Annotated in this window: 101 protein-coding genes and 2 tRNA genes (2 of these 103 only partly in view); 54 read left to right on the top strand and 49 right to left on the bottom strand. The window is 68.3% G+C overall.

All coding sequences use genetic code 11. The features are described 5' to 3' along the window. On the bottom strand, positions 1–635 hold the 5' portion of the coding sequence (locus tag AC07PA_RS25380) for an SDR family oxidoreductase (protein ID WP_494609034.1). Its footprint begins 127 nt before the window's first position; the window shows 635 of its 762 coding nt (coding positions 1–635); the start codon lies at positions 633–635; the stop codon falls past the left edge of the window. 127 nt (positions 636–762) lie between these two features. Here AC07PA_RS25380 and AC07PA_RS25375 point away from each other — a divergent pair, with 127 nt between their 5' ends. Continuing rightward, entirely contained in the window at positions 763–1,662 is a 900-nt protein-coding gene (locus AC07PA_RS25375) for an AraC family transcriptional regulator (protein ID WP_494609035.1), read from the top strand. Here AC07PA_RS25375 and AC07PA_RS25370 read toward each other — a convergent pair. After that, a complete protein-coding gene (locus AC07PA_RS25370; protein ID WP_145696169.1) occupies positions 1,613–1,837 on the bottom strand; it encodes a hypothetical protein in 225 nt (74 codons plus the stop codon). The two genes, AC07PA_RS25375 and AC07PA_RS25370, sit on opposite strands and share 50 nt — an antisense overlap. 150 nt (positions 1,838–1,987) lie before the next feature. After that, entirely contained in the window at positions 1,988–4,909 is a 2,922-nt protein-coding gene (locus tag AC07PA_RS25365) for a choice-of-anchor Q domain-containing protein (protein WP_494609151.1), read from the bottom strand. A 221-nt stretch (positions 4,910–5,130) separates the two neighbouring features. Between AC07PA_RS25365 and AC07PA_RS25360 the strand changes: the two genes are divergently transcribed. The 5 genes from AC07PA_RS25360 to AC07PA_RS25340 all read left to right on the top strand — a co-directional run bounded on the left by AC07PA_RS25360 (position 5,131) and on the right by AC07PA_RS25340 (position 9,759). Next, entirely contained in the window at positions 5,131–5,877 is a 747-nt protein-coding gene (locus AC07PA_RS25360) for a response regulator (protein ID WP_494609036.1), read from the top strand. A gap of 55 nt (positions 5,878–5,932) precedes the next feature. Continuing rightward, positions 5,933–7,870: a sensor histidine kinase gene (locus AC07PA_RS25355; RefSeq protein WP_494655395.1), complete on the top strand. Its 1,938-nt coding sequence runs from the start codon at positions 5,933–5,935 to the stop codon at positions 7,868–7,870. A gap of 206 nt (positions 7,871–8,076) precedes the next feature. Beyond that, on the top strand, positions 8,077–8,460 hold the full coding sequence (locus AC07PA_RS25350) for a hypothetical protein (protein WP_007861108.1): 384 nt from the start codon (positions 8,077–8,079) through the stop codon (positions 8,458–8,460). A gap of 2 nt (positions 8,461–8,462) precedes the next feature. After that, the gene (locus AC07PA_RS25345) at positions 8,463–9,284 is read left to right on the top strand and encodes a hypothetical protein (protein ID WP_494609038.1); all 822 of its coding nucleotides are present in this window, start codon (positions 8,463–8,465) and stop codon (positions 9,282–9,284) included. A gap of 109 nt (positions 9,285–9,393) precedes the next feature. Then, positions 9,394–9,759 carry a DUF1801 domain-containing protein gene (locus AC07PA_RS25340; protein ID WP_007861104.1) on the top strand — a complete coding sequence of 122 codons (366 nt, stop codon included), beginning with the start codon at positions 9,394–9,396 and terminating at the stop codon, positions 9,757–9,759. A 135-nt stretch (positions 9,760–9,894) separates the two neighbouring features. Here the strand turns inward: AC07PA_RS25340 and AC07PA_RS25335 are convergent, their stop codons facing one another. The 7 genes from AC07PA_RS25335 to AC07PA_RS25305 form a co-directional block, all read right to left on the bottom strand. Further along, a complete protein-coding gene (locus tag AC07PA_RS25335; protein WP_494609039.1) occupies positions 9,895–11,460 on the bottom strand; it encodes a malonate--CoA ligase in 1,566 nt (521 codons plus the stop codon). A gap of 39 nt (positions 11,461–11,499) precedes the next feature. Then, complete coding sequence (locus tag AC07PA_RS25330) at positions 11,500–12,300, bottom strand: enoyl-CoA hydratase/isomerase family protein (protein ID WP_494609040.1); 801 nt, start codon at positions 12,298–12,300, stop codon at positions 11,500–11,502. 8 nt (positions 12,301–12,308) lie between these two features. Continuing rightward, positions 12,309–13,304 (bottom strand): Bug family tripartite tricarboxylate transporter substrate binding protein, encoded by a 996-nt coding sequence (locus AC07PA_RS25325; protein WP_494609041.1) that lies wholly within the window; start codon positions 13,302–13,304, stop codon positions 12,309–12,311. A 337-nt stretch (positions 13,305–13,641) separates the two neighbouring features. Further along, positions 13,642–15,138 (bottom strand): malonyl-CoA decarboxylase, encoded by a 1,497-nt coding sequence (locus AC07PA_RS25320; RefSeq protein WP_035206340.1) that lies wholly within the window; start codon positions 15,136–15,138, stop codon positions 13,642–13,644. A gap of 2 nt (positions 15,139–15,140) precedes the next feature. Next, positions 15,141–15,809 (bottom strand): GntR family transcriptional regulator, encoded by a 669-nt coding sequence (locus tag AC07PA_RS25315; RefSeq protein ID WP_494609042.1) that lies wholly within the window; start codon positions 15,807–15,809, stop codon positions 15,141–15,143. A gap of 331 nt (positions 15,810–16,140) precedes the next feature. Continuing rightward, the gene (locus AC07PA_RS25310; protein WP_494609043.1) at positions 16,141–16,452 is read right to left on the bottom strand and encodes a cupin domain-containing protein; all 312 of its coding nucleotides are present in this window, start codon (positions 16,450–16,452) and stop codon (positions 16,141–16,143) included. A gap of 36 nt (positions 16,453–16,488) precedes the next feature. After that, complete coding sequence (locus AC07PA_RS25305) at positions 16,489–17,379, bottom strand: helix-turn-helix transcriptional regulator (protein WP_494609044.1); 891 nt, start codon at positions 17,377–17,379, stop codon at positions 16,489–16,491. Positions 17,380–17,501: 122 nt separating this feature from the next. Here AC07PA_RS25305 and AC07PA_RS25300 point away from each other — a divergent pair, with 122 nt between their 5' ends. The 3 genes from AC07PA_RS25300 to AC07PA_RS25290 all read left to right on the top strand — a co-directional run bounded on the left by AC07PA_RS25300 (position 17,502) and on the right by AC07PA_RS25290 (position 19,841). Then, on the top strand, positions 17,502–18,386 hold the full coding sequence (locus AC07PA_RS25300; RefSeq protein ID WP_494609045.1) for an SDR family oxidoreductase: 885 nt from the start codon (positions 17,502–17,504) through the stop codon (positions 18,384–18,386). Positions 18,387–18,457: 71 nt separating this feature from the next. Continuing rightward, positions 18,458–19,306, top strand: coding sequence for an alpha/beta hydrolase (locus AC07PA_RS25295; RefSeq protein WP_494609046.1), 849 nt, complete (start codon positions 18,458–18,460; stop codon positions 19,304–19,306). A 10-nt stretch (positions 19,307–19,316) separates the two neighbouring features. After that, positions 19,317–19,841, top strand: coding sequence for a GNAT family N-acetyltransferase (locus tag AC07PA_RS25290; RefSeq protein ID WP_494609047.1), 525 nt, complete (start codon positions 19,317–19,319; stop codon positions 19,839–19,841). Between the two features lie 7 nt (positions 19,842–19,848). Here AC07PA_RS25290 and AC07PA_RS25285 read toward each other — a convergent pair whose 3' ends face one another. Beyond that, on the bottom strand, positions 19,849–21,339 hold the full coding sequence (locus tag AC07PA_RS25285; protein ID WP_494609048.1) for a M20 family peptidase: 1,491 nt from the start codon (positions 21,337–21,339) through the stop codon (positions 19,849–19,851). Positions 21,340–21,446: 107 nt separating this feature from the next. On the opposite strand from AC07PA_RS25285, the gene AC07PA_RS25280 reads away from it, so the two are divergent. Further along, positions 21,447–22,367 (top strand): LysR family transcriptional regulator, encoded by a 921-nt coding sequence (locus AC07PA_RS25280; protein WP_494609049.1) that lies wholly within the window; start codon positions 21,447–21,449, stop codon positions 22,365–22,367. A gap of 42 nt (positions 22,368–22,409) precedes the next feature. Further along, positions 22,410–22,838 (top strand): GNAT family N-acetyltransferase, encoded by a 429-nt coding sequence (locus AC07PA_RS25275; RefSeq protein ID WP_007850278.1) that lies wholly within the window; start codon positions 22,410–22,412, stop codon positions 22,836–22,838. A gap of 49 nt (positions 22,839–22,887) precedes the next feature. Here AC07PA_RS25275 and AC07PA_RS25270 read toward each other — a convergent pair whose 3' ends face one another. Beyond that, positions 22,888–23,940 (bottom strand): serine hydrolase domain-containing protein, encoded by a 1,053-nt coding sequence (locus AC07PA_RS25270; RefSeq protein ID WP_494609050.1) that lies wholly within the window; start codon positions 23,938–23,940, stop codon positions 22,888–22,890. A 7-nt stretch (positions 23,941–23,947) separates the two neighbouring features. Then, positions 23,948–24,787, bottom strand: coding sequence for a prolipoprotein diacylglyceryl transferase (gene lgt / locus AC07PA_RS25265; protein ID WP_007855295.1), 840 nt, complete (start codon positions 24,785–24,787; stop codon positions 23,948–23,950). Between the two features lie 212 nt (positions 24,788–24,999). On the opposite strand from lgt, the gene bfr reads away from it, so the two are divergent. Then, positions 25,000–25,470, top strand: coding sequence for a bacterioferritin (gene bfr, locus AC07PA_RS25260; protein ID WP_007855294.1), 471 nt, complete (start codon positions 25,000–25,002; stop codon positions 25,468–25,470). 90 nt (positions 25,471–25,560) lie between these two features. Here the strand turns inward: bfr and AC07PA_RS25255 are convergent, their stop codons facing one another. Then, entirely contained in the window at positions 25,561–26,853 is a 1,293-nt protein-coding gene (locus AC07PA_RS25255; protein WP_494609051.1) for a hypothetical protein, read from the bottom strand. 258 nt (positions 26,854–27,111) lie between these two features. Here AC07PA_RS25255 and AC07PA_RS25250 point away from each other — a divergent pair, with 258 nt between their 5' ends. Beyond that, positions 27,112–28,125 (top strand): GlxA family transcriptional regulator, encoded by a 1,014-nt coding sequence (locus AC07PA_RS25250; protein ID WP_494609052.1) that lies wholly within the window; start codon positions 27,112–27,114, stop codon positions 28,123–28,125. 48 nt (positions 28,126–28,173) lie between these two features. After that, on the top strand, positions 28,174–29,349 hold the full coding sequence (locus AC07PA_RS25245; protein ID WP_494609053.1) for an MFS transporter: 1,176 nt from the start codon (positions 28,174–28,176) through the stop codon (positions 29,347–29,349). On the opposite strand, the gene AC07PA_RS25240 is transcribed toward AC07PA_RS25245, so the two are convergent. Then, on the bottom strand, positions 29,346–30,311 hold the full coding sequence (locus tag AC07PA_RS25240; protein ID WP_494609054.1) for a LysR family transcriptional regulator: 966 nt from the start codon (positions 30,309–30,311) through the stop codon (positions 29,346–29,348). The two genes, AC07PA_RS25245 and AC07PA_RS25240, sit on opposite strands and share 4 nt — an antisense overlap. 163 nt (positions 30,312–30,474) lie before the next feature. Here AC07PA_RS25240 and ilvD (AC07PA_RS25235) point away from each other — a divergent pair, with 163 nt between their 5' ends. Further along, complete coding sequence (gene ilvD / locus AC07PA_RS25235) at positions 30,475–32,181, top strand: dihydroxy-acid dehydratase (protein ID WP_007855286.1); 1,707 nt, start codon at positions 30,475–30,477, stop codon at positions 32,179–32,181. Between the two features lie 88 nt (positions 32,182–32,269). Here the strand turns inward: ilvD (AC07PA_RS25235) and AC07PA_RS25230 are convergent, their stop codons facing one another. Then, positions 32,270–33,973 (bottom strand): N-acyl-D-amino-acid deacylase family protein, encoded by a 1,704-nt coding sequence (locus AC07PA_RS25230; protein WP_494609055.1) that lies wholly within the window; start codon positions 33,971–33,973, stop codon positions 32,270–32,272. Between the two features lie 83 nt (positions 33,974–34,056). After that, positions 34,057–34,962, bottom strand: a complete 906-nt coding sequence (locus AC07PA_RS25225) for an amino acid ABC transporter substrate-binding protein (protein WP_494609056.1) — start codon at positions 34,960–34,962, stop codon at positions 34,057–34,059. Between the two features lie 252 nt (positions 34,963–35,214). Here AC07PA_RS25225 and AC07PA_RS25220 point away from each other — a divergent pair, with 252 nt between their 5' ends. The 3 genes from AC07PA_RS25220 to AC07PA_RS25210 are packed head-to-tail and all read left to right on the top strand — an operon-like array spanning position 35,215 to position 38,399. Next, positions 35,215–36,516, top strand: coding sequence for an FAD-dependent oxidoreductase (locus tag AC07PA_RS25220; RefSeq protein ID WP_494609057.1), 1,302 nt, complete (start codon positions 35,215–35,217; stop codon positions 36,514–36,516). Then, the gene (locus AC07PA_RS25215; RefSeq protein WP_494609058.1) at positions 36,513–37,460 is read left to right on the top strand and encodes an ornithine cyclodeaminase family protein; all 948 of its coding nucleotides are present in this window, start codon (positions 36,513–36,515) and stop codon (positions 37,458–37,460) included. Before AC07PA_RS25220 ends, AC07PA_RS25215 begins: the two co-directional genes overlap by 4 nt. 60 nt (positions 37,461–37,520) lie before the next feature. Then, on the top strand, positions 37,521–38,399 hold the full coding sequence (locus tag AC07PA_RS25210) for a LysR family transcriptional regulator (RefSeq protein WP_007855281.1): 879 nt from the start codon (positions 37,521–37,523) through the stop codon (positions 38,397–38,399). 143 nt (positions 38,400–38,542) lie between these two features. On the opposite strand, the gene AC07PA_RS25205 is transcribed toward AC07PA_RS25210, so the two are convergent. Beyond that, the gene (locus tag AC07PA_RS25205; RefSeq protein ID WP_494609059.1) at positions 38,543–38,785 is read right to left on the bottom strand and encodes a TIGR04438 family Trp-rich protein; all 243 of its coding nucleotides are present in this window, start codon (positions 38,783–38,785) and stop codon (positions 38,543–38,545) included. 121 nt (positions 38,786–38,906) lie between these two features. Between AC07PA_RS25205 and AC07PA_RS25200 the strand changes: the two genes are divergently transcribed. Then, positions 38,907–39,212, top strand: a complete 306-nt coding sequence (locus tag AC07PA_RS25200; RefSeq protein ID WP_007855278.1) for a c-type cytochrome — start codon at positions 38,907–38,909, stop codon at positions 39,210–39,212. 89 nt (positions 39,213–39,301) lie between these two features. On the opposite strand, the gene AC07PA_RS25195 is transcribed toward AC07PA_RS25200, so the two are convergent. After that, a complete protein-coding gene (locus AC07PA_RS25195) occupies positions 39,302–39,772 on the bottom strand; it encodes a LapA family protein (protein ID WP_494609060.1) in 471 nt (156 codons plus the stop codon). A gap of 411 nt (positions 39,773–40,183) precedes the next feature. Continuing rightward, positions 40,184–42,187, bottom strand: coding sequence for an acetate--CoA ligase (gene acs / locus AC07PA_RS25190; protein WP_145696139.1), 2,004 nt, complete (start codon positions 42,185–42,187; stop codon positions 40,184–40,186). A gap of 153 nt (positions 42,188–42,340) precedes the next feature. On the opposite strand from acs, the gene AC07PA_RS25185 reads away from it, so the two are divergent. From AC07PA_RS25185 to AC07PA_RS25155, 7 genes are all read left to right on the top strand, one after another. Further along, a complete protein-coding gene (locus AC07PA_RS25185; RefSeq protein ID WP_494609061.1) occupies positions 42,341–42,949 on the top strand; it encodes a TIGR00645 family protein in 609 nt (202 codons plus the stop codon). Between the two features lie 531 nt (positions 42,950–43,480). Beyond that, a complete protein-coding gene (gene proV, locus AC07PA_RS25180) occupies positions 43,481–44,728 on the top strand; it encodes a glycine betaine/L-proline ABC transporter ATP-binding protein ProV (protein ID WP_007855274.1) in 1,248 nt (415 codons plus the stop codon). Next, positions 44,725–45,957, top strand: coding sequence for a glycine betaine/L-proline ABC transporter permease ProW (gene proW / locus AC07PA_RS25175; protein ID WP_494609062.1), 1,233 nt, complete (start codon positions 44,725–44,727; stop codon positions 45,955–45,957). Before proV ends, proW begins: the two co-directional genes overlap by 4 nt. Before the next feature lie 29 nt (positions 45,958–45,986). Then, positions 45,987–46,991, top strand: a complete 1,005-nt coding sequence (gene proX, locus AC07PA_RS25170) for a glycine betaine/L-proline ABC transporter substrate-binding protein ProX (protein ID WP_494609063.1) — start codon at positions 45,987–45,989, stop codon at positions 46,989–46,991. Between the two features lie 141 nt (positions 46,992–47,132). Beyond that, the gene (locus tag AC07PA_RS25165; RefSeq protein ID WP_494609064.1) at positions 47,133–48,287 is read left to right on the top strand and encodes an RDD family protein; all 1,155 of its coding nucleotides are present in this window, start codon (positions 47,133–47,135) and stop codon (positions 48,285–48,287) included. 81 nt (positions 48,288–48,368) lie between these two features. Next, positions 48,369–49,487 carry a DNA topoisomerase IB gene (locus tag AC07PA_RS25160; protein ID WP_494609065.1) on the top strand — a complete coding sequence of 373 codons (1,119 nt, stop codon included), beginning with the start codon at positions 48,369–48,371 and terminating at the stop codon, positions 49,485–49,487. 127 nt (positions 49,488–49,614) lie between these two features. Next, positions 49,615–50,385, top strand: a complete 771-nt coding sequence (locus AC07PA_RS25155; RefSeq protein WP_494609066.1) for a Crp/Fnr family transcriptional regulator — start codon at positions 49,615–49,617, stop codon at positions 50,383–50,385. A gap of 119 nt (positions 50,386–50,504) precedes the next feature. On the opposite strand, the gene AC07PA_RS25150 is transcribed toward AC07PA_RS25155, so the two are convergent. The 3 genes from AC07PA_RS25150 to AC07PA_RS25140 all read right to left on the bottom strand — a co-directional run bounded on the left by AC07PA_RS25150 (position 50,505) and on the right by AC07PA_RS25140 (position 54,663). Beyond that, a complete protein-coding gene (locus AC07PA_RS25150; RefSeq protein ID WP_494609067.1) occupies positions 50,505–52,061 on the bottom strand; it encodes a glycoside hydrolase 5 family protein in 1,557 nt (518 codons plus the stop codon). 69 nt (positions 52,062–52,130) lie between these two features. Then, the gene (locus tag AC07PA_RS25145; RefSeq protein WP_494609068.1) at positions 52,131–53,573 is read right to left on the bottom strand and encodes an aldehyde dehydrogenase family protein; all 1,443 of its coding nucleotides are present in this window, start codon (positions 53,571–53,573) and stop codon (positions 52,131–52,133) included. A 100-nt stretch (positions 53,574–53,673) separates the two neighbouring features. Beyond that, positions 53,674–54,663 carry a porin gene (locus AC07PA_RS25140; protein ID WP_494609069.1) on the bottom strand — a complete coding sequence of 330 codons (990 nt, stop codon included), beginning with the start codon at positions 54,661–54,663 and terminating at the stop codon, positions 53,674–53,676. A gap of 102 nt (positions 54,664–54,765) precedes the next feature. On the opposite strand from AC07PA_RS25140, the gene AC07PA_RS25135 reads away from it, so the two are divergent. The 6 genes from AC07PA_RS25135 (at position 54,766) to AC07PA_RS25110 (ending at position 60,129) form a co-directional block, all read left to right on the top strand. Further along, positions 54,766–55,416, top strand: a complete 651-nt coding sequence (locus AC07PA_RS25135; protein WP_494609070.1) for a GntR family transcriptional regulator — start codon at positions 54,766–54,768, stop codon at positions 55,414–55,416. Between the two features lie 94 nt (positions 55,417–55,510). Continuing rightward, positions 55,511–56,500 (top strand): Bug family tripartite tricarboxylate transporter substrate binding protein, encoded by a 990-nt coding sequence (locus AC07PA_RS25130; RefSeq protein WP_494609071.1) that lies wholly within the window; start codon positions 55,511–55,513, stop codon positions 56,498–56,500. A gap of 19 nt (positions 56,501–56,519) precedes the next feature. Beyond that, the gene (locus AC07PA_RS25125) at positions 56,520–57,719 is read left to right on the top strand and encodes a mandelate racemase/muconate lactonizing enzyme family protein (protein WP_494609072.1); all 1,200 of its coding nucleotides are present in this window, start codon (positions 56,520–56,522) and stop codon (positions 57,717–57,719) included. An 8-nt stretch (positions 57,720–57,727) separates the two neighbouring features. After that, positions 57,728–58,459 carry a ribonuclease activity regulator RraA gene (locus tag AC07PA_RS25120; protein ID WP_494609152.1) on the top strand — a complete coding sequence of 244 codons (732 nt, stop codon included), beginning with the start codon at positions 57,728–57,730 and terminating at the stop codon, positions 58,457–58,459. Continuing rightward, positions 58,452–59,264 (top strand): NAD-dependent epimerase/dehydratase family protein, encoded by an 813-nt coding sequence (locus tag AC07PA_RS25115; protein WP_494609073.1) that lies wholly within the window; start codon positions 58,452–58,454, stop codon positions 59,262–59,264. The genes AC07PA_RS25120 and AC07PA_RS25115 overlap by 8 nt, the downstream gene beginning before the upstream one ends. Beyond that, positions 59,242–60,129: an SMP-30/gluconolactonase/LRE family protein gene (locus AC07PA_RS25110; RefSeq protein ID WP_494609074.1), complete on the top strand. Its 888-nt coding sequence runs from the start codon at positions 59,242–59,244 to the stop codon at positions 60,127–60,129. The genes AC07PA_RS25115 and AC07PA_RS25110 overlap by 23 nt, the downstream gene beginning before the upstream one ends. Here AC07PA_RS25110 and AC07PA_RS25105 read toward each other — a convergent pair. After that, the gene (locus tag AC07PA_RS25105; protein ID WP_494609075.1) at positions 60,126–60,932 is read right to left on the bottom strand and encodes a helix-turn-helix domain-containing protein; all 807 of its coding nucleotides are present in this window, start codon (positions 60,930–60,932) and stop codon (positions 60,126–60,128) included. The two genes, AC07PA_RS25110 and AC07PA_RS25105, sit on opposite strands and share 4 nt — an antisense overlap. Before the next feature lie 121 nt (positions 60,933–61,053). Here AC07PA_RS25105 and AC07PA_RS25100 point away from each other — a divergent pair, with 121 nt between their 5' ends. Next, entirely contained in the window at positions 61,054–61,929 is an 876-nt protein-coding gene (locus tag AC07PA_RS25100; RefSeq protein WP_494609076.1) for an NAD(P)-dependent oxidoreductase, read from the top strand. A gap of 172 nt (positions 61,930–62,101) precedes the next feature. Here the strand turns inward: AC07PA_RS25100 and fumC are convergent, their stop codons facing one another. After that, positions 62,102–63,487: a class II fumarate hydratase gene (fumC, locus tag AC07PA_RS25095; RefSeq protein ID WP_494609077.1), complete on the bottom strand. Its 1,386-nt coding sequence runs from the start codon at positions 63,485–63,487 to the stop codon at positions 62,102–62,104. Positions 63,488–64,130: 643 nt separating this feature from the next. On the opposite strand from fumC, the gene AC07PA_RS25090 reads away from it, so the two are divergent. Both AC07PA_RS25090 and AC07PA_RS25085 read left to right on the top strand, forming a co-directional pair. Next, the gene (locus AC07PA_RS25090; protein ID WP_494609078.1) at positions 64,131–66,284 is read left to right on the top strand and encodes a putative bifunctional diguanylate cyclase/phosphodiesterase; all 2,154 of its coding nucleotides are present in this window, start codon (positions 64,131–64,133) and stop codon (positions 66,282–66,284) included. A gap of 276 nt (positions 66,285–66,560) precedes the next feature. After that, complete coding sequence (locus tag AC07PA_RS25085; RefSeq protein ID WP_494609079.1) at positions 66,561–66,914, top strand: hypothetical protein; 354 nt, start codon at positions 66,561–66,563, stop codon at positions 66,912–66,914. Here AC07PA_RS25085 and AC07PA_RS25080 read toward each other — a convergent pair. Further along, positions 66,911–67,738: an inositol monophosphatase family protein gene (locus tag AC07PA_RS25080; protein WP_494609080.1), complete on the bottom strand. Its 828-nt coding sequence runs from the start codon at positions 67,736–67,738 to the stop codon at positions 66,911–66,913. The genes AC07PA_RS25085 and AC07PA_RS25080 overlap by 4 nt on opposite strands. A 186-nt stretch (positions 67,739–67,924) precedes the next feature. On the opposite strand from AC07PA_RS25080, the gene AC07PA_RS25075 reads away from it, so the two are divergent. From AC07PA_RS25075 to AC07PA_RS25065, 3 genes are all read left to right on the top strand, one after another. Then, on the top strand, positions 67,925–69,478 hold the full coding sequence (locus tag AC07PA_RS25075) for a fumarate hydratase (protein WP_494609081.1): 1,554 nt from the start codon (positions 67,925–67,927) through the stop codon (positions 69,476–69,478). A gap of 205 nt (positions 69,479–69,683) precedes the next feature. Beyond that, positions 69,684–70,562: a glutamate racemase gene (gene murI / locus AC07PA_RS25070; RefSeq protein ID WP_494609082.1), complete on the top strand. Its 879-nt coding sequence runs from the start codon at positions 69,684–69,686 to the stop codon at positions 70,560–70,562. A 47-nt stretch (positions 70,563–70,609) separates the two neighbouring features. Beyond that, entirely contained in the window at positions 70,610–71,272 is a 663-nt protein-coding gene (locus tag AC07PA_RS25065) for a TonB family protein (RefSeq protein WP_157405899.1), read from the top strand. 53 nt (positions 71,273–71,325) lie between these two features. Here AC07PA_RS25065 and AC07PA_RS25060 read toward each other — a convergent pair whose 3' ends face one another. The 4 genes from AC07PA_RS25060 to AC07PA_RS25045 all read right to left on the bottom strand — a co-directional run bounded on the left by AC07PA_RS25060 (position 71,326) and on the right by AC07PA_RS25045 (position 74,977). Continuing rightward, positions 71,326–71,862, bottom strand: coding sequence for a M48 metallopeptidase family protein (locus AC07PA_RS25060; RefSeq protein ID WP_494609083.1), 537 nt, complete (start codon positions 71,860–71,862; stop codon positions 71,326–71,328). A gap of 58 nt (positions 71,863–71,920) precedes the next feature. Continuing rightward, on the bottom strand, positions 71,921–72,565 hold the full coding sequence (locus tag AC07PA_RS25055; protein ID WP_035204089.1) for a DUF6806 family protein: 645 nt from the start codon (positions 72,563–72,565) through the stop codon (positions 71,921–71,923). A 467-nt stretch (positions 72,566–73,032) separates the two neighbouring features. Next, on the bottom strand, positions 73,033–74,547 hold the full coding sequence (locus AC07PA_RS25050) for a tripartite tricarboxylate transporter permease (RefSeq protein WP_494609084.1): 1,515 nt from the start codon (positions 74,545–74,547) through the stop codon (positions 73,033–73,035). A gap of 7 nt (positions 74,548–74,554) precedes the next feature. Further along, positions 74,555–74,977: a tripartite tricarboxylate transporter TctB family protein gene (locus tag AC07PA_RS25045; RefSeq protein WP_494609085.1), complete on the bottom strand. Its 423-nt coding sequence runs from the start codon at positions 74,975–74,977 to the stop codon at positions 74,555–74,557. 127 nt (positions 74,978–75,104) lie between these two features. Here AC07PA_RS25045 and AC07PA_RS25040 point away from each other — a divergent pair, with 127 nt between their 5' ends. Both AC07PA_RS25040 and AC07PA_RS25035 read left to right on the top strand, forming a co-directional pair. Beyond that, the gene (locus tag AC07PA_RS25040; RefSeq protein WP_494609086.1) at positions 75,105–75,806 is read left to right on the top strand and encodes a response regulator transcription factor; all 702 of its coding nucleotides are present in this window, start codon (positions 75,105–75,107) and stop codon (positions 75,804–75,806) included. Continuing rightward, on the top strand, positions 75,787–77,268 hold the full coding sequence (locus AC07PA_RS25035) for a sensor histidine kinase (protein WP_494609087.1): 1,482 nt from the start codon (positions 75,787–75,789) through the stop codon (positions 77,266–77,268). Before AC07PA_RS25040 ends, AC07PA_RS25035 begins: the two co-directional genes overlap by 20 nt. Positions 77,269–77,301: 33 nt before the next feature. On the opposite strand, the gene AC07PA_RS25030 is transcribed toward AC07PA_RS25035, so the two are convergent. From AC07PA_RS25030 to AC07PA_RS25000, 7 genes are all read right to left on the bottom strand, one after another. Then, complete coding sequence (locus AC07PA_RS25030; RefSeq protein ID WP_494609088.1) at positions 77,302–78,264, bottom strand: Bug family tripartite tricarboxylate transporter substrate binding protein; 963 nt, start codon at positions 78,262–78,264, stop codon at positions 77,302–77,304. A gap of 14 nt (positions 78,265–78,278) precedes the next feature. Then, a complete protein-coding gene (locus AC07PA_RS25025; protein ID WP_494609089.1) occupies positions 78,279–79,412 on the bottom strand; it encodes a porin in 1,134 nt (377 codons plus the stop codon). A 125-nt stretch (positions 79,413–79,537) separates the two neighbouring features. Beyond that, entirely contained in the window at positions 79,538–81,229 is a 1,692-nt protein-coding gene (ilvD, locus tag AC07PA_RS25020) for a dihydroxy-acid dehydratase (protein ID WP_494609090.1), read from the bottom strand. Further along, positions 81,226–81,678, bottom strand: a complete 453-nt coding sequence (locus AC07PA_RS25015) for an aconitase X swivel domain-containing protein (RefSeq protein ID WP_494609091.1) — start codon at positions 81,676–81,678, stop codon at positions 81,226–81,228. The genes ilvD (AC07PA_RS25020) and AC07PA_RS25015 overlap by 4 nt, the downstream gene beginning before the upstream one ends. Further along, positions 81,675–82,970, bottom strand: a complete 1,296-nt coding sequence (locus tag AC07PA_RS25010; RefSeq protein ID WP_494609092.1) for an aconitase X — start codon at positions 82,968–82,970, stop codon at positions 81,675–81,677. The genes AC07PA_RS25015 and AC07PA_RS25010 overlap by 4 nt, the downstream gene beginning before the upstream one ends. A 51-nt stretch (positions 82,971–83,021) precedes the next feature. Beyond that, complete coding sequence (locus AC07PA_RS25005; RefSeq protein ID WP_494609093.1) at positions 83,022–83,864, bottom strand: IclR family transcriptional regulator; 843 nt, start codon at positions 83,862–83,864, stop codon at positions 83,022–83,024. A 73-nt stretch (positions 83,865–83,937) separates the two neighbouring features. Continuing rightward, positions 83,938–85,398 carry an FAD-dependent oxidoreductase gene (locus AC07PA_RS25000; RefSeq protein ID WP_494609094.1) on the bottom strand — a complete coding sequence of 487 codons (1,461 nt, stop codon included), beginning with the start codon at positions 85,396–85,398 and terminating at the stop codon, positions 83,938–83,940. A 154-nt stretch (positions 85,399–85,552) separates the two neighbouring features. Between AC07PA_RS25000 and AC07PA_RS24995 the strand changes: the two genes are divergently transcribed. Continuing rightward, positions 85,553–86,551, top strand: coding sequence for a Bug family tripartite tricarboxylate transporter substrate binding protein (locus AC07PA_RS24995; protein WP_494609095.1), 999 nt, complete (start codon positions 85,553–85,555; stop codon positions 86,549–86,551). After that, positions 86,548–87,558, top strand: a complete 1,011-nt coding sequence (locus AC07PA_RS24990; protein ID WP_494609096.1) for a Bug family tripartite tricarboxylate transporter substrate binding protein — start codon at positions 86,548–86,550, stop codon at positions 87,556–87,558. Before AC07PA_RS24995 ends, AC07PA_RS24990 begins: the two co-directional genes overlap by 4 nt. A gap of 40 nt (positions 87,559–87,598) precedes the next feature. Here AC07PA_RS24990 and AC07PA_RS24985 read toward each other — a convergent pair whose 3' ends face one another. The 3 genes from AC07PA_RS24985 to AC07PA_RS24975 form a co-directional block, all read right to left on the bottom strand. Further along, positions 87,599–88,852 carry a serine hydrolase domain-containing protein gene (locus AC07PA_RS24985; protein WP_494609097.1) on the bottom strand — a complete coding sequence of 418 codons (1,254 nt, stop codon included), beginning with the start codon at positions 88,850–88,852 and terminating at the stop codon, positions 87,599–87,601. A 125-nt stretch (positions 88,853–88,977) separates the two neighbouring features. Further along, positions 88,978–89,070, bottom strand: a tRNA-Leu gene (locus tag AC07PA_RS24980). A 165-nt stretch (positions 89,071–89,235) separates the two neighbouring features. After that, positions 89,236–89,311: transfer RNA gene (locus tag AC07PA_RS24975), tRNA-Gly, on the bottom strand. 571 nt (positions 89,312–89,882) lie between these two features. On the opposite strand from AC07PA_RS24975, the gene AC07PA_RS24970 reads away from it, so the two are divergent. Then, positions 89,883–91,376, top strand: a complete 1,494-nt coding sequence (locus AC07PA_RS24970) for an ABC transporter substrate-binding protein (protein WP_494609098.1) — start codon at positions 89,883–89,885, stop codon at positions 91,374–91,376. Between the two features lie 98 nt (positions 91,377–91,474). On the opposite strand, the gene AC07PA_RS24965 is transcribed toward AC07PA_RS24970, so the two are convergent. Then, a complete protein-coding gene (locus AC07PA_RS24965; protein WP_494609099.1) occupies positions 91,475–93,451 on the bottom strand; it encodes a helix-turn-helix domain-containing protein in 1,977 nt (658 codons plus the stop codon). Positions 93,452–93,757: 306 nt separating this feature from the next. Here AC07PA_RS24965 and AC07PA_RS24960 point away from each other — a divergent pair, with 306 nt between their 5' ends. From AC07PA_RS24960 to AC07PA_RS24920, 9 genes are all read left to right on the top strand, one after another. Then, positions 93,758–94,549 carry an SDR family oxidoreductase gene (locus tag AC07PA_RS24960; protein ID WP_494609100.1) on the top strand — a complete coding sequence of 264 codons (792 nt, stop codon included), beginning with the start codon at positions 93,758–93,760 and terminating at the stop codon, positions 94,547–94,549. Between the two features lie 43 nt (positions 94,550–94,592). Then, positions 94,593–95,843: a branched-chain amino acid ABC transporter substrate-binding protein gene (locus AC07PA_RS24955; protein WP_494609102.1), complete on the top strand. Its 1,251-nt coding sequence runs from the start codon at positions 94,593–94,595 to the stop codon at positions 95,841–95,843. Positions 95,844–95,971: 128 nt separating this feature from the next. Then, positions 95,972–96,913, top strand: coding sequence for a branched-chain amino acid ABC transporter permease (locus AC07PA_RS24950; protein ID WP_494609103.1), 942 nt, complete (start codon positions 95,972–95,974; stop codon positions 96,911–96,913). Positions 96,914–96,917: 4 nt separating this feature from the next. Further along, positions 96,918–98,243: a branched-chain amino acid ABC transporter permease gene (locus AC07PA_RS24945; RefSeq protein ID WP_494609104.1), complete on the top strand. Its 1,326-nt coding sequence runs from the start codon at positions 96,918–96,920 to the stop codon at positions 98,241–98,243. Continuing rightward, positions 98,240–98,995 carry an ABC transporter ATP-binding protein gene (locus AC07PA_RS24940; protein WP_494609105.1) on the top strand — a complete coding sequence of 252 codons (756 nt, stop codon included), beginning with the start codon at positions 98,240–98,242 and terminating at the stop codon, positions 98,993–98,995. The genes AC07PA_RS24945 and AC07PA_RS24940 overlap by 4 nt, the downstream gene beginning before the upstream one ends. Next, entirely contained in the window at positions 98,992–99,711 is a 720-nt protein-coding gene (locus tag AC07PA_RS24935) for an ABC transporter ATP-binding protein (RefSeq protein ID WP_494609106.1), read from the top strand. The genes AC07PA_RS24940 and AC07PA_RS24935 overlap by 4 nt, the downstream gene beginning before the upstream one ends. 65 nt (positions 99,712–99,776) lie before the next feature. Continuing rightward, the gene (kce, locus tag AC07PA_RS24930; RefSeq protein WP_494609108.1) at positions 99,777–100,718 is read left to right on the top strand and encodes a 3,5-dioxohexanoate:acetyl-CoA acetone transferase; all 942 of its coding nucleotides are present in this window, start codon (positions 99,777–99,779) and stop codon (positions 100,716–100,718) included. A 55-nt stretch (positions 100,719–100,773) separates the two neighbouring features. Further along, complete coding sequence (locus AC07PA_RS24925; protein ID WP_494609109.1) at positions 100,774–101,682, top strand: SDR family NAD(P)-dependent oxidoreductase; 909 nt, start codon at positions 100,774–100,776, stop codon at positions 101,680–101,682. Positions 101,683–101,842: 160 nt separating this feature from the next. After that, complete coding sequence (locus tag AC07PA_RS24920) at positions 101,843–103,549, top strand: tannase/feruloyl esterase family alpha/beta hydrolase (RefSeq protein ID WP_494609110.1); 1,707 nt, start codon at positions 101,843–101,845, stop codon at positions 103,547–103,549. Between the two features lie 24 nt (positions 103,550–103,573). Here AC07PA_RS24920 and AC07PA_RS24915 read toward each other — a convergent pair whose 3' ends face one another. From AC07PA_RS24915 to AC07PA_RS24880, 8 genes are all read right to left on the bottom strand, one after another. Beyond that, the gene (locus AC07PA_RS24915; protein WP_494609111.1) at positions 103,574–103,906 is read right to left on the bottom strand and encodes a YciI family protein; all 333 of its coding nucleotides are present in this window, start codon (positions 103,904–103,906) and stop codon (positions 103,574–103,576) included. Between the two features lie 40 nt (positions 103,907–103,946). Further along, positions 103,947–104,384 (bottom strand): nuclear transport factor 2 family protein, encoded by a 438-nt coding sequence (locus AC07PA_RS24910; protein WP_494609112.1) that lies wholly within the window; start codon positions 104,382–104,384, stop codon positions 103,947–103,949. After that, positions 104,381–104,932: an NADPH-dependent FMN reductase gene (locus tag AC07PA_RS24905; RefSeq protein ID WP_007856057.1), complete on the bottom strand. Its 552-nt coding sequence runs from the start codon at positions 104,930–104,932 to the stop codon at positions 104,381–104,383. Before AC07PA_RS24905 ends, AC07PA_RS24910 begins: the two co-directional genes overlap by 4 nt. 62 nt (positions 104,933–104,994) lie before the next feature. Further along, a complete protein-coding gene (locus AC07PA_RS24900; RefSeq protein ID WP_494609113.1) occupies positions 104,995–105,984 on the bottom strand; it encodes a Bug family tripartite tricarboxylate transporter substrate binding protein in 990 nt (329 codons plus the stop codon). A gap of 105 nt (positions 105,985–106,089) precedes the next feature. Continuing rightward, positions 106,090–106,677 carry a VOC family protein gene (locus AC07PA_RS24895; RefSeq protein WP_494609114.1) on the bottom strand — a complete coding sequence of 196 codons (588 nt, stop codon included), beginning with the start codon at positions 106,675–106,677 and terminating at the stop codon, positions 106,090–106,092. Between the two features lie 19 nt (positions 106,678–106,696). Further along, on the bottom strand, positions 106,697–107,536 hold the full coding sequence (locus AC07PA_RS24890; protein ID WP_007856052.1) for a fumarylacetoacetate hydrolase family protein: 840 nt from the start codon (positions 107,534–107,536) through the stop codon (positions 106,697–106,699). 227 nt (positions 107,537–107,763) lie between these two features. Next, positions 107,764–108,513 carry a hypothetical protein gene (locus AC07PA_RS24885; protein WP_494609115.1) on the bottom strand — a complete coding sequence of 250 codons (750 nt, stop codon included), beginning with the start codon at positions 108,511–108,513 and terminating at the stop codon, positions 107,764–107,766. A 144-nt stretch (positions 108,514–108,657) separates the two neighbouring features. Then, positions 108,658–109,173, bottom strand: a complete 516-nt coding sequence (locus AC07PA_RS24880) for a DUF1697 domain-containing protein (RefSeq protein ID WP_494609116.1) — start codon at positions 109,171–109,173, stop codon at positions 108,658–108,660. Positions 109,174–109,438: 265 nt separating this feature from the next. Here AC07PA_RS24880 and AC07PA_RS24875 point away from each other — a divergent pair, with 265 nt between their 5' ends. Next, positions 109,439–110,230 (top strand): GntR family transcriptional regulator, encoded by a 792-nt coding sequence (locus tag AC07PA_RS24875; RefSeq protein WP_494609117.1) that lies wholly within the window; start codon positions 109,439–109,441, stop codon positions 110,228–110,230. Further along, on the top strand, positions 110,227–110,727 hold the 5' portion of the coding sequence (locus tag AC07PA_RS24870; RefSeq protein WP_494609118.1) for a fumarate reductase/succinate dehydrogenase flavoprotein subunit. The gene runs 1,239 nt beyond the window's last position; only the first 501 of its 1,740 coding nucleotides appear in the window; it begins with the start codon at positions 110,227–110,229; its stop codon lies beyond the right edge, outside the window. The genes AC07PA_RS24875 and AC07PA_RS24870 overlap by 4 nt, the downstream gene beginning before the upstream one ends.

The following is a 110,727-nucleotide window of genomic DNA, read 5'->3' as shown; positions in this document are numbered from 1 at the left end:
ACGGCACCGATCTGTGCGAACGATGCGAACACACTCTGCGCATAGGGCGCATAGGCCTCGGGGATCAGGCCCTGCATGCGCTCGCTGCCATTGCTGGTGAAGCGGGTGGACGGCGCATAGCCCGGCTGCACCAGCTTCACGCGCACGTCGAAGGCTTCGAGTTCGAAGGCCAGCGACGCCGTGAAGCCCTCGATGGCCGTCTTGCTCGCGGTGTAGGCCGCCACCAGGGGCATGGGCGCCAGGGTGGCGCTGGAGGTCACGTTGACGATGGTGCCCGCGCGGCGCGCACGCATCTGCGGCAGCACGGCCTGCGCCATGGCCATCACGCCGAAGGTGTTGGTCTCGAACACCTCGCGGGTCGTGGCCATGGGCGTGGCCTCGACCGCGCCGAACAGGCCGATACCGGCGTTGTTCACCAGCACGTCGACGGGCCCGGCCTCGGCCAGCAGCGCGGCAATGCTGTCGGCGCGGGTCACGTCCAGGGGCAGCACGCGCATGCGCTCGCCAGCGGGCAGCAGGCCGGCGCGCGGGCTGCGCATGGTGGCGATCACGCTCCAGCCCTGGGCATGGAAATGGCGCGCGGTTTCGAGGCCGTAGCCCGAGGAGCAGCCGGTGATGAGCACGGTTGGGGTCATGGTGATGTCCTTGAAGAAGAAAAAAGAAGAAGAGGAGAGGGGTGGGTTGACAAGGCCTCAACGATAGGGATCAATAGCCGGACAATCCACAATGAAAAGTCCTGTTTTCATTAGCAATCGTCCGGTCATGAACGATCCCCTTGCCGAAGTCATCGCCCTCTTGCAGCCCCGTGCCGTGCTCTCCAAGGGCATCAGCGGCGCCGGCCGCTGGGCCGTGCGCTATGCGGATTTCGGGCACCCGAGCTTTTGCGTGGTGCTGGAAGGCGGTTGCCGCCTGGCGGTGGACGGGCAGGACGCCATCACCCTCGACGCAGGCGACTTCGTGCTGCTGCCGGCCACGCCGGGCTTCACCATGTCGGGCACCGAGCCGGCGGCGCCCCGCTACGTCGACCCGAAGACGGCGCCCGCCCCCACCAGCGAAGTGCGCCACGGCGATCCCGACGGCCCGCCCGACGTGCGCCTGCTGGGTGGCTACTTCGTGTTCAGCTCGCCCGACGCGGCGCTGCTGGTCTCGCTGCTGCCGGCGCTGATGCATGTGCGTGGGGTCGAGCACCTCGAGGTGCTGGTACAGCTGGTGAACCGGGAGTCGGGCGCGGAGCGCCCGGGCCGCGAGCTGGTGCTTTCACGCCTGGTGGAGCTGCTGTTGATCGAGTCCCTGCGCTCGACCTCATCGGGCGATGACGCGCCCCCGGGCCTGCTGCGCGGCCTGGCCGATGCGCGCATTGGCCAGGCCATGCGCCACATGCATGCCAGCCCGTCCCGCCCCTGGACCATGGCCCAGCTGGCGCAGACGGCGGCCCTGTCGCGCTCGGCCTTCTACGAGCGCTTTGCGCGCGCCGTGGGCATGCCGCCCATGGAATACCTGCTCGCCTGGCGCATGGCCCTGGCCAAGAACCTGCTGCGCCGCCAGGACCTGGCGATTGCCGAGGTGGCCGAGCGCGTGGGCTACGGCTCGGCCAGCACCTTCAGCACCGCCTTCAGCCGCCACGTGGGGCTGGCGCCGGGGCGGTATGCGCGGGCGGGCTGAGGCTGCGCAGCGCACCCTCCTGCAAGGCGGTCACGGGCCCGGCCACCAGGGAGGCCGCCATGGCCAGCGCCCACAGCAACAGGAGCAGCAAAAAACGCCTCGCGTCGCCCGAAAGCGCCAGGAGGTGTCGTTGCAGTCGGGGCAGCAGGCGCCGCAGGATCTGGAATGTGTTCATGGCAGTCCACGAATGCTATCGGGCGCTGGCGGTTCTGTATGTCCCTAGAACTTGTGACAAGGACACCCGGAACCGACCCGTGCCAGAAGGCGTGCAGGCGCTGCAGGTTTTACTCAAGAAGCCGCCGATTGCGGCGCAAAGCCTTGCCATTCAATGGGCAAGGCGCACGCCCTGCGCCTGGCTGCCCAGCTTCAGGTACAACAGCCCGTCTGCGCCCAGCCACCAGTTCGCAGCCGGTGCGGGCACTTGCGCCGCACTGCCCTCGGGCAGCACCCACTGCGGCACCAGCCGCCAAGTCTGCCCACCCTGGGCCACGGTGAAGGCCCCGTCCCTGGATGCGGCTTGCACCGTCAGCCCGGAGCCTGGCATGGCCGCCCGGAAAATCGCCTGGGCCTGGGTGGCATTGAGCAGCGCCGGCAACAGCAGTTGCCTTGGGCCGGCTCCCACCTGGAAGAAGATGTGGCCTTGTTCGTCCACACCGATCTGAGGACTGCCAGTCGCCGATCCCGAACCGGTCCAGCCAGGCTTGAGCACGTAGGTGCGACCCCCTGTGCGCAGCTGGATGGCGCCCTCGGCACCCAGCCTGATCTGCGCATCGGGCAGCAGCGCCGTGACGGCACCTGCCAAGCCGGCAAGATCTGCCACCGCCGGCGCAAACTGCACCACCACCCCGCCGCGCACCCAGCGCAGCAGGCCCAGGGGAGTGAAGGCCAGGCCATCGGGCTGCGTCGCATCGATGGTGATGGGCATGGCAGGCAGCAGCTGGAACACCTGGCCCCCGTCGCGCACCAGCACCACGCCCGAGGTGGCGATTTCCAGCCCCTGGGCCAGGTTCACGCCCGACAGGCGCGCCAGCGGGCCGCTCAGCCGGGCGAAACCCTGTTTGTCCACCTCGATAGAGGTCGGCAGGTTGGCAAACGCCATCGGATCGCCGGGCTGCGAGGCATCGCCTTTCAGCGAGCCCAGCGTGATGGAGACCACGGCCCCTTGCTCGTTGACCTGCAGCCTCTCACCCGCCTGCAGTCCCATGCGCCCCACCTGCGGCAGACTGCCCTCGGGCGGCACCAGGGCCCCCGTGAGCACCGCCACGGTGAGCGGCTGGGCCTCGATGGCCGTACCGGCACGGCTTGCGCTGAGCAACACATCCCCCGCCAGCGCCATGGGCTGGCCTTCGGCGCTGGCGGTCATGGACGCCCACCCCTCCAGCACCACCAGCACCAGCACACTCTGGCCGTTGACCTGGGCCACGCGCAGTTGCGTGCCGGGGCTGGCCTGCACCTGCAGCGCCTGGCCGTTGATCGTGACCTGCAGCGTGACGGGCGTGGTTCCGGTGCCCGGAACGACGATGGCTGCGCCGCCAGCGCCCGGCCCCACCACCACCGGCAGCGCGGGGTCGGTGATGGTCGTGGTGCCTGGGCTGGTCACGGGCAGGCTGGGGGCCGAAGGCAGCGGATCGACCGCCGCGGCCGTGGGCGTGACAGCGGCGCTGGCCGCCGAGGCAGCGCCCGCACCCTGGGCACTCGAGGCCACCACGGTGAAGGTGTAGGCCCGGCCGCTGGCCAGGCCTGTCACCGTGCAGGAAGTGGCAACCGGGCTGCCGGTGCCCACGGAGCAGGTCCTGGTGCCATCCTCGACGGCGGCCACCGTATAGCCGGTGATGGCGCTGTCGCTGGCGGGAGCAGTCCAGGACACGCTGGCTCGCTGCGTGCCAGCCGTGGCCGCGACAGCCGCAGGCGCGCCAGGCGGCTGCAGCTCGACCGCGCCGATATCGCAAGCGCCATGCACATTGCGCGCCAGGCCACGCTGGTCGATGGCCTGTGCAGTGCAAGAGCCCGTCACGTCGATGGCCGGACTGCCCGCGCCCGGCAGCATGGTGTGCGTGGCGCCACCGTTGTCGGCCAGGGGCTGCAGCAGGGGATCCGCGTTGACCAGGTCCGTGCAGATCACAGGGCTTGGGCAACCACCCTCCACGAGGCTGCGGGCCACGGTCAGCCCGGCGCCGGATCGAACGGAGACCTGTGGCTGGGACGAGGCTCCGCCCTTGCCGAAGACCGAGGACGCCACCGTGTGGCTGCCTGCAAAAGCATAGATCGCGGCCCCCTGCCAGGTGGAGGTATTGCCGCTGAAGGTGGATTGGGAAAACGCGACTGGTCCGGTCCCGTTCATGTACACCACCGCACGGTCGGACGCAGAGTTGCCGCTGAAGGTGGATTGCCCGATGAGCCCGGCAACCGGGTTGGAATTGGCCGCCAGGACAGCACTGCCCTTGACGGCGGCATTGCCGGTGAACGAAGAGCGGGTGATGGTGAAGCCGTCATCCGAAAGGTACAGCGCACCTCCGTCCGAGGATGCTGTGTTGCCCCTGAACACGCTCTGATCGATGGTCGTTGCGTTGCTTGCGTTGCCTGCAACGCGGATTGCGCCTCCGTTGCGCGAAGCGTTCCCGTCGAACACCGTTTTCGAAATGCCCATGCTTCCAGCGCCCGTCAGATAGATGGCGCCTCCCCGGGCACTTGCGGTGTTGTTGCGAAAGACGACATTCGCGATGCTGGGCCCGCATTGCATTCCCGATCCCCAGCCATTGCAGAACAAGCCGCCACCACCATACTCGGTGAACGGACTGGCATCGTCTTTGGCATACCCTGCGACGATGGTCAACCCATCCACGGCAGTATTGCTGCCGGTATAGACGCCATTGCCATTCGCACCCAGGCCGCCGATCACCACCACATGAAAGCTGTTGTCCGTTGCATCGCCCGCCACGCCGATGTCACCCGACAGCACCGTCAGACTGGCATCGCTGCTGCGCTGGGCCAGTGTTGCCTCGGTGCCGGCAAAGCCGCCATAGAGTTTGAGCGGCCGGTCGATTGCAAAGCTCACTGTGCGGTCGGTGCCCGTCGTGGGCTTGTAGGTACCCTGCCTCACCCAGATTTCCGAGCAGGCCGCATCGGCCAGCGCGCCCTCCAGCGACGCTGCCTGGGCCCAACTGCTGCCGTTGCCTGTGCCGTCTGGCGTCACCCGGCACTCGCCTGCCGCATGCACCGCGCCCATCGACCACAGCAGGGGTAGCACCAGCAACAGTGAGCGGCGTGGGCGAGGCTCCCGACGGCAAGGCAAAGAGTGTGTCATGGCAGTTCTCGTCTTCTGAACAATTTGTGCAAGCGGCAGCCTCTGCGGTGCGATACGAGGCATGGCAAATGCGATGTGGCCGGGATGCTATTTTTTTTGCGCGCACCTGTCTGTCCCCAGAACTGAGGACAGACAGCACCGCCCCACTGGCCATAATTGCAGCCATGCCTGCTGCCCCTGACGCCGCCCCCTTGCCCCTGCGCACCGCCACCATCCGCGTGGGTCTGGTGGAGGACGACGCCACAACCCGGGCCATCCTGGAAAGCGCGATCACAGGCCAGGCCGACATGCAGCTGGTACTGCAGGCCGCAAGCCACCAGCAGGCGCTTGCGCTGCTACCGCGCGCGCCCCTGGACGTGCTGCTGGTGGACCTGGGCCTGCCCGACGGTTCGGGCTTGGACGTGATCACCGCCGCGCGCCGGCAATGGCCTGAATGCAGCGTGCTGGTGAGCACCATCTTCGGCGACGAGATGCATGTGCTGCCTTCCATCGAGGCCGGCGCCATGGGCTACCTGCTCAAGGACGCCAGCGCGCCCGGCCTGGTGGACGAGATCCGCAGCGTGCATGCCGGTGGCAGCCCCATCAGCCCGATGGTGGCACGCAAGATCCTGGCACGCACCGCCCTGCGGCAGGCGCCGCGGGAGCCCGGGACGACGGATCGACCGGCCCTTGCGGCATATGAACAGCAGGCCGCGCCGGCACCCCGGCCCGCCGTCACCCTGTCGCCACGCGAGCACGAGGTGCTGCTGCGCGTGAGCAAGGGCTTCACGGCCGAGGAGACCGCCCATGCACTGGGTGTATCGCCCAGCACGGTGCTGACCTTCGTGCGGCGCATCTACGCCAAGCTGGAAGTGAACACACGGGCAGAGGCCATCCTCGAGGCGCAGCGGCATGGCATCTTGCTGCAATAGTGGCAGCCGCGGGCAGCGGCCATCGAAGGAAGGCCTGCGGCCCTGGATGTTGGCTGTGGCACTGGTGCTCTGGCTGACCTTGTGGCTGCTGCTCGCCGCGGCTCCCGCGCAGGCCCAGGGCACCCAGCCGGACCGCCGCATTGGCGAGGCGGTCTTGCTGCACCAGCCTGGGGTCGGCTGGGATGCACCGGCAACGGTGCCGCGTGGCGAGCTGGAGGCTACCGCCGGGGAGTCCGTCGCCCTGCCGCATGCACGGCCCCGCTCGGTCGCAGAACCCGATGAATCCCTCACGGCCCAGCCTCAGGTGGTGTGGTACCGGCTGCCCCTGCCGGATGCACTGCAGGGGTGGAGCGGGGCCGCACTGGCCCTGTACCTGCCACGCTGGCAGACCATCGGCAACATCGCAGTGTATGTGGATGGCCACCGGGTCCATGGCACCGGCATCCACGGCGGCAGCCGGGTCTGGAACAGCTTCAACCGGCCCCTGTGGGTGCAGTTGCCGGCCATGGCGCCCGGCACGCCCGGACCACGCGAGGTGCTGCTGCGCATGGCGAGCCAGCCCGGGGTCGGCGGGGCCCTGTCTGCGGCCTGGATGGGCCCTGTCCCCGAACTGCTCCCCTCCTACCGGCTGCGCACCTGGATGCAGGTGGACTTGCTGGCCATTGTCTCCGCGGTGTACCTGGCCCTTGGGCTGATGGCGCTGGCCGTCTGGTGCGTGCGCCGGCACGACACTCCCTACCTGCTGTTCTTTGCCGCCTCGCTGGCGCATGGCCTGCGCACCGTGCATTTCACACTGGGCGACCAGCCGCTGCTGTTGCCCGAGGCCTGGTTCGGCTGGCTCACGCTGAATGCGCTGGGCTGGTCCATGGTCTTCATCTACCTGTTCATCCTGCGCATCCATGGCCAGCGCCGGCCCCGGCTGGAGCGCGGCATGCTCGTGCTGCAGTCGGTCACCTCGGTCGCCACCCTGCCCATGCCGTGGTTGCTGCAGGTCGACGCCATGCTCCCCCTGGCCACTGCCGTAGCACTCCTCATGCTGGCCGTCGCCGTGGTCTCTGGCAGCCGCGTGGCCTGGAGCGCGGGCACACTGGAAGGCCGGCTGCTGGCCGTGTGGATGCTGCTGTTCATCCCCACCGGCGTACACGATCTGCTGCTGCAGAACTATGTGCTGGACATGGGCCACGTCTACCTGGCCCCCTACACGTCCATCGGCGCGCTGGCCACCTTCCTGGCCATCGGCTACCGCAAGTACGTGGGCGCCATCCGTGCGGTGGAGGAGGCCAATGCCGAACTGGAGCGGCGCCTTGTCGCGCGCGAGGCCGAGCTGGCCGCCAGCTACCGGCAGCTGAGCGCGCTGGAACGCCAGCAGACGCTGGACGCCGAGCGCCGCCGCCTGATGCAGGAGATGCACGACGGCATCGGCTCCTCGCTGATCAGCGCGCTGCGCATGGCACAGGGCAGCCAGCTGACCGAAGCCGACATGGCGCGCGTACTCACCGAATGCATCGAGGACCTCAAGCTCTCCATCGACTCGCTGGAGCATGCCGACACCGACCTGCTGGGCCTCCTGGCCGCCCTGCGCTTTCGCCTGGGGCCGCGCCTGCAGGCCGCGGGCCTCACGCTGCACTGGCGCGTGGAGGACGTGCCCCCCCTGCCCTGGCTGGATCCGCAGAGCGCGCTGCACATCCTGCGCATACTGCAGGAGGTGCTGACCAACATCGTCAAGCACAGCGGGGCCCGTACCATCGAGATCGCCACGGGCACGCAGGCCGGCCACGTGATGGTATGGGTGCGCGACGATGGCCAGCCCTATGCCGGGCCGCTGCAGGCCCACGCATCGTCGCCCGAGCGCACTGCGGGCAAGGGCCTGGCGAATGTGCGCAGCCGGGCAATGGCCATTGGCGGGGAGTGCCGCTGGCAAGCCGCAACGGGGGTACCCGGCCAGGGCAATACGTTCGAGCTGGGCCTGCCGCTGCAGGCGCCGGTGCGCTGACAGGCACCGGCCTTGGGGCAACGGGCGCCGAAGTGCCTGCCATCCGGGCAGTATCAACCCACGCTACTGCCGGTACCCGCCAGCAGGCCGTGCGCAGGAAAACGACGGAACTGCACAAAAAGTCACCGAAGCTCTCTTCACCGGCCCCGGCGAGGCATATAAAGCCCTGTGCAAGGCCATCCCTCCATCCACGACCACTGATCTGCATGCTCTCCACAGACGACCACCCCGCCCCCCTGCCCTGCCTGTGGGCCACCCTCGCCTATGTCGTGGGCGCGCAGTGGGTCCACTGGGGCTGGAGCCGCATCGCGAGCAAGTCCACGGGCCAGGAGGTGTTTCTCCTCATGCTGTTCAGCATCCTGGCCTGGCCCATCGCGGTGGTCATCGCAAGCTCCATCCTCGTCGCCGTGTTCAAGCGCACTCCGGGTGCAGTGCGCGCGGCCATCACGCTGGGCCTGATCGCGCTGGGGCTGGCGGTGTTTGGCGTGCCCACGCTGTGGAATACGGCGTTCACCGCCGGCATCGGCATCACCGCGTTCATCCATTTCCAGCGCGAGGAACAGGACGACGCCGACCTGGAGAAGCTCTAGCCATGGCGGTCAAGGAGCCTCCGCCACCCGGCCTACTCGACTCGTTTTCCAACCCGGTGTGGGAGCGCGTCAGGCTGGACGATCCCAAGCCGCTGTGGATCGTCAAGAGCAGCCACCGCGGCTACAAATGGATGGCCATCGAGCTGGAGCACCGCTCCGAGGGCCTTTTCAGCGATGGCGCATCCAGCACGGACACCACCACCGTCTTCGTGGTCCGGCTGCCCGAGAAATCGGGAGACTGGTTCCTGCCCGCGAGCCGCATCACGGCCCACCGCCAGGTGTGCGTGGACGATGAATGCGTGTATGTGGCCGCCGTGGGCCAGAGCCCCCGCGTGCGCGACTGGCCGCGCTGGCTGGATACCGCCGCCGATGCGGCCGACGAGGTCATAGGTAATCGAGGCAAGAAGGCCCACCCCCCTCGGGGCGACGACGGGGCTGCCGACGACGATGAAAAATCGTGGAACCCGCACGATGGCCGATGGGTGCTGTTCTGGATGATGATCACCGTGCCCGCGGCCTTCATGCTCGCCATGCTGCTGATGGTCTTCTACAAGGAATGGGCGGGAACGGGTGCCGTCAGCCATTGCGACAAGCTGGCCCACCTGGGCTACCAACTGCAGGGCTGGAAGGCCAAGGCCTACCTGGGGCTGTTCATCGTGCCCTTCATCGGCTGGGGCCGCTTGCTGCACACGGTGTCCACCCGCATGCACAAGCCGGGCTTCGTGCTACGCCTGAACCTGGAAGGCGCCGCGCTGGCGGCACTGTCGGTCCTGGCCTTGTTCCTGCAGCAGACCCTGACCGGGTGGGCCAGGACAGCCTGCTGACAAAAGCGGACCGCAAGCCATGGCAGCATGTGCACTTGCGGCAGAGGGCGCTCCACGCCACGCCACGCCACGCCACGCCACGCAACCATCTTCCTCCCTGGAGAACACCATGCCCTCTGCTGCCGACCGCGTTACCCAACTGCTCGAAGACACCCGCGCGCACGATGCGGACCGCTTCACCCTGGTCCAGGCCCTGCGCGAAGCCGTGCTGGGCCTGGATGCTTCCGTGACCGAAGAGGTGAAGTACGGTGGTCTCCTGTTCTCCGCCACCAAGCCGTTCTGCGGCATCTTCTCGTACACGAAGCACGTGTCGCTGGAGTTCAGCGAAGGCGCTGCCCTTCCCGACCCGCATGGGGTGCTGGAGGGCGCAGGCAAAGGGCGCCGCCACATCAAGCTGATCGCGGTGCAGGACCTGACCGCGAAGCACGTGGCGCAATACCTGAAGCCGGCGTTCAAGGCGGCAGCCACGGCGTGACCCGCGCGCTGGCTGCTGGAGCCGCGCGTGCGCAGGTTCTTCGACCTGCAGGTCGATGAGCCCGGGGCATGAAAAAAGGGCCCACAGGCCCTTTCTCCGCCACCAGCGGGAACGGTTTGAACCGCCCTGCCTCGTTCAGGCAAACAGACCCTTGTGCTGGTCCCGCAGCAGGTTCTTCTGCACCTTGCCCATGGTGTTGCGCGGCAGTTCGTCGGCAACGAAGCAGCGCTTGGGGATCTTGAAGTTGGCCAGCTGCGACTTGAGCTGCGCCACGATGGCCTCGCCGTCGAGCTTGGCGCCCGGCTTGGCGATCACCACGGCCACGCCCACTTCGCCGAAGTCCGGGTGGGGCACGCCGACCAGGGCGCTTTCGGCCACGCCGGGCATGTCGTTGATGTAGCCCTCGATCTCAGCGGGGTAGACGTTGTAGCCGCCGCTGATGATCAGGTCCTTGCTGCGGCCGACGATGCTCACGTAGTCGCGCTCGTCCACCTTGCCCACGTCGCCGGTCTTGAACCAGCCGTCCTGGGTGAATTCCTCGGCCGTCTTCTCGGGCATGCGCCAGTAGCCCTTGAACACGTTGGGGCCCTGCACCTGGATGCTGCCGATCTCGCCCACGGGCAGCGGCTTGTTCGCATCGTCCACCACGCGCAGGCCCACCCCTGGCAGGGGGAAGCCCACGGTGGCGCCGCGCCGCTCGGTCTGGCCGGCGTGGCGCTTGTCGGCCGCGTAGGGGTTGGAGGTGAGCATGATGGTCTCGCTCATGCCGTAGCGCTCCAGGATGGTGTGGCCCGTGCGCTGCTGCCATTCGTTGAAGGTCTCGATCAGCAGCGGCGCAGAGCCCGCGACGAACAGGCGCATGTTCTTCGCCGTCTGCTTGTTGAGCCCGGCTTCGGCCAGCAGGCGCACATACAGCGTGGGAACGCCCATGAAGACGGATGCGCGCGGCATGGCGGCGAGCACGGCCTTCGGGTCGAACTTGCTGAACCAGATCATCTTGCTGCCGTTGATCAGCGCGCCGTGGATGGCCACGAACAGGCCGTGCACGTGGAAGATGGGCAGCGCGTGGATCAGGACATCACCGCTCTTCCAGCCCCAGTAGTCCTTGAGCACCTGGGCGTTGGACAAAAGGTTGCCGTGCGTGAGCATGGCGCCCTTGCTGCGGCCCGTGGTGCCGCTGGTGTAGAGGATGGCGGCCAGGTCGTCGGCCGAGCGCTGCACGGGCGTGTGCTCGTCGCCATGGTGCGCGGCGCGATCGAGCAGGCTGCCGGTGCGGTCGTCGCCCAGCGTGAAGACATGCTGCGTGCCCTGGGTGAAGGCGATCTTGCTCACCCAGCCGAAGTTGCCAGGCGTGCAGACCACCACGGCAGGCTCGGCGTTGCCGATGAAGTACTCAATCTCGGCGCTCTGGTAGGCCGTGTTGAGCGGCAGGAACACATAGCCCGCGCGCAGGGTAGCCAGGTACAGCAGCAGCGCTTCGACCGATTTTTCGACCTGAACGGCCACGCGGCTGCCCTCGGGCAGCTTGAGCGAGGCGAGCAGGTTGGCGATGCGGGCGCTGGCACGCTCCAGGTCGCTCCAGCTGTAGAGCAGCGGCCGGCCATCGGCGGTGGAGGTCTCCACCGCCGTGCTGGCCAGGTCGGCGGGGAAGGCAGCGCGCAGGGCGCTGAACAGATTTTGCTGGGGGGTGGTGGAACTCATGGTGCGGTCATCCGGATGTGCAACAAAACGGTGGTTCATTCAAAACACGGGGGGACGTTTTTCGAGGAAGGCGGTGATGCCTTCGCGGTGCTCGGCGCTGTCCGCATAGGCATAGGGGTCGGGGGCATGGCCCGACAGGGGGTCTGCAGGCGGCACGCCTTTGAGCGCGCGCATCGTCTGCTTGTTCAGGCGTGCGGCGCCAGGCGCCAGCGCGGCGATGCGGCACGCACTGGCCACGGCCTCGGCACGCGCTTCTTCGGCACCGGCCACCACGCGGCTCAGAAAACCGCATGCAAGCATCTCGTCGGCACTGAAGGTGGCCGCCTCCAGCAGCATCTGGCGTGCAGTGACCTCGCCCACGGCGCCGGCCACCAGTTGCGCCTCGCGCGGCGCCATGGGGAAGCCCAGGCGCGCAATGGGCGCACCGAAGCGCGCCCCCGCTTGGGCCACGCGCACGTCGCAGCAGCTGGCGATCTCCACGCCCGCGCCCATGCAGGCGCCGGCGATGTGGGCGACGATGGGCACATCGCAGTCGAGCATGGCCGACAGCCCGCCCCAGACATCGCCTTCGTGGAATTCGCGCAGCGCCGCCGCATCGAAGCGAAAGCCCGGGTACTCCGAGATGTCGCCGCCCGCGCAGAAGGCCGTGCCATCGCCCTCGATCAGCACGCAGCGCACGTCGTGGCTGCGCTGGATGTCCTTGAACACCGCACGCAGCTGCTGCCACATGGCGCGCGACATGGCGTTGAGCCGGCCGGTGTGGCGCAGCGTGACCTGCACCACGCCGGCCTGCCCTGCCTGCCCGGCAGCGCGCTCTGCAACGACTTCTGCGGCTGCCATGCTGCGCATCAATCGAGCTTGGCGCCCGAGGCCTTGACCACCGTGGCCCAGCGCTTGACTTCGCTGCTGACCATGGCGCCGAACTGCTGCTGCGTCAGGGTGCCGTACTCGGCGCCGTTGCTGGCCCAGATGGTCTTGATCTCATCGGCCGTGCCGATGCGCTTGACCTCTTCCACGATGCGCGCCTGGATGTCGGCCGGCGTGCCCTTGGGCGCCCACAGCCCGTACCAGGTGGTCACGGTGTAGTCGGGCAGGCCCACCTCGGCGGCGCAGGGCACGTCGGGGAAGGCCGGGTTGCGCTTGCTGCCCGAGACCATCAGCGCCTTGATGCGGCCGCCCTTGATGTGCGCTGCCGATGAACCCAGGCCGTCGAACATCATGTCCACATTGCCCGCGATCAGGTCCTGCAAGGCCGGGCCCGCGCCGCGGTACGGGATGTGGGTGATAAAGGTCTTGGTCTGCTGCTTGAACAGCTCACCGGCCAGGTGGTGCGAGGTGCCGGCGCCGGCCGAGCCGTAGTTGAGCTTGGCGGGGTTGCGCTTGACGTGCTCGATGAACTGCTGGTAGTTGGCCACCGGCACGGCCTTGGGGTTGACCACCAGCACCTGGGGCACGTTGGCCAGCAGGGCCAGGGGGATGAAGTCCTTCTCGATGTCGTAGTCGAGCTTGGGGTACATCGACGGAGCGATGGCGTGGTGCACGGCGCCCATGAACAGGGTGTAGCCGTCGGGTGCGCCCTTGGCCGCGAAGCTGGCGCCCACGGTGCCGCCGGCACCGCCCCGGTTGTCGATGACCAGGGTCTTGCCGACGGTCTTGGAGAACTGGGCGGACATGGGCCGGGCGAAGGCATCGGTGCCCCCGCCAGCAGGGAACGGCACCACCAGGGTCACCGGCTTGCTCGGCCATGCGGACGCCTGGGCCCAGCTGCTGCCACAGGCCAGTGCAGCGGCCGCAGCAGCGGCACCGCGCAGCACGTCGCGGCGCTGCAGGTCGTTGTCTTTCATCTTGTCTCCTGTCTTATAAAAATAAAAATGAAATGGAATTGCCAACACACAAGAGGCGCATGGTAGCGCCGGCTCACGACACGGGTGTCACCGATGCACACCTATCCACACGGGCCGGCAACCAAGCCCTTGCGGACCGGGCATCTGCGCCACGCCCGGGTTCTTCATATCCGTTCTCCACAGCACTGCGCGCCCGCCATCGCGCGAAACTGGCGCGGCTCAAGCCAGCGCCCCCGTGCAAGGGCCGCCCCGCCGCACCGGGGGCGTCCCCCTCCCGACTCGCGCAGCGAGTCGGGAGAGGGGTGAAGGCGCGAAGCGACTCAGGGGGTGCTTCATTTCAGTTTTTGCACAGGCTGTCGATGTCCCCGGAGGTGGGGATCTTGCCCTGCGCCAGCAGGCTGCGGTGCTTGTCGATGCGCTTCAGGTCATACAGGTAGTTGACCATCAATCCGTACGACTGCTTGAGGCCCTTGGTGGAGGGGTCGCCGCCCCAGTTCAGGCGCTCCACGCGCGCACCGTTGCCCAGGTGAAAGCGCGCCACCGGGTCCACGGGCTTGCCCTCGGCCAGCTCGCGCGCCAGGTAATGGGCCGCGCACTCGAGCAGCAGCTGCCGCACGGGCGAGCGCGCGTCCAGCTCCAGCGGCTTTTCGAGTGCGGTGAGCAGGTGCGCGGCCTGTGGCGGCTCGAAGCCCACGGCACGGCCGAGCTCGCCGCGGCGTTTCTCGTCCAGGCGCTCCAGCATGGGCGCGGCATGCTTGGCCAGCCAGCCACGAAAACCCGGAATGGGCGAGAGCGTGGCAAAGGTGCGCAGGCGCGGGAACTCCTCGGTCAGGGTCTCCACCACGTGCTTGATCAGCGAATCGCCGAAGCTCACCCCGCGCAGCCCCGTTTGGGTGTTGCTGATGGAGTAGAAGATGGCCGTGGTGGCCCGGGCCAGGTCGGCTGGTGCGGCGGCCTCGTCGAGCAGCGGCGTGATGCTGCTGGAGATGTGGTCCACCAGCGCCACCTCCACAAAGATCAGCGGCTCGTTGGGCAGGCGCGGGTGGAAGAAGCCGTAGCAGCGGCGGTCGCTGTCCAGCCGGTTCTTCACGTCGGCCCAGCTGCGGATGTCGTGCACCGCCTCGTACTTGATGAGCTTTTCGATCAGCGAGGCCGGCGAGTCCCACGACAGGCGGCGCAGCTCCAGGAAGGCCACGTCGAACCAGGTCGAGAACAGGTGCTCCAGCTCGGCATCGAGCGCCAGCAGGCGCTTGTCGGCCTTGAGCAGGGGCAGCAATTCGGCGCGCATGTCCACCAGGAAGCGCATGCCCTCGGGGAACACCGCAAAGCGCTGCAGCAGCCGCGTGCGCGGCGACACCAGGGCGCGGCGCAGGCTGATCTCGGCCTGGCCCTCCTCGGCCGTGCCGGCCGCGGCCTCGTAGCGCTGGCGGGCCGACTTGAAGCGCGTGGCGTCGGGCGCGAACTGCTCGCACAACAGCAGCCACATGTCGCGCCGCTCTTCCGCAGAAGCCTCGGCATACCACTGGGCCACGCCCTGGGCGCGGCGCCCGCCTTCGAGCTCGCTCACCTGCGGGGCCACCACCTCCTGCAGGTCGGCCAGCAGGCGGCGCAGCGCGCGCGGCGACAAGGCCTCCTGCCCGCGGCGCAGCGTGGCCGCCAGCCGCTCGTTGGTGGAGCGCGGCGCGGCCACCTTGGCCACCACGTCGGTCACGTTGGCCTTGTCAGCAGCCGCCGCTCGCGCGGGCTTGTCGCCGGGGGCCTTGTTGTCGCTGGCAGGGGCAGCGGAGCGCAGGCGCGAGACACTGCGGGCGATCCATTCAGGGGCGGTGTTCATGTTCATCGTGTCAACCTCGATTGCTGGGTGCGGGCTACGTCGCGCAGGGCCTCGCGCTGGCGCAGCAGATGGGTGCGCATGGCCTCCTCGGCGGCATCGCAGTCCTGGGCCTTCAGGGCGGCAAACACCGCCAGGTGCTCGGCCAGGCTCTGCTGCAGGCGGCCTGGCGCATGCAGTTGCTGCAGCCGCGCCAAACGCAGGATCTTGCGCAGGTCGCCGATCACCTGGGCCAGCCAGCGGTTGTCGGCCAGGGTGATGAAGGCCTCGTGGATGGCGTGGTTGGCGGCGTAGTATTCGGGGATGCGCCCGGCCGCCGCGTGCGCCTGCAGGCGCTGGTGCAGCACCTCCAGCGCGGCCACGTCGGCGGCGCTGGCGCGGCGCGTGGCCTCGTGGGCGGCACGCCCTTCGAGCAGCGCGATCACGGGGAAGATCTCGTCCAGGTCCTTGGCCGTGACCTCGGCCACGAAGCAGCCGCGCCGCGGCTCGTGGCGCAACAGCCCCTCGGCCACCAGCACCTTGAGCGCCTCGCGCAGCGGCGTGCGCGAAATCTCCAGCCGCTCGCACAGCGCTACCTCGTCCAGGAAGCTGCCCGGCGCCAGCGCACCGGCAAAGATCTCCTCCCGCAGTCGCGAGGCGACTTCGTCGTGCAGGGAATTGGATACCAGGCGCATGTTCAGGCGAACTCCGGGCGATCAGCTGCCGGCCCTTTGCATTAGGGACCGGCTTTTGCCGCCAACGTGTCCTCAAATGACGACAAACGCTGGCTTTGCTTTCGCATAGACGTAATTTCTCATAATTATGCAAAATGACAAGAGGGAAAGCGTGATTTTTCGTAAGACAGCCCAAAAATCAGGGGAATGCGGCGGGGGAGCAACAAGACAAGGCCTGGATGAGCCGGTGGCTGCGCCCATTTGCAAGGTGCCGACCACCTGAAATCGGCGTGGCCGACAGCATTGAACAACGCCACAGCGCAGCCATGCGCTGCAGTCCGTCGCGCCGCGCTCAATCAGCAGCGTTGCGCCGCGCCACCCAATACGTCGCGCCCTGCGCCCCATAGCGCTCCGCATGCGGCTCGTTGCGGTACAGCGCAAAGGTATCGCCGGGCACGAGGTGGCGCTCCTGCCCTGCGCACGTGAGCCACATCTCGCCCTGCACGACGATCGCGCTCACGCCGAAGTCATGGCGGTGCTCGGGCACGACCTCGTTGGGCGCCCATTCGCGCACCAGCACCTCATCGAAACCGTTGGCCAGCGACTGGGCCTGGAACTGCTCGAAACTGGCGTGACCAGGTGGGTTGGCGGGCGGGGTGGTCATCTGGCTCGTCTCCTGATGGGGTAGCGGGGCAGGACACTAGGCCGGCGCGGACTGGCGGGGCCGCTTCGCGGCCGGCAGGGCGGCAACCGCCCTGGTGCCCTCCTCCGCCGCGATCAGCGCCTTCACGCGCGCCAGGTCGCGCGGCGTGGCCGGGGTGTAGACCACCATGCCCAGGTCGGGCCGGCCATCGACCGCGAAGGCCGAGTACTCGAGGTCGATGGGGCCGGCCACCGGGTGGATCACGTGCTTGGGGTGCTCGCCGTAGCTGCTCTGCACATCGTTGCCGCGCCACAGGGCGCGGAACTCCGGGTCGAGCGCGCACAGCTCGTCCACCATGGGTTGCACGCGGGCAGCGGCGCCGGCGCGCGCCACGTCGGCACGGAAGGCGCCAACGACGAAGCGCGAATCGCGCTCCCAGTTGGGCATCTTGCGGCGCAGCACCGTGCTGCCGAAGACCACGCGCAGGATATTGCGCTGCCCGGCCGGCAGGGCGCCGTAGTCGGTCAGCACGCGGGTGGAGGCATGGTTCCAGGCGACCACGTCCCAGGTGGAGGTCTTCACATAGGCCGGGCTGGTTTCGAGCGAATCGAGCACGCGCTGCAGGCGCGGCGTCACGCCCTCGGCGTCCTGAAAGCGCACCTCGGGCGGGCGGCCCAGGGCGAGCAGAAAGAGGTACTCGCGCTCGGCCTCGGTGAGCATCAGCGCGCGCGCGATGCGCGCCAGCACGTCGGCCGAGGGCGCCCCGCCCCGGCCCTGCTCCAGCCAGGTGTACCAGGTGGCGCTGACATGGGCGCGCTGGGCCACTTCTTCGCGGCGCAGGCCCGGCGTGCGCCGGCGTGCCAGCGGAAAGCCCAGCGCCGCGGGGTCCATGCGCGTGCGGCGGTCGCGCAGGTAGTCGCCCAGCGCGTTGTCCTTGGTGTCCGGCATCGAGAGGGGTCCTTCCTGTTATCGCCTATACCCGTATAAGAACACTACTTTACCCGGATAAGCCGCCTGGTGACACTGCCGTCCTTTCCTCTCTTCTTCACTTGACCAGCAAGGACATCACCATGCGAGTATTCGTGACCGGCGCGACCGGTTTTGTGGGAACGGCCGTCGTCAACGAGCTGATCGATGCGGGCCACAGCGTGCTGGGCCTGGCCCGCTCGGACGAGGGCGCCGAGCGCCTGGCCGCCGTGGGCGCCGAAGTGCACCGCGGCTCCCTCGACGACCTCCCCAGCCTGCGCCGCGGCGTCGCCCATGCCGACGGCGTGATCCACACGGCGTTCAACCACGACTTTTCCACCTATGCCGCCAACTGCGAGGCCGACCGGCAGGTCATCGCCACACTGGGCGCAGAGCTCCAGGGCAGCGACCGCCCCCTGCTCGTGACCACGGGCATGACGCTGCTGGGCACGGGCGGCGTGGGCACCGAAGAGCATGCGCCCGTTCCCAGCAGCGCGGGCGTGCCGCGCAGTGCCTCGGAAGAGGCCGCCGCGGCCCTGGCGCAGCAGGGCGTGCATGCCTGCGTGGTGCGCCTGCCGCAGGTACACGACCCGTTCAAGCAGGGGCTCATCACCTACCTGATCGCGCTGGCACGCGAAAAGGGTACGGTGGCCTATGTGGACGAAGGCGCCAACCGCTGGCCCGCCGTGCATGTGCTCGACGCCGCCTGCCTGTACCGGCTGGTGCTGGAACAGGGCCAGGCCGGCGCACGCTACCACGCGGTGGGAGAGGAAGGCGTGGCGCTCAAGGCGATTGCCGAATCCATCGGCCGCGGATTGAACCTGCCCGTGGTCTCGGTGCCGGCCAGCGGCGCACAGCAGCATTTCGGGTGGCTGGCCCGCTTTGCCGGCATGGACAGCCCGGCCTCCAGCGCGCTCACGCAGCAACGCCTGGGCTGGCGACCAGTGGAAACCACGCTGATCGAGGACCTGGACCGGGCCCAGTTCTGAGCGCCGGGGCAGGCGTCCAGCGCAAGGCGACAAGCCTCCCTACAATGGGCCGCACAGGAGGAGTCCAACGCATGAAGCTGCCCCAGCCAACGCCCCGCCCCATCGTCTCCATGCCACGCCGCACAGCCCTGCTGGCGGCGGCCGCCGCCACGGCACTGGCCGCCTGCGGCGGAGGGGGCTCGTCCAGCGACGAGCCGCCCGCCGAAGCGGTAGGCCAGGTGATCAACTCGTCGCTTCGCTCCGAAGCGACGGGCGGCTCGTACGCCATCCGCGTCTATCTGCCCCCGGCACATGCCGCGGGCACGGCCCCACTGCCCACCATCTATGTGACCGAAGGCGATGCCTTGTATGGCAGCAGCGGCCTGGCCCCCACGCGCTTCGACACCTTCAAGCAGGTGATGCAGCGCCGGGGCACGCAGGCCATCCTGGTCGGCATCGGTGGCACGGCCCAGCGCGGCACGGACTTCCTGCTGCCCGGCGCTGCGGTCTACCTGAATTTCATCACCAAGGAGCTGGCGCCCAGCATCGAGCGCCAGTACCGTGCCGACCCCAAGCGCCGTGCGCTTTCGGGTCTGTCGCACGGCGGCTACTTCGTGGTGGCAGCCCTGGTGATCGAGGGCATGGCCGGCGCCTTGAGCTTCTCGCACTACCTGTCCACCGAGGCCAGCGTGGGCGGCCACGGCAATGCGACCAGTTTCCTCGCCTACGAAAAGCAGCTCGACGGCAAGCCCTTGCCCGCCACGCTGTTCCTCACCGGCGCCACCAACGGCAACACGGTGCTCATCGGCAACCCGCTGTATGTCCAGATGTCCGCGCAGAACAACCCCGGGCTGACGCTGCTCAAGGCGGAGTACAACGCCAGCCACGTAGGCGCCGACGTGCCGGCCTTCGAGGATGCGCTGGCGCGCTTCTTCCCGTGACGCTGGCGGGATGATGCGCAGCACGGCCCGCACCGCCGTGCAGATGGCCTTCGCCACCGGCGCGGGTCACGCGCTCGTGGACCTGCTCTGCGAATTGAATGCCTATTACGCCGATGCCGGCGTGGCCACCGCCCCACGCGAGGCCGTGCATGCGCACCTGCGCGACCACCTGCTTGCGCCCGGCTCTCCCGTGCGCCTGGCCGTGGCCAGCGACGCGGCGGGCACGGCCCTGGGCCTTGCCGCCATCGTGCTGCTGCCCTCGCTGGTGGACCCCAGCCCCGAACACCGGCGCCAGTGCCTGCTCAAGGAACTGTTCGTCGGCGCCCATGCCCGCGGCCAGGGCATCGGCCGCCTGCTGATGGCCTGGGTCGCACAGCACGCGGCCGACGCGGGCTGCGGCCGCATGGATTGGAACGTGAAGGACTCCAACCATGCCGGCATCGCCTTCTACAAAAGCCTGGGCGCCGTGCAGGTGGCCAATCGGCTGAGCTTTCGGCTCACGCGCGAGGCGATGGATCAGCTGGCCGGCGGCTGAGCCGCTCTCAAGGCTTGGCGCCCATCTGGCTTACCTGCCCGATCAGCCGATGGTAGAAGCGGATCGCGTCCGCGTAGTTGGCGATCTCCAGGCGCTCGTTGGTGCCATGAAAGCGCTTCAAGTCCTCCGAATTCGCGCGCACGGGCGAGAACTTGAAGATGTGGTCGCTGACGGCGCCGTAGTGCTGCGAGTCGGTGCCCGCCACCATCAGGCCCGGGGCCACCAGCACGTCGGGGAAGATCTCGCGAATGGTCTGGTTGAGCAGGCGGTACTGGGTGGAGTCGGTGGGTGCGACCTTGGAGGCGTCCACCGCGCCGGGCAGCGTGCTCAGTTCGTACTGCGCGGCGGGGGCGCTGATCTTGCTGCGCATGTGGTCGATCACCTGCTCCTTGCTGTCGCCGGGCAGCAGGCGGAAGTTCACGGTCGCCTCGGCGCGGCCGGGCACCACGTTGTCGCGGTTGCCGGCGTTCACGATGGTCAGCGCCGTGGTGGTGCGCAGCATGGCATTGGTGCTGGAGGCGCCTTCGAGCTGCTTTTGCACCACGGGGCGGAACAGCCACAGGTTGGACAGCACCATCCGGTTCACGCCACCCATCTCGGGCGCCAGCGTGTCGAACAGCTCGCCCGCCACGCCGCGGATGCCGCCAGGCATCTGCTCCTCGTCCAGGCGCTTGAGCGCGTCGCTCATCATGGCGATGGCGCTGCTGCCCTTGTGCGGTGGCATGGACGAATGGCCGGGCGTGCCCGACATCTTCATCACCACCGACAGGTAGCCCTTCTCGGCCACGCCGATGACGGCGGCGGGCTTGGACAGCCCAGGCATCACGCCGTCGAGGATCAAGAGGCCCTCGTCGATCACGAAATCCAGGCGCACCTTGCGCTCCTGCAGCAGCGCAGCGATCTTCGCCGCGCCGCGCAGGCCGCCCACCTCCTCGTCGGCACCGAAGGCCAGGTAGATGGTGCGCTGGGGTGTGAAGCCGCTGGCCAGCAGCATCTCCACCGCCTCGAGCTGGCTCATGAGGTTGCCCTTGTCGTCCCAGGAACCGCGGCCCCAGACGAAACCGCCCTGGATGGCGCCCGAGTACGGGGGCTGCTCCCAGTCGCCCTCGGTGCCGGGGGCCACGGGCACCACGTCCTGGTGGGCCATCAGCATCACCGGGGCGGCATTGGCATCGCTGCCGGGCCAGGTGTAGAGCAGGCTCAGGTCGCCCACCACTTCGCGCTTGAGCTTGGCGTGAACCAAGGGAAAGCGCTGCTGCAGCAGCGCGTGGAACTGCAGGAACTGGCCGGCGCTGAAGTTGGCATCGTCGCGCGAGGACTCGGTGCGCAGGCGTACGGCCTCGGCCAGGCGGCCGGCCACGGCGGCATCGTCCACCGGCAGTTTGGCAATCGGCGCCACCTCCAGCTGGCGCGAGCCCTTGCGCGCGGTGTTGACGCCCAGGGCCACGGCCAGCAGCAGCACCAGGGCGAGCAGCCCCAGCAGGATTTTCTTGATCATGTCGGTCGCGTCTTTCTCTTCAGGTAGGGAGCATTGAAAGCCATCCTAAATCGGTAACGAAATGTTCGTCCAATGCATAATTCAAGTCGTTTCGTTCGATTTTTCGCATGACCACCACCATCGCCCAGTTGCGCCACTTCATTGCCCTGGCCGACAGCGGCAGCTTCACCCGTGCGGCCGACAGCACGCGGCGCTCGCAGGCGGCCTTCAGCCGCAGCATCGCCATGCTGGAGGCCCACCTGGGCGCGGCACTGGTCGAGCGCAGCGGCCACCGCAACGCCCTCACCCCCATCGGCCGCACGGTGCTGGAGCATGCGCGCCAGGTGGTGGCCCAGGCCGATGAACTGCACCAGGTGGTGCGCCACCAGGTCAGCGGCGAAGTCGGCTCCGTGCGCCTGGGAATGAGTGCCACGCCCCACGCCCTGCTGGCCCCCCGCCTGCTGCGCCTGGCGGCCCGCGACGCGGGCCGCATGCGCCTGCAATTGGGTGGCGGCCCCCAGGCCCAGCAGATCCAGGCGCTGCGCGACCGCACGCTGGACGCCCTGGTGACGGACTACCACTCCCTGCCCGGCTCCCACGCCGACCTGGAAGTGCACCGGCTGGTGCAACTGCCCACCGGGGTGCTGGCCCGCCCCGGGCACCCGCTGGCCCAGCGCCGCCCGGTGGTGTTTTCCGAGCTGACGGAGTTCCCCGTGGCCTGCACGGGCATGAGCGCGGCCGTCGGGCGGCTGCTGGTTCAGCGCCTGGGCCTGCAGGCCCACCCCGAGGTGCTCATCGGCCTGGCCAGTGAGTCCGTGCCCGACCTGCTGGACGTGGCCTGCCACACGGATGCGCTGTACATGGGCGTTGTGGCCCCCGCGGCCGCCCTGCTGGCCCAGGGGCGGCTGGTGCCGCTCGACATCCCCACCCGGGGGCTGGAGTCGCACATCGCCTGGGTGCAGCGCGTGGCACGGGCCCCCAACCCGGTGCTGGACGGCCTGCGCCAGCAGGTGCAGGGCTGGTTGCAGGAGGCGGGTTCGGCTGGCTGAGCCGGTATCATCGCCGCCCCATCCAGCCCTGCCTTCGCATCCATGGCCTCCTCGTTCACCTTTGCTCCGCCCTCTCTGGAAGACCTGCAAGCCGGCACGCTGGGCAAGCACATGCGCGAGTTCAACTACCGCACCGTGGGCGAGTACCCGCAGGTGCAGCCCGTGCGTCTGGACGTGCGGGATCTCGATGGCCGTCTGGTCGCGGGCATCCGCTCCTACGTATTTGTCTATTGGCTGCAGACAGATGTGCTGTGGGTGGCCGAAGACCAGCGTGGCAAGGGCCTGGGCGCTCGCCTGCTGGGCATGGCAGAAGCCCAGGGCAAGGCGCTGGGCGCCCGAAATGCCAAGCTCGAAACCTTCGAGTGGCAGGCGCGCGATTTCTACCTCAAGCAGGGCTACGGCGAGTACGCGCGCATCGACGACTACATCCAGGGCCAGTATTTGGCGCTGATGCGCAAGCCGCTGGAATAAGAACCTGTTGACGATCTCGCAGGGGATCGTCAACAGGTTCTATGGAGCTTCAACCCAGCAAGGGCGACCTGAACACCGGGTGCTCGCCCGGCAGCACCTGCTGCGCCAGCGGCACGGCCAGGGCCATGCCCCGGTCGCTGTTGGTCAGCAACACGAAGCCGTCGCGCGACGTCGGCGAGACCATGGCGAAATTGCGAAAGCCCGGGTTGTTGCCCCACTGCCAGAGCATGGGGCCGGAGGCGGTGCGTTCGATGCCCCAGCCATGGCCCCACTCCAGTCCCAGGGCCTTGTCGGCCACCACGGGGGCCGACAGCACCAGCGCGAGCAACCGCTCATCGGCCACGAAGGCGGCCAGCAGGCGCGCAAAGTCACCCGCCGTGGTGTACAGCGAGGCCGCGGCCACCGGAACGTTCCAGCGCAGGCCACCGGCGGCCGCACCATTGGCATGCACGGCCCGGCCTTCGTAGGCGCGGTTCCACACCAGGCTGGAGTCGCGCATGCCCAGGGGCTCGAACACCTGTGCCTGCATCCATGGCCCGATGGGCGTGCCGGTGACGGCTTCCATCACCGCCTGCAGCAGCACATAGCCTTCGCCCGAGTAGCGCCAGCGCTGGCCGGGCTCGAAGCCGGGCGCCATCGCACCGCTGGTCCAGTTGGGCAGGCCCGAGGTGTGGTTGAGCAAGGCGGCCACCGGGATGCGGGCCAGCGTGCTGGCGGGCACGGTGTCGCTGGCGTCGCCCGGCGCGCGCCGCAGCGCATGCTGGTAGTGCACATAGCCTTGCGGCAGGTAGTGCGCCACCGGGGCTTGCAGGTCCAGTTGCCCCGCCAGCGCCAAGCGCAATGCGCCGTAGGCCACCACGGGCTTGGTCAGCGAGGCGGCCTGGAACACAGCGTCCGCAGGGGCCTTGCAATGGCCGGCCAAGGCGGTCGGCTGCACGCGGCCAGCCTGCAGCGTGGCATACGCCGCCGCACACACGCCCAGGCGATCGGCCACCTCGGCCACGGGCTGGCCCTGGTAGCGCGTGAGGTCCGCCGCGCACGAGGCCAGCAAAGGCGATGCGGCTGCGCCGCTCAACAGCCATTGGCGGCGGGTCAGGGGCACCGGCAGCTCAGGACTTGGAGGCCGTGAGCGCGGGCGTGCCGCCCTCGCGCTTGGCGGCCCACAGCCACATGGCGATGCCGGCCACGATCATGGGCACGCACAGCCACTGGCCCATGCTCATGCCCAGCGAGAGGATGCCCAGGTGCGCATCGGGCTCGCGGAAATACTCGGCAATGAAGCGGAAGGCACCGTAGCCGATCAGGAACATGGCCGCGACCTGGCCCTGGCGACGCTCACGCCGCGCGTACAGCCACAGCAGCACGAACAGCAGCAGCCCTTCGAGCAGGAACTGGTAGACCTGCGAGGGGTGGCGCGGCAGCATGGAGCCGCTTTGCGGGAACACCATGCCCCAGGGCAGGTCGGGGCTGGCAAAGCGGCCCCAGAGCTCGCCGTTGATGAAGTTGCCCACGCGGCCTGCCGCCAAACCTGTGGGCACGCAGGGCGCCACGAAATCGGCCACCTGCAGCCAGGGGCGCTTGCGCGAGTGCGCGAACCAGAGCATGGCCACGATCACGCCCAGCAACCCGCCATGGAAGGCCATGCCGCCCTGCCACACGTAGAAGATCTCCAGCGGGTGGCTCAGGTAGTAGCCCGGCTTGTAGAACAGGCAGTAGCCCACCCGCCCGCCGACCACCACGCCCGCCACGCCCAGGAACAGGATGTCCTCCACGTCCTTGCGCGTCCAGGCGCCGGGCCCGGTGATGGAGGCGAACGGCTGGTGCCGCAGCCGCGCGATGCCCAGCAGCATGAACAGGCCGAAAGCCGCCAGGTAGGTCAGGCCATACCAGTGGATGGCCAGCGGGCCCACTTGCAGGGCGATGGGATCGATTTGGGGGTAGGTCAGCATTTGGGCGGTATTGTGCCCGCGCGCCGTGGCACCTGCAGCCGGCAGCCCCGCAGGGTGTGGGGGAAGCTGGCGCAGGGCCCGGCGGCGACCCGCACGGGCACCCCGATGAGAACGCTTCTGATCCCTGTACGCATGCAGAGCGCCACCCCGGGGTTTTCCCCCACAAAGCCCCCTGGGCGCGCGATACTTCTGCCTGTAACAAGGAAAAGAACATGCAGGGTAACCCACAGGTCATCGACTACTTCAAGGATCTGCTGCGCGGCGAACTGGCCGCACGCGACCAGTACTTCGCGCATTCGCGCATCTATGAGGACCAGGGCTTCATCAAGCTCTACACCCGCCTGGACCACGAGATGCAGGAAGAAACCCAGCATGCCGACGCGCTGCTGCGCCGCATCCTCTTCCTGGGCGGTCGCCCCGACATGCGCCCCAAGGAGTTCACGCCCGGCGAAACCGTGCCCGAGATGCTGCGCAAGGACCTGGCCACCGAGTACGAAGTGCGCGCTGCCCTGCAAAACGGCATGGCCTTGTGCGAGAGCGTGGGCGATTATGTGAGCCGTGACCTGCTGCTGGCCCAGCTGCGCGACACCGAGGAAGACCACGCCTACTGGCTCGAAAAGCAGATCGGCCTGATCGACAAGATCGGCCTGCAGAACTACCTGCAATCCCAGGCCGCCGCCTGAGCGGCAAGCGAGGCCTTCCCGCCCTGGCGGCCACACGGCTGGCCGCCCGGCGCCCGGTGAGGGCGAGCCGGTGCGCCCACCAGGCGCCACTCAATGCAGGTGCGGCCCTTCGTCTTCGTAGTAGTGCCGCGCCTCGTCCCACTCCCCCGACGGCGCGAAAAGCAGATCCTGGTCCCCCTGGGCTTGTGCCGGCTCCAGCATCCCGGCCATCTCCTGCGCAAAGCTGCGCAGTGGCATGAACTCGCAGGAGATGCGCTGAAAGAGGACTTCACTGACCCGGTAGAGCCCATGCTCCAGGTCTTCGGCGTCGTTGGAGAGCTGCAGGGCGGTCACGCCATCCATCAGGGCCACGGCATGGACCCCGAGCGATGCGAAGTGCGATACCAGCACCTTCATGTCGATGTAGACCAGCAGCTGAAAGACCCCCTGCATGAACAGCACGGCGTTGCCGGCGGTCATGGACAGGGTGAACGGCTGCATCGGTATCCAGGCCGTTTCGGGCGTCACCTGGACCGACATCGTCGACTTCGAGCGCAACCCCTTGAGCGTTCGAAGGCAATCCGGGTGGTTGCGGTAGTGGTCATTGCGCACGACCACGTAGCACAGGCCCGGCTCGGGAAGCACCTGCGCGATTCCGCACTCCAGGGCCTGCCGCACGCATTCGTTCAGATGCGCCCTGTGCGCCACACCGGGAGTAATCTCCCCAGGCTGGGAAGCGCTGCCCGGGCTGGCGGTACCTGCAGGGGCCTGGCGTGCCAGGAACGCCATGGTGCGCAGCAACGCCTCCTGATGGAGTCTGGCCGCGGAGCCGCGTTGGTTGAAGGACTTCAGCTCCATGGGCTGGGGCTCGCTGCCGGCCAGGACGCATAGATCGCCCTGCCCCAGCATGTTGGTCACATCGGCCAGGACCACCGGGATGCCCATGCCGATGCCCAGCTTCAGGGCCCGGTACCGGCTGCGAAACATGTCTTTCCTCGAGAGCAGTCCCGGGCGCTCCTTGGCATGGGCCCGCTGGGCAAAGTAGAAGTACCGGTGGCGATGGGGGGCCTGGTAGGCCGCCGCGATGCCGTCTCCAAAGCAGCGGTACAGAAAGCGCAGCTGCTCCAGCGCGTCGCAGCGGTCCTGGATCTTCAGGACCAACTCCCGCGTCTCGCGCGCCTTCTCGCCGATCAGGCGCTCCCGCACCAGGCGCTGCTTGAGCCGCAGCCGGGCGTCCTGCAGGCGGGCATGGCTCAGCTCCGACCTGGCGATGCGGCGGATGAGCAGTTTCTGAAGCTCGAGGACCGGGCCCAACCGCCCGGGGTCACCCTGGATGGCGCCGAGCAGCTGCGCTGCCTTCAGGAAGCACTCCATCTCTCTGGGAAACCGCAAGGGCAAAGGCATTCACAGTCTCCTCAAGGCGTGCAATGGACAGGCTCGGGCTGGGTTGCGGGCCCCGCTGGCCGGCCCGTCTTATTGCAGGATAGCGCCTGTGCACCAGCGATGACCAGCAAATTATGGATTTTTGACAATCCTCGCCGGGCGGCATCCACCGGCGCCCGTGGCACCGCACTGTGGCTCCAACGGCAGTTGGGAGCGTGTGGCCATATCTGTGGGCTGATTGTCATTGCGGCCAACCGAACAAGTGGCGACACTGGCCCCATGCCCCACCCCACCCGCACCGTTGCCTGCCTGGTCTACCCCGGCGTGATGAGCCTGGATGCCATCGGCCCGATGCAGGTCTTCGGCTCGGCCAATGCCGAGCGCACGGGCCACGGGCTGGCGCCCGCCTATGCGCTGCGCCTGCTGGCCGAGGCGCCAGGGCCTGTCGTCACCTCGGCAGGCTTTGCGCTGCTGGCCGATGGCAGCTGGGCCGACACCGACCCCGCGGGCCTGGACACCGTGCTGGTGGCAGGCGGCGATGGCGTGGCAGACCAGCTGGGCCACGCCGGCATGCAGCAATGGCTGCGCCAGGCGGCACCCCAGGTGCGGCGCCTGGGCTCGGTCTGCTCGGGCGCGCTGCTGCTGGCCGAGGCCGGCCTGCTCGATGGCCTGCGCGCCACCACGCACTGGTGCCGCATGGAGCGGATGCGCCAGGACTACCCGGGCGTGCAGGTGGACGAGGATTGCCTGCACACCTACGACGCGGCCCACCCCGTGTACGGCCACCTCTTCACCTCGGCCGGCGTCACGGCCGGTATCGACCTGGCCCTGGCGCTGGTGGAGGCCGACCTGGGCCGGCCCATGGCGCTGGCCGTGGCACGGCGGCTGGTGATGTTCATGCGCCGCCCCGGCGGGCAGGCCCAGTTCAGTGCGCTGCTGGCACCCGAGACCCGGCACGCCCCGCGGCTGGCGGCGCTGCTCGAATGGATTCCCTCGCAGCTGGGCAACGACCTGTCGCTCGACGCCCTGGCCGAGCGCGCCTGCATGCCGCCGCGCACGCTCACCCGCGTGTTCCAGCGCGAGCTGGGCACCACGCCCGGGCGCTATGTGGAGCGGGTGCGCGTGGAGGCCGCCTCATCCCTGCTCGCCCAGGCCCAGGCGTCGGTGGCCACCGTGGCCCGGCTGTGCGGCTTCGAGCACCCCGAGAACCTGCGCCGCAGTTTCCACAAGCGCCGTGCCGTGAGTCCACAGGCCTATGCGCAGCGCTTTGGCGCAGGCGCCCTGGCCGACTGATCCCCCCATCCCCCTGCGCCAACCGGGCGCACACCGAAAGCCCTGCCCATGCTGCTCCTGCGCAATGCGTCCGTTCGCCTGCTGTTTGCCGGCCAGGCCCTGTACTGGGGCTGCTCCATCATCGGCATCACGCTGACCTCCATCGTCGGCGCGCGGCTGGCGCCCTGGCCGGTGCTGGCCACGCTGCCACTCGCTTTGCTGGTGCTGGGCAACCTGCTGTCGGTACAGCCGCTGTCGCTGTTCATGCAGCGCCGCGGCCGGCGCGCAGGGTTGCAGGCCGGCGCGCTGTGCGGCGTGGTGGGCGGCCTCGTCAGCATGGCCGGCGTGCAGTGGGGCAGTTTTGCCATCTTCTGCGCGGGCACGCTGGCCATCGGTGCCTACCAGGCATCGTCGGGCTACTACACCTATGCCGCGCTGGAGGCCGTGGACCCCGCCCAAAAGGGCCGGGCCGCTGCCTGCGTGGTGGCCGGCGGCCTGTGCGCAGCGGTGTTCGCGCCGCCGCTGGCGCTGTGGTCGCGCAACCTGCTGGCCACGCCGCTCGCGGGCGCCTACCTGGCCATCGCGGCGCTGGCCGTACTGGGCTGGGGGGTGATGGCACGGCTGCGCGAGGGCGTGGCGCCCAAGCCAGCGGCGGGCGGCATGGCCGCCATGCGCGCCCTGCTGGCCCGCCCCGGCCTGCGCGCGGCGGTGGTGATGACGGCCATCGGCCATGGCCTGATGATCCTGGTGATGAACGCCACGCCACTGGCCATGGAGGTCTGCGGCTTCTCGGCCGCTTCGGCGGCGCAGGTGATCCAGTGGCATGTGATCGGCATGTTCGCACCCGCGCTGTTCTCGGGCGCGCTGGTGGACCGCTTCGGCAGCCGCCCCGTGGCCACGGTGGGCGCCACGTGCCTGGCGGCCAGCGCGGTGGTGGCGCTGTCGGGCCTGTCGTTCACCGAGTTCCTGGCCAGCTCCTTCCTGCTGGGCACGGGCTGGAACCTGATGGTGATCTCCGGCACCACGCTGCTGTCCGAATCGCATGCACCCGAGGAGCGCGGCCAGGCCCAGGCGCTGATGCAGCTGGCCAACGGCATCGTGGCGGCGATGATGTCCTTTGCCTCGGGGGCCCTGCTCACCGGCGTGGGCTGGACCGCCATCAACGCCGTGGCGCTGCCGCTGCTGGCCATTGCCGCGGGCCTGCTCTTCGTGCGCGGGCGCACGACGCCGGTCGCGGCAGGTTAAGCGGTCTTCGAGCGCTCGCGCACGAAGTCGACAAACCGCGCCAGCGCCGGGTTGTTCAGCCCGGCGGGCCAGACCAGGCTGGTCTCGCACACGGGCAGCAGCGGCGCGCCAGCGGGTTTTGCGGCCTTGTTCTTCACCTTGGCCGCTGCCGACCCGAATGCATCGCCCGCCCGGTACACCACCCCCTCGCGGCGGAACTGGGTCACGCTCTCGGGCACCCAGGCCACGCCCAGGCCGCCCCACACCAGATTGACGATGGTCTGCATCTGGATGGCCTCCTGCGCCACCACGGGCACCCGGCCGGCCGCGTGGTACAGAGCAAAGATGGCATCGTGCAGCGAAGGCACGATGCGCCGCGGAAAGATCACCAGCGGCTCGGCCAGTACCTGCGCCAGGTCCAGCCGCGGCGCCTGGGCCAGCGGGTGGCGCTCGGCCAGGGCCAGCACCAGCGGCTCCTCGCCCACGGGCAGGCGCGCCAGCTCGGGCGGGGCCGCGCCGGGGGAGTGCAGCACCAGCCCGGCATCGAGCTCGCCGCGCGCGAACAGGGCGCGCTGCACATCACCCGTGGCCTCCACCAGCTCCAGCGCCACCTGCGGGCACAGCACGCGAAAATCGCGCACCCATTCGGGCAGCCTTTCGAAGCCGATGGTGGAGACAAAGGCGAGGCGCACCCGCCCGACCTCGCCCGCGGCCGCGGCGCGGGCCCGCACGGGCAGCGCCTGCGCGCGCTCCAAAAAGTCGCGCACGTCGGGCAGCAGGGCCTCGCCCGCCGGGGTCAGCGCCACGCGCCGGCGCGTGCGGTCGAACAGCACCACGCCGAGCGAGCGCTCCATCTGCGCAATCGCCTGGGTCAGCGGCGGCTGCGTCATGTGCAGGCGGATGGCGGCGCGGCCGAAGTGCAGTTCCTCGGCCACGGCCACGAACTGGCGCCAGGCGCGGACGTCGATGAGGGTTTCTTTCATGGCGGTGATGTGCCTGTGATACGTTTTACATATTAATCGAGCAGGTGAAAGGGATTGGAAACGCAGCGGCAAACGCCGCATACTTGCACCCCGAGAGCGTTGGACACCCTGGCCGCAGGAGTGCCCCATCCATTACAACGAGTCCCCCACCAGGAAATCAGCCATGGCAGACAGCAAGACCATCCCGATCCAGCCCATCAACCACCGCAGCGCCAACATCACCCAAGGCAAGTCGCGTGCGCCCAACCGCTCCATGTACTACGCCATGGGCTACGAAGAGGGCGACTTCGTCAAGCCCATGGTCGGCGTGGCCAACGGCCACAGCACCATCACCCCGTGCAACAGCGGCCTGCAGAAGCTGGCCGACGCGGCCATCGCCGGCATCGAGGAAGCCGGCGGCAACGCCCAGGTGTTCGGCACGCCCACCATCTCGGACGGCATGGCCATGGGCACCGAAGGCATGAAGTACAGCCTGGTGAGTCGCGAGGTCATCAGCGACTGCATCGAGACCTGCGTCGGCGGCCAGTGGATGGACGGCGTGCTGGTGGTCGGCGGCTGCGACAAGAACATGCCCGGCGGCCTGATGGGCATGCTGCGCGCCAACGTGCCCGCCATCTACGTGTACGGCGGCACCATCCTGCCCGGCCGCTACCAGGACAAGGACCTGAACATCGTGAGCGTGTTCGAGGCCGTGGGCGAGAACGCCGCTGGCAAGCTCAGCGACTTCGACCTCAAGGAGATCGAAAAGCGCGCCATCCCCGGCACCGGCTCGTGCGGCGGCATGTACACCGCCAACACCATGTCCAGCGCCTTCGAGGCCCTGGGCATCAGCCTGCCCTACTCGTCGACCATGGCCAACCCGCACGACGAGAAGATGAACTCGGCCAAGGAATCGGCCAAGGTGCTGATCGAGGCCATCAAGATGGACTTGAAGCCCCGCGACATCGTGACCAAGAAGGCCATCGAGAACGCCGTGGCCGTGATCATGGCCACGGGCGGCTCCACCAACGCCGTGCTGCATTTCCTGGCCATCGCCCACACCGCGGGCGTGGAATGGGACATCGACGACTTCGAACGCATCCGCAAGCAGACCCCCGTGCTGTGCGACTTGAAGCCCAGCGGCAAGTACCTGGCCGTGGACCTGCACCGCGCAGGCGGCATCCCGCAGGTCATGAAGGTGCTGCTCAAGGCCGGCCTGCTGCACGGCGACTGCATCACCATCAGCGGCAAGACCATTGCCGAAGTGCTCAAGGACGTGCCCGATGTGCCGCGTGCCGACCAGGACGTGATCCGCAACATCGACAACCCCATGTACGCGCAGGGCCACCTGGCCATCCTGAAGGGCAACCTCAGCCCCGAAGGCGCCGTCGCCAAGATCACCGGCCTGAAGAACCCCGTCATCACCGGCCCGGCCCGCGTGTTCGACGACGAGCAATCGGCCCTGGAAGCCATCCTGGCCGGCAAGATCAAGGCCGGTGACGTGATGGTGCTGCGCTACCTGGGCCCCAAGGGCGGCCCCGGCATGCCCGAGATGCTGGCCCCCACCGGCGCCCTCATCGGCGCCGGCCTGGGCGAAAGCGTGGGCCTGATCACCGACGGCCGCTTCTCCGGCGGCACCTGGGGCATGGTGGTCGGCCACGTGGCGCCCGAAGCCGCTGCCGGCGGCACCATTGCCTTCGTCAACGAAGGCGACAGCATCACCATCGACGCCCGCCAGCTGCTGCTGGAACTGAACGTGCCCGAAGAAGAAATCGCCAAGCGCCGTGCCGGCTGGACGGCGCCCGCACCCCGCTATACGCGTGGCGTGCAGGCCAAGTTCGCCTTCAATGCATCGAGCGCGAGCAAGGGCGCGGTGCTGGACGCGTACTGATCCCCAGGCTGAACAGCAGGACCTCCCAACAAAAAGCCCGTGGCCTCTTCAGGCCGCGGGCTTTTTTGTTGGCGCTGCTACTGCCGGCTCAGTGGGCATGGTCGTGGGTCGCAGCCAGGCCGCTCGGAGGCACCACCTTGGCCGTCTTCATCGACTGCGCGCTGCAAAGACCTTCGCGTGCCTTGCGCAGCAGCACCTGCCCGGCGGCTACGCCCGTGGGCTGGTCACGCTCCACCACCGGCTTGCCATTGACCATGGTCAGCACAACACCTTCGGACAGCAGAGTCGGCGCGGTGTAGGTGGACCGGGCCTTGAAGCGTGCGGGGTCGAACACCACGATGTCCGCAAAGTGCCCGGCCTTGAGGCGGCCGCGCTCGGCGATGCCCAGCGCATCGGCCGTGAGCGCCGTGCTGCTGCGCACGAACTGGCCGATGGAGAGGTGCTTTTGCCGCACCACGTACTCAGCGTACTTCTGCGCGAAGGAGCCTACAGCGCGTGGGTGCCCGGCTGACGAGTCCGACGAGGTCACCACCCAGGGGCGAGCCATGAAGGCGCGGACGTCGGCGTCACTCTGGTTGAAGTTGGCGATCTTGACCTCGCTCTCGCGCAGCACCTGCACCACGACTGCCACTGCATCGGTGCCGGTGGCACTGGCGATCTGCTGCAGCGTCTTGCCCACGTACTTCGGGTTGCCCGAGGAGATCAGGATCGCCTCGGGCCCGTTGCGCAGGCGCAGGTTCTCGGTGATGTCCTTGCGCAGGCGCTCCTGCACCGCGGCATCGTCAAAGCGCTTGAGCAGCGCCTCGCGCCCGCCCGCATTGGCCCAGGGCGGCATCAACGCCGCCGAAAGATTGGTGCTCGACGCGAGCCAGGGGTACTGGTCGGCCGTGACTTTCTGGCCGCTTTGCTGCGCTGCCTCGACCATGCGGATCAGCGCACCCGCCATGCCTTGCGTTTCTACGCCCAGGGCCTTGATGTGGGCGATGTGCACGGCGATCTTCGCCTCGCGACCGATGCGCAGGGCCTCGGCAATCGCGTCGGGCAGGCCTTGCTTGGTCTGCTCGTTGCGGATGTGGCTGTCGTACAGGCCGCCGTGGGCGGCTGCCACCTTGGCCAGCTCGATCACTTCCTCGGTGGTCGAGAAGTTCTGCGGCGTGTAGTACAGCCCGGTGGACAGGCCGATGGCCCCCTGGCACATGGCACCCTCCACCAGTTGCTTCATGGTCGCCAGCTGCGCGGGCGTGGGCGCCGCGTTGGCATTGGCCAGCTGGCTCTGGCGCACAGGGCCGAAGCCCACGAACATGGCGACGTTGGTGCCCGGCGGGTTGGTGCGCAGGCGCTGGGCCTGTCCGGCGATGTCGTAGCTGCCAAAGCCGTCGTTGCCAATCACCGCGGTGGTCACGCCCTGCGTGAGGAAGGGCCGGTTCAGCCGCTTGTCGGCCGAGTCGGACAGCAGGTCCTCATCGGCATGGGTGTGGGCGTCGATGAAGCCCGGAGCGACCACCATGCCCTGCGCCTCGATGGTCCGGCGCGCCACCGTGCCGGCTGGGGCCTTGCCGACAAAGGCGATGCGCTCGCCCGCCACGCCCACATCGCCCAGGACGGCTTCGACGCCATCACCGGTGTACACGGCTGCGCCGCGGATCAGGTAGTCGACCACGGGCGCCGTGGCGGTCGGCCCGCTGCCGCTGCTGCAACCGCCGATCACGCCCGTGCCGAGAACGGAGCACAGCGTCATCACGGCCAGCCGGCGCGGGTGCTTGGAAAAGGTCATGGGCTTGGAAGAGTTCATCGGATCAGGCAGGTTCAAGGAGGTTTCGGGAAGGGAGGCGCCGCACAGCCACTGGCTGCGCGGGATATCCGGCGGTGGACCGATCAGGGGGCGGCAGGTGCCGCAGGTCGGTCGCTGAACTCCTTGAGGTTCTTCTTGAGCTCGGCGCTCATGGGCACATTCAGCGGCACATTGCGTGGCGGGATGGGCTGCAGGAACCACTTGTCGTAGAGCTTCTCGAACTCGCCGCTCTTCATGAGCGAGACCAGCGCGGCATCGACTTCCTTCTTGAACTCAGGGTCGTTCTTGCGCAGCATGATGGCGTAGGGTTCGACCTGCAGGGCCTCGCCCACGATGGTCCATTCCGCCGGGTTCTTGGCATTGGCCACCAGGCCGTACAGCAGGATGTCGTCCATGGCATAGGCATCGGCCCGGCCGCCCTCGGCCAGCAGCGCGCCATCGGCATGGTCCTTGGCCAGCAGCATCTCGGTTTCCTGGTTGTTGTCCTTGAGGTACTTGCGCAGCACCTGCACGTTGGTGGTGCCGCTGGTGGTGGCCAGCTTCTTGCCCTTGAGGTCGGCCAGCGTGGTGATGCCCGAGGTCTTCTTCACCATCATCCGGGTGCCGGTGTAGAAGTAGTTCACCGCAAACTCCACCTGCTCGCGCCGCGCCACGTTGTTGGTGGTGGAGCCGCATTCCAGGTCCACCGTGCCGTTCATCACCAGCGGGATGCGGTTTTGCGAGGTGACGGGCTGGCGCTCGATCTTCAGGTCGGGCCGCTTCACCTTGGCCTTGAGCATCTCCACGATGCGGTCGCAGATCTCGATGCTGAAGCCGATGGGCTTGGCGTCGTTCAGGTAACTGAACGGCACCGACGAATCGCGGTAGCTCAGGTTGATCACGCCGGTCTGCGCCATCTTGGCCAGCGTGGGCTGCGGCTGGGCGAAGGAAGAAGACAGGGCGGCCAGCGACAGGGCGGCGCCAAGGGCGGTGCGGGTCCAGCGGTTCATGGGTGCTCTCCGGAAGTGTTGTAAGGGGGTCTGCGAACACTCGCAATGTACGGGCCCGGCCGCCGCGCCGCGAGTAGCAATTTCGCCATGGTGTATGCCTTGGCGGCATACGCCTGCAGGCACCGTCCTGGTGCAGGCGCACCGCCGCAGGAAAGGTATGCCGCCAGGGCATGGGCCATCGGCATTCCGGCAATCGACGCCGCCGCAGGCCACGCCGATGATGCGGGCTCTTTTTGTACCAAGGAGCAGGCGTTGTTGCGTATTGCAGTGATCGGTGGCGGCATCGTCGGGTTGACAACGGCGCGGGCCCTCGTCGCCAGGGGCCACGAGGTGGTGTTGCTGGACCAGGGCCCCGGCCCGGCCGGTGGTGCCAGCGCGCAGAACGGCGCGCAGCTGAGCTATGCCTATGTGGCGCCGCTGGCGGCGCCGTCCATCTTTGCGCAGCTGCCGTCGCTGCTGCTCTCGCCGTCATCGCCGCTGCGCCTGCGCCCGGGGCTGGACCCGGCTGCATGGCGCTGGTGCCTGCAGTTCATGGCCGCCTGCACACAGGCCCGCGCCGATGCCACCACGCGCCAGTTGCTGCACCTGGCCGGTGACAGCCACAGCGCCTTCCAGCATTGGCGCGCGAACGTCCCGGCGGCGCGCATCGAGCATGCCACGCAGGGCAAGCTGGTGCTGTACCGCAGTGCCGCAGGCCTGGAGTCTGCCAGCCGCCAGGTGCAGCTGCAGCAGGCCATGCACGGCCCCCTGCAGCAGGTGCTGACGGGCGCGGAATGCTGCGCGCACGAGCCTGCGCTGGACCCCGCCGCAACGCTGGCGGGCGGCATCTGGACCCCGAGCGAGGAAGTGGCCGACTGCGCCAGGGTGTGCACCGCGCTGGCCGACGAACTGGCCAGCGGCCCGCGCTTCACCGCGCTGTGGAACCATCGCTTTCTCGCCTGGGACCGCCAGGACAGCGAGCCCCGGGGCCTGCTTGCCGAGCACGACGGCACGCAGCAGCGCATTGCCTTCGATGCCTGCGTGGTGGCGGCCGGGGCGCAGACTCCCGGGCTGCTGCGCCCTCTGGGCGTGGGCGGCAGCGTGTCCATCCAGCCGCTCAAGGGCTACAGCATCGACGTGGCGGCCGGGCACATCGTGCGCATGCCCGCCACCAGCCTCACCGACACCGCCACCAAGACCGTGTTCGCACCGCTGGGCACGGGCCCCACGCGCCGGCTGCGCGTGGCCGGATTTGCCGAGCTGGTGGGCCAGGACACACGCATCGACCACGGCCGCATCGCCTTGCTGGTGGACAGCGTGCGCCAGTTGTTCGGCCTGCGCGGCACGCCGGGCGACGTGCGCCCCTGGGCCGGCCTGCGCCCGGCCACCCCCACCGGGCTGCCGTGCATTGGCCGCGCCGGTGGCTTGCGCAACCTGTTCGTCAACTCCGGCCAGGGCGCCCTGGGCTTCACGCTGGCCTTCGGTTCTGCCGAGCGGCTGGCGGCGCACTTCGAGGGTAAGGCCCCGGCCTCCCATTTCTCTTCTTCAGCCGCACTGGCAGCGGGCAACGCATGAGCAACGACAACACGTACCTCCCTTTCATCGACGACGCCTTCGTGGCCAAGCACCTGAGCGTACCCACGGTGCGCGAGTCCATCGCGCGCGCCTTCGCCAGCCTGGCAGCGGGCACGGCGCAGATCCAGGCACGCACCCGCATCGAATGCGGCGCCTTCCGGCTCAGTGCCATGGGCGCCGTCTGGCTCGACGAAGGCCTGGCCGCCGTCAAGACCTATGGCACCGTGGCGGGCCGCTTCGATTTCGTCTGCAACCTGTTCGACACGGCAACGGGCCGCCCCCTGGCCACCGTGCAGGGCAACGAGATCACCCGCTTTCGCACGCCGGCGCTGTCGGTGCATGCCGTGTCGCGGCTGGCCACCGGGCGCCGCGTGCTGGCCCTGTTCGGCACCGGTGTGCAGGGCAGCGCCCACCTGGACGCCCTGATGGCCGAGCAGCCCTTTGACGAGGTGCGCGTGGTCGGCGTGGGCGATACCACGGATTTCTGCGCCCAGGCAGCGCAGCGCTGGCAACGGCCGGTGCGCGCCATGGCGGCCGATGCCGCCGTGGAAGGGGCGGACGTCATCGTCACCGCCACCCGATCCAAGACCCCGGTGTTCGACGGCAACCGCCTGAAGCCCGGCGCTACCGTGATCGCCGTGGGCACCAGCCTGCCCACGGGCAGCGAGCTCGACGATGCCACCCTGGCGCGCGCGGCCCGCCTCATCGTGGAATGGAAGCCCCAGAGCCTGATCGAGGCCGGCGAGGTGGTGACCGGCCAGGCCCATGGCGTGCTGCCACCCGAGCGCATCGTCGACCTGGTGGAACTGGGCGCGGCAGACGCCCTCTGGCGGCAGTCCGACAGCGAGGTCGTGGTCTTCAAGTCGGTGGGCGTGGGCCTGACCGACCTGGCGGCCGCAGCCCTGGTCTGGAAGGCCTGGCAAGCGCAACACGGCGGCGCCTGAGGCGGCCGGCCCCCTCCCCTGGGGCGCCGGCACCCCGCGCGCCTGTTACGCTCTGTGCCCATGTTCCGCATCCGCCACATCGAGATCTTCTATGCCGTGATGCGCGCCGGCACCGTCAAGGGCGCGGCCGACACCTTGCACATCACCCAGCCCGCGGCCTCGCGGCTGCTGCAGCAAGCCGAGCAGAGCATCGGTGTCACGCTGTTCCAGCGCGTGCGCGGCCGGCTCACGCCCACGGTGGAAGCCCGGCGCCTGTTCCCCGAGGTGGAGCAGCTCTTCGGCCAGCTCGATGCCGTGCGCCGCAGCGCGGCCAACCTCGGTGCCGGCTCCGACACGGTGCTGCGCCTGCTGTGCGTGCCCGGGCTGTCGATGGAGGTGCTGCCCCAGGCCCTGGGCCGCTGGAACCGCGCCTACCCGGACGTGCGCCTGACCTTTCGCACCCTGCACTCGCGCCAGATCGCCGACGCCATCGTGCGCCGCGAGGCCGACCTGGGCTTTGCCCTGGAGCCCTCGAACCACCCCGCCGCGGTGGACCTGCCCATCGGCCGCGGCCGCGTGGCCTGCGTGGGCCTGGACCTGCCGCCCGGCGATGGCCCCGTCCCCCTGCAGGCCCTGGCCGACCACCCGCTGATCGACCTGGACCCGGCCGACCCCATCGGTCGCCAGCTGCACATGGCCTACGACGCCCATGGCGTGGCGCCTGCCGCGCGCATCACCACCGCCAGCTACCACGCCGCCATCGAAATGGCCGCTCAAGGCCTGGGCTGGGCCCTGGTGGACAACTGGTCGGCCTGGTACGCCCGGCGCCACCCCGGCCTGCAGGTGCGCCCCCTGGCACCGGAGGTGGGCACGGTGGCCTATGCGCTGCGCTCGCGGGACCTGCCCTGGAGCGCGGCGGCCGGTGCGCTGGTGGAGGAGATGGGGCGGGCCTTGGGGTAGTGGATGGTCCGCTGCCGGCTACTGCAGGCATGAAAAAAGCCCGTCCCTCCGCGGTACGGGCTTTGGTAGTGCGCGGGAGACACCCGCGCGGGCGGGCCAGGGCCAAGCCCGGGGGAACATCCCCCGCGGGGGGCGGGCGGCCGTCAGCGCGGCTTGCGCGTCGACATGCCCAGCGCTTCCTTGTGCTTGTCGATGCGAGCCTGCTTGCGCTCTGCCATGCGCTCCATGGCCTTGCGCTTGGTATAGCCCGTGCCGTCGGCCCAGGCCCACCAGACGATGGTGGCTCCATAGAAGCCCAGGATCACCCACCACGACATGTTGGCCACGGGGCCGATTTCAAGGTATTTGAGTGCCGTCAGGATCACGGCGATGGCAAGTATGTACATAGCATTCTCCAATCAATACGGGGGCGCAGGGACTTGGCGGCCTGCGGGGCAGCAGGTCAACCCAAGTCACTACAATTCCGTTAAAAGAACTGTAACCCAACCCCACAGGAAAATCCCCACCATGAAGCGCACTCTGATCACATTGGCCCTTTCGCTGTCGGTGGCGGGCCCCGCCATGGCCGACCTGGCGCTGGCCACGGCCAAGAGCTGCATGGCCTGCCATGCCATGGACAAGAAGGTGGTGGGCCCCTCTTACAAGGAAGTGGCCGCCAAGTATGCGGGCCAGAAGGATGCCGTGGACAAGCTCGCGGGCAAGATCATGAAAGGGGGCGGTGGCGTGTGGGGCCCCGTGCCCATGCCCGCCAATGCCCAGGTGAACGAGGCCGATGCGAAGAAACTGGCGGCCTGGGTGCTGACGGTCAAGTAAGCCCACCGCTCTGCGCCCCCTACGCAACAGCCGCCTCACTGTGCCAGTGGGGCGGCTGTTGTGCTTCTGGCACCTTGGTACAGGCCGTGTTACACGAGGTTCATGTCGGCACCGCGCACGCGCAGTTGCTGCTCCAGTTGCCCCACGTAGGCAGCGGTGGTGTTGTCGGACTCCTGGGCTCGGGCGGCCAGGCGGGTTTCGAGGTGGTCCAGCCGGGCCAGCAGGGCGGTATGCGTTTGCTGCTGCTGGGTTTCCAGAAAGCTGCGCAGCTCGGTGAATCGCGAAGCCTCGGCCTTGTCGGCCAGCTCGCGCTGGGCCTGCAGCTCCTTGGTGTGGCGGCGTGTCTCCAGCAGCACCGAGCCCTGCAGCGACAGCACGTAGGCCACACCCACGACGGCCAGCAAGGCCGTGAGCCCCAGCATGAGCAGGCCCAGGGGCGCCTCCAGCGTGGTCAGGCCCAGGGACACTGGCACGGGGGCAGACAGCGCGGCCCAGTTGAGAGCCGCCAGCACAGCAATCGCCAGCATGGTCAGCAGCAGCACGATGGATCGTAATTGCATGGTAAAGCTCCGTTCGTTCGTTGCACGCATCGCCCACCGGCCCTCATGGCCGGCGGCGCGTTGAACGGGTTGTAACCCATGCGGGGCTGCAAACACAGTCCTTGCAGCGGTTTGCCGAAGCTGTCCTACAGGGGTGGCTGCCAGGCCGCCGCGCGGCGGCCGGTGGCCGGGATAAAAAAGTTGCGAAGCGTCCCGAAACGAAAAAGAGAGGGAGGGAGGAAAGCGCTCCGGAAGGGGCAGTCGGGCCCGCGGGACCCGAAAGGCTTCGCAACGTCAAAAAGGTGCTTCGACCACGCGCGGTGGATGAACAACGGGGTTCTGTGGCCACATCACATTGCCTTCGGCGATATGAGTGTCCCCGAATCCGGCAAGCGCTGCGCGCAGGCGCCGCTTACGCGGCGCCTTCCTGGATCAATTGGTCTGGGCCAATTGATCCAGGATTGCCGGATTCTCCAACGTGCTCGTGTCCTGCGTGATCGCCTCCCCCTTGGCGATGCTGCGCAGCAGCCGGCGCATGATCTTGCCGCTGCGGGTCTTGGGCAGGTTGTCGCCGAAGCGGATGTCCTTGGGCTTGGCGATGGGGCCGATTTCCTTGGCGACCCAGGCGCGCAGCTCGTTGGCGATCTGCTTGGCCTCTTCGCCGGTGGGGCGCGAGCGCTTGAGCACGACGAAGGCGCAGATGGCCTCGCCGGTCACGTCGTCGGGGCGGCCCACCACGGCGGCTTCGGCCACCAGGTCGGTCTTGGAGACCAGGGCCGACTCGATCTCCATGGTGCCCATGCGGTGGCCCGAGACGTTGAGCACGTCGTCGATGCGGCCGGTGATGCGGAAGTAGCCGCGGTCGGCGCTGCGCACGGCGCCGTCGCCGGCCAGGTAGTAGCCCTTGAGCTCTTCGGGGAAGTAGGCCTTCTTGAAGCGCTCGGGGTCGTTCCAGATGGTGCGGATCATGCTCGGCCAGGGGCGCTTGATGACCAGGATGCCGCCCGTGCCGTTGGCGATGTCGTTGCCCACCTCATCGACGATGGCGGCGGCGATGCCGGGCAGTGGCAGCGTGCAGCTGCCGGGCACCAGCGGCGTGGCGCCGGGCAGCGGGGTGATGACATGGCCGCCGGTCTCGGTCTGCCAGAAGGTGTCCACGATGGGGCAGCGCTCGCCGCCCACGTTCTTGTGGTACCACATCCAGGCTTCGGGGTTGATCGGCTCGCCCACGCTGCCCAGGATGCGCAGGCTCGACAGGTCCGAGCGCGCGGGGTGCACGGCGGCATCGCCCTCGGCAGCCTTGATGAGCGAGCGGATGGCAGTGGGGGCCGTGTAGAAGATCGTGCATTTGTGCTTTTCGATCATCTGCCAGAAGCGCCCGGCGTTCGGGAAGGTCGGGATGCCCTCGAAGATGATCTGCGTGGCGCCGGCTGCGAGCGGACCGTAGGCCACGTAGGTGTGGCCGGTGATCCAGCCGATGTCGGCCGTGCACCAGAAGATGTCGTCCGGGCGCAGGTCGAAGGTCCAGTCCATGGTGAGCTTGGCCCACAGCAGGTAGCCGCCGGTGCTGTGTTGCACGCCCTTGGGCTTACCGGTGGAGCCGCTGGTGTACAGGATGAACAGCGGGTGCTCTGCCCCCACGGCCACGGGCGGGCAGTCGGTGCTCTGGCCTTCCAGGGCCTCGGTGAAGGTCTTGTCGCGCCCGGCCACCATGTTGCAGGCCGTGGGCGTGCGCTGGTAGACGAAGACGTTGCGGATGGTGTCGCAGCCGCCGGCGGCCAGGGCCTCGTCGATGATGGCCTTGAGCGGCAGCTCCTTGCCACCGCGCATCTGGTAGTTGGCGGTGATCACGGCCACGGCACCCGCGTCGATGATGCGCTCCTGCACGGCCTTGGCGCTGAAGCCGCCGAACACCACGCTGTGCGTGGCGCCGATGCGGGCGCAGGCCTGCATGGCGATCACGCCCTCCACCGTCATGGGCATGTAGATCAGCACGCGGTCGCCCTTTTGCACGCCATGGGCCTTGAGCGCATTCGCGAACTGGCTGACGCGGGTCAGGAGCTCCTTGTAGGTCACGCGGGTCACCGTGCCGTCGTCGGCCTCGAAGATGATCGCGTCCTTGTTCTCGGTGGGCGTGCCGATATGGCGGTCCAGGCAGTTGGCGCTGGCATTGAGCTCGCCATCGTCGAACCACTTGAAGAAGGGGGCATTGGATTCGTCGAGCGTGCGCGTGAAGGGCCGGGTCCACTGCACGTTCTCGCGCGCCAGGCGCGCCCAGAAGCCTTCGAAGTCCTTGTCGGCCTCGGCGCACAGGGCGTCGTACCCTGCCATGCCGGAGACCCGGGCCGCGCGGACGATGGCATCCGACGGGGGGAACACACGGTTTTCAACCAGCACGGACTCGATTGCCGATGTAGAGGTGGATGCTGCACTCATCTTGTTGTCTCCTGGGTCTGATGGAATTGATTTGGCCGGTACTGTCCTGCGCGGCACTTACAAGCCACTGACTGGCACGAAGCTTACAGCTCCTGTCACAGGCCACTTCGGGAGACACCCTAAAATCGCGCGTCTCCCCAACACCCCCACTTTATGTCCGCCCCCAAGCCGCCCCTGACTCCCGCGCCCATGCGCCCCCTGCCCTCGCTGATCTTTGCCAGCCGCTGGCTGCAGCTGCCCCTGTACCTGGGCCTGATCCTGGCGCAGGCGGTGTACGTGTTCCACTTCTGGGTGGAGCTGGTGCACCTGATCGAGGCCGCCTTCGGCAACACGGCGGCGCTCAAATCGCTGGTGTCCAGCATCGGCTACAAGAGCGACGTGGACGTGACCGCGCTCAACGAAACCATCATCATGCTGGTGGTGCTGGCGCTGATCGACGTGGTGATGATCTCCAACCTGTTGATCATGGTGATCGTGGGCGGATACGAGACCTTCGTCTCGCGCCTGCACCTGGAAGACCACCCCGACCAGCCCGAATGGCTGAGCCACGTGAACGCCTCGGTGCTCAAGGTCAAGCTGGCCACCGCCATCATCGGCATCAGCTCCATCCACCTGCTCAAGACCTTCATCAACGCCGCCAACTACGACCTCAAGGTGCTGATGTGGCAGACCATCATCCACGTGGTGTTCCTGCTGAGCGCACTGGCCATCGCCGCGACGGACCGCCTGATGGCGCACAGCGCACCGCCCGCCAAGCACTGACCGCCTCCCCCAAAAGCCCCGCACGGGCCTGCCAGCGCAGGCCCAGCGGGGCTTTTTCGTGGGCGCCGTACGCGCTGCACGCACTGCGCCCGCGTATACCACCGCCCGAAAAGCCCGCACTTTCGACATAAACACACTGAATGCCTATAATTCATGGGTGTTTTACAACCTGCAACGCAGGTAATTCACCCTTCCACGGGGTGAATCTCCCTGTCGGGACGGCTGAAACCTGTTGACGGACAGCCCCCGACGCCATGGCCGGATCTCCGGCCCTGATGCATCATCTTTCGGCGCTCAAACACCCCCTGCGGTGCCGCGCCGACTCCCAGGCCCTTGCGCACCACCTCGCGTGCCATCCGGGCCGATCCGGGTACCTGCCGTACCCATCCCTGCCTTTGTGCCCTGCGCCTGTGCGCCGGGTCGGCTGCCGCATCAGGGCTTCGCTTTTTCGGCCGTCGACCGAGCCTGGGCCACCTGCGGGTGGCCGGGCGTGCTGTTCCACCCGTCACCCACCGAGGAAGGACCCACCACATGGCCAAGCAAATCACCATCGAGCATGTGTTCAAGGTTTTCGGCGACGCGCCGCAGACCGCGCTGGACCTGGCCCGCCAGGGCCTGGACAAGAAAGACATCCTGGCGCAGACCGGCCAGTCCATCGGCGTCTTCGACGCCAGTTTCACCATCGCGGCCGGCGAGATCTTCGTCGTCATGGGCCTGTCGGGCTCGGGCAAGTCCACCCTGGTGCGCATGCTCAACCGCCTGATCGAGCCCACGGCCGGCCGCATCCTGGTGGACGGCGAGGACATCAACGCCCTGGGCGGCCGCGCGCTGCGCGCCCTGCGCCGCAAGGACATCAGCATGGTCTTCCAGTCCTTCGCGCTCATGCCGCACCTGACGGTGCTGGACAACGCCGCCTTCGGGCTCGCGCTGGCCGGCGTGGGCCGGGCCGAGCGCGAGCGACAGGCCGCCCTGGCATTGGACCAGGTGGGCCTGGCGGGCTGGGGCGCAAGCTACCCCGACGAACTCTCTGGCGGCATGCAGCAGCGCGTGGGCCTGGCGCGGGCACTGGCCAGCGACCCGTCCATCCTGCTCATGGACGAGGCCTTCTCTGCCTTGGACCCCATCATCCGCACCGAGATGCAGAGCGAGCTGCTGCGCCTGCAGCAGGTGCGCCGGCGCACCATCGTCTTCATCTCGCACGACCTGGACGAGGCCATGCGCATCGGCGACCGCATCGCCATCATGAAGGATGGCGAGGTGGTGCAGGTGGGCACGCCCGACGAGATTTTGCGCAACCCGGCCAACGCCTACGTGCGCAGCTTCGTGCGCGGGGTGGACGCGGCCGCCGTGTTCAAGGCCGGCGACATCGCGCGCAAGCGCCTCACGGTGGTGAACGAGCACAGCGACCGGGGCGCCCGCGCGGCGCTGCAGCTCATCGAGGGGCATGACGACGACTTCGCCTACGTGCTCAGCCCCACCCGGCAGTACCTGGGCACCGTGTCGGCCGATTCGCTGCGCACGGCCCTGCGCGGCCACACCGGGCCGCTGGGGCTGCAGCATGCCTACATTGGCGTGGTGGAGCCCATTGCCGCACAGGCCCCTGTGGCCGACCTGTTCGGCCAGGTGGCCCAGGCCCCGTGCGCGCTGCCCGTGGTGGACGCGGACGGGCGCTTTCGCGGCGCCATCAGCAAGACCACGCTGCTGCGCTTTCTGGACCGGGACACGCCGCCCCTTCCTGCCACCACCCCCTCCACCGCCACCACCGGGAGCCCCGCATGACCGAGACGACCCTGAACGCCACGCTCCCCGCCATGGAGCGGGAAGCATCCCTGCCCCTGCAGACCGACGCCAGCCCGTGGGCCGGCGATGCCACCACCGCCCTGCCGCAACCCGCGCCCTTCGTCGATCCCTGGCAGGCCTCCATGCAGGCCGGCGACGGCGGCGCGGCGTCCACCGACTGGCTCATCAACACGCCCACGCCACCAGTCGACATCGCGGCAGCCGTGGATCCGTCGGCCACGGGCGGCCAGCCCCTGCACCAGCTGTTCGACGGCTCCCTGCCCGTGGAGGACTGGATCAACCAGGGACTGACCTGGGCGGTGGCGCATTTGCGCCCCTTCTTCCAGAGCGTGCGCGCGCCCATCGACGGCACACTCAACGGCGTGGAGGGCCTGCTCACCAGCCTGCCCGCACCCGCCATGGTCGTGCTGGCCGGCCTGCTGGCCTGGCAGTTCGCCGGCCGTGCGCTGGCGCTGGGCACGGTGGTGTCGCTGGCACTGGTGGCGCTGCTCGGCATCTGGCCCGAGGCCATGGTCACGCTGTCGCTGGTGCTCACCTCGCTGGCCTTCTGCGTGCTGATCGGGCTGCCCCTGGGCATCGTGCTGGCCAGCAGTGACCGCGCACAGCGCCTCCTGCGCCCACTGCTTGATGCCATGCAGACTACGCCGGCCTTCGTCTACCTGGTGCCGGTGGTGATGCTGCTGGGCATCGGCAACGTGCCGGGCGTGGTGGTCACCATCGTCTTCGCGCTGCCGCCGCTGGTGCGCCTGACCAACCTGGGCCTGCGCCAGGTGCGGCCCGACCTGATCGAGGCCTCGCGCGCCTACGGCGCCTCGCCGCTGCAGATGCTGGTGAAGGTGCAGTTGCCGCTGGCCATGCCCTCCATCATGGCCGGCATCAACCAGGCGCTGATGCTGTCGCTGTCCATGGTGGTCATCGCCTCGATGATCGCCGTGGGAGGCCTGGGGCAGATGGTGCTGCGCGGCATCGGCCGCCTCGACATGGGCCTGGCCACCGTGGGCGGCCTGGGCATCGTGCTGCTGGCCATCACGCTGGACCGCATCACCCAGGCACTGGGCCGGCCGTGCCGCGGTGCACGCCGCTGGTGGCACAGGGGCCCCGTGGGACTGGCGCTGCGCCTGGTGGCACGCCTGGCGCGGCCCGCCGGCGCCCCGCCGCAAGGCGATGCATCGCCCGCCCCGGCAGCCCTGGCACGTGCCGGGCACTGAACGCCCACAGACAGACAAGGAACCCATCCATGGCATTCAAGAACCACCGCATCGCCGCCGTGCTGGCCGCCCTCGCCCTGGCCGGCGGGGCACACGCGCAAGGCGACCTGCCCGGCAAGGGCGTTACCGTGCAACCGCTGCAAAGCTCCATTGCCGAAGAAAGCTTTCAGACCCTGCTGGTGGGCCGCGCGCTCGAAAAGCTGGGCTACACCGTGCAGCCCAGCAAGGAGGTCGAGTACCCCACGGCGCACGTGGCCATCGCTCAGGGCGATGCCACCTACATGGCCAACCACTGGGACCCGCTGCACGCCGACTTCTACAAGAACGCCGGGGGCGACGCCAGGCTCTCGCGCACCGGCAGCTACTCGCAGAACGCCGTGCAGGGCTACCTGATCGACAAGAAAACAGCCGACCAATACGGCATCACCCGCATCGACCAGCTCAAGGACCCCAAGCTCGCCCAACTGTTCGATACCAACGGCGATGGCAAGGCCGACCTCACGGGCTGCACGCCCGGCTGGGGCTGCGAAGGCGTGATCGAACACCAGCTCACCGCCTACGGGCTGCGCAACACCGTGACCCACGTGCAAGGCAGCTACTCGGCGCTGATTGCCGACACCATCGCCCGCTTCCGCCAGGGCCAGCCCATCCTGTACTACACCTGGACGCCCTACTGGGTCAGCGGCGTGCTGCGCCCCGGGCAGGAGGTGGTGTGGCTGCAGGTACCGCACTCGGCGCTGCCGGGCGATCAGGCAGGGGTGGACACGGAGCTGCCCAACGGCCGCAACTATGGCTTCATCCCCAACCAGCAGCGCATCGTGGCCAACCGGCAGTTCACCGACCAGAACCCGGCAGCCGCGAAGCTGTTCGAGCTGATGCAGCTGCCCGTGGGCGACATCAATGCCCAGAACCTGGCCATGCGCGACGGGCAGAACCGCCCGGCCGACCTGGCACGCCATGCGGACGGCTGGATCCGCGCGCACCAGGCCACCTTCGATGGCTGGATCGCGCAGGCGCTGGCAGCATCCCGATAAATCGGCAAGTCGTGCGGAATGTCTCACTCTTTCGGGTGAGTGTGTGTCGTGCAGGCCACAAGTGCCGATGGCACGCCGCAGCCGGCAGGGCGCGCGCCGCATAATCCGGCCGCTTCGACCCACCCTTGCCGGCCATCGCCGATGGCCTGCCGCACCACCATGCAATGCCCGCGCTGCAACTGGCAGAACCACGCTTCCTACACCCAGTGCTTCAGCTGCCAGGCCCCGCTGCCGGTGGCTGGCACGCAGGCAGGCGCAGCACCGGCACCAGCCCCGTTCGCCTTCCCCACGGCCAAGCCGCCCGCGCCAGCCCCCCGGCCCGCGCCCGCGCAGGCGCACCAGGCCGAGCTGGTCGAGGTGTTTCCCGGCACCCTGGCGCGCCTGGGCGCCACGCTGATCGACGGGCTGCTGATGCTGGTGCTGCCGATTGCGATGGTGCTGGCCTGGGTGTTCGCCCGCCCCGCCTTCGACGCGGCGCCCAACGCCGCCTATCCGGCCGCACTGGCGCTGGCCGTGCTGGGCCTGTTCTCGCCCGCGCTGATGGACGCCATGGGCGCGGGCTCCCCAGGCAAGCGCCTGCTGGGCATGCGCGTCGCCACGGCCACGGGCGGACGCCCCGGCGTCATGCGTTCCATGTTGCGGCATTTCCTCAAGTACACGCTGACCCTGGGTCTCACGCTGGCCATCCCCTTCCTGCTGCACCGCGTGCTCACGGCCCTGTTCGGCGAGCGCGGCCTGCACAGCTCGATGACCGGCACCTTCGTGGTCTCCAGCCGCGCCAGCGACACCGCCATCCAGAAGGCCGTGGCACTGGAACGCGGCCCCGGCTGGTTCCTCAAGACGATGGTGGTGCTGGGCGCCTTGTCGGCCTTCAGTTTCGCGATCATGGTGGCCGTGGCGCTGTGGAACCAGGGCGACGAGCCCGCCAACCCGCACCGCGAACAGGTGCGCCAGCTGGACAAGGCTGCACGCCCCGTGCTGCAGCTGGTGGAGAACCACTACCGCAGCAGCGGCGGCTTCCCAGCCAATGCCGCGGCCATCGGCATCACCCAGGCCGGGCAGTTGCCGGCAGGCTTCAAGGCACTGGCCATCGAGCCCGCCAATGGCGTGGTGCGCCTGACCATTGCGGACGGTGCGGGCGAGCCACTGGACGGCAAGCACCTGGTCTACATGCCCACGATGAAGAAGCGCAAGGGCCAGAGCGACCTGGGCAAGTGGCAGTGCGGCAGCGACGACATCGCCCGCGAGAACCTGTCCTTCGGCTGCCGCCACGCCGTGGCGGGCGCGGCAAAGTAACCCGGCCGCGCGGCCCCGTCCCACGCCGGAGCCGAGCGGATTCCTACGGCCGGTAGCGGCGGGCCGCGGTGTGATCGGGGCATGTCGTCGCCTGCTCCGTCCCCCCGCAAGACCACTCCATCCCGTCCCCGCCTGCCGGGTGGCCTGCGCTATGTGAGCACTGCCATGCCCGGCCTCACGCGCGTGAAGCGCGGCAAGGCCTTTCGCTACCGCAGCCCCGACGGCCAGTGGGTGGTGGACCCCGACGAGGTGGCGCGCATCAACAAACTGGCGATTCCCCCGGCCTATACCAGCGTGTGGATCTGTCCGCTACCCAATGGCCACCTGCAGGCCACCGGCCTGGACGCACGCGGCCGGCTGCAGTACCGCTACCACCCCGACTGGCGCATGCAGCGCGACGAAAGCAAGTTTGGCCGCATGCAGGCCTTTGGCCGCGCGCTGCCGCGCATCCGTGCGCGTGTCGCACGGGACCTGAGGCAAGGCGTGCGCGGCAAGGCCCTGTCGCGCACCCTGGTGCTGGCCACGCTGGTGCGCCTGCTGGACACCACCTTCGTGCGCGTGGGCAACGAGGAATACGCCAGCAGCAACAACTCCTTCGGCCTGACGACGCTGCGCACACGCCATGCCAGGCTGCACGGCAGCAAGCTCACCTTGAGCTTCCGGGGCAAGAGCGGCGTGCCGCAGCAGGCTGAGCTGGACGACCCGCGCGTGGCCCGCGTGGTGCGCCGCTGCCAGCAGCTGCCGGGGCAGGAGCTGTTCCAGTACGAAGACGAAGAAGGCCAGCCCCATGCCGTAGGCTCGGGCGATGTGAACGATTACCTGGCCGAGATCACGGGAGGCGACCGGGCCGGCGGCGATGCCCTGCGCTTCACCGCCAAGGACTTCCGCACCTGGCATGGCACGGTGCAGGCGCTGGAGCTCACGCGCCTGGCCTGCGCGGGCCCGGCGGGGCCACAGGCCTACCGCGCCAAGGACATCCTGGCCGAGGTCGCGCGCCAGCTCGGCAACACCCCCGCCGTGTGCAGGAAGTCGTACGTGCACCCGGCGGTGCTGGAGCTGGGCTCGCGCCTGGCATCCGATGCCGGGCCGGGCATGCAGTCGGTGTGGGAACGCATCGGCGGCGCAGCCTCGCCCCGGGGCCTGAGCGCGGCGGAGCGGCGGCTGCTGGCCTTTCTGCACAGGCCGCCCGGCGAGGGATAAGCCGCCAGGCGCCCTGTCGCCAATGTTCCCTGCGCCCAGCACGTGGCGCCGGAGCATCGCTAAAATTGCTGCAGCGCGGCAAACGCCGGTCCTCCCTTTCGACTTGCCCCGAGAGCAGCCACACACCATGCTGGATTCCCTGAGCCACGGCGTTGACCGCAATGCGCAGCAGCGCCCCTTCCTGAGCCTGGAGGAGCGCGACGCCATCAACCGCGGCCGCTGGTTCGCCGCGCTCACCCCCTCGCTCCGGCACGACATCCTGCGCCTGGGCCGCGTCACGCGCTACGCGCACGGCAAGATGATCGTCGAGCAGGGCAAGCTGGCGACGGACTGGTTCACCTGCGCCAGCGGCGCCATCCGCTTTCGGCGCACCACGCCCTCGGGCAAGCAGGTCACGCTGGCCTATGTGGAGCCGGGCATCTGGGTGGGCGAGGCCGAGGTGCTGCACCAGGGTGCCAACACCTACGATGCCCACGCGCACGGCCCGACCACCGTGCTCAGCGTGGCCGAGGCCGTGTTCCGCCAGCTGCTGCGCGAGCACCCCTCGTTCGGCGAAGCCCTGCTCACCCTGCAGGCGCGGCGCATGCGCTACCTGTACTGGATGATGGAGGACATGGCCACCCTGCCCCTGCGCGCACGGCTGGCCAAGCAGCTCCTGCACATGCTGCGCCGCTTCGGCGAGCGCGCCGCCGTGCCGGGCACGCGCGGCGCCATCGGCCTGTCGCTGGTGCAGGACGAGCTGGCGCAGCTTTTGGGCGGCTCGCGCCAGCGCATCAACATGGAGCTCAAGTGGATGGAGCGCGAGGGCATCATCGGCATCCACCAGCGCGACATCGTGGTGCACAACCTGGCGCAGCTCGAAGCGCTGGCGCAGCAGGAATCGCTGGCCCAGGATTGAGGCCTCAGAGCGGATCACAAAACTCAGCGAAGCGGTTCTGGCCAGGCGCTGCGTCGCAGGCAGTACGGGTAGTACGGCAAGACGCAGCAACGACGCCAGAAGAGTTTTGTCAGCCGCTCTTACTGGAAGATCACCAGGCCCTGGTCGGCAATCACCACCGGGTAGTCGCCCACGGGCAGGTTCTTCACCTGCACGCTGTTGGCACCCGCGTTGTTGTTCACAACGACGCTGGTGTCCGTGAGCTGGTAGACACTGCCATCGAGCAGGTCCGCAAAGCGCGGGCGCAGCGTACTGCTCTGCGCATAGCGCGGGAAGTGAAAGCCCGTGCAGCTGATGGTGATGGGCGCGGTGCCCGCCGTGGCGGTCGGCAGCTCGGTGGTCTTCTTCCACACCACCAGCATGTTGCGCACCACGCCCGCATCGTTGCGCGAGTACGCATGCACCGTGTGGCCGTAGGGCGCGGTGCAGCCGTGGTTGGCGATGCGCTGCAGGCGGTTGTCGAAGATCGCCGTCACGTTCTGGTAGGAGCCATAGGCGATCTTGCGGCCCTGCACGGTCTGGTCGCCGTTCTTGGGGCCCGAGGCCGGATTCGGGTTGTACTGCCAGGTGCCCGTGCGCAACAGCCCCTTGGTGTTCTTGGTCGAATCGTAGTGCAGGTCGACGATGGTGAAGATGTTGGTCTCGATGCCGCGCGAGAAGTCGCCGAGCATGCGCCGCAGCATGTACTTGGCCTGGTTCGCCTCGTCGAAGGCCGCGCCCTCGCACAGCGCAAAGTACTGGCAGGCGCTCGATGGCGCACCGTTCTCGCCCTGGCGCAGCTTGAAGCCACGGCCCTCGACCAGCGTGCGCAGCGCATCGAACCTGGTCAGTTGGGACGGGTAGGAGTCATAGTCCGGCAGGCCCCAGTAGGGGTGAAAGCCCACCGACACGTCGGCATTGGGCACGGTCGCACCCTTGTTGTCGGCAAAGTAGTTCACCACCGATTGGGCGTACAGGTAGCCATCGGACGTGGCCCCACCCAGCACGCCAGTGGTGAAGGAGCCGATGGTGATCTTGGCGCCCGGCTGGATGCTCTTGATCAGCTGCGCGGTCTGCACTGCCAGCTGGGCGTAGTCGGCCGCGGGCACATGGCCATCGGGCTCGTTCCAGATCTCCCAGTCGCTGACCTTCACGGTGGGCTGGTTGTAGCGCGTGACGGTGGCGCGCACGAAGTCCAGCCACTTCTGCCGCCCGGTGCCCGTGGGCAGCGCACCGCCCAGGCCCTTGGTGCCACAGTTGGTGCAGCCCGCCTGCTCGTTGCCATAGCCCAGGAACACGAAGGGCTTGACGCCCTGCGCCCGCACACCGTTGACGATGGCGTCGAGCTTGGCGAAGTCGTAGGTCGCGGGGCTGGTGATCACCGGCTCGATGAAGTGCCAGCCCGACTGGATGCGCACCTTGGAGGCGCCCAGCGGGCCCAGGTAGTCCTTCCAGTTGTCGAAGGTGCTGAACCCCCGGTCGGTGGTCTCACCGCCGATGCCGAAGGGGCTGGTGATGCCGGCGGCCACCATGTCGGCCGTGCTGCGCGGCTTGATCTCGCCGATGAGGCCGAAGCCGGGCCCCGGCTGGGCGAAGGCGGTGCTGGCGCAGGCGGCGAGGGCGAGCGCCTGGGCAGTGGTTTTCAGATTCCAAGTCATGGTTGTCTCCTGTAGTCGTTGTTGGGCGGCCCGCAGGTGTACGAGGCCAGGGGTGGTTGCGCGAAGTGCTCAGGGGTGGGTCAGCTCCTTTCCGATGGCAAGCCCGGACAGAACCCACGCAGGTGCGCTCTGGTAGACCACGGGCCGCAGAAAACGCTCGCAGGCGTGCAGCCCCACCGAGGTGGAGGCTGGCTGCGTGGAAGAAGGCCAGGGGCCGCCGTGCTGCTGGGCGCGCGTGACCGCGACGCCGGTCGGCACACCGCCGAACAGCACCCGGCCGGCGCGGGCCGTTGCCACGGCAACAAGCTGCCGGGCCAGCGCGGAATCTGCCTCGGCCCCCCAAAGGGTGGCGACCAAGGCGCCCTCCATGGACGCGAACACGGCGGCCAGCGCGCTTTCGTCCTCGCAGACGACGACCAGCACCGCAGGCCCGAAGACTTCGTGGCGCAGCGCTGCCTGGTCCGCCTGGCGCATGAAATGGTCGGCCTGCACGGTGGCGAGCAGCGGGCCCATGTGCTCGGGCGCGGGTTCCACCAGCAGATGCACGGCGGCGTTGCGGCGCAGGGCCTGCGCTGCAGCCAGGTAGGCCTGGGCGATGGCCGGGGTGAGCATGGGGTGCGTGGGCGCCGCGGCCAGCTGCCGGGCGAGTTCACCGATGAAACGGCGCGGCGCCTCGCCATCGACCAGCACCACCACACCGGGGCGTGTGCAGAACTGGCCCATGCCCAGCGCCACCGACGCAGCCAGCTGGGCCGCCAGCGCCTCGGGCGCCTGGGCGGCAAAGGCCGCGGGCAACACCGCCAGGGGATTGACCGACCCCAGCTCGCCAAAGAAGGGAATCGGCACGGCCCGCTGCGAGGCCAGGGCCTGCAGCGCCAGTCCGCCGCGCTGGGACCCCGTGAACGCCACGGCCTGGATGGCAGGGTGGCCAACCAGCGCAGCGCCGTGCTCCACCGAAGCACCGTCCACCAGCCCCACCAGGCCGCTGGGCAGACGTTGCGCCTGCAGCACTTGCTGCACCCGCTGGAACACGGCGCGCGACAGGCGCGGGTGGGCTGGGTGCGCACGCACCACCACCGGGCAGCCGGCGGCCAGCGCCGACGCGGTGTCGCCCCCCAGCACCGAGAACGCGAAGGGAAAGTTGCTGGCCGCGAACATGGCCACCGGCCCCAGGGGGACGAGGAGGCGGACCATGTCCGGCCTGCCGCGCGGCGGCGCCCCGTCCAGCGCAGCGTCGTGCTCCACCGCGTGCAGGCGACCCGCGAGCACCAGGTCCGCAAAGGCGCGCAGCTGAAAGCAGGTGCGGTCCAGCTCCCCGTTCAGCCGTGTGGCGCCCAGATGGGTTTCCTCATGCGCCAGCGCCACCAGGGGCTCGCGGTGCTGTTCGAGCACCAGGGCCAGCGCCTGCAGGAGCGCGGCCCGGGTCGATGGGTCGCTGGCCGCCCAAAGCGGGGCGGCCAGCGCCGCGTCGGCGGCAGGATCATGGGAGGAAGTGGGCGATTCGCAGTGCATGGCGGGGGCGGTGTGGAATGGAACGGTCGGCAACGGACAGCACGCGCACCCCCAAAGGTGCGCGCGCAAGGCCTTGGCAAGCGCGCAGCGGCGCCCGGGGTCAGAAGTTGTGCTTGACGCTCATGTCGAACAGCGTGGTGCGCGTGAGCCTGTCCTGCTTGGCGCTGCCGACGTTGGCCAGGATGGAGGTGCGCTTGCTCAGGAAGTGCTCGTAGCCCACCGACAGCTTGAGGTTCGCATTGCCGGGGCCTTGCGGGTCCAGGCGCGAGACGGCCAGCTTCACCAGGTGGGTGGACACCGGCACCCGTGCCGTCAGCGAGACGTTGCTGCTGTCCACGTTGTTCACCCTGGAGCGTGCATACAGCAGGGCCGGGCGCACGATGCCGAAGTCATACGACGCGGCGGCCATCCACATCTTCTGCTGGGCCGTGGTGCTGTCGTAGGCCGCGCCCACGTAGAGCGGGCCCGAGGTGTATTCGACATTGGCGCCTGCCGTGTTCGAGCGTGTGCCCTCGCCCGCGCTCCAGGCCACGTTGGTCGAGAAGCCGCCCCAGGTGGCGCTGCGCAGGCCGATGGTGTTGTCGCTGCGGATGCCGCTCACGGGCACGCCATAGTTGGCCAGCAGATGCCGCGGCCCCGGCGTGGCCACCGTGTCGAAACCCCAGGGGTCGGCCTTGAGCGCCACCCAGAAGGCGGGGATGTACTCACGACCCGCATACACCGTGCCCCAGGCCTTGGGCGCGCCCACGTACACATAGGAACGCGCCTCGAAGTAGGGGTTGTGCGCCAGGCCCGTGTCGGCGTCGAAGCGGTGCTCCATCTGGAAGCCGGCTTCCAGGCCGCCACCCAGGTCCTCCACACCGCGAAAGCCGATGCGTCCGGCCGAGCCCTGGCGCACCTGCCACATGTTGGCGGCCGGGCCGGAAGGGCTGATGCCGCCATTGGTGGGGGTGGTGCCGCCGTTCTGGTGGAACACGCCCAGGTCGACGCGGCCATAGATGGTCACGGACGACTGGGCCAGGGCGGGCAGGCAGGCCAGGGCGGCGCAGGCCAGCAGGCCGTGGCGGACAACGGTGGTGTTCTTCTTCATGTCTCAAGTCTCCTCGGGGTTGTGAACGGGGCTGCATGCCCGATGTTCTGGATTGTAGATTTTGGATTTTATAAAATCTGAAATGGAGTATATACTGGCAACATGGACGCACTCAACACCCCCACCTACATTCGTTTGCGCGATCAGTTGCGCAATGACATCGTCGAAGGCGTCTGGGCCCTGGGGGCCCACATCACGCTGACGGAACTGGCCAAGCACTACCAGGTGAGCCAGAACCCGGTGCGCGAGGCGCTGCTGCAGCTGCAGGGCGAAGGCGTGGTGGCCATGCGCATGAACCGCGGCGCCGTGATCCCCACGGTGGATGCGCTGTACATCAACCAGCTCTACAAGATCCGCGGGGCGATCCAGTCCATGCTGGCCGCCGACGCGGCCGGGGCGGCCAGGCCGGCCGACATCGACCGGCTGGTGGAACTGGAAGAAGCGCGCCAGGGCGCGGCCGCACGCTCGGACATCCCTGCCTGCGTGATCGCCAACCGCGACTTCCACCGCTACATGGACGGCATCTCGGGCAACCGCATGGCGGTGGAGATGCTGGAAGGCCGCTCAGCGCTGGTCGATGCCGTGCGGCGCAGCAAGGGCTACGGCAGCGAGCGCCTGGAGATGGTCACGGTGCAGCACGGCCAGATGATCGCGGCCCTGCGCGCCAACGATGGCCAGCGTGCGGCGGCCATCGCGCTGGAGCACGCGGAGATGTCCCGCCAGGATCTGCTCGCCATGCTGCCCAGCCCGTAGCCCACCCGTTTTTCCCTGACGGCAATACCTGCACTCCCTGCCAGGCGGGGAGCGGGATTGCCTGCGCCCAAAAAAACCTGAAGGAGACAACACCATGCAACACCGATATTCCCGCCGACTGGCCCTGACCGCTCTTGCCGCACTGAGCGCGCTGGCAGGTGCCGGCCCCGCCCATGCGCAGAAATTCCCTGACAAGCCCATCACGCTGTACATCGGCTTTGCGCCGGGCGGCGGCGCCGACACGGTGGCGCGGGCCCTGGCCGAAGAAATGGGCAAGAACCTGGGCCAGCGCGTCATCGTTGACAACAAGGGCGGAGCCTCGGGCAACATCGCCACGCAGACGCTGCTCAACAACCCGGCGGACGGCTACTCGCTGGTCTTCGCGGCCATCCACTTCGCCACCAACCCCTGGATCGGCGGCGTGAAGTACGACCCGGCGAAAGACCTGCAGATGGTCTCGCAGATCACCAGCGTGCCGGTGCTGATGGTGGCCTCCAGCGAGAGCGGCATCAAGACGCCCGCCGACGCCGTGGCCCTGGCCAAGCGCACCCCGGGCGGAGCCAAGGCCGCCTCGGGCGGGGTGGCGACCTCCTCGCACCTGGCCATGGAACTCTTCAAGCGCGAGATGAAGGTCGACATGCTGCACATCCCCTACAAGGGCGGCGCCCCGGCCAACCAGGACCTGATGGCGGGCCAGGTGGACCTGATGTTCGACCTCATGTCCGGCTCGCTCAAGGCCACCATCGATTCGGGCCGGGTCACCCCGGTCGCGGTGATGCAGAGCAGCCGCATCCCATCCCTGCCCAACGTGCCCAGCGCCGAGGAATTGAAGCTGCCACGCGGCACCCATATCCGCAGCTGGCAGGGCATCGCCGTCAAGGGCGGCACGCCTGCACCCGTGGTCAAGCGCCTGCACGAAGCGGTGGTCGCCGCCGCGACCAGCGAGGCCTTCCGTGCCCGCGTGGCGCAGCTCGGCTCCGAGGTCGTGACCAGCGGCAAGCCCGAGGACTTCCAGGCCTTCTACCTGCGCGAGCTGGCCCGCTGGCAATCGGTGGTCAAGGACGCGGGCATCAAGCCCGAGTGAGAGAGAGCAAAGGAACCCCATGAAGATCCAAGAAATTCGCTGCCACCTGATGCAGGCGGGCGCTCCGCCGCAGACGGGGTGGACGGGCACGGGCAAGTCGGCCCTGGCGACCTCGCGCAACTGGCTGTTCGTGACCGTGCGGGCCGACAACGGGCTGGTGGGCACGGGCGAAGGCTCGGGCTGGCCCCGGGCCGTGGCAGCGGCCGTGCAGGACCTGGCCCCCCTGCTGGTGGGCGAGGACGCGCGCGGCACCGAGCGCCTGTGGCAACGCATGCGCGTGGCCTGCATGGGCCACGGCCAGACCGGCGTGGTGGGCATGGGCGCCATCAACGCCATCGACATGGCGCTGTGGGACCTCAAGGCCCAGGCGCTGGGCGTGCCGCTGTACGAACTGCTGGGCGGCGCCACGCGCAGCCAGGTGCCGTTCTACGTGCATGCCGCCACGCCCGAAGCGGCACGCGCGGCCGTGGCAGCAGGCGCGCAGGGCATCAAGGTCGGCGGCATCGCCAAGGTGGTGGAGCGCGCCCATGCCGTGCGCGCCGCCATCGGCCCCGACATCGACCTGATGTGCGACCTGCACGGGCCGCCATGGCTGGCGCCGGCCGACGCCGTGGCCATCGGCCGGGAGCTGGAGCCTTTGAAACTGCTGTTCCTGGAAGAACCCGTCGCGCCCGACGACATGCGCGGCTGGCGCCTGGTGCGCGACAAGGTGGCGCTGCCGCTGGCCGGGGGCGAGCGCCTGGCCACGCTGCAGGACATGCAGCCCTTCCTGGCCGAGGGCCTGCTCGACGTGGTGCAGCCCGATGGCGGGCGCTTCGGCGGCATCACGCAGATCAAGAAGCTCGCCGGCATGGCCGAGGCCCTGTCGGTGATGGTGGCGCCCCACTCGGGATCGCTCGGGCCGGTCGCGGAAGTGGCCATGGTGCACCTGCTCAGCGCCATCCCCAATGCGCTGGTGCTCGAGCGCATGGACCCGGACTGGGAGGGGCGCGCACAGGTCATGGACAGCGGCCTGCGCCTGGAGCCCGGCTTCCTTTCGGCGGGCACCGGGCCGGGCCTGGATGTGCGGCTGCGCGAGGACTTCATCGCCGCGCACCCGAGCCAGTGCAATGTCGGCCTGGCCACCGGCGGCTGGAATGCCGGCACCGACCACGAATCTGTTTACCTGCAAGCGCGTCGCCCCCGGGCACGCATCGGACGAGACCTGAAGAACCCATGACACAAGCACTGCACACCCACACCCTGCCCCGCCTGGGGCTCGTATCCACCGCCACCCTGACCACGGTGCTGTTCAAGCGCGGCTTTCGCAATGTCTTCCTGCAGGAAGTGCGGCCCGTGAACCCGGCCACAGCCCGCATGGTGGGCCTGGCCTTCACGCTGCGCTACATCCCGGCGCGCGAGGACCTCGACGGCCTCGACGCCTTCGACGACCCGGCGCACCCGCAGCGCGTGGCCGTGGAGACCTGCCCGGCCGGCCATGTGCTGGTGATGGACAGCCGCGGCGATGCGACGGCTGCGTCCTCGGGCAACATCCTCGTCACCCGATTGATGCGCCGCGGCGTGGCGGGCGTGGTGACCGACGGCGGTTTCCGCGACTCGCCGGAAATCGCGGCCATGCCCTTCCCGGCCTTCCACCAGCGCCCCTCGGCCCCCACCAACCTGATCCGCCACCACGCCATCGACATCGGCCTGCCGATTGCCTGCGGCGGTGTCTCCGTGTACCCGGGCGACGTGCTGGTGGGCGATGCCGAGGGCGTGGTCTGCATCCCCCGCCACATTGCAGACGCCGTGGCACACGAGGCCTATGTGCAGACCATCTACGAGACCTGGGTGGAGGAGCGCATCGGCGCGGGTGACAGCCTGATCGGCACCTACCCGCTCATCGACCCCGAGCGCCGCCAGGCCTACAAAGCATGGAAGGCCGCACACGCCGACCGGTGGCCGCTCGCCCATGACTGATGCGCTGCCCCGCACCATCGCCCTGACCGGGGCGGCCGGCCGCATCGGCCGTGCCATCCGGCCCTACCTTCTGCCCCTGTGCAGCGAGCTGCGCCTGCTGGACGTGGCCGCGGTGCAAGCCGAGGACCCGCGCGAGACCGCGCACCAGCTGGACCTGGCCGACCGCGAAGCGCTGACGCAGGCCCTGCAGGGCTGCGATGCCGTCGTGCACTTCGCGGGCTACCCGCGCGAGGCTGGCTGGGACACGCTGCTGGCGGCCAATGTCGTGGGCGTGGCCAACCTCTGGGAGGCGGCCCACGCCGCCGGCGTGCAGCGCATCGTCTACGCCAGCTCCAACCACGCGGTGGGCCTGTACCCGCGCAGCCAGACAATCGACGGCACGGCCCCGCCGCTGCCCGACAGCCGCTATGGCGTGAGCAAGGTCTTCATGGAGGCGCTGGCCGCGATGTATGCCATCAAGCACGGCGTGCGCGGCTTCGGCCTGCGCATCGGCCACTGCAGCGCCGCGGCTGCGGATGCCCGCGCGCTGAGCCACTGGATCCACCCGGAAGACCTGGCCCAGCTGGTGCAGGTGGGCCTCACGGCCGACTACGTGCACGAGATCGTCTACGGTGCATCGGCCAACAGCCGGTCATGGTGGAACGATGAGCGGGCCCGGGCGCTGGGTTACCGGCCCGTCCACTCGGCCGACCCGCACATCGCAGCGCTCGAATCCGTGCAGTCGGGCGACCCCGTCGCCGAACACTTCCAGGGCGGCAGCTTTGCCGCAGCGGGTTTCGACAATGCACGCACCCCATTCCTCTGAGCCCATCGCCCCCCACGTGCAGGAGCACCCGGGCACCGGCCCCATCGAGGTCTGGCCCGTGGGCAACCGCGTGGGCGAGTCCCCGGCCTGGCACGCCGGCGAGCAGGCGCTGTACTGGATCGACGTGCGCGGCCAGCAGGTGCTGCGGCTCGAACCTGCGCGCCAGCGGCTCACGCGCTGGCAGCTGCCCGAGGTGGTGGGCGCGCTGGCGCTGTGGGGCGACGGCACCGTGCGCCTGGCCTTGCAGCAGCGCATCGTGGACCTGGACCTGCACACGGGCGCATTCCGCACGGTGTGCTCGCTGGCGCCACACGAGCCGCCAGGCAACCGGCTCAACGATGGCAAGCGCTCACCCAGCGGGCGCTGGTTCATCGTGGGCTCGATGGACGACCGGACGGACAAGCAGGCCAGCGGCGGCCTGTACTGCGTGGGTGACAGCGGCGCCGTGCGCCAGCTGCATGCCGGCCTGGTGGTGGCCAACGGCATCGCCTGGAGCCCCGACGCGCGCACGCTGTACTTTTCGGACAGCTTTCGCGGCCAGGTCTGGCAGGCAGCGTGGAACGAGGCCGAGGGCACGATGGGCGCGCCCCGCCCCTTCGCGGACCTGGGCGAGGCCGAAGGCCGACCCGATGGCGCGCAGGTCGATGCCACCGGGCGCTACTGGTCTGCCGGTGTGTCGGCAGGCGCCCTCAACATCCTGGCGCCCGATGGCACGCGGCACCGTCGCATCGCCCTGCCCTGCCGCGCGCCCACCATGTGCGCGTTCGGCGCGGCGGGCGACCTGTGGGTCACGAGCCTGGTGCGGCCGGGCTGGGAGCCCACGGCGCACGACGGCGCGTTGCTCAGGCTGCAGATTCCCCGTTAGGCCGCGCGCAGCGCGCTCGGAGAGACCCCGAGCACGCGCCGCATGCTGCGTGCCATGTGGCTCTGGTGCGAAAAGCCCGCCGCCAGGGCCACCTCGCTGGCCGGCAGCCGGCCCTGGCGCAGCAGCGCGCTGGCGCGCTCCACCCGGCGCTGCACCACGTACTCGTGCACCGGCACGCCCAGCGAGCGCTTGAACAAGGTCTTGAAGTGCGACACGCTGCTGTGCGCCACCTCCGCCAGCACCGGCAGCGAGAGGTCTTCGTCCAGCCGGTTCTCGATGTAGTCCACCACCCGGCGCAGTTGCGCCGCGGACAGGCTGGGCAGTGCCTTCTTCGCGAGCGTGTAGCGGCCCAGCAGGTGCACGGCCAGGGCCGTGCCCAGGCTCTCGGCGTAGAGCCGGCCGTTGGGGGAGCCGGCCTGGCGTTCGGCCTCCAGCGCCCAGGCGATGTGCGCCAGGTGCGCATCCTGGAACTGGTGGCGTGGCGCCAGGGCGGCGCGGCCGGCGGGCAGGCCGGCCTCCTGCGCCGTGCGCTCGAGCAGCGCCGGAGAAAAGCGCAGCACCACCGAGCGGCCGGGCCCATCTTCGTGCCAGATGTCGGCCTGCCCGGCGGCAACGATGTCCACGTCACCGCGCGTGTAGACAAAGCGCTGCGCGCCGCAGATGCCCTGCACCGGCTCGCCCGAGTGCACGCGGATGCGCAGGTCCGCCAGCGGCCTGAGTTCGACCACACCGCCCGGTGTCTCCACCAAGTCCACCTGCAGGCCGGCGCGGCCGGGTACCACTGCCAAAGCTGATTCGTCCATCCGTGCTCTCCAAACAGCCGTTCGTGCGCGACCGGCAAAGCGATTTTTTCGATTATTGGCCTGTCGCCGCGAGCGCACTTTGTGTCCGCGGTTTGGCGTTACTCCACGAAAGGCTTTTGCTATGAACAAGACAACGACCGTGATCGGAATGGGCATGATGGGCAAGAAGCTGGCCGCCCTGCTGCTGCAGGCAGGCCATGCGGTGAGCGTATGGAACCGCTCGCCCGCCGCTGCCGCCGAGGTGGTCGGCCAGGGCGCCACCCTGCACCAGGACGTGGCCCAGGCCGTCGCTGCCAGCGAGGTGGTGGTGGTCTGCGTGAAGGACTACGAGGTGGCCAACGCCATCCTGCTGTCACCGGGCGTGGGCGCGGCGCTCCAGGGCCGCACCGTGGTCCACCTGACCACCGGCAGCCCCCGGGAGGCGCTGGAGATGGACGCCTGGGTGCGCAGCCAGGGTGCCCTGCACCTGGACGGCGCCATCCAGGCCGCGCCCGAACAGATAGGTGCGCCCACGACCCCGGTGCTGGTGTCGGGCGCACAGCAGGCCTTCGACAGCGCGCTGGCCGTGCTCCAGGTCTTCGGCGGCGGCATTGCCTACCTGGGCGAGCGCGCGTCCCTCGCCTCGGCCATGGACTTCGCCACGCTGTCCTATGTCTATGGCGCCACGGTGGGCTTCTTCCACGGTGCCCGCATCGCGGAGACCGAGGGCCTGGACGTCGCGCACTACGGCACGATCATCCACAAGATCGCGCCCTCGTTCGGCGAATTCCTGCAGCATGAGGGCCAGGTGATCCACAGCGGCGACTTCGCCATCACGCAAAGCCCGCTGCGCATCTCCATCGACGCCACGCGCCGCATCGCGCAGCACGCGCGCGACAGCGGCATCCACGCCGCCGTGCCCGAACTCGCGGAGACACTTTTCCGCCAGGCCGAGGAAGCCGGCTACGCCGACGAGGAAGCGGCCGCCGTGGTCAAGGTGATGCGCGCGAACCGCTGAGCGAACGGACTCAGAGGCTGGGAATTTTTTGACCGTGTCCGAGGGGCGCGCCAGAACGCACCGGATCCAGGCGCAAAGCACAGCCATAGCGCGGGCTATGGCGAGCATTTGCAACGACGAGCCGGGGTGTTTTGGCGTGCAAGGCGGGCATGGGCGAAAGATTGTCAGCCTCTCAACGCCCGACCATGTTGCCCGGCACCACCCACTGGTCGAACTGCTCGCCCGTGACATGGCCCGAGGCCACGGCGGCCTCGCGCAGGCTGCTGCCTTCCTTGTGTGCCTTCTTGGCGATGTAGGCGGCCTTGTCGTAGCCGATGTGGGTGTTGAGCGCGGTCACCAGCATCAGCGAGCGGTCCACCAGCTCGGTGATGCGCTCGCGGTTGGGCTCGATGCCCACGGCGCACTGGTCGTTGAAGCTGACCATGCCGTCGGCCAGCAGGCGCACGCTCTGCAGGAAGTTGTGCGCCACCATGGGGCGGAACACGTTGAGCTCGAAGTTGCCCGAGGCGCCGCCGAAGTTGATGGCCACGTCGTTGCCGAACACCTGCGCGGCCAGCATGGTCACCGCCTCGCTCTGCGTGGGATTGACCTTGCCGGGCATGATGGACGAGCCGGGCTCGTTCTCGGGGATGCTGAGTTCGCCGATGCCGCTGCGCGGGCCGCTGGCCAGCCAGCGCACGTCGTTGGCGATCTTTATCATGCTGGCGGCCAGGGTCTTCAAGGCACCGTGGGCGTGCACCAGGCCGTCCACCGAGGCCAGGGCCTCGAACTTGTTCGGCGCGGTGACGAAGGGCAGGCCCGTCAGGCGCGCCAGCTCGGCGGCCGACTGCTCGGCATAGCCCTTGGGGGCGTTCAGGCCCGTGCCCACGGCCGTGCCGCCCAGGGCCAGCTCGCACAGGTGGGGCAGTGCGGCGCGCACATGGCGCTCGCCATGGTCGAGCTGGGCCACGTAGCCCGAGAACTCCTGGCCCAGCGTGAGCGGGGTGGCGTCCTGCAGGTGGGTGCGGCCGATCTTGACGATGCCTTCGAAGTCCTTGGCCTTCTTGTCCAGCGTGGCGCGCAACTTGGCGATCGCGGGCAGCAGCTTGTGCGTGAGCGCCTCCACGGCGGCCACATGCATGGCGGTGGGGAACACGTCGTTGCTCGACTGGCTGCGGTTCACATCGTCGTTGGGGTGCACCAGGCGGCCTTCGCCGAGCTCGCCGCCCAGGATCTCGCTGGCGCGGTTGGCCAGCACCTCGTTGACGTTCATGTTGGTCTGCGTGCCCGAGCCCGTCTGCCACACCACCAGCGGGAACTCGCCCGGGTGCTTGCCGGCAATGACTTCATCGGCGGCGGCCACGATGGCCTCGGTCTTCTTCGCGTCCTGCAGGCCCAGGGCCTGGTTGACCACGGCCGAGGCGCGCTTGACCTGCGCCAGGGCCTTGATGATCTCGCGCGGCTGCTGCTCGCCCGAGATGTCGAAGTTCTGCAGCGAGCGCTGCGTCTGCGCGCCCCACAGCTTGTCGGCTGGCACCTCGATGGGGCCAAAGGTGTCGCGTTCGGTACGGGAGGTCATGGAAAACGGTACTCCAGGGTAAACAACTGCCACAGGGAACAGCACGGCCCGGTGCGCCAGCCACGGGCCGAGAAAAGGGGTGGCCGGGGGGAACCCGGCGCGCCCGGGAGCATAAGGCAAAACCGAACAATTCTCATTTACCAACCCAGAGGCATGGACGGTAGCCGGGGAAATGCCCCTCACCCGGTACACGGGCTCCTCCGGATTGTGACGCCACGGCGCCCGGATGGGCAGGGCCCAATGGGGCACACCTGGGGCACCCGGTTACATACCTAGAGCCCGCACCCCAACAAATCTTGCAACAAATTGGTACACTTTGCCCCAGAAAGAACCCGTTCACGGTCTTTTTCCGGGCCGTGCCGCCCTGGGCGCGCCAAGCCCCATGGACCCCAGGCAGCGGCGCTGCAGATGCCATGCGACCGGCACCTGGAGCCAGCCCCGCCGCCCCTCCCCTTCTTGCGCTGGGCATGCATGTCCTGGTTGGCCCTTTGGGGCCTGCAACCGGGTGCGGCCGCGGCCTGCGCGCGCCCTGAGAGAGACCGTGAACAGGCTCCGCCTCCAGCACAGGCACGCCCTCTTGACGGCGCGCCTGGGCTGGCGCAACCTGCCTATCCACAACCGCCTTTTTCTCCTGCTCCATTCCATGAACACGTTCATGCCCTTCAGCTACAACCTGTTCGTGGTGGCCGCGTCCTTTGCCATCGCCATGCTGGCCTCGTACGTCACGCTGGACCTGGCCCGGCGCGTGCGCACGGCGCAGCGCCGCGTGGGCCTGGCCTGGTGGGCGGCGGGCTCCATCGTCATGGGCACAGGCATCTGGTCCATGCACTTCCTGGGCATGCAGGCGTTCAAGCTGCCCATCGAGATCGGGTTTTCCGGCGGGGCCACCCTGCTGTCCTGGCTGGCGGCCGTGGCCGCATCGGGCGTGGCGCTGGAGCTGGCCAGCCGCGAGCATTTCGGCCGCATGCAACTGGCGCTGGGCGCGCTGGTGATGGGGGCCGGCATCAGCGGCATGCACTACATCGGCATGGCGGCCATGGACATGAACCCCGGCATCGTCTGGGACTACCGGGTGGTGGTGCTGTCGGTGCTGATCGCGGTGCTGGCCTCGGCCTCGGCCCTGCTCATCTTCAAGCTGCTGCGCCGCGTGCGGCCCAGCCAGCGCCTGCCCTACCAGCTGGCCGCCTCCTTCGTGATGGCCGTCGCCATCTGCGGCATGCACTACACCGGCATGGCGGCGGCCCGGTTTGCGGTGGGCGCCGTGTGCCAGAGCGCCGGCGAACTGGGCGGTCCGGGCCTGACGGCCATGGTGCTCATCGCCACCGGCATGCTGCTGGTGAGCACCCTGTTCACCTCCATCCTGGACGCGCGGCTGCAGAACACGGCGCAGCAGCTCACCCAGTCGCTGCGCGAGAGCAACACCCGCCTGCAAGCGGCCAACGACGAGCTGCAAAAGCGCGCCTTTGCCGACGCCCTCACCGGCCTGCCCAACCGCCTGCTGTTCGAAGACCGCCTCATCCACGCCCTGCTGCGCCTGGACCGCACCAACCACCTGCGCGTGGAAGACCGGCTGGCCGTGCTGTTCGTGGACCTTGACGGCTTCAAGCCCATCAACGACTCCTTCGGCCATGCGGCGGGCGACGTGATCCTGCGCAGCGCCGCCGACCGGCTGCGCAAGGAAGCACGCGAGTGCGACACCGTGGCCCGCGTGGGTGGTGATGAATTCCTGATCCTGCTGGAGGATGTGACCGACGTGGCCGCCTGCGTCAGCATGGCCAACCGCGTGCTGGAGTCGCTGGCGCAACCCTTCGAGGTGTCCGGCAAGAAGGTGCAGATCGCCTGCTCCATCGGTATTGTGGTGCACCCCGACCATGGCGAGCGCACCAAGCTGGTGGCCAACGCCGATGCCGCCATGTACGCAGCCAAGCGCGCGGGCGGTGGCTGCTACGCCATGTTCGAGCCCCACATGGGCTCGGATGCCTCCGAACAGTTGGAGCTGCTCAACGACCTGCGCCAGGCGCTGGACCGGGGCGAGCTGGCGCTGCACTACCAGCCCAAGATCGACGGCACGCGCGGCCAGATCAGCGGCGTGGAAGCCCTGCTGCGCTGGAACCACCCCAAGCACGGCATGGTGAGCCCGCTGGTCTTCATCGCGCTGGCCGAACGCTTTGGCCTGATCGGGCGCCTGGGAAGCTGGGTCATCAACGAGGCCTGCCGCCAGACGGCCGAATGGGCACGCAGCGGCATGCGCATGCGCGTGGCCATCAACCTGTCGGTGCACCAGCTGCGCGAAAGCGGCCTGGCCGAGCGCATCGGCCAGGCGCTCCAGTTCCACGGCCTGGATGCCTCGCAGCTGCTGTGCGAGATCACCGAGTCGGTGGCCATGGAAGACATCAAGGCCACGCAGCGCACCTTCGACGGGCTGGCGCGCATCGGCGTGTTCCTGTCCATCGACGACTTCGGCACCGGCTACTCCAGCCTCAACTATTTGCGCCAGTTGCCCGCGCAGCAGCTCAAGATCGACCGCAGCTTCGTGAACGATCTGGAAAACAGCGAAGACGCCCGCGCCGTGGTGAGCGCCGTGGTCAGCCTGGCGCACGCACTGGGCCTGCGCGTGGTGGCCGAAGGCGTGGAAACCATGGGCCAGCGCGACATCCTGCTGGGCATGGACTGTGACGAGCTGCAAGGCTTCTTTTTTGCCCGCCCCATGCCGGCGGATTCGCTGTTCGCCTGGTCACAGGGCGAAAAACCGGAGGGTGCCGTGGACTTCACGCCCTCCGTCATCGGAAGCTTGTAAGCCCCCTCGTTGCCCCTTTGACGGGGCCGCCCCTGCACGGCGGCATGGGCCCGGGCCGCTCGCATTCGCGGACAGACGCTGGCGCCTTCGGGCGAGACCCGCCAGCGTTGCCGACCAGGCCGCCGGCCCGCGTGACCAACGGTAGCAATCATCGGCATGTTCTTACAGCGCACGCCGCCCGGCGCGTGCACCATGGCACCACAGTGGCCGCACCGCCATTGACGTGCCGATTCACGTTGACCGGTGCGCACCCAGCCAGCCAGATCGGAGATTTCCATGGCCACCAGCAGCCTCCTCGGCATCGACGCCGACAACCTTCCGCCCACCCACAGCGCCACCGGCAACGACAGCATGGGGCCCAGCGATGCATCCGATTCGGGCAGCGACAGCGCAGGCGTGTACAGCGCCGACCCGGAGATGGACACCGACCGCCACGGCACCGGCGAGCGCGCCAGCGTGGAGCCCGGCCTGCACCGCGAGGCCCGCGACATCCTGCCCGACCACATGGAGGCCTTCTCGCCCGACGATGCCGACGGCGAACTGGCTGCCGAACCCGCGGTGGACGTGGATGCGGACCTGTACCCCGAAGAAGAAAGCGAAGAGCCCGGGGCCGAGGACGAGCCCGCCTAGGCCAGCAAGGCCTCGCGCACCGCATTGAAACTGCGCTGGTCGGGCGCGCAGACCAGCCCGCCGGTCGTGTGCGACGGCCGGTAGGCGCTGCCATCGAAGTGGCCCGAGTACCCGCCCGCCTCCCGGTGCAGCAGCCACCCGGCCGCGTGGTCCCAGGGCATGAGCCGGTTGTAGAACACCGCATGCACATGGCCTGCGGCGGCCAGCCGGTACTCGTGCGCGGCACAGCGAAACCAGGTGCTCATGCCCAGGCGCGACAGCCGCGAATTCACCTGGGTGCGCAGCGGCTCCGGCAGGAAGTTGGTGCCGACCACGCACTCCATCTCCCCCACCGGAACGGGCTGCGCCACTTGCAGCGCCGTGCGCTCGCCGCCCGCCGACTCCATCCACGCGCCACCGCCCTTCATCGCAAAGGCCGTATCCGCGCGCACCGGGTCGTGGATGGCGGCAGCGACCACCTCGCCTGCCACGGTCACCGCTGCCATCACCCCGAACAGCGGCAGGCCCGAGGCAAAATTCTTCGTGCCGTCCAGCGGGTCGACGATGAAGGCCAGGTCGGCCGTGGCGATGGATGCGAGCAGCGCCGGGTCGCGCCCGGCAGCTTCCTCCCCGACATACGCCGCGGCATCACCATGCCGCGCACGCAGGGCCGACAGGATGGCGGCCTCTGCCGCCTCGTCGGCCTCGGTCACGATATCGAAGGCCGAGGTCTTCTGCTGCCGGTTCACGGCGGACAGGCGCGCGAAGCGGGGCATGATTTCTGCACGGGCGGCTGCCGCCAGAACGGCACCGAGAAATGCAAGCTCTGTCGGAGCGTAGGCCATGGGTGACGGCGCCAGGTGGTGGAAGTGGTGCCATCCTAGCGCTTGCTCCAGCGAGTCGTCGAAACGGGGCCATTTCCCGTGCCAGCCCCCTGTCAGCACGTCGATGGGATAATTGCGCCCGGCGCCGTCCCAGGCGGCAGCCAGCGTGCACAGACACGCACCCGTTCCGCCCACGACAGAAACACGATGACCACCACGATCAAGTACGACGATCTCGTCGAGTCCGTTGCTGCTGCGCTGCAGTACATCTCCTACTACCACCCCACCGACTACATCGCCCACCTGGCGCGCGCCTACGAGCGCGAGCAGAGCGCTGCGGCCAAGGACGCCATCGCCCAGATCCTGACCAACAGCAAGATGAGCGCCACCGGCCAGCGCCCCATCTGCCAGGACACCGGCATCGTCAACGTGTTCCTCAAGGTGGGCATGGACGTGCGCTGGCAAGGTTTTCCCGCCGGCCTGGAAGACGCCATCAACGAAGGCGTGCGCCGCGGCTACAACCATCCCGACAACACGCTGCGCGCCAGCGTGGTGGCCGACCCGCAGTTCGACCGCAAGAACACCAAGGACAACACGCCTGCGGTGATCTTCGCGCAGATCGTGCCCGGCAACACGGTGGACATCACCGTGGCGGCCAAGGGCGGCGGCAGCGAGAACAAGAGCAAGATGATCATGCTCAACCCCGGCGACAGCGTCATCGACTGGGTGCTCAAGACCGTGCCCACCATGGGTGCCGGCTGGTGCCCGCCGGGCATGCTCGGCATCGGCATCGGCGGCACGGCCGAGAAGGCGGTGCTCCTGGCCAAGGAAAGCCTGATGGACGACCTCGACATGTACGAGCTGCAGGCCAAGTCCTCGCGCGGCGAGAAGCTCGACAAGGTCGAGGAAATGCGCCTGGAGCTGTACCACAAGGTCAACGCCCTCGGTATCGGCGCGCAGGGCCTGGGCGGCCTGACCACGGTGCTGGACGTGAAGATCAAGATGTACCCCACGCATGCGGCCAGCAAGCCCGTGGCCATGATCCCCAACTGCGCGGCCACGCGCCATGCCCACTTCGTGATGGATGGCTCGGGCCCGGTGTACATGACGCCCCCTTCGCTGGACCTGTGGCCCAACGTGAACTGGGCACCCGACTACAACAAGAGCAAGAAGGTCAACCTCGACACCCTGACCAAGGAAGAAGTGGCCAGCTGGAAGCCCGGCGACACCCTGCTGCTCAACGGCAAGATGCTCACCGGACGCGACGCCGCGCACAAGCGCATCAAGGACATGCTGGCCAAGGGCGAGAAGCTGCCCGTGGACTTCACCAACCGCGTGATCTACTACGTGGGCCCGGTGGACCCGGTGCGCGACGAGGCCGTGGGCCCGGCCGGCCCGACCACCGCCACGCGCATGGACGGGTTTACCGAGATGATGCTGGCCGAGACCGGCCTGATCGCGATGATCGGCAAGTCCGAACGCGGCCCGGTGGCCATCGAGGCGATCAAGAAGCACCAGAGTGCCTACCTGATGGCCGTGGGCGGCGCCGCCTACCTGGTGAGCAAGGCCATCAAGACCGCCAAGGTGCTCGGTTTTGCGGACCTGGGCATGGAAGCCATCTACGAATTCGACGTGGTGGACATGCCGGTGACGGTGGCGGTGGATGCGGGGGGCACCAGCGCCCACATCACCGGGCCTGCCGAGTGGCAAAAGCGCATTGCCACGGGCGAGTTCCGCGGCATTGAAGTAGCAGCCGCCTGATCGGCTGACAGCGTGGCCTGAAAGGCCGGGCTGCCCCCTCGATCCCCCGGTAGCGCACCAGGCGCCGCCGGGGGATTTTCTTTGGCGCCACCCCCTGCCCTTCGCCAGCCCCGCACCCAGGTTTTCACCCCGCCCTCCGTGCAGGGAGGGCCCGGCGGCGTTACAGTGCGGGGCATCCATTGCACGACCTCTCCCTCCTGCGCCCATGACCTCCCCGAATTCCCAGCCCATTGGTGTGTTTGACAGCGGCGTGGGCGGCCTGAGCGTGCTGCGGGCCCTGCGCGCCGAGCTGCCGCACGAGCGCTTCGTCTACCTGGCCGACAGCGCGCATGCCCCCTACGGCGAGCGCGGCGATGCCTATGTGGGCGCGCGCACGCATGCCATCACCCGCCACCTGCTGGAGCAGCATGGCATCAAGGCGCTGGTGGTGGCCTGCAACACGGCCACGGCGGCGGCCATCCACGAGGTGCGCAGCCGCTACCCGGCGCTGCCGCTGGTGGGGCTGGAGCCGGCCATCAAGCCCGCCCTGGCCGCCACCCGCACCGGGCGCGTGGGCGTGATCGGCACGCGCGGCACCTTGACCAGCGCCAAGTTCGGCAAGCTGCTGGCCAGCCTGCAGGGCGCCACCGAGTTCGTGGTGCAGCCCTGCGACGGCCTGGCCCATGCCATCGAGCGCAGCGTGGACCAACCTGTGCCCACCAGCCCCCAGGGCACCGAGACCTGGGAGCTGTGCGAACGCTACATCCGGGCCATGGGTGCCTTTGGCACTGGCGCGGGCGAGATGGACACCCTGGTGCTGGGCTGCACGCACTACATCTTTGCCGAACGCGACCTGCGCGCACTGGTGGGCCCCGCGGTGCGCTTCATCGAGACCGGCGAGCCCGTGGCACGCCAGACGCGGCGGCTGCTCGAAGGGGCCGGCCTGCTGGCCGGGCCGGGCGCGGCGCCAGCGCCGCTGCAACTGTTCACCACCGGTGGCCTGCCCCAGTTGCAGGCCGCCGCGCAGCGCTGGCTGGACGTGCCCGCCGGCCGCTGCGAGACCGTGGCGATCGCCTCGGAAACCACGGAACACAGCGCGCTCTGATCCGGCATGCAGCCGGATTTCCCAGCCTTCCATTGACGATGACCACCATGCGAATCCGGCCCCTCATGGCCCTGGTATGCGCCCTGGCCGCCGCTTGCGCGGCCGCGCAGCCGGCCCCTGCCACGCCCCCCTCTCCGTCTTCTTCTGCATCGCCCGCAGAGCAGGCCGCGCAGATTGCCGAGCTGGAAAAAGCCCAGCGCGAAATGCTGCGCGACCTCAAGCGCCAGCTGGCGGAGATGCCGGAGACCGTGCGCAAGCAGCGGCTGCGTGCCCGCATTGCCGAGATTGAAGGCCGCGCCAACCCGCCCCGGGACCTGTACATCTCGCCCGGCGCCAACATGAGCGCGCCCATGAAGACCTACTACGCGCGCATGAAGCGGCGCATCGAAGACTGCGGCACGCGCCATTTCCCGAGCAAGGACGGGAACCGGCTCTACGGCCAGGGCGTGGTGGGCGTCACCCTGGCCAACGACGGCGCAGTGATCCAGGCCGATGTGCTGCAGTCATCGCAAGACCGCGCGCTGGACGAGCACATGCTCAAGGTCGTGCAGGCCTCGGCCCCCTTCGGCACGCCCCCGGCCAGGCCCATGGCCGATGGTTCGCAGCGCTACCGCAGGCTGGTCGTGATCACCGGCTTCGATTTCAACCGCGACAATGGCAAACCGGCACCCGAGCCCGTGCCGGCCCAGGAGCGCTGCAACTGGCAATGAACTGAGCACCGCCCGCGCACGGGAGCGGGCAAGCCCCTGCGCACAGTAGCCAGTCAGGCCGGTTCGCCACCCCAGAGCCTCTCGCCCGAGTGCTCCACATGCGTGAGGTACAGGCGCAGGTCGAACTCGTACTGGTGGTACTGCGGCTCCATGTGCTGGCACAGCTGGTAGAAGGCCTTGCCGTGGTCTTTCTCGCGCAGGTGTGCGAGTTCGTGCACGACGATCATGCGCAGGAACTCGTCGGGCCCCTGCTTGAACATCGCGGCAATGCGGATCTCGTGCTTGGTTGCAAGCCGGTTGCCCTGCACGCGTGACACCGTGGTGTGCAGGCCCAGGGCATGCCGCACCACGTGGATCTTGTTGTCGAACAGCACCTTGTTGATGGTGCCCGCATTGCGCAGGTGGCGGTTTTTCAGCTCCTGCGCATAGTCGTACAGCGCCTTGTCGCTGCGCACGGCATGGGCAGCGGGGTATTTCTTCTGCAACGCCGCGCCCAGGCGGCCCTGGGCGAGCAGCTCGCGGGCCTGCTGCTGCAAGGGTGCGGGGTAGGACTGCAGGTAGGGCAGCAGTGCGGGGGCAATCGTCGTCATGCGTCATGCTCCCTGCATCCCCGAAGGGTCCGTGGATGCAGGTGAGATGCAGGATCGATCAGTGCAGGTGGCGCGGACGGCGGCCACCGCCACCATGGCCGCTGCCGCCAGAACCGCCGCCACCCGGGCCGCGCGGTGGCTTGCCGATCTCCAGCGAATTCACCAGGGCGTCGAAACGCTGGCTGAACAGCTTGTCGATCTCGGCCACCACGCCACCGAGCTCGGCGCCGTCGAAGTGGCGCTCCATCATGTTCACCACGTCCTGCACCAGCAGGTCACGCTGCACCTGCATGATGGCTGCGGGCGTGGGGCCCACAAAGAGCATCAGGAAGTCGTCGCGCGACTCAGCACCCTCGCCACCGTCGTCGTCCTCTTCGTCGAAGTCCGCGTCGTAGAACGTGACCTCGATGGCCGCGCCCAGTTCGGAGAGCTCGTTGAGGCTCATGCACATCTCGTCGAGCGACTGGCGGAAATCCTCGTCGCCGCGCACCGTCCAGCACATCTGGAGCAGATGCTCCTGGGCGTCGAACTTGATGCCGGGCTCTTCCTCGTAGGCGCTGGCAGCGCCATCGGCCAGCGAACGCGCGCCAGCGTATTTCCACAAGGGCTTCAGGGCCTCCTGGATCTGTTCGAAGCTGGCATCGGCGCGCAGCTGGACCTGGCCATGGACGTGGATTTCGAAGGGTGCGTTGTAACTTGACATGATTTTCGAATCGTAATGGAACCCGGGGCCGGGATCGGCAAGCCTCATGCCTCTGGCTCGCCCTGGATCTGGGGAAAAATGGGGACCTGTGCTTGCGCTGGCGCATCCTTTCGGCCCCACGATAGCGCTATTTTCTCATGGCGCCAAGGGTGTCCCGGGGAACCTGCGCGGCGCCGTCCTGCCAGGGAGCGGCGTGGCCACCGCCGGAGACGGCATCCAGAGAACCGGCCCGCGCCAGGAAATTTGCTTGCTTTTTCACAATCTGGAATTTTCCTAGACAGACGGCTCTTCACTAAGCAAGCGATCGCCGGACCGAATCGACGCCACCGCTCCAGCCCCCCCGGAGTGGGAATGTCCTGGCGGCGCCGCGCAACGGTCCCCATCCCCCGCCCGGTGGACACCACAAAAAAAAGGGCTGGCCCCATGGCGGCCAGCCCCTCTCTTCATAGCAAGCCAGCAACACCAGCTCAGGCGGCGGCTGGCTCGGCCTCCAGCTTCTTGGCGCCGCTGCCGCGCTGGCGGAAGAAGGACACCGTCTGCCACAGGATGAACAGGACGATGAGCCCGATCAGCGTGCCGCTGATCGGGCGGTTCACGAACACCTCGAAGCTGCCGCGCGAGAGCAGCATGGAGCGGCGGAAGTTCTCCTCCAGCATGGGGCCCAGGATGAAGCCCAGCATCAGCGGCGAGGGGTCCATCGCCAGCCGCATGAAGAGGTAGCCCAGGGCGCCAAAGGCCACGGTGATGAACACGTCGTCCAGGTTGTTGTTGATGCTGTAGGTACCGATGCAGCAGAAGAACAGGATGGCCGGGAAGAGCACGTTGTACGGGATCTTGAAGACCGACAGCCAGTAACGCACCAGCGGCACGTTCAGGATCAGCAGGAAGCAGTTGCCGATCCACATGCTGGCCACCAGGCCCCAGAAGAGCTCAGGGTGGCCGGCGATCATGTTCGGGCCGGGCTGGATGCCCTTGATGATGAAGGCCGCCATCATCAGCGCCATCACCGCGTTCTCGGGGATGCCGATGCTCATCAACGGGATGAAGCTGGTGCGCGCGGCGGCCTCGTCGGCAGCGGCCTGGCCGGCCACGCCCTCGATGGAGCCATTGCCGATCTCGTGCCTGTACTTGCTGACCTTCTTGTCCAGGGCATAGGCCGCGAACTGCGCGATCACCGGGCCGCCGCCGGGCAGGATGCCCAGGATGGAGCCCACCACGCTGCCGCGCAGGGCGCTGGGGATGATGCGCTTGAACTCGGGCCAGGTGGGCATGAGCTTGATCTTGCCGTTGAAGGGCGAGCGCTCTTCGCGTGCATCCAGGTTCTTGGTGATCTCGGCGATGCCGAAACAACCGAGCGCAATGCTCACGATGCCCACGCCGTCGGCCAGGAAGGGCATGTCGAAGGTGAAGCGCGCCAGGCCGCTGTTGACGTCGGTGCCGATCGAGCCCAGCAGCACGCCCACCATGCACATGGCCAGGCCATTGAGCAGGCTGCCGGTGGTGACGAAGCTCACGCACACGAAGCCCACCAGCATCAGCGCGCAGTAGTCCGCGGGGCCGAACAGGAAGGCCACCTCACCCAGGCTGGGGGCCAGGAAGGCCAGCACCACGATGGCCACCGTGCCGCCGATGAAGCTGGAGACCCCCGCCGTGAACAGCGCCAGGCCGGTCTTGCCCTTCAAGGTCATCTGGTACCCGTCGATACACGCCACGATGGAGCTGGCGTGCGGGATTTTCATGGTGATGGCGCTCACGCTGTCGCCGTACTGCGCCCCGTAGTAGATGCCGGCCAGCATGATCAGCGCGCCGGTGGTGTCGATGGAGTAGGTCAGCGGCAGCAACAGGCTGATGGTGGCCAGCGGGCCCAGGCCCGGCAGCAGGCCCACCAGGGTGCCCACCGTACAGCCCAGGGCGCAGAACATCAGGTTCTGCAGTGTCAGTGCGTGGCTGAAGCCGAACGCAAGGTTGTGGAGAACGTCCATGGCGACCTCAGTAGAGTGGCAGGTTGACGCCCAGAAGCTTCTGGAACATGAAGGCGATGCCCACCAGCACCGCCGCAATCTTGAGGTTGCGCACCACCGAGTACGAGGTGCCGGCGAAGCCCGAGCAGAACACCAGGAAGACGATGCCGGCGATCATGTTCACGAAGTGCGACAGGGCCGCGAAGCCGCACAGGCTGGCGAGGATGACGGCGATGTTGCGGAACTGGAAGTCCATCGGAACCGGGGCCACCAGGCGCGAACGCACCACGGTGATGACCCCGATCGCGAACAGCATGCAGCTGACGATGAACGGGAACATCCCCGGGCCGGCACGGCTGAGCGAGCCCAGCGAGTAGCCCATCGACGGCAGGCCGAAGCCCAGCGCCAGGGCCATGAGGGCAAAGCCCCGGACGAGATTGCGGTTGACCATGGAAATGTTGTCTCCAAAAAGGCTTGTGGGAATGCCCCTGTGGCTGGGGTATGCTGACTATTCCCATCGAACCTGATCGCAGGCTGATATCGGCCATGCGTAATTCCACGTAGCCCCTCCTCCTCCCATGCGCCTCCTCCTGGTGGAAGACGATCCCGTGCTGAGCCGCACCATGGCCCGGGGTCTCGAGAACGCGGGCCACCGCGTCGAGCTGGCCTGCACGGTGGAAGATGCACAGCACTGGTGGGCCGTGCAGGCCTTCGATGCCGTGCTGCTGGACCTGAACCTGCCCCATGCGGCACACGCCCGCAGCGGCCTGGGCAGCGGGCTCACCGCCCTTCGCGTCGCCCGCGCACGCGGCGACCGTACCCCCGTGCTGGTGCTCAGCGCCCGCGACAGCACCGAAGAACGCATCGCCGGGCTGGACGCCGGGGCCGATGACTACCTGGGCAAGCCCTATGAGCTCAAGGAGGTCGAAGCCCGGCTGCGCGCGCTGCTGCGCCGTGCCAGCGGCACGGCCGACCTGGTCACCGTGGGCCGGCTGGCGCTGGACCGGCAGGCACGCCGCGTGAGCATTGCCGGGCAGCCACTGGAACTGCCGGCGCGCGAATTCGACCTGCTGTGGGAGCTGATGACGCCCCCCGGCCGCGTGCTGAGCAAGGGCGACCTCTCGGCACGTCTGTCGGACGCGGGCGAGGTGCTGGGAGAGAACGCCCTGGAAGCCTCCTTCTCGCGCCTGCGGCGCAAGATCGCGGACAGCGGCGCCACCATCCGCACCCTGCGCGGTCTGGGCTATGTGCTGGAGGACGATGCCGGCAGCACCCGCTAGCAGCCAGCGCCACCCTCCCGCGCTGCGCCAGCGCATCGGGCGCCGCGTGCTGCTGTCGCTGCTCTTGATCTGGGGGCTGGGCAGCGCCGTGGTGCTGGGCGTGGGCAACCACTTCGTGGCCCAGGCTTTCGACCGGGCCCTGCTGGACGATGCCCATGCGCTGGCGGCGCTGGTGCATGGCGGCGGCCTCCATGACCGCGACGGCCAGGGAGCCAGCGGGCTGCGGCTGGAGCTGACTCCGCGCGAGGTGGATCTGCTGCGCTTCGACCAGAGCGAGACCGTGTGGTTTGCGGTGTACGGACCCGGCGGCAACTTCATCGCGGGCGACCGTGACCTGACAGCAGGCACGATCACCCCCGGCAGCACCCATGCGTTCTCGCAACTCGCGCGCGAGGGACTGGAGCTGCGCCGCGTGACCTTGCTCACCCCGGGAACGCCCTCTTTCACCGTGGTCATGGCACAGACCACGGCCGAGCGCACGCACCTGCTGCGCCGGCTGCTGGTGTATTCAGGCCTGGCCCAGCTGTGGCTGCTGGTGGTGCTGGGGTCGTGGCTGCTGCGCGGCATCGAGCGCGACCTGCGGCCGTTGACCGCACTGCAGGATGCGGTGGACCAACGCGACGCGGCCGACCTGCAGCCCCTGCCCCAGGCACTGACGCAGCGGGCGGACAGCAGCGATGTGCAGCGCCTGGGGGAAGCCCTGGATGGCCTGCTGGCGCGGGTGCAGCACAGCCTGCATGCCCAGCGCGAGTTCGCCGGCAATGTGGCGCACGAGCTGCGCACGCCGCTGGCAGGCATCCGCGCGCAGGCCGCGCACGCGCTGGCGCAGGACGACCCCGCCGTCTGGCGCAGCGAGCTCGAAGGCATCCGCGCGTCCGAACAGCGTGCCAGCCGCACGGTCGACCAGTTGCTCGCCCTGGCGCGTGCGGCCGAGGGCGGCATTGTGCTGGCGCTGCAGACCATGGACCTTTCCACCCAGGTGCGCGACGTGCTGCTGCGCTTTCTGCCGCGCGCAGACGCCCTGGGCGTGGACCTCGGTGCCGAAGGCCTGGAGCAGGCGGTGGAGGTGCGCGCGAGCGCCGCCCTCGTCGAAGGGATCCTGAACAATCTGCTGGACAACGCACTGCGCTACGGGCGCGGCCATCCACCACGCATCACCGTGGCGCTGCAGGTGCAGGACGGGCATGCCGTGCTGGGCGTGACCGACAACGGCCCCGGGGTGGATGCCGCCCTGGCCCAGCGGCTGCTGCAGCGCTGGGCACAGGGCGACCAGGGCATGCGCCTGGGCCAGGGTGCGGGGCTGGGGCTGTCCATCGTGGCGCGCTACGCGCAACTGATGGGCGGGCGGCTGGCGCTGGACCCGGCGCCGCATGGCCCGGGCCTGGTCGCCAGCGTCCGGCTGCCGCTCGCCAGGCCCACCGAGGGGCCCGAGGCTGCTGCCGCGGGTGCCGCCGGGCTGTAACCCGTCCGCTTGCACGGCACAGGGCCGTGCGGGTTACTCGAACTTCACGTTGTGCTGGCGCACGGTGGCGCCGAACGCGTCGTACTGCGTGCGGAAGAACTCGGCGAACTTCGCCGGGTTCATGCCGTAGCCCTCGAAGCCCTGCTGCACCAGCTGCGCCTGCACCTCGGGCCGCTTCAGGGTGTTCTGCAGCTCCTGCGACAGCTTGTCGGCAATGGCCTTGGGCAGCCCTGGCGGCCCGAAGAAGCCCGCCCACGGCGTGATGGTGAGCGTGCCCAGCCCGAGCTCGGCGCCCGTGGGCACATCGGGCAGCAGGCCGCTGCGCTGGGGCAGCAGCGTGGCCAGCGCGCGGATGCGCCCCTCCTTCACGAAGCCCGGCGCCAGCGTGCCGGTGGTGAACATCATGTGGATCTGCCCGCCCAGCAGGTCGGTCATGGCCTGCATGTCGCCCTTGTAGCGCGCGTTGACCACCTTGCGCTGCTCCCCCAGCAGCTGCAGCATGGCCAGTTCGGAGGCGCTGTTGCTCGATGCCGAGTTGTAGGCGCCGGGCTTGGCCGCGACCAGGGCCAGCAGCTCGCCCACACTCCTGGCCGGCAGGCTGGCCGGCACCACCAGGAACATCGAGAACTGTCCGGCCGAGCTGATGGGCGTGAAGGCCTTGAACGGATCGTAGGGCGGCGTGGGCCGCAGCGTGGGTGCCGCCACCATGGCGGTGTTGGTGCCCATCAGCAGCGTATAGCCATCCGGCCGGGCGGACGAGGTGGCCTGGGCCGCCAGCACGCCGTCGGCGCCGGGGCGGTTCTCAACGATCACCTGCTGGCCGAGCTGCTTGGACAGCCCCTCCGCGATGATGCGCGTGAGCGAATCGGCACCGCCGCCGGGGGCAAAGCCCACGATCAGGCGCAGGGGCTTGTCCGGAAAGGACTCGGCCCCGAAGGCCTGCACCGCCGGCAGCGCTGCGCCGGCCGCCAGGGTGATGAGGTGTCTGCGTTGCATGTGCGGCTCCTTTCTCAGAAGAGGTGGCGCACGCCGAACTCCCAGCCCGACGAACTGCGCCCGCCGGCCGGTGCCGCACCACCGCTGACCACGTAGCGCGCCTCGCCCTTGTTCGAGATCCGTGCCCAGGTGCCGTAGAGCGCGGTGCGCTTGGACAGGTTGTGCACGTAGCCGGCGCCGAGCTGGCGCGCGTCGTCGCCGCTGCGTGCCAGGCCCCCGGCGGTGCGCAGGCCGCTGTCGCTGCGGTCGTCCAGGATGGCATAGCTCAGGCGGATGCGGCCCACCTCGCCTGCCGGGATGTGCGCGCCGATCTCGGCCGTGTTCTTGCGCGCGGAACCGGCGGCGAGCTTCACCGCCACGCGGTTGTAGAGCACGAAGAATTTGGCAAAGCCCGCATCCCAGGTACCGCCGATGTTGGCATGCGTGTAGTTGCCGATGGCGGCGGTGCTGCTGAAGTGCGAGCGCGTGACGGCCGCCGCGATGTCGAAGGGGCCCGAGGCATAGCCCAGGCGTGCACCCGCGAAGTTGCCGTCGTCGCTGTTCGCCACGCTGGAATCGTTCTCTCCGGTACCCGCCATCGCCATGCCGTAGAGGCCGCCGAGCTTGCCCGGCAGCCAGTAGCTCACCGTGTTGCTGCCGGTGATGGCGGTGGGCAAGGGCCCGGTGCCCACGCCTGCAAAGGTGAGGTTGCCGGCCCGCGCCTCGCCGTTGGCGTTGAAGGGGTCGAAATAGATGCTGTTGTAGTGCGTGGGAATGAAGTCGCGGCCCAGGCGAACCTCGCCGAAACTGTCGTGCGACAGGCTCACATAGGACATGCGGTCGAAGGTGAGCGGCCCGGCCGTGGTCGCGCCTGTGGTCTGGTTGTTGGTGTTGCTGGCCCGGCCGGTGCCGCTGTCGGGGTTCAGGCTACCTTCTAGCCAGAAGCCCGCGCGCAGGCCGCCGCCCAGGTCCTCGGTGCCGCGAAAGCCGATGCGGCTGGTCGAGAGCCCGCCGTTGGACAGCGCCCGCACCGAGCCATTGCCCCCGCCCTTGGTGTACTGGACCCCCAGGTCCACCACGCCGAACAGGGTGACACTCGATTGCGCGTGCGCCGCGCCACAGGCCAGTGCAATGGCCGAACAGATCCACAGTGGTTTTTTCATCTTCATGGTTTTGTCTCCTGCTTCTTTCTTCTCTGGTTGAACAACTCACTCACTCGAAAATCGCGCATGGCTGCGCCACCGGGGGCGGACACGGGTCCGCACCGGTTGGCGAAAAGCCGGGGAAAAAGGGCTTAGCCGGACAGTTCGGTGCGCACCAGCACCGCACCCTTGGACAGGGGGCTCACGTTGCGCCGGTACTGCTGTAGCCAGCCGGTGTTGAACGCCGGCGCAGGCGCCTGCCAGTCGGCGCGGCGCGCCTGCAGTTCGGCGTCGGTCAGCGCGATATCGAGGCGCCGCGCATCGAGGTCGATGGTGATCATGTCGCCATCGCGCACCAGGCCGAGCGGTCCGCCCAGCGCCGCCTCGGGCGAGACCTCGGCAACGACCAGGCCCTTGCAGACCAGGCCCGAGAGGTGGCCGTCGGTCAGGATCGCGACCTGGTCGCCCAGGCCCGCACCGTCGACCGCAAAGACCACGCGCGATGCACCGCCGCCCATGGCCGGGCCGCCGCAGGCACCGGCGCCGCGCATCACCACCACCTGGCCGGGCACGATCTCACCGTTCTTGAGCGCCGCGATGGCCGCGTCCGAGGTCCAGAAGCACACGGCCGGTCCGGTGAAGCGGCGCACCTTGCGCTCCACGATGCCGGTCTTGATGAGGCCCGACTCGGGCGCCAGGTTGCCGCGCAGCAGCACGATGGCCGGCAGCGGCGCCACGGGGTCGCCGATGGGGCGGATCACCTCGGCATCGGCCACTTCGGTACCGCGCAGGTTGTCGGCTACCGTGCCACCCGTCACGGTGAGCGCGCTGGTATCGAGCAGGGGCGCGAGCTGCTTCATGAGCGCGCGGCAACCGCCCGCGGCCTCGAAGGCCTCGATGGAATGCTCGCCGATGGGCCGCACGCCAGCCAGCACCGGCGTGGTCGGGCCCAGGCTTTCGAACAGCCCGTACACGTCGACCCCGGTCTCGCCCTCGGTCGCCACGGCCTGCAGGTGCTTGGCGGTGTTGAGCGAGCCGCCGACGGACAGCACCGCGCGCACCGCATTGGCAAAGGCACCGGGGGTGAGGATGTCGCGGGGCTTGAGGTCATCGAGCACCATCTGCACGATGCGTGCGCCGGCCGCGCGCACGTCGGCCATCATCTTGGCGCTCAGCGCCGCCACCGGCGCGCTGCCTGGCAGGGCCAGTCCGAGCGCCTCGCACACGATGTGCATGGAGTTGGCCGTGCCCAGGCCCGAGCACACGCCTGGCCCGCGGATCGCCTCGCGGCTCATGCCCACGAGTTCTTCCACCGGCAGGTGGCCGGTGACCGCGTGCATGGCCCCGATGAACACCTCCTCGATGTCCATGTGCTTGCCGCGGTACTCGCCGCTGGGCTGGTAGCCGCAGGGCACGAGCAAGGTGGGAATGTTCAGCCGCGCCGCCGCCATGAGCTGGCCCGGCACGGTCTTGTCGCACGACGTGAGGCAGACCATGCCGTCGAGCTGCGCGCCCTCGACCGCGACCTCGATGTCGTTGGTCACCAGGTCGCGCGCGCCGAGCATGTAGGCGCCGCGCGCGCCCGCGCCGGTGATGAAGTCGCTGGGCGCCGCCGTGCGGATCTCGAAGGGCACGCCGCCCGCTGCGCGGATGGCGGTCTTGATCTCCGCCGCCACCTGGTCCAGGTGGCTGAAGCAGGCGGCCAGCTCCGAGGAGCTGTTGACGATGGCGATCTTGGGCTTCTCGCAATCCTCTTCGGGGATGCCAAGCGCTCGCCAATGCGCGTTGCGCACCGACCAGAGGTAGGAGCCGCGCGGGAAGTTGCTGCGCAGGGGGCGGGTCATGGGTGGTCTCCGGTGGGATTTTTCTTGGTGATCTCGACCACGCCGCGGTCGGCGTCCACGCACACCCAGTCGCCGGTCTCTATGCAGGCCAATGGGTCGCGGTCGAAGTCGGTCATGGCCGGCGAGTGCGTGACCACGGCGCCCAGCGCCATCTTGGTCGTCATCTCGTTGAACAGAAAGGCGGCGGGCGCCACGTTCATGAGCCGTGTCATGTGGAACATGGCCGACCAGCCCGACGAGCCCTTCGCGCCTGGAAACACCAGCACCTTGCCTGCGAAGCTCTGCCCGCGCAGTTCATGCCGGGTCTCGATGACGGTGCCGGTGCGCGGGTCGATCCCGCCCCAGCCCGAGATGCGGTCGCGCGTGACCAGGGCCTCGCCCTCGGCCACGCCGCCCACCACCTTGCGGCCGCGGATCACCAGGGTGTGTTCGATCACGGTGCTGCTCATGCCTGGCCTCCGTTCCAGCGGCCGGTGCAGGCCGCATCGATGCATTCGGCCGTGCTGCCGAACCAGGCCTGCACGCCGAGGATGGCGGGCAGGTAGTGCGCCTGCTTGGCCGAGTCGAGTGCCACGGTTTTGGTGCCCTTGGGCACGGCACGGCTCATGGCCGAGCAGCTGTCGGTCATGAGGATGCCGCCCGCGTCCTCGATGATCTTCGTGTACCCATTGCGGTCGGCCAGCGACTTGATGGCGCGCGGCGTGAAGATCCACAGCTCGCAGTCGGGGTGGATCTTGCGGCCTTCGATGAGCTGCGCGGCCTCCCAGATCTGCTCGATGGTGTAGTGGGGGCAGCCCAGCATCACGTACTGCACCTCGGCATCCTTGCCGGTGGCGTTGATCTTTTCGTAGGTGGCACGGCGTTCGGCCTCGCCGTAGCGCAGCACCTGCACCGGCTTGCGGCCGCCCAGGGCCTGCTCCAGCGTCAGCGCCTCGGGCGTGACGCCGACGATGTGGTACATCTCCACGCCGCCTGAAGACGACGCCGCTGCACCGAAGTGCTTGAGCCGCGGCAGGTTGGGTACCCTGCCGATGCCGCCCTTGCGGTGCACCACGGGCACGCGCTCCTGCACGTGCTCGCCCATGAAGTAGCCGAGCAGGCCCCAGTCCTGCACCGATTCGACCTCGACGTCGAGCTCCACCACGTGCGTGGCATGGCGGTTCTCGTCCAGGTGGTAGCCCCAGTAGGGAATGCGCCCCGTGAGCATGGCCGCGCCAGTGCTCTCGCGGCCTTCGGTGTTGGTGCGCGCGCCCAGCACCGAGTTGCAGTACACCACCGCCGACGACTCCATCCACGCGCAGTGCTCGCCGCGCGTCGGGATGTTGCCCACCTGGTAGGGGGTGCAGGTGTTCATGATCTGCGCGCCCAGGCCGGCCGCGTGGCGCTCGCTCTGGTGGTAGAAGTTCACGACCGCCTCGCTCACGCCCATGCGTTCGGGCTGGCCGGGGTCAAAGCCGAGCTGCAGGTGGCTGGTGAAGACCTTGAACTTGGGGATCTTCACGGTCTCCTGGCTGTCCAGGCTGAATTCGGAGAACACGGCGTCCATGCCGCCGCCCTTGGCGAGCGCGAAATCGCGCTGGAAGGGTGTGGTCGAGGTGATGCTGGCGCAGACGTTGCGCGTCTCCACCAGCCGCTCGGCCCCCAGGGCTTCGCCATAGCGCACCAGCAGGTCCATCGCCTTCTGCAAGGCCGGCCCGTCGCGGCCGTCCAGCATGGCTTGTTCTTCATCGCTCAGGTACATGGCCTGTTGTCTCCGTTTTTCTGTTCGTGGGGAAGAGACCCCGCCGGGCCGCTAGCCCGGTGAGGGTGACGGCACATGGCCGCCGATGTCGCGCGCAATGGAGAGCGCGATGTCGTGCAGGCGCGGTGCCAGTTCGTTGCGCAGGCGTTCTTCGGTAAAGACGAAGCCCGCTCCGCCGCCGTTGAGCGCCATCACCTCGCCGTCGGGCCCGATCAGGGGCACCGATACCGAATTGATCTCGCGGTGAAATTCACCCAGCGAGAGGCAGTAGCCCAGGCGCCGGGCTTCGCCGATGGCGCGGTTCATGCCAGGGGCAATGCTGTCCCACTCGGGGCCGCGCAGCAGGCGCATGGAATCGACCAGTTGGTTGCGCGGCCCCTCGGGCAGGGCCGACAGGTAGGCCCGGCCCAGGGCCGAGTTGGCCAGTGGCGCGCGCGAGCCCACGTCCAGCCGCGCCGACAGCATCGACGAGCGCGGGCGGCAGGCCTCGATCAGCACCATCTCCATGCCGTCGCGTATCGCCAGGTAGACCGAGGCACCCACCTCCTCCGCCATGGCCTGCATGCTGGGCCGTGCCGCGGCGCGCACGTCCAGGCTGCCCAGGAACACGCGCGACAGCGACACCACGCCCGGCCCGAGCATGAAGCGGTCGGCCGCCTGCGCAGGCTTGAGCATGCCCAGCGAGAGCAGCGTGGCGACCAGCCGGTTCACCGTGGGCCGGGGGATGCCGGTCATGCGTGCGATGTCGGCATGGCCGAGCACCGGGCGGTCCTCGCTGAAGCAGCGCAGCACCGAGATGCCGCGCTCCAGCGCGCTCACGGTGTCGGAGCGGTCACCACGCGCGTCGGCGGATTCGGCGGAAGAAAAGGAGGCGTCGTTTTTGTCAGTGGACATGGAGGAACCCTTTGCAAGACTCTGCACTGTAGAGGCTGGCGAAAGAGAATCGGTCAGGTGCACGGCAAATCACTCACGCACTGGCTTCGGCCGCCACGGGCGCCTGAAGGTCGTGCACGCCCTGCCCGGCACCGGGGCGCAGGTACACGCCCTGCGCCAGCAGCGCGGACTGCAGCGCCGCCACGTCCACGGCCCGCGGCTGTATGCCGCCCAGCGATGCCAGCGCAGCGGCCACGCCGGCCGCCTGGCCGGTGATCCAGCACTGCGGAATCTCGCGCATGAAACCATGCGAATTGCGGTCGCACGAGATGTGGCGCCCGCAGGCCAGCAGGCCGTCGAGCTGCTGCGGCACCAGCGCGCCGTAGGGGATGGAGATGTTCGGGAACTTGGGCGACACCGCGGGCGTGACGCCGATCTCGTCAGGCAGCGCCACGCCATCGGGCCACTGGCTGCGCAGCACCGCGCCCACGCCGGTCAGGCGCCGCGCATGGCGCACGCCGATCTGCGGTGCGCTGAGCATCAGGAAGGCGTCCTCGAAGCCGGGCGCATGGGCGCGGAAGTAGTCGAGGTGCGCCGCCATGGCACGGTGCGAGCGCACCTCCACGGCGGTGAGGTCGTCCACGTCCAGGGCCGAGTAGCCCGACTGGCGCGGCCCCATGAACAGCGCCACGTCGTTGCGCCAGGAGACGAAGGGCCGCTCGAACAGGCCGAGCTGTTCGCGCCCCCCCGCCATGAAGGCCGAGAAGGCCTCGGGCTGGCCGGCCTTGAACGCGATCCAGCGGTTCATGTCCACACCGCCGAACAGCCAGGAGGTGTTCATGCAGTGGTGCACGTCGGCCTCTTCGATGTCGTTCACATAGGCCGCGCCGGCACGGGCGAACAGGTCGCCGTCGCCGGTGGCATCGACCACCACGTCGGCCATGATGGCCATGCGGCCTTCCTTGCTCTCGAACACCACGCCCTTGACGGCGCCGTCCTGCACGATGGGGATGGCGGCCCACGAGTGGTAGATGAGCTTGACCCTGCGCTCCAGCACGATCTCCTGGCTCAGCAGCTTCAGGCGCTCGGGGTCGACCGTGGGCGACCAGGTGACCACGCCGTGGTAGGCGGCCGTGCGCTGCGACCAGTGCGCGGCCTTGTCCGCATCCTGCGAGCCCCAGTCCTCGCGCACCGGGCCGGCAATGGCGTCGGCCGGCAGGCGGTCGAACAGCTCCTCGGCGAAGCCGCGGATCACGAGCTGGCCCTCCCAGTCGGTCATGCGGTCGATCCAGATCACCAGGCCGCCGGTGGACAGACCACCCAGGTGGTTGTAGCGCTCGAGCAGCGCCACATCGGCACCGGCCCGCGCAGCCGCAGCGGCCGCCGCGGTGCCCGAGGGCCCGCCACCGACCACCAGCACGCCGCAGCGGTGGTAGACCGGAATGTTCTTGCCGGGCTCGGCCCAGCTGCCATGGTCAGGCCGCTTCGTGCGGCTGTCGCGGTCGAAGATGTCGGAGGTCAGGATGCGCTCGTCGGTACGGACGACTGTTTTCATGGATAACTGCCTTGGGTGGTCGATTTCGTTGAATTATGATTTTATCTTCCATTTTGTCAAAATAAAAAGCCGTATTTTCAGGGTTTTCCCTGGCTTATATGGACTTTTTATGATTTCAAAGACCAAAATACAAACAACAACCAAGGAGACATCGATGAAGCGACTTCACGGCACCCGCCGTGCCTTCGGCCTGGCCGCGGGCGCAGCGGCCTTCTGGGGCCTTGCGCCGCTGGCCCGGGCACAGGACTTTCCGGCACGCGGCGGCAAGCCCATCCGCATCGTGGTGGGCTTCACCGCGGGCGGGGGTACCGATGCGCAGGCGCGCATCGTGGCGCAGAAGCTGGGCGAGGTGCTGGGCACCAGCGTGATCGTCGACAACCGGCCCGGTGCCAGCACCATGCTGGCCGCCAGCGAGGTGGCGCGTGCCCCGGCCGACGGCTATACCCTGCTGTATGCGCCCTCTTCGACCATGGCGCAGAATCCGCACACCTTCACCCAGGTCCCCTACGACCCGTTCAAGGATTTCACGGCCATCTCGATGGGCGGGCGCGGGCCGCTGGTGCTGTCGCTGAGCACCAGCGTGCCGGTGAACAACGTGAAGGAACTGGTCGCCTACGTGAAGGCCAACCCCGGAAAGGTCAGCTATGCATCGTTTGGCGCGGGCACCTCGTCGCACATCTACGGCGAGGCCTTCGTGAAGAAGACCGGCATCGATGCGGTGCACATCCCCTACAAGGGCGGCTCGGACGCGGCCAAGGACCTGATCGGCGGGCGTGTGCAGTACATGTTCGACTCGGCCTCGTCAGCGATCATCACGGCGGGCACGGGCAAGGTGAAGATCCTGGCCGTGGCGGCCAATGCGCGCATCTCCGCGCTGCCTGAGGTGCCCACCTTCGCCGAGCAGGGCTATGCCGGGCTCGACCTGCCCAGCTGGCTGGGCTTCTACGGGCCGGCGCGCATGCCGCAGCCCGTGGTCGACAGGCTCAACACCGCGCTGGCCCAGGTGCTGGCCATGCCGCAGGTGCGCGACTTCTACCGCAACGGCGGCTACGAGGCCGGCAGCACCACGCCACAGGAATTTGCGAGCATCACCCGCACCACCTACGAGCAATGGGGCGCGATGGTGCAGCAGGTCGGGTTGGCCAAGCAATGAGCGGCATGCCACTCCACCTGTGCCGCCGGCGCTTTGCCACCGGGTTGGCGCTGGGCGCGCTCGGCACGACACTGGCACCGCTGGGCGCGCTGGGCGCCGAGCCCTTTCCCGCCAAGGGCCGCACCATCCGCATCGTGCTTGGCCTGGCGGCGGGCGGCGCCTCGGACGCACAGGCCCGCTTTGTCGCCACCAAGCTCGGCGAGGTGCTGCAGACACCGGTGATCGTGGAAAACCGGCCGGGCGCGAGCTTCATCCTGGCGACCGAGGAGGTGATCCGCGCCGCACCCGACGGCTACACCATGATGTATGCGCCCTCCTCCGTGGTGGCGCAGAACCCGCAGACGCTGGCCAACGTGCGCTACGACCCGTTCAAGGACCTCACGCCCATATCACTGGGCGCACGCGGCCCGCTGGTGCTGACCGTGCATGCGAGCGTGCCCGCACGCACGGTGCGCGAGCTGGTCGACTACATCAAGGCCAACCCGGGCAAGATCGGCTATGCCTCCTTCGGCACTGGCACCTCCTCGCACATCTACGGCGAGGCCTTCGTGCGCCAGGCGGGGCTGGATGCAGTGCACGTGCCCTACAAGGGCGGTGCCGACGCAGCCAAGGACTTCCTTGCGGGGCGCGTGCAGTTCTACTTCGACGCGGCGCCCAATGCCATCCAGAACACCGCCACCGGCAAGGTGCGCATGCTGGCCGTGGCCGCCCCCCAACGCAGCCCCCTGCTGCCCGACGTGCCCACCATGGGCGAACAGGGCGTGAGCGGCATCGACATGGCGAGCTGGCTCGGCTTCTACGGGCCGGCCCGCATGCCCGCACCGGTGCTCGAGCGGCTCAACGCCGCGCTGGCCCAGGTGCTGGCCATGCCGGCCACGCGCGACTTCTTCCGCCAGGGCGCCTACGAGGCCGAGTCGTCGAGCCCGGCCGCGCTGGCGGCGCTCACGCGCACCACCTACGACCAGTGGGGGGAGACCATCCGCAAGCTCGGTCTCACCAAGCAGTAGCAGGTGCCTGCCGGGGCCTGCCGAGGCCCGGCCCCCGCCACTACCAATGACCGTAGTGCTCGACGATGCCGCGCCACAAGGCCAGCAACTCGGCACGGGCCACCCGGTCACCCGCCGTCTTCCAGACCGCAGCCTGCACCAGGACCAGCCCCAGGGCCGGGTCCACGAAGATCACCTGGCCACGCACGCCGATGAATGCAAACCGCCGCTGCTCGCCAGGAAACACCCAGACCTGGTAGCCATAGCCGAAGTAGGAGCTGGCGATGAACGGCTGTGCATGCGGCGCGGCCGCCCCGGTGGCGCGTTGCAGCCAGGCGGCCGGCACGATCTGCCGGCCGTTGGCGCGCCCGCCGTTGGCCGCCAGCATGCCCAGCCGGCCAAAGTCGCGCAGCCTGGCATGCAGGAAGGCGAAGGTCGCTTCCTGGCCGGCCGCGTCGATGAGGTAGCTGGCATCGTCCTCCGCCCCCATGGGCTGCCAGATGCGCGTGCCCAGGTAGTCGGCCACCGGCATGCCGGTGGCGCCCCGCAGCACCAGGCCCAGCACCTGGGTGTCGGCCGAGGAGTAATAGAACATGCGGCCGGCTGGCGCGCGCCGCTCGGCGTACGGCAGCAGCGCGGCTGCCGCACCGGCAGACTGCTGCTCGATGGTGTCACGGATCAGCGCGGCCAGGTCGTCCCGGCCATCGTACTGTTCCGCGAAGCCCACGCCCGAGGACATCTGCAGCAGGTCCTTGATGGACGTCTCGCCATACGGATGGCCCGCCAGGGCCGGGACATACTGCCGGGCCAGGTCGTCGATCGAACCGATCCGCCCTTCTTCCACCGCAATGCCCACCAGCAGCCCGACGATGGACTTGGCCATCGACGCCGACAGGAAGCGCGTGGTTTCCGAGCGCCCGTACTGGTAGCGCTCCAGCACCACCGTGCCATCCTTGATGACCAGCAGGCCCGTTACCCGCTGGCGTGCCAGGTAGTCCTCGACGCCCAGGCGCCGGCCCTCGTGCAGGTAGGTGAACGCCTGCGGCGTCTCGGCGCGTGCAAGCACCGAGGCAGACACCCCTTTTCGCACGGTGCGGTGGGGCAGCAGCTTTTCCAGCCCGCCGCTGAAGGAGTCCACCAGGTTCTCCGGCCGCTCCGTGCCGACCAGGTGCTGCACCTGGGGCCCGCTGGCGCCGCGGGGGTAGCCCTTGGGGCCGCCCAGCAGCACCTCGTCGGGTGCAGCCTGCGCACACACCGCCCCACCGAAGGAGAGCCACAGGGCGATGATCGTCGACAGGTACGGGGGGCGGGGCATCGCAACTCCTGGGTGGTCCCGCATGCATTGTGCGCGAGCCAGGGTGTACAGCGGCCAGGCGGGGAGGCCCGCCAAGTGACTGGTGGAAAGGGAAGCTATGCAATTGATAGCTACAACCCGTTATCTGGTGCCCCGAGCCGGGGTCGAACCGGCACGCCCCTTTTCAGGAAAGCGGCGGATTTTAAGTCCGCAGTGTCTACCAATTTCACCATCGGGGCGCCGGCTGACAGCGGGGTGCGTACGCGGTACGGACCTGCGCTGCAGCGTAGCGTGGGCCGTGCGGGTGTGCAATGCCCTGTCGCATCCGGTCACAAAGCCGTCCCTCACGGGTGCGCATTGCAACGCCAAGAAAAAAGGGAAGCCTAAGCTTCCCTTTTTGAATCTGGAGCGGGAAAAGAGTCTCGAACTCTCGACCTCAACCTTGGCAAGGTTGCGCTCTACCAACTGAGCTATTCCCGCATTTCACTGAACCGCTGTCGTTACCGTCAGTCTGCATCAGCAAGACTCAAATTATAGCGCCATTTTTTGGGCTTGCAAACTTCGGCACCAAAATTTTTTGCATTCGACCTGTGCAGGCCTGCCCGGAGCCTCGCTCCCGGTGCAGGCCGCAGGTCGGCAGCCTGCCCGATCCGCCCTGCACCGCACGGAAAAAAGCCCGTATGGAGGCGGGCTTGAACTCGTGGTCATCACGAGGGAGGAAGCCGCTGGTGCTGCGGCGCTTCCATGCTACTACGGAACCGGGGCGCGGTGTAGGCAATGCGCCCCCGGCCGGATCGCCAGGCCGGCGAGGGGTCCCGCTTAGACCCATTCCGAGGAAGCAAAGGTGAAAACCTGCGTTCCACCACCGCGCTCCAGGGGCAACCGATCGCCATGGGCCGGCATGCGCGCTCACGGACGATTCGGTCATAAGCATCTGGTTGCACGGCGCCCCGCCCCTCGCAGATGATGCGGCGCACTTGCGTGCCCTTGCACTCCGTGTGCAGCGGCGCATTCCCGACATCGAACGTCCCCTCTTCCCCAGGAATCCAACTTGTTGAAACGCCGTACCTTGCTGGCCAGTGGCGCCGCAGCCGCCGCAACTCCACTGGCAGTGCCAAATGCATTTGCGCAAAAGAAGAAGGACAGCCTCGTTATCGGCCTGACCTTGGAGCCGACGGGGCTGGACCCCACCGCCAAGGCGGGCGCGGAGATCGCCGAAGTGGTGCTCTACAACATCTTCGAGACACTCACCAAGATCCAGTCCGACGGCAGCGTCAAGCCCCTGCTGGCCGAGAGCTGGGAGGTGTCGCCCGATCTGAAGACCACCACCTTCAGGCTGCGCAAGGGCATCAGGTTCCACAATGGAGAGCCCTTTAATGCGCAGGCCGTGAAGTTCTCGTTCGACCGCGCGGGCGGCGAGAAGAGCACCAACAAGGACCGGCGCCTCTTCAGCGGCCTCACGACGCGCGTGGTCGACGAGCACACCGTGGTCGTGCTCAACAAGGACATCGAGCCCGACCTGCTGTTCCTGCTGGGGCAGGCCACGGCCATCATCGTCGAACCCAAGACCGCAGACACCAACGAAACCAGGCCCGTGGGCACGGGCCCCTACCAGTTGGGTGCCTGGAACAAGGGCTCGCTGATCGCGCTGACCAAATGGGCGGGCTGGCGCGATGCCAACGCAGTGCAGATCCCGCGCGTGACCTTCCGCTTCATCTCCGAGCCTGCCGCGCAGACCACCTCCCTGCTGGCGGGTGACGTGGACCTGTTTCCGCACGCCTCCGTGTCGCGCACCCTGCCGCAGTTCGAGCGGGACAAGCGCTTCCAGGTGGTCTTCAATGCCTCGCGCGGCAAGACCATCCTGGCCCTCAACAACGCCAGGAAACCGCTGGACGATGTCCGCGTGCGCCGGGCCATTGCATCGGCCATCGACCGCAAGGCCGTCATCTCCGCTGCCGTGGATGGCCGTGGCGTACCGATCGGAAGCCACTATGTGCCCGGCGCGCCCGGCTACGTGGACACCACGGGCGTGAACCCCTTCGACATCGAGAAGGCCAAGCGCCTGCTGGCGGAAGCCGGCGTCAAGACGCCGCTGGAACTGAGCTTCGTGCTACCCCCACCGCCCTACGCGCGCCAGGGCGGCGAGCTGATCGCGGCCCAGCTCGCCAAGATCGGGATCATCGCCAAGATCCAGAACGTCGAGTGGGCCCAGTGGATCAGCGGAACCTATGGCCAGAAGAACTACGACCTCACCCTGATCCTGCATGTCGAGCCCTTCGACCTGGTGAACTACACCAAGCCCGAGTACTACTGGGGCTACCAGTCGGCCAAGTTCAACGAGATCTTCGAGAAGACGAAGAACAGCCTGCGCACGGCGGACCGCCAGCGCTACCTGGGCGACGCCCAGCGGCTGCTGGCCGAGGACGCGGTGCACACCTACCTCTACCAGCCGCAGTTCATCACCGTGGCGGCGCGCAACCTGCGCGGGCTGTGGAAGGACGCGCCGATCTTTGCCAACGATCTCTCGGCGCTGTCCTGGGGCTGAGGGGCCGCCAGCCCGCGTGCTCACCACCATCGCACCGGCTTGCGGCAGGTGCGGTGCTCGCCCTGCGGCGAAGCCCTGCCCTGCACTGCCCGCGCAGGTCAGGCCTGCGTGCGCCCACTGAGGACCCAGAACCTCAAGGACACATGGATCTCCAGCGCGCGCAGCGCGTTGCCCCAGTGTCCGGCCAGTCCTTCCGCGGTCGCCAGCCTCTGCCGGATGGTGTTCACATGGATGCCCAGTCGATCGGCTGCGGCCTTGGCGTTCTGGTTGCAATCAAAGTAGGCCAGCAGCGTGGCCACCAGCTCCGAGCCCCGCTTTTCGTCATAGGCGACGAGGGCGCCGATGGTGCTCTGGAGATAGGCATGCAGGCTGGCCTGGTCATGCGTCTCGAACAGCGTGGAGTACAGCGCCATCTCGTTCTGGCCGATGATCACTCCGCGCATGCCCACGCGGGCCATCACCGGAAGCGCACGGCGCAGCGACGAGTGGAGTGCGGGGATCTCCGAAGGCTGCGCGATGGGGCGAGAGACCACGCCGAGGAAGCCCGCCCCGAAATGCTGCCGGGCCGCGCTGTCGATGGTGCGCCGGACATCGTCCGCGCGGGTCGTGGCACACAGCACGGTCAGCACGCCATCGATTTCATCGAAGAGGATGTGCGGCAGCACCTGCGCGGAGCGCAGCCACCGTGCCAGGTACCCGGTCTCGGGGGCGCGTGTTTCCAGCAACAACAGGGACGTGGGCCGCGACAGGTCCACCCCGAACCGCCCGGCACGGTCGCCGAGCAGGTGAAGGTCGTCCTGGCGGGGTGACAGCAGGCTGCGCAGCAGGCTGGACAGATCACGGCTTTGCGAGGCCTCGGCGCGCTCTCGCGACAGCAGCACGATGCCCACGATGCTCGCGCATCGCTCATACGTGCGTATCGCCACTTCATCCAGCGCCGCCCCGCTGAACAGCAGCATCGTTCCGAGTACATCGTTGCCACCGATCACCGTGATGAGGCGGCAGGTCTCGCCCAGCGCTTCGTAGGCCACCACCGAGCGACCGATGCGGCGGCTGTCACCCAGCGCACGTGACAGAGCGTCGCTGTGCTCTCCATGGGGTCGGTACGCACCGGCACCCTGGCCCTGGTAGCCCTCGGCTGCGCCCCGACCGATGGTCTGACCGACCTCGTCGAGCACCAGCACCTCGCCCTCCATGATCTGCGCGACCGACTGGCAGATGGTGGCCAGCGTGGCGCCCTTGGCCAGCAGCGTGGTCATCTGGTCATGCGCCTCGGCCGCAGCCTGCACGCTCAGGGCATGTCGCTCCAGTTGCGCATGGGCCATCTCGGCACTGCGCAGCGCCGCATGGGTCTGCTCGAACGCCATGGCGTTCTTGATGGCCACCGCCGCATGCGTTGCCAGGGTGCTGAGGATGGAGATGTTGTGCGCGGTGTGCGTCCGGTGGTACCGGTCGGCCACGAAAAGCAGGCCGATGACCTCGTCCTCCCACAGCAGCGGCACCCCGACCACCGCGGCAATGCCCTCCTCCCGAAACGTCACGTCCAGCTGCGGGTCGTGGGGGAAGCGGGTGTCATGCAGGTAGTCGGCGGTGGTGAAGGGCAGCCGGGTCTGGACCACCACACTCACGATACCCAGGTCGCGCCCCGCCAGCATCTCACCGGTGCCGCGCGACAACGCGCCATCGGCCGTCAGCACGTGAAAGGCGTCCAGGCCCGCGTCGTAGGCCGACAGCCAAGCCACCTGCGACCCCAGGAGCCGGCGGGCACGCGACACCACCGTGGCCAGCAGCTCGGGCAGGTCCAGGCGGCTGGAGAGGTCGCGCGCGGACTCGATGACGGCCAGCATCCCGCTCTCGCGCTGGTGCTGCACGTCCAGGCGGTTGCGAATGGCCATCGCCATGCGCACCAGCTCCAGAAGGTCTGGCTTGCGGGCCGTTGCGTCGGGAAGCGACTCCACGCGCGCCAGGCAGGCCGCAAGCTCCTCGGAGGAGCCGGCGCGGTGCAGCAGCTGGATCAGCTCCTCACTGATGCGCTCGCTCGCATCGGTCTCGACAAGGTCTGCGGCACGGGTCATGCGCGGGTTCTCCAACGGGCTGGACAAAAGCGTGTGGCGCGCACCGATTGGCGCCAGCAAGCCTTGAGTGTGGGCCCTCGGCGAACCACCCGCAGCGCTTTTTCATGGCGATCGCGGGTTTCTACCAAGTGGTTCGCGCACATTCGCCCCCTGCCGTGAATGTGCGCAACCCACATAGATATCTCCCCCGCATTCCAGGACAGTTCGGTCACCAGGCGGACAACACCAGCCCGTCCCCACCAACCACTTCGCCGCAGCCAGCAGGCGCTGGGCGGCAATCACCGCAATGCAACCGCTTCCTGTCCTATGAGCATCCTGAATTCTCTGGTCCCGACACCGGGCCTGCGCGTACTGGTGACCGCCGGCGCCAGCGGCATCGGGGCAGCCGTCGCCCGCGCTTTCAGCGAAGCCGGCGCGCATGTACACATCTGCGACATTGATCGCTCCGCCATCGACCGGCTGGTCACGGACATGCCAGGCATCACCGCCAGCGTCGCCGATGCATCGGTCGAACGCGATGTGGACCTGGTCTTCGAGGACATGCTGGGCAGCATGGGCGGGCTGGACGTGCTGGTCAACAACGCAGGCATCGCCGGCCCCACGGGTCCCATCGAAGACCTCAGCGCCCACCAGTGGGAGCGCACGGTGGACGTGAACCTGAACAGCCAGTTCCTCTTCGCGCGGCGCGCCGTGCCGCTGCTGCGCAAGTCCACCCACAGCCCCGGCATCGTCGCCATGAGCTCGGTGGCAGGACGCCTGGGCTATGCCCTGCGCACGCCCTATGCCTCGACCAAGTGGGCCGTGGTGGGCCTGATGAAGTCGCTGGCCATCGAGCTCGGCCCTGCGGGGGTGCGCGTCAACGCCATCTTGCCCGGCACCGTCGAGGGCGAGCGCATGGAGGGGGTGATTGCAGCCAGAGCCTCCAGCGCCGGGATCAGCGTGGATGCGATGCGCGAGGAATACCTGCGCAAGATTTCGCTGCGCCGCATGGTCACACCGCAGGACGTGGCGGCCACCGCCCTGTTCCTGAGCTCGCCTGCGGCCCGCAACATCACCGGCCAGGCGATCAGCGTGGACGGAAATCTCGAGTACCTGTAAGGCACCTGCTGCCGGTACGCCCATATCAACAAAAGGAGACCGTATGAAGATGATCAACCACACCCTCGGCGCTGCCGCCATTGCCGCGGCCGGCGTGTTGGCCAGCGGCACCGCATCCGCACAGAACGTCAAGATCGGCGTGATCGAGACGCTCTCGGGTCCGCAGGCAGCTTCGGGCCTGATGTACCGGACGGCGGCCCGCTATGCCGTGGACCGCATCAATGCCCTGGGCGGCTGGAACGGCCAGCCCGTCCAGCTGGTGGAGTACGACAACCAGGGCGGCCCCACCGGAGCAGCCGACAAGCTCAAGACCGCGATTTCCGATGGCGTGCACCTCATCGTGCAGGGGGCCTCGTCCGCCGTGGGCGGGCAGCTCACCGAGGACGTGCGCAAGCACAACCTGCGCAACCCGGGCAAGGAGATCGTCTACCTGAACGTCGGGGCCGAGGCGCTCGAGCTCACCGGAGAGAAGTGCCACTTCCACCATTTCCGGTTCAGCGGCAACGCCCAGGTGCGCACCAAGGCACTCGTGCAGGCGATGAAGTCGGCAGGCGCCCTGGGCAGCCGTGTCTATGCGATCAACCAGAACTACTCCTGGGGCCAGGACATGGAAAAGGCCACGGTAGACAACGCAGCGCCGGGCGGCTACGAAGTGGTCGAGAAAACACTGCACGACGTCAACCGCATCCAGGACTTTGCCCCCTATGTGGCCAAGATCGGGGCGGCCAAGGCCGACACCGTGATCACGGGCAACTGGTCCAACGACCTGCTGCTGTTGATGAAGGCCACGCGCGCCGCCGGCCTCAAGACACGCTTTGGCACCATCTTCCTGGACCAGCCAGGCAACATCGCCAATGCCGGGGACCTGGCCGTCGGCCACTTCATCGCGCACACCTTCAATGCCGAGGCCGGCGGGGCCGAGGGTGAGAAGTTCGTCAACGACTACCGCACCAGGACCGGCAGCGCGCCTGTAGCCACCGACCCGCAGACCGTGTTCGGTCTGCTGATGGTGGGCGATGCCCTGGGCCGCGTAAAGCCCGAAGGTGGCAAGTTCAACGTGAACGCCTTCGCTCGCGCACTGGAGACCACGAAGATCTCGACACCGAACGGCGAGATCAGCATGCGTGCGGACGACCACCAGGCCCTGCTGCCTCTGGTCGTTTCCACGGTCTCCAAGGAGGCCCGCTACAAGGTGGACAACACCGACATGGGCTTCAAGCCGGTGAAGCTATTCTCGGCCCGGGAAGCGGCTACGCCGGCCCAGGCCAGCTGCAAGATGCAACGCCCCTCCTGATAGGCCGGCGCCCCGCGCGGGGCGCCACGTCTCCCCTCGCTGTTTGCGTCCCACGAGATCCCGGCGGCCCCACGGCCCGCCGCGGTTTGTCGCTCGTCTGCCTTTTTCCTCGCGAACCACACACTCCTATGGACACCCTCATCGTTTCGTTGCTGAACGGAACCATCTACGGCCTGCTGCTGTTCATGGTCTCTGCCGGCCTCACGCTCATCTTCGGGATGATGGGCGTGCTCAACTTCGCGCACGCATCGTTCTACATGCTGGGTGCGTACTTTGCCTACGCCCTCACCGATGTACTGGGCTTCGCCCTGGCCCTGGTTGCAGCCACCGTACTGGTCGGACTGGTGGGCGTGGGGGTGGAGAAGTACTTTCTGCGCCGTGTGCACCACCACGGCCATGCCCATGAGCTGCTGCTCACTTTCGGCCTGTCCTTCATCATTGCCGAGCTGATCAAGCTGTTCTTCGGCAATTTCCCGGTCAACTACCGCCTTCCCCACGGGCTGGACTTCGCGGCGTTCTCCATCGGCGCGGCCAGCTATCCCGCCTACCGGGTGTTCATGGGGGCGGTGGCGGTGGCCATGTTCGTGGTGATCTACCTGCTGCTCACGTGCACCCGGGTGGGCATCGTCGTGCGCTCGGCCATCTACCGGCCGCGCATGGCCGAAGCGCTGGGGCACAACGTTCCCCTGGTGTTCATGGGTGTGTTCGGCGTGGGGGCGGCCCTGGCCGGCCTGGCCGGCGCGGTGGCTGGCGCCTTCTACACCACCAATCCCAACATGGCCCTGGAGCTGGGTGTGATGGTCTTCGTGGTGGTGGTGGTGGGCGGCCTGGGCTCGCTCGAGGGCGCCATGCTGGCCTCGCTCCTCATCGGCGTCATCACCTCGCTCGCGGTGGCCGTCGATGCCAGCCTGGCCGACCTGCTGGCGGTGTTCGGCGCCCGCGGCTGGGCCGAGGGCATGGGCGGGCTGCTCACGCTCAAGCTCTCCAGCCTTGCCGCCACCCTGCCCTTCGCACTCATGCTGCTGGTGCTGCTGGTGCGCCCCTCCGGTCTCCTGGGTGAAAAGGCCTGATGCCATGACCACACGCCATCTCCTGCTTGGCAGCCTGTGCCTGGGCGCCGCCATCCTGGCGGGCCTGCCCTACCTGCTGTCCGCGGGCCTGCTCAACGCAGCCATCCAGATGCTGATCGCGGCGCTGTTCGCCTCGGCCTACAACGTGGTGTGCGGCCAGGCCGGCATGCTGTCGTTCGGCCACGCGGCCTACTTCGGCGTGGGTGCTTTCGCCACGGTCCACGCCATGAACGCCGTCGGGGGCGCCGGCATTGTCCCGACCCCGCTGCTGCCGCTGGCCGGCGCACTGGGGGGGCTGGCGGTGGGCGTGATCGCGGGCTGGTTCTCCACCCAGCGCACGGGCACCTACTTCGCCATGATCACCCTGGCGATCGCAGAGCTGCTGCACTCCATCGCCCCGCACATCAAGGGTGTCTTCGGCGGCGAGGCCGGCGTTTCCAGCATGCGCATGCCCTCCTTGGGTCTCAGCTTCGGCTCCACCGCCGAGGTCTACTACCTGACGCTGGCCTGGGTGCTGCTCTCCCTGCTGCTGCTCTACCTGTACACCCGCACCCCCGTGGGCCGGCTGGCCCTGGGCCTGCGCGAGAACCGCCACCGGCTGGCCTTCCTGGGCTACGACGTGCACCGGCTCAGCGTTCTGGTGTTCACGGTGTCGGCCATGTTCTCGGGCATCGCGGGCGGCCTGCAGGTCATCAACAACGAAGCAGCGAACTACGTGCTGTTCGAGAGCACGCTCTCGGCGGCGGCCGTGCTCAACACCTATATCGGTGGCGTGGGCACCTTCCTCGGGCCGGCTCTGGGAGCGGCACTGATGACGTTCTTCGGCTACGCGGTGTCGGACCTGACCCAGTCCTGGCTGCTCTACCAGGGCATCGTCTTCGTGGTGGTCATGATGTTCATGCCGCAGGGGCTGGCAGGGCTCGCGAGCGGATCGGTGTTGCTGTGGCGCAGGGTCGGCCCGTTGCGGCTCGCGCCCGTGGTCGCGCTCTTCACAGCTGCGACGGTCCTGCTTGGCAGTGGCACGGCCTTCGTGGTGGAGATGCTTCGCCGCGTGTTCTCACGCGACTACCGTGCCTCGCTCGGCACCGATCCCTCGGCGCCCTGGCCAGCCATCCCGCTCTTCGGCGTGGATTGGGTGCCCCTGGCCTTGACCACCTGGCTGGTGCCGCTCGCGCTGCTGGCCGCAGGCGTTGCGCTCGCCTTCGTCGCCAGCAGGCAGCTGCGGACTCTGCAGGACGAGCGCCAGGGCGGCGACAGCCCCGCTGCATCGCCCGCGACCCCGGCCACCGCACCTTCCACCATCACCACCCGCACACAGGAGCCCGCATGACCGACTCCATTCTCTCCCTTCGGGGCCTCAAGAAGTCCTTCGGCCCGACCGAGATCATCCGGGGCGTGGACCTGGACCTGCGGCCCCGAGAGCGCCATGCGCTCATCGGCCCCAACGGTGCGGGCAAATCCACCCTGTTCCACCTGATCTCGGGCAACCTCACACCGACCTCGGGCGAGATCGTGTTCGACGGCGCGCAGATCCAGGGCAAGGCGCCCCAGGAGATCAACCGCTTGGGCCTGTCCCGCTCGTTCCAGATCACCAACATCTTTCCCAAGCTGACTGTGTTCGAAAACCTGCGGCTGGCCGTCATGCGCTCGCATGGCCTGCAGTACACGTTCTGGAAATTCATCGACAGCGCGGTGCGCGTGCGCGAGCAGACCGAACACCTGCTGGAACGGGTGCGCCTGCAGTCCCGCGCACGGATGATGGCGGCAGAGCTCTCGTACTCGGAGCAGCGTTCTCTCGAGATCGCCATGACCCTGGCCTCGGACCCCCAGGTCATCCTGCTGGACGAGCCCATGGCGGGCATGTCCAACGAGGAAACCGACTACACCGCGCAGCTGATCTGCGAGGTGACCCAAGGCCGCGCGCTCTTCATCGTCGAGCACGACATGCAGGTGGTCTTCTCGATCAGCGACCGCATCAGCGTGCTGGTCTACGGCCAGGTCATCGCCACGGGCACCCCCGACGAGATCCGGGACAACGCCGCGGTGAAGGAAGCCTACCTCGGCGAGGAGGTGCTGGCATGAGCCCGGACGCAACGCTTTTGGGCGTGGACCAGCTGCATGCGCACTACGGCAAGAGCCACATCCTGCACGGCGTCTCGTTCGAAGTGCGCCGCAATGAAGTGGTCAGCCTGCTGGGCCGCAATGGCTCGGGCCGCTCCACCACCATGAAGGCGCTGATGGGACTGGTGCCCCCCACTGCGGGCACCGTGCGCCTGCAGGGGCGCGACATCACGGGCCAGCGGCCATTCACCATCTGCCGCGCAGGCCTGGGCTACGTGCCTGAAGAGCGCGAAGTCTTCGGCAACCTGACCGTGGACGAAAACCTGCACATGGGTGAACAGCCCGCCGTGCCGGGCGCAGTGCAGTGGATGGTCGGGCAGATGTTCGACTACTTCCCGCGCCTGAAGGAGCGGCGCAACACCAAGGCGGCCAGCCTCTCGGGCGGTGAGCAGCAGATGCTGACGATCTGCCGGTCGCTGCTGGGCAATCCGCTGGTGCTGCTGGTCGACGAACCCACGGAGGGCCTGGCGCCCAAGATCGTCACCGCCGTGGGCGAGTGCATCCGCGACATGCACCGGCGCGGTGTCTCGGTCGTGCTGGTCGAGCAGAAGCTGGCCATTGCCCTGAAGGTGTCCACGCGCGTCTGCGTGATGGGACATGGCCGCATCGTCTTCGAAGGCACGCCCGCCGAGCTGTCGTCCGACGCGCAGTTGCTGGCCGACTGGCTGGCCGTGTGAGCGCGCCCTGCGCCCCCTGTTTCCTTTCCCCACCTCTCCTTGCGACCCGTTTTCCGAGCAACGCCATGGACAACCACCTGAACAAAGTCATCATCTCCTGCGCCGTGACAGGCTCGGTGCACACACCCAGCATGTCCCCCTACCTGCCGCTGACACCCGATGAGATCGCCCGGCAAGCCATCGACGCCGCCGAAGCTGGCGCGGCCATCCTGCACCTGCATGCGCGCAACCCCGCCGACGGCAGCCCCACCGCCGACCCCGCCGTGTTCGCGCAGTTCGTGCCGCGCATCAAGGCCGCCACGGATGCGGTCATCAACATCACCACCGGAGGCAGCACGCGCATGACGCTGCAGGAGCGGCTGGCCTATCCGCTGCTCGCCCAGCCGGAGATGTGCTCGCTCAACATGGGCTCCATGAACTTCTCGATCCACCCCGCCGCGCGCAAGATCTCCGAGTGGCGCCATGGCTGGGAAAAGCCCTACATCGAGGGCATGGAAGACCTGATCTTTCGCAACACGTTCCGCGACATCAAGCACATCCTGAAGGTGCTGGGCGAGGACTGCGGCACCCGCTTCGAATTCGAGTGCTATGACGTGGGCCACCTGCACAACCTGGCCCACTTCGTGGACGAAGGGCTGGTGAAGGGGCCGTTGTTCATCCAGGCCATCTTCGGCATCCTGGGTGGGCTGGGGCCCGACCCGGAGAACCTATACGTGATGAAGTCCACGGCCGACCGGCTGTTCGGCCGCAAGGGCTACCGCTTCTCGGTGCTGGGCGCCGGGCGCCATCAGATGCCGCTGCTCACCATCGGGGCGGCGATGGGCGGCAACGTGCGGGTGGGGCTGGAGGACAGCCTGTACCTGGGCAAGGGGCAACTGGCCACCTCCTGCGCGGACCAGGTGCACAAGATCCGGCGCATCCTGCAGGAGCTGTCCCTGGAAGTCGCCAGCCCCGCCGAGGCGCGGACCATGCTCGGCCTCAAAGGCGCGAGCGCGACGGCCATCTGAACCCGTGCGCCCCTGAAAAAAACTGATTCATCTGAACGAAGCGAGAGGAAAATCAATGAGCAAGCTGTTGCACAACAAAGTGGCCATCGTGACCGGAGCCGGCGGCGGTCTGGGGCGCTCGCACGCGCTGGAGCTGGCGCGCCATGGCGCACGCGTGGTCGTCAACGACCTGGGTGCCGAGCGCACCGGCTCCCCGGCCCAGCGCGTGGTCGCGGAGATCCTGCAGTCCGGGGGCGAGGCCATGGTGGACGGCGCCGACGTGACCCAGCCGGAGCAGGTGCAGGCCATGGTCGACAAGGCGGCCGGCCTGTGGGGACGGATCGACATCCTGGTGAACAACGCGGGCATCCTGCGCGACAAGTCGTTCGCCAAGATGTCGCTGGACGACTTTCGCCTGGTGGTGGAAGTGCACCTCATGGGGGCCGTGCACTGCACCCGCGCGGTGTGGGAACTCATGCGCGCGCAAGACCATGGCCGCATCGTCATGACGACCTCATCTTCGGGGCTGTATGGCAACTTCGGGCAGGCCAACTACGGCGCGGCAAAGATGGCGCTGGTCGGCCTCATGCAGACGCTTGCGCTGGAGGGGGAACGCCACGGCATCCGGGTCAACTGCCTGGCGCCCAGCGCCGCCACCGGGATGACGCATGGCGTGCTGCCGCAGGACGCATTGGACAGCCTGGCGCCCGAACGGGTCAGCCCAGGGCTGATCGCTCTGGTGGCCGACGATGCGCCCACCCGCATGATCCTGCTGGCAGGCGCCGGCAGCTTCGAAAGCGCCCACATCACCATGACCCAAGGCATCCATGTCAGCGGCGGCCCCGACGCCGCCGAGGTGGTGCGCAGCAGGCTGCCGCAGGTGCAGTCCCGTGCGCAGGAAATGGTCCCCGCCTCGGGATGGGAGCAGTACCGGCACGAACTCGCCAAGGCGGGCTTGCAGGCGCAGATCGCCACCGCTGTCTGACGGCGGCCTGGCGCCCGACACCGTGGGCAACGCACATGTGCCGGGCATCCCAGGTGTCTGGCGCGCACATTGCCCGCGCCGTCGGGCCCATCGAGACTCGTCTCGGGCGGCGGCCCTAGGCGCTGCCCGGCATTCCATCCAAAAACACAAGGAGACAAGCATGAGACAGTTCTATGCGCTCAATACCCCCGGACGGTGGGCTGTGCTGGCCCTCGCCAGCGCCGCGGTGATTGCCTGCGGCGGCAATGGCTCGGCGGACGCTGCGCCGGCACCCCTGGCCTGCGACAAGCTGGCGGGGCTGGCCATCCCGGCATCCGCCATCCAACTGCCTACATCGGGCGGCAGCGTGCTCACCGCCACTCCAGTCGAAGCGAGCGGCAGCGGCGTCGCCACGGTACCGGCCCATTGCCTGGTCACCGCACGCATCGGCCCTGTCGACGCCGCGGCACCCGATATCCGCTTGAACGTGGCGCTGCCCATGGCCTGGAACAACAAGGCCATGATGTTTGGCGGCGGCGGCTTCAACGGCTCGGTTCCCAACGTGCGGGGCAATGTCTCCAACGGCCCCCTGGACCAGCCGACACCGCTGGGCCGCGGCTATGCGACGTTTGCCAGCGACTCGGGCCACCAGGCCAACACCTATGGTTCGCAGGACGGGACCTGGGGCCTGAGCGACGAAGCCGTGCGCAATTTTGGCGGCGATGCGCTGAAGAAGACGCGCGACGCGGCCATGCACATCGTCAAGGCGCGCTACGCTGCCCATCCACAGAAATCGTACTTTGCAGGGGGTTCCACGGGCGGCCGCGAAGCGCTCGCCGCCATCCAGCGCTGGCCAGCCGACTGGGACGGTGCCATTGCCTGGTACCCGGCGTGGAACGACGCGGCGGCACTGCTGGGTGGGCATCGCAGCAACATCGCCCTGGCCCAGCCGGGCGCCTACCCCAATGTGCCCAAGCGGGCACTCGTCTACAAGGCCGCCATGGAGGCCTGCGACGCGCTCGACGGCATCCAGGACGGGCTGATCAGCAACCAGAGGCAATGCAATGCCAGCTTCGACCCGGTGCTGGCCACGGCGGGCGGTGCGCCACTGCGCTGCGCAGGTGGCGCCGATACCGGTGACAACTGCCTGTCCGACGCGCAGATCCGCGCGCTCAAGGTGATGAACACCGACACGGTCTTCCATTTTCCGCTGGCCAGCGGCGAAACACGCTACCCGGGCTACAACGTCTGGGGTGCGGACCTGGGCATCGCGTCCAACCCGTCTCCCGTGCAACCCACGGTGACCTTCCTCGCGCTGGGCACCACCGCGCCGGCCATGCCCGTGCCCCGCACAGCCCCCTACATCAGCGTGCTGGTGGACCAGTGGATCAAGTACTCGGTGACGCGCGACGCCAGCTTCAACTCGCTGCTGCTGGACCCCGAGAACCCCGGCCCCTGGGCCCCCCGCATCAGCGAGCTCAGCCGCCAGCTGGACACCGCAACCGACATCTCAGCCTTCGCAGCGAAGGGAGGAAAACTCCTGCTGGCGCACGGTCTGGCCGACGTGCTGGTCAGTTCACGCGCCACGGAGGACTACTACCGTCGTCTTCAGAGCCAGATGGGCCCGGAGCGCGTGCGCAGCTTCGCTCGCTACTACGAGGTCCCCGGCCTCGGGCATGCGGTGAGCACGGCCTTCAATGCCACCTGGGACTCGCTGACGGCCCTGGAGCGCTGGGTTGAAAGCGGCACCGCCCCCGGCAACCAGATCACCACCGACGCCACAGGGGTCCCCGGGCGGACCCGGCCCCTTTGCGACCATCCCCTGTGGCCAAAGTACAAAGGCTCGGGCGACGTGAATCTGGCTGCGTCATTTACCTGCGCAGAGTAGCCGCCTGCCATCAAGAGGGGCACGTCAGCGCGCGAACGCGGTGATGCGCCCCAGATCACGCGGCGGCGCCCCCGCCTTCTGCGGCCACACATTGAGAAACGGGTGGATGCAAACGCTTGCGTAGACGCCCTGCTGCGTGTAAGGCTCGTCGCGCAGCCAGGCGTCCAGCGCTTCGCGGTCCGGGAAATCGGCGACGACCAGGCTGCCGATCATGGTGACGCCATCCTCGGCGAACAAGGGGCCTGCAAGCGCCAGATGGTCTGCCACCTTGGCGACCTGGGCCTTGTGCTGGGGTCGCAGCGCCGCCCGGCGTTCCGACTGGTTGGGCGCATCGGTGCAGTACAGCATGAACAGCATGTCTGTGGTCACTCCATGGGAAACGGAACGCAGGGGTGGGTCAGGGCTTCATCGCCATCTCGATGCGGCGTTCGGCAATGCGCCAGCCGGCTGCCGTGCGCCGGTAACGGTCGTGGTACATCACGACGGACGGCGCACCTGCCGCCGTGGCGGGCGCGCCCGGCTCGCCCGCCACGCCGCTGAAGAACAGCACATAGCAAAAGCCGGTGGCCTCGTCGTGCGATGCCCGCTCCACGCGGATGTTGGTGCACAGATGGCAGGTCGCCACCGTGGCCGGCCGCGCATCCAGGAAGCGCTTCAGCTCGGCATGGCCGCACATCCGCGTGCCCATGCGGTCGAGCACCCCATCCTCGGTGAACAGGTCAAGCCACGCGCCGTACCGGCGCGCATCGATGTGGTTGGCGAAGTCAATGCACAGGCGCGTGCAGGCCGCCTCGTCGAGCGCGTCTGCCGCGGCCACAGGGGGATGGGTGTTCATGGGACCAACCTGGCGGCGAATGCCGAAAACCGCTGCATGTAGGCAGCCAGAAAGACCCGCGTGTCCTCGACGGCAATGTCCCCGGCCGCGTCAATCAATCCTGGCTTGAAAGACACATAGGCTTCTCCGCCCAGCACGCTGGAGCCCAGGATGCCGAGGATCTGGCGCAGGTGCTGCTGCCCGACAGCGGTGCCGATGGCGCCCGGCGACGTGCCCGTCATGGCCACCGGCTTGTCGCGCCACACGTTGCGATCCATCGGCTTGGAACCCCAGTCGATGGCATTCTTGAGCACTGCGGGCAGCGACCGGTTGAACTCCGGCATCACGAACAAAAAGGCATCTGCCCGTGCGCACTCGCGTGTGAAGTGGTTCACCGCTTCGGGCCGGTTGGCCTCCAGGTCGCCGTTGTACATCGGCAGCTCGTCGAGCGCGACATGGCGAAACCGGAGGTTCTCCGGGGCGAGGCGCACGAGCGCGTCGGCCAGCTTGCGGTTGATGGATTCGCGGCGCAGACTGCCCACGAGGATGGCGACGTCGATGGCTTGCATGGATTTCCTGAAATGGTTGGGGGTTGTGCGGCAGCACGGGCCTCAGCCGGTGCTGGCGTGTTTCATTGGACCTTGCCGATCTTGCGGATGATGTCCCGGGCCTGCTGGATCTCGGCAGACCAGTACTGCTGGAACTCCGGCCCATCCAGGTAGGTGACCATGCCGCCGCTCTTGCTGTAGGTGTCGGCGAAGGTCGCGTCGGCGGCGGCCCCGCGCAGTGCCTGTTGCAGGCGCCGCACGACCTCGGGCGGCGTCTGCGAGGGCGCAAAGACGCCAAGCCAGTTGACATAGTCGATGCGCAGGCCCGCCTCTGCCAACGACGCGGGAACAGGGGCCCTGGTCCAGCGCTCCGTGCCGTAGGTCGCAAGGTAGCGGAGCTTGCCGGACTCCACCTGCGCGGAGATCAGCGAGCGGCTGAACACCGCGAAATCCACCTGGCCGCCCAGCAAGGAGGTGATCATGGGCGCGCCACCGGTATAGGGGATGTGGTTGAACCTGGCGCCGGCCGCATCGGCCAGGATGGCGGCGGGAATGTGGCTCGGGCCGTAGTTCCCGCTGGAGGCGTAGGTGACTTCACCGGGCTTCGCCTTGGCCGCTGCGATCAGTTCGGCCGCCGAGCGGAAAGGGCTGTCGGCACGGACCACGATGGCCACCGGGTCCGACGTGATGCGCGCCACGGGAAGCAGTTGCTCGAGCGTGAACGGCGGCGTCTGCCGGTTCACGATCGCCTGCTCGGGCAGGGTGGCCAGGGTCGAGAAGGTGAACAGCAGCGTGTAGCCGTCGGCCTTGCTGTTGGCCACGGCCGTGGCACCGATGGCACCGCCAGCGCCCGCCCGGTTGGAGATCACCACGGGTTGGCCCAGGCTGCGCTGCAGCGCGGGCTGGAAAGCCCGCAGTGCCGTATCGGCAGCACCACCGGCGGCAAACGGCACGACAAGGGTGATCGGGCGCGAAGGATAGGTGTCCTGCGCCAGCGCAAGGGCCGAGCAGGCCGCCATGCCGGCGAACAGGGCGACCCGGCACAGGGCCGATGCCAATGGAAGGGGCTTCATGGGGATCCAGTCAGTGGCGCAGTGCGCCCTCAGCCACCGCTGCCCCGGCAAGACCGCAGGCGCGTGGCAGCGAACGAAGAGAGAAGAGAGATCGGTGGCTCGGCGTCAGCCCATCAGCGATCCGCGGATGTCCGACACCGGGAGCTGCACACGCCGGGGCAGAAATTCGGATGCCGGAGCTCCCGCGCGCAGCTGTGCCAGGAGGTCCTCGGGGTCGAACTCGACGCCAATCGGATTGGTCTCGAAATGCGGCCCATCCATGAAGGCATTGGCCGCATCGTTGTCGTCAAAGCAATCGGCCTGGAACTCCATCTGGTTGCCGTCGGGGTCCGCGTAGTAGAGCGAGATGGTGATGCCATGGTGGATGCACCAGTAGGGCATCACACCTTTGCCCTTGAGCTCCTCGTACTTGTCCAGCAGCTCGGTCAGATCGCGGTAGCCGTAGGCGACGTGGTCCATGCCGGGCTGGCCACGTGGAGAGCGCGCACCGGACTCGCCCTCGCCCTTGATGATCCCCAGGTTGAGCAGCGCAACGCGGTGGTGTTCGTGGTCGTAGGTGACGAAGGCGATCACCGGGCTCTGGTACTGCACCTCGCCGTTGAACACGGCGACATACCAGTCGAGCATGCGCTGGAACTGGTAGGTTCGGTAGACGACATGCGCGAAGCTCTGCGGGCGAATTGGGGTGGACATGGTGTGCATTGCTCCTGGTTCAAATGACACGCTGGCGCTGGGTGCCGAGGGGCCCTGCGCTCAGGGTCATCACGTCGCCGCGCTGGAGAAACACCGGTTCCGGTTTCGTCCCCAGCCCCACTCCTTCCGGCGTGCCGGTGATCACCACATCGCCTGGCAACAAGGTCATGAACTGGCTGAGGTGAGAGACGATCTCGGCCACGGAGAAGATCATGTCCGCCGTGCTGCTGCGCTGGCGCACCTGGCCGTTGACCTGCAGCTCCAGCGGGATGCCCTGCAGGCCCTCCAGCTCGTCCGGGGTCACCAGCCAGGGCCCGATCGGGCCGAAGCCGTCGAAGCTCTTGCCCTTGCTCCAGGTGCCCCCGCGTTTTGTCTGCCAGTCGCGTTCCGACACATCGTTGGCGAGGCAGTATCCGGCGACATGCTCCAGTGCCCTGTCGACCGCGACCTGGCGCGCGGTGCTGCCGATCACGAGGCCGAGCTCGATCTCCCAGTCACCGGTCTCGGCACCCGGAGGCAGCGTGACGTCGTCGTCGGGCCCGGACAGCGAAGTGATCGCCTTCGAAAAAATCACCGGCTCCTTGGGGATCTCCATGCCCGCCTCGAGCGCGTGCTTTCGGTAGTTCAGCCCGATGGCGATGAACTGGCGTGTTCCGGCAACAGGCGTGCCGAACCGCGTGCCCTTGGGGACCAGGGGCATGCGCGCCAGGTCGATCGCAGCCAGGGCCTGCAGCTTCTCAGGTGCCAGCCAGTCGGGGGTGAAGTCGGCCACCAGCAGCGACAGGTCGCGTGCCTGCCCATCGGCATCCAGGGCACCGGGTTTCTCCTGGCCTGCGGGGCCATGTCGTAGCAATTTCATGAATCGGTCTCTTGCAGAGCCTGTCGCAGCAAGCGACGTGGCGAATGCACGAAGTATGCGAAGAGACCGGTGCAGCCACCATCGAGAGATACCTTGGGTCAAATTGACGAATTGTCATCCGCCGCAGGCGCACGGCAGCCAGGCGACGGCATGCGTGTCGCGGGCCAGGCGCCCGCGCGGGACTGCACCGCCTGCTGCGAATGCCGCGGCGCAACCGGCCTGGCCTGCTAGTCAGCCTTCAGCGGCAACCATGCCTGCAGCTCGCCAGACTCCCACGCCTCCAGATGCTTTTGGGAAAACGCCACGGCACGATCGGCCAGCTCCGCCGAGGCACCCAGCGAGAGGAACAGCATGTGCTGTGCAGTCTCCATGTACCGCTGCAGGTCTGCCACTCCGCGCCGGCAGGCCTGCACGGTGTTGGCGGAAGCACCCAGCACGAACTCGGTGGCCGCGATCGCATCCTGGAAGTGGAAATAGCCGGCGTCCCTGCCGTCCTCCAGATCGCGCAGGATGCTCTTGCCCAGCCGCGACTCGCACTGCCAGGTGTCCAGCCGCACTACGAACGAAGCCCATAGCGGGTCCTGCCAGGCACGGACCATGAACACGCGAAACCCCACGGCGGCACGTGCCCAGGGCTCCTTCAGGCAGCTGTGGAGCTGGTCGATGTCCCGCATCATCTGGTCCTGTGCCTGGAGGCCGGCCGCCAGACAGGCCTTGTCCAGCGAGTCGAAGTAGGTATAGAACGTCCCGCGGGAGATCTTGGCCTCTCGCACGACATCCTCGATCACCGGGGCATCGTCGCGGATCCGCACCATCACCCGCTGGGTGGCGGCCAGGATGCGCGCACGCATTTCTTCCCGCCGTCTGCGCGCGGTCTCCACCCGGTGGTCCAGCGCGACTCCATCGGAAGCCTGCACTGCGAAATGGGAGGCAGGTGGAGGAGGCAGCTCGACGAGGCGCTTGTTCGATCTGGCCATGCCGGGAACCCTTGTGTGGAGCGACATCGCGGACCTAAAGCGTCTCCGGCCGACGTCAACACCGGTGGCACACTGGCCCCGCACCACGCCCTCGCGGACCTGGAGCCAGCGCAGCCTAGTTTATCGGTTCGCTCCACACCACCGCTAGGAGGCAGCGCACTTTCGCACCGTTTCCAGCGTTCTGGTCGTGATGGCCTTGCCGAAATTTTTCTCGAGCAGGGCCCCGAGCGCAGCGCCTTTCTCGTCGGGAACATAGGCTGAAAACACTTCCGTGTGCTCGAGCTTGAGGATGCGGGCGTGCGCTGGCCCTAGCGGAAGCGCGATCTCTGCGTCGCAGGGCTTGCGAAGAAAGGTAATGACCGGTTTCGCGTTGGCGGCAAGCTTGAAATCCGCGAACGGCTCCCGCCCCAACAGCCGCCCAAGGAAGGAAGACGGACGGACAATGGTTTGAAAAATCCGTCCAAGGTGCATCTCCATTGCGGCCTCTGCCGCGCCCTCCAGGATGGGAACGATGTTGGGCTTTGCAGAAAAGGCCACGTTTCCGCTGGACAGCAGGGTCTTCACATCGCAAAAGCCAGCCGCCTCGAAGCAGCGCTTGAGTTCTGGCATCTTGCAGTTCATGGGGCTGACGCCCCGCAGAAAAGCGACATAGCGTTCCACAGTCACTCCAGGTGTGGTTTGACAAAAGTCTACTGCCGCCTGAGAGAGAGACGTGTTCGGGGCGGATCACCCCGCGCACATCAAGGCCGGTGCCACGGGTTTGGACAACCGGCATGGCGCGCGGGACTGCGCGATGCCAATGCCGATGCGGACCATCCGCACACTCAGCATTTTTCAAATATAGAAGCACGTTTTGGTTATTTAACCAAAGAAGCATCGCTGAATAGCATTTGACCCAACCCAACTGGTCATAACAAGTCAGCCCATGTCTTCAGCCAAGGTCCTCGCACCGATCGCCTTTTCGCCCGTTCCCCTCTACACGCAGGTGCGCGAAACCTTGCGCGAGCGCATCCTCGATGGCACCTACGCACCCCATGCCCAGCTACCGTCGGAAAGTGACATGGTGGCGCTGTTCCAGGTCAGCCGCATCACGGTGCGCCAGGCGCTGAGCGACCTCCAGCGTGAGAACCTGATCTTCAAGATCCCGGGCAAGGGCACCTTCGTCACCAAGCCCAAGGCCTTCCAGCACCTCGGCCAGCTCGAAGGCTTCGCCGAGGCCATGGTGCGCATGGGCTACGAGATCCGCAACCAGGTCACGAGCCACAAGACCGTGCCGGCCTCGCCGCGCGTCGCCCAGCGCCTGGGCCTCGACCAGGGTTCACCCGTGGCGCAGATCAAGCGCGTGCGCAACCTCAACCGGGCGCCCGTGTCCTATGAGGTGACCTATCTCCCGCACGCCATCGGCGAGCGCCTGCGCCAGGCGGACCTGGCCGGGCGCGACATCTTCCTGATCCTGGAGAACGACTACGGCATCGCACTCGGCCACGCCGACCTGCAGATCGAGGCCATGCTGTCCGACGAAGTCCTGGCGCGGGCGCTGAGCGTGCCCGAGGGCACGGCCGTGCTGCATGTGGAGCGCCTGACCCACACCGCCAGTGGCGCGCCGCTGGATTTCGAAGACCTGTACTTCCGCGGCGACGCCTTCCAGCACCGCCTGCGCATTGCGCGCACGCCGCCGGCCCCCGACCGCAACCACCCCGCAAAGGCCACCCCATGAACACCATTACCCGCACCGTGGACGTGCTGGTCATCGGCGGCGGCACGGCCGGCCCGATGGCCGCCGTCAAGGCCAAGGAGGCCAATCCCGCGCTCGAAGTGCTCTTGCTGGAGAAGGCGAACGTCAAGCGCAGCGGCGCCATCTCGATGGGGATGGACGGCCTGAACAACGCGGTGGTGCCGGGGTTCGCCACGCCCGAGCAGTATGTGAAGGAAATCACCACGGCCAACGACGGCATCGTGAACCAGAAGACGGTCATGGCCTATGCGCGCAACAGCTACGCGATGATCGAAGAGCTCGACCGCTGGGGCGTGAAGTTCGAGAAGGACGAGACCGGCGACTACGCGATGCGCAAGGTGCACCACATGGGCACCTACGTGCTGCCCATGCCCGAGGGGCACAACATCAAGAACGTGCTCTACCGGCGGCTCAAGCGTGCGCGGGTGGAAATGACGCAGCGCCTGGTGGTCACGCGCCTGCTCACGGCGGCCGATGGC

Source organism: Acidovorax sp. GW821-FHT09B03 (genome assembly GCF_059418305.1).
This window is presented reverse-complemented; position numbering and strand designations above follow the sequence as displayed.

What these genes read in the sequence shown, in the direction of transcription:
- AC07PA_RS25375 (WP_494609035.1), top strand. Translation starts at nt 763, where the DNA reads ATGAACGATCCCCTTGCCGAAGTCATCGCCCTCTTGCAGCCCCGTGCC.
- AC07PA_RS25370 (WP_145696169.1), bottom strand. Translation starts at nt 1,837, where the DNA reads ATGAACACATTCCAGATCCTGCGGCGCCTGCTGCCCCGACTGCAACGA.
- AC07PA_RS25360 (WP_494609036.1), top strand. Translation starts at nt 5,131, where the DNA reads ATGCCTGCTGCCCCTGACGCCGCCCCCTTGCCCCTGCGCACCGCCACC.
- AC07PA_RS25350 (WP_007861108.1), top strand. Translation starts at nt 8,077, where the DNA reads ATGCTCTCCACAGACGACCACCCCGCCCCCCTGCCCTGCCTGTGGGCC.
- AC07PA_RS25345 (WP_494609038.1), top strand. Translation starts at nt 8,463, where the DNA reads ATGGCGGTCAAGGAGCCTCCGCCACCCGGCCTACTCGACTCGTTTTCC.
- AC07PA_RS25340 (WP_007861104.1), top strand. Translation starts at nt 9,394, where the DNA reads ATGCCCTCTGCTGCCGACCGCGTTACCCAACTGCTCGAAGACACCCGC.
- AC07PA_RS25335 (WP_494609039.1), bottom strand. Translation starts at nt 11,460, where the DNA reads ATGAGTTCCACCACCCCCCAGCAAAATCTGTTCAGCGCCCTGCGCGCT.
- AC07PA_RS25330 (WP_494609040.1), bottom strand. Translation starts at nt 12,300, where the DNA reads ATGGCAGCCGCAGAAGTCGTTGCAGAGCGCGCTGCCGGGCAGGCAGGG.
- AC07PA_RS25325 (WP_494609041.1), bottom strand. Translation starts at nt 13,304, where the DNA reads ATGAAAGACAACGACCTGCAGCGCCGCGACGTGCTGCGCGGTGCCGCT.
- AC07PA_RS25320 (WP_035206340.1), bottom strand. Translation starts at nt 15,138, where the DNA reads ATGAACACCGCCCCTGAATGGATCGCCCGCAGTGTCTCGCGCCTGCGC.
- AC07PA_RS25315 (WP_494609042.1), bottom strand. Translation starts at nt 15,809, where the DNA reads ATGCGCCTGGTATCCAATTCCCTGCACGACGAAGTCGCCTCGCGACTG.
- AC07PA_RS25310 (WP_494609043.1), bottom strand. Translation starts at nt 16,452, where the DNA reads ATGACCACCCCGCCCGCCAACCCACCTGGTCACGCCAGTTTCGAGCAG.
- AC07PA_RS25305 (WP_494609044.1), bottom strand. Translation starts at nt 17,379, where the DNA reads ATGCCGGACACCAAGGACAACGCGCTGGGCGACTACCTGCGCGACCGC.
- AC07PA_RS25300 (WP_494609045.1), top strand. Translation starts at nt 17,502, where the DNA reads ATGCGAGTATTCGTGACCGGCGCGACCGGTTTTGTGGGAACGGCCGTC.
- AC07PA_RS25295 (WP_494609046.1), top strand. Translation starts at nt 18,458, where the DNA reads ATGAAGCTGCCCCAGCCAACGCCCCGCCCCATCGTCTCCATGCCACGC.
- AC07PA_RS25290 (WP_494609047.1), top strand. Translation starts at nt 19,317, where the DNA reads ATGATGCGCAGCACGGCCCGCACCGCCGTGCAGATGGCCTTCGCCACC.
- AC07PA_RS25285 (WP_494609048.1), bottom strand. Translation starts at nt 21,339, where the DNA reads ATGATCAAGAAAATCCTGCTGGGGCTGCTCGCCCTGGTGCTGCTGCTG.
- AC07PA_RS25280 (WP_494609049.1), top strand. Translation starts at nt 21,447, where the DNA reads ATGACCACCACCATCGCCCAGTTGCGCCACTTCATTGCCCTGGCCGAC.
- AC07PA_RS25275 (WP_007850278.1), top strand. Translation starts at nt 22,410, where the DNA reads ATGGCCTCCTCGTTCACCTTTGCTCCGCCCTCTCTGGAAGACCTGCAA.
- lgt (WP_007855295.1), bottom strand. Translation starts at nt 24,787, where the DNA reads ATGCTGACCTACCCCCAAATCGATCCCATCGCCCTGCAAGTGGGCCCG.
- bfr (WP_007855294.1), top strand. Translation starts at nt 25,000, where the DNA reads ATGCAGGGTAACCCACAGGTCATCGACTACTTCAAGGATCTGCTGCGC.
- AC07PA_RS25255 (WP_494609051.1), bottom strand. Translation starts at nt 26,853, where the DNA reads ATGCCTTTGCCCTTGCGGTTTCCCAGAGAGATGGAGTGCTTCCTGAAG.
- AC07PA_RS25250 (WP_494609052.1), top strand. Translation starts at nt 27,112, where the DNA reads ATGCCCCACCCCACCCGCACCGTTGCCTGCCTGGTCTACCCCGGCGTG.
- AC07PA_RS25245 (WP_494609053.1), top strand. Translation starts at nt 28,174, where the DNA reads ATGCTGCTCCTGCGCAATGCGTCCGTTCGCCTGCTGTTTGCCGGCCAG.
- AC07PA_RS25240 (WP_494609054.1), bottom strand. Translation starts at nt 30,311, where the DNA reads ATGAAAGAAACCCTCATCGACGTCCGCGCCTGGCGCCAGTTCGTGGCC.
- ilvD (WP_007855286.1), top strand. Translation starts at nt 30,475, where the DNA reads ATGGCAGACAGCAAGACCATCCCGATCCAGCCCATCAACCACCGCAGC.
- AC07PA_RS25230 (WP_494609055.1), bottom strand. Translation starts at nt 33,973, where the DNA reads ATGAACTCTTCCAAGCCCATGACCTTTTCCAAGCACCCGCGCCGGCTG.
- AC07PA_RS25225 (WP_494609056.1), bottom strand. Translation starts at nt 34,962, where the DNA reads ATGAACCGCTGGACCCGCACCGCCCTTGGCGCCGCCCTGTCGCTGGCC.
- AC07PA_RS25215 (WP_494609058.1), top strand. Translation starts at nt 36,513, where the DNA reads ATGAGCAACGACAACACGTACCTCCCTTTCATCGACGACGCCTTCGTG.
- AC07PA_RS25210 (WP_007855281.1), top strand. Translation starts at nt 37,521, where the DNA reads ATGTTCCGCATCCGCCACATCGAGATCTTCTATGCCGTGATGCGCGCC.
- AC07PA_RS25205 (WP_494609059.1), bottom strand. Translation starts at nt 38,785, where the DNA reads ATGTACATACTTGCCATCGCCGTGATCCTGACGGCACTCAAATACCTT.
- AC07PA_RS25200 (WP_007855278.1), top strand. Translation starts at nt 38,907, where the DNA reads ATGAAGCGCACTCTGATCACATTGGCCCTTTCGCTGTCGGTGGCGGGC.
- AC07PA_RS25195 (WP_494609060.1), bottom strand. Translation starts at nt 39,772, where the DNA reads ATGCAATTACGATCCATCGTGCTGCTGCTGACCATGCTGGCGATTGCT.
- acs (WP_145696139.1), bottom strand. Translation starts at nt 42,187, where the DNA reads ATGAGTGCAGCATCCACCTCTACATCGGCAATCGAGTCCGTGCTGGTT.
- AC07PA_RS25185 (WP_494609061.1), top strand. Translation starts at nt 42,341, where the DNA reads ATGTCCGCCCCCAAGCCGCCCCTGACTCCCGCGCCCATGCGCCCCCTG.
- proV (WP_007855274.1), top strand. Translation starts at nt 43,481, where the DNA reads ATGGCCAAGCAAATCACCATCGAGCATGTGTTCAAGGTTTTCGGCGAC.
- proW (WP_494609062.1), top strand. Translation starts at nt 44,725, where the DNA reads ATGACCGAGACGACCCTGAACGCCACGCTCCCCGCCATGGAGCGGGAA.
- proX (WP_494609063.1), top strand. Translation starts at nt 45,987, where the DNA reads ATGGCATTCAAGAACCACCGCATCGCCGCCGTGCTGGCCGCCCTCGCC.
- AC07PA_RS25165 (WP_494609064.1), top strand. Translation starts at nt 47,133, where the DNA reads ATGGCCTGCCGCACCACCATGCAATGCCCGCGCTGCAACTGGCAGAAC.
- AC07PA_RS25160 (WP_494609065.1), top strand. Translation starts at nt 48,369, where the DNA reads ATGTCGTCGCCTGCTCCGTCCCCCCGCAAGACCACTCCATCCCGTCCC.
- AC07PA_RS25155 (WP_494609066.1), top strand. Translation starts at nt 49,615, where the DNA reads ATGCTGGATTCCCTGAGCCACGGCGTTGACCGCAATGCGCAGCAGCGC.
- AC07PA_RS25150 (WP_494609067.1), bottom strand. Translation starts at nt 52,061, where the DNA reads ATGACTTGGAATCTGAAAACCACTGCCCAGGCGCTCGCCCTCGCCGCC.
- AC07PA_RS25145 (WP_494609068.1), bottom strand. Translation starts at nt 53,573, where the DNA reads ATGCACTGCGAATCGCCCACTTCCTCCCATGATCCTGCCGCCGACGCG.
- AC07PA_RS25140 (WP_494609069.1), bottom strand. Translation starts at nt 54,663, where the DNA reads ATGAAGAAGAACACCACCGTTGTCCGCCACGGCCTGCTGGCCTGCGCC.
- AC07PA_RS25135 (WP_494609070.1), top strand. Translation starts at nt 54,766, where the DNA reads ATGGACGCACTCAACACCCCCACCTACATTCGTTTGCGCGATCAGTTG.
- AC07PA_RS25130 (WP_494609071.1), top strand. Translation starts at nt 55,511, where the DNA reads ATGCAACACCGATATTCCCGCCGACTGGCCCTGACCGCTCTTGCCGCA.
- AC07PA_RS25125 (WP_494609072.1), top strand. Translation starts at nt 56,520, where the DNA reads ATGAAGATCCAAGAAATTCGCTGCCACCTGATGCAGGCGGGCGCTCCG.
- AC07PA_RS25115 (WP_494609073.1), top strand. Translation starts at nt 58,452, where the DNA reads ATGACTGATGCGCTGCCCCGCACCATCGCCCTGACCGGGGCGGCCGGC.
- AC07PA_RS25110 (WP_494609074.1), top strand. Translation starts at nt 59,242, where the DNA reads ATGCACGCACCCCATTCCTCTGAGCCCATCGCCCCCCACGTGCAGGAG.
- AC07PA_RS25105 (WP_494609075.1), bottom strand. Translation starts at nt 60,932, where the DNA reads ATGGACGAATCAGCTTTGGCAGTGGTACCCGGCCGCGCCGGCCTGCAG.
- AC07PA_RS25100 (WP_494609076.1), top strand. Translation starts at nt 61,054, where the DNA reads ATGAACAAGACAACGACCGTGATCGGAATGGGCATGATGGGCAAGAAG.
- fumC (WP_494609077.1), bottom strand. Translation starts at nt 63,487, where the DNA reads ATGACCTCCCGTACCGAACGCGACACCTTTGGCCCCATCGAGGTGCCA.
- AC07PA_RS25090 (WP_494609078.1), top strand. Translation starts at nt 64,131, where the DNA reads ATGAACACGTTCATGCCCTTCAGCTACAACCTGTTCGTGGTGGCCGCG.
- AC07PA_RS25085 (WP_494609079.1), top strand. Translation starts at nt 66,561, where the DNA reads ATGGCCACCAGCAGCCTCCTCGGCATCGACGCCGACAACCTTCCGCCC.
- AC07PA_RS25080 (WP_494609080.1), bottom strand. Translation starts at nt 67,738, where the DNA reads ATGGCCTACGCTCCGACAGAGCTTGCATTTCTCGGTGCCGTTCTGGCG.
- AC07PA_RS25075 (WP_494609081.1), top strand. Translation starts at nt 67,925, where the DNA reads ATGACCACCACGATCAAGTACGACGATCTCGTCGAGTCCGTTGCTGCT.
- murI (WP_494609082.1), top strand. Translation starts at nt 69,684, where the DNA reads ATGACCTCCCCGAATTCCCAGCCCATTGGTGTGTTTGACAGCGGCGTG.
- AC07PA_RS25065 (WP_157405899.1), top strand. Translation starts at nt 70,610, where the DNA reads ATGCGAATCCGGCCCCTCATGGCCCTGGTATGCGCCCTGGCCGCCGCT.
- AC07PA_RS25060 (WP_494609083.1), bottom strand. Translation starts at nt 71,862, where the DNA reads ATGACGACGATTGCCCCCGCACTGCTGCCCTACCTGCAGTCCTACCCC.
- AC07PA_RS25055 (WP_035204089.1), bottom strand. Translation starts at nt 72,565, where the DNA reads ATGTCAAGTTACAACGCACCCTTCGAAATCCACGTCCATGGCCAGGTC.
- AC07PA_RS25050 (WP_494609084.1), bottom strand. Translation starts at nt 74,547, where the DNA reads ATGGACGTTCTCCACAACCTTGCGTTCGGCTTCAGCCACGCACTGACA.
- AC07PA_RS25045 (WP_494609085.1), bottom strand. Translation starts at nt 74,977, where the DNA reads ATGGTCAACCGCAATCTCGTCCGGGGCTTTGCCCTCATGGCCCTGGCG.
- AC07PA_RS25040 (WP_494609086.1), top strand. Translation starts at nt 75,105, where the DNA reads ATGCGCCTCCTCCTGGTGGAAGACGATCCCGTGCTGAGCCGCACCATG.
- AC07PA_RS25035 (WP_494609087.1), top strand. Translation starts at nt 75,787, where the DNA reads ATGCCGGCAGCACCCGCTAGCAGCCAGCGCCACCCTCCCGCGCTGCGC.
- AC07PA_RS25030 (WP_494609088.1), bottom strand. Translation starts at nt 78,264, where the DNA reads ATGCAACGCAGACACCTCATCACCCTGGCGGCCGGCGCAGCGCTGCCG.
- AC07PA_RS25025 (WP_494609089.1), bottom strand. Translation starts at nt 79,412, where the DNA reads ATGAAGATGAAAAAACCACTGTGGATCTGTTCGGCCATTGCACTGGCC.
- ilvD (WP_494609090.1), bottom strand. Translation starts at nt 81,229, where the DNA reads ATGACCCGCCCCCTGCGCAGCAACTTCCCGCGCGGCTCCTACCTCTGG.
- AC07PA_RS25015 (WP_494609091.1), bottom strand. Translation starts at nt 81,678, where the DNA reads ATGAGCAGCACCGTGATCGAACACACCCTGGTGATCCGCGGCCGCAAG.
- AC07PA_RS25010 (WP_494609092.1), bottom strand. Translation starts at nt 82,970, where the DNA reads ATGTACCTGAGCGATGAAGAACAAGCCATGCTGGACGGCCGCGACGGG.
- AC07PA_RS25005 (WP_494609093.1), bottom strand. Translation starts at nt 83,864, where the DNA reads ATGTCCACTGACAAAAACGACGCCTCCTTTTCTTCCGCCGAATCCGCC.
- AC07PA_RS25000 (WP_494609094.1), bottom strand. Translation starts at nt 85,398, where the DNA reads ATGAAAACAGTCGTCCGTACCGACGAGCGCATCCTGACCTCCGACATC.
- AC07PA_RS24995 (WP_494609095.1), top strand. Translation starts at nt 85,553, where the DNA reads ATGAAGCGACTTCACGGCACCCGCCGTGCCTTCGGCCTGGCCGCGGGC.
- AC07PA_RS24990 (WP_494609096.1), top strand. Translation starts at nt 86,548, where the DNA reads ATGAGCGGCATGCCACTCCACCTGTGCCGCCGGCGCTTTGCCACCGGG.
- AC07PA_RS24985 (WP_494609097.1), bottom strand. Translation starts at nt 88,852, where the DNA reads ATGCCCCGCCCCCCGTACCTGTCGACGATCATCGCCCTGTGGCTCTCC.
- AC07PA_RS24965 (WP_494609099.1), bottom strand. Translation starts at nt 93,451, where the DNA reads ATGACCCGTGCCGCAGACCTTGTCGAGACCGATGCGAGCGAGCGCATC.
- AC07PA_RS24960 (WP_494609100.1), top strand. Translation starts at nt 93,758, where the DNA reads ATGAGCATCCTGAATTCTCTGGTCCCGACACCGGGCCTGCGCGTACTG.
- AC07PA_RS24955 (WP_494609102.1), top strand. Translation starts at nt 94,593, where the DNA reads ATGAAGATGATCAACCACACCCTCGGCGCTGCCGCCATTGCCGCGGCC.
- AC07PA_RS24950 (WP_494609103.1), top strand. Translation starts at nt 95,972, where the DNA reads ATGGACACCCTCATCGTTTCGTTGCTGAACGGAACCATCTACGGCCTG.
- AC07PA_RS24945 (WP_494609104.1), top strand. Translation starts at nt 96,918, where the DNA reads ATGACCACACGCCATCTCCTGCTTGGCAGCCTGTGCCTGGGCGCCGCC.
- AC07PA_RS24940 (WP_494609105.1), top strand. Translation starts at nt 98,240, where the DNA reads ATGACCGACTCCATTCTCTCCCTTCGGGGCCTCAAGAAGTCCTTCGGC.
- AC07PA_RS24935 (WP_494609106.1), top strand. Translation starts at nt 98,992, where the DNA reads ATGAGCCCGGACGCAACGCTTTTGGGCGTGGACCAGCTGCATGCGCAC.
- kce (WP_494609108.1), top strand. Translation starts at nt 99,777, where the DNA reads ATGGACAACCACCTGAACAAAGTCATCATCTCCTGCGCCGTGACAGGC.
- AC07PA_RS24925 (WP_494609109.1), top strand. Translation starts at nt 100,774, where the DNA reads ATGAGCAAGCTGTTGCACAACAAAGTGGCCATCGTGACCGGAGCCGGC.
- AC07PA_RS24920 (WP_494609110.1), top strand. Translation starts at nt 101,843, where the DNA reads ATGAGACAGTTCTATGCGCTCAATACCCCCGGACGGTGGGCTGTGCTG.
- AC07PA_RS24915 (WP_494609111.1), bottom strand. Translation starts at nt 103,906, where the DNA reads ATGCTGTTCATGCTGTACTGCACCGATGCGCCCAACCAGTCGGAACGC.
- AC07PA_RS24910 (WP_494609112.1), bottom strand. Translation starts at nt 104,384, where the DNA reads ATGAACACCCATCCCCCTGTGGCCGCGGCAGACGCGCTCGACGAGGCG.
- AC07PA_RS24905 (WP_007856057.1), bottom strand. Translation starts at nt 104,932, where the DNA reads ATGCAAGCCATCGACGTCGCCATCCTCGTGGGCAGTCTGCGCCGCGAA.
- AC07PA_RS24900 (WP_494609113.1), bottom strand. Translation starts at nt 105,984, where the DNA reads ATGAAGCCCCTTCCATTGGCATCGGCCCTGTGCCGGGTCGCCCTGTTC.
- AC07PA_RS24895 (WP_494609114.1), bottom strand. Translation starts at nt 106,677, where the DNA reads ATGTCCACCCCAATTCGCCCGCAGAGCTTCGCGCATGTCGTCTACCGA.
- AC07PA_RS24890 (WP_007856052.1), bottom strand. Translation starts at nt 107,536, where the DNA reads ATGAAATTGCTACGACATGGCCCCGCAGGCCAGGAGAAACCCGGTGCC.
- AC07PA_RS24885 (WP_494609115.1), bottom strand. Translation starts at nt 108,513, where the DNA reads ATGGCCAGATCGAACAAGCGCCTCGTCGAGCTGCCTCCTCCACCTGCC.
- AC07PA_RS24875 (WP_494609117.1), top strand. Translation starts at nt 109,439, where the DNA reads ATGTCTTCAGCCAAGGTCCTCGCACCGATCGCCTTTTCGCCCGTTCCC.